Genomic DNA, 115,343 nt, shown 5'->3' with positions numbered 1-115,343 from the left:
TCACGCTGCCTTACCCACTCGACCGCTCTGAAAGACCTCACGATTCCCGCTGTACGGGAATCGATCACGCGGAGTCCGGAGCACTGTCTCCGGACGTCTCGTCCCGCCCACAGGCGGGTTACGCGACGTTTCTCACCCTGCCATCCCCTTTTGTTGTTGGGAGGCCGACGCGATTGTAAACCATAGGAGAGCGCTGCATCCGGAACATCATGTCGATTCGCGCTGGCCCGGCGACACAGACAGACAGCGCGCGGCAGCAAAGCGTTGTCCGGCGCCTGTCACCGACGGCGCGCGCGTAGCGCGAGCACCACCAGCACGCCCGCGACAGCCGCGAGCGCGCCGCACAGGAACACGGCGCGATAACCGAACGGGTTCGCAACGGCGCCGGCGAGCGGGCCGGTCAGCAGGATCGCCACGTCCTGGAACGCCGCATAGGTGCCCAGACTCGTGCCGCGGCTCGCCGCCGGGGCGCGCTTGACGACCTCGATGCCGAGCGACGGAAAGATCAGCGACGCCCCGGCTCCGGCAAGCGCGGTGCCGAGCAGCGCCAGCCACGCCACCGGCGCTTGCCAGACGAGCAGCAGACCGATCGCTTCGACGCCGAGCGAAGCTTGCGCCACCCGCAGGTTGCCCAAACGCTCGGGCCAGCGGCCGCCGATCAGACGCAGCAGCACGAAGGCCAGCCCGAACGCGGACAGTGCAAGCGCGGCGCCTTGCCAACGCGACGCATCGAAGTACAGCACCACGAACGCGCCGACCACGGCGAACCCCACGCCTTGCAGCGCGAGCGCGAGCCCTGGCAGGAAGACGATGCGCAGCACCTGCGAGTACGGCAGCGCGCCGCCCGCCTGATGCGCCGGCGCGACAGCGGGAATGCGCGCCACGACCGCCCGGCCGACGAGCGGCAGCAGCGCGATGAGCACGGCCACGCCGGTGAGCGACGTGCTGCCGTATAGCGCCAGACCGAGCGGCGCGCCGACGGCGAAGCCGCCGAAGACGGCAGCGCCGGTCCATGACATGACGCGTCCCGATTGCGGAGCGCCCAGGCAGGCGATGGCCCACGTCAACGTGCCGGTGATGCACAGGCTCTCGCCTACGCCGAGCAGCAGCCGCGAGATCGTGAGCGCCGCGAGGCGAGGTGCGGGCGCGAGCGCAACGAGGCTCGTCGCGAGCATCGCGATGCCGGACAGGCCGACGAACAGCAGCCCTCGCATGAGCGCGACGCGTGCGCCGCGCTGGTCGGCGGTGCGCCCCGCGAACTTGCGTGTGAGCACGGTCGCGAGCGACTGGATGCCCACGGCAAAGCCGACGATGACGTTGTGATAACCGAGCGTGTCGTGCACGAACAGCGGCACGACCGAGAGCGACATGCCGATGGTCAGGCATGCGAGAAAGACGTTGGCGGAAAAACGCACCAGCAACGCGGTGGCGTTGGCGGGCGCGGCAGGCGTGACAGGGGCCGCGGGTTGCGCGGGTGCAGCAGTAGACGACATGAGAGAAGACTCCCTTTTGGGCCGGCAAACGCGCAGGCGTCGGCGCGACGCGCCAGGCACCAAGCGGTCCTCGGCGGACCGATGAGGCCCGAAGGCGCATTGCGAACGACACGCGCGACGCAGACCGGCGATCGGACAACCGCGACGAAAGCGTGGACGGAAAAGGCAAGTCGGATGGACGAGGCGCGCGTGGCGCGCAGGGCACCGGGTCAAGCGCTGATTGGGCAGCCCGGCGGTTCACCAGCGAACGCACGCTCCTCGATCGACGTGCCGGACCACCGGCCGCTGTCGCGGAGAATGCGTTGGTTGACGTGAACGCTTACGTGGCATTGACGGAATTCGCCGCCGCATGCCAGAAATCAGTTCGCATTCTAGCCACGGCTTTTGCGTTACGCAAGGTGCGTTAGAGCATCGTGCGCCCCGTGGCCCGCGCTGTGCGCGCACCCGACGAGCCGTGTCAGCCATCGGCACGCAAGAGTCCCCAGCACAGGCGGTACAACTCGTCCTCGAACTCCGGCGTGCCGAGCAGCGGCGAGTCTTCGAGTGCCGCCGAGCGCAGCGTGCCCATGACGGCGCGCGTGAGCACGAAGACGGTGGCTGCGCTCGGGGCTCGCATCTCCGGCGCGTCGCGTCGCGCCATTGCCACGGCAATGTGCTCGGACGCCTCGCGCATGGCCTGCATGATGTTCTCGTGATGGTCGAGCTGCCAGGCCATCTTGATGAGCGAGCGCTTCACGCGCCCGCCTGCGCCAAACGCCTCGATCAGCACGCGCAGCCGTTCGCGAATGACTCGCTCGGGATCGGCGCCCTCCTGCGCCGCCCGCGCGATGCGCTCGTTGAGTTCGTCCATCACGCGACGTCGCTCGCGCGCGATCATCGCGAGCAGAATGGCCTCTTTCGTGGGGAAGTACTGATACAGCGTGCCGATCGAGAATCCCGCCTTCCTGGCGATGCGGTTGGTCGTCAGCGCCGTCTCGCCTTCTTCGTCGAGAATCTGAGCGGTGGCCTCGAAAATGGTCTCGACGGTGTGCTGCGCGCGGGCCTGCATCGGGCGCTTTCGCATGGTGGACGAGGCGTTCGGGGCGACGGTCGGCTTGGCGGTGGACATGGCGAAAAACTGAGCGGGAAGCGAGTTGCGGCAAAGCGCCTGAAAAATGAATAATGCTCACATTCGCAACCAAATTCAAGCGGCGCGGAATTTCCGCCCCTGGCCGAAGAGGTAAATCGCCATGAGCAACGACACGTCTGCCCTGACGGTGCGCAAGCTGAGCGTCGATCTCGCCAGTGGCTTCGATCGCCACTGGCACAGCGGGGACGCGTACCGATCGATGTATTACAACGCGCTGTCGATGAGCTTTCCCGTCGGCGAGCAGTCCTTTATCGATTCCGTGCGCGACGCGATGGATGCGCTGCCCGACGATGCGCGCTACGACGGGTTGCGCGCCGACATTGCGCAGTTCATCGGGCAGGAAGCCACGCATCGGCATCTGCACGGTCAGTACAACGCGCAGCTCGCCCGGCAGGGACTCGTCAACCATTGGGAGAACTGGGCCACGGCGCGCATCCGCTGGGCGAAGCGCCGCAAGCTCTCGCCGATGTACATGCTCGCGGTGACAGCCGCCTATGAGCATTGCACGGCGGTGTTTGGCGACGGCGCGCTTCGCTACGAGCGCTGGCTGGCGAAGGCCGAGCCGAAGATGCGCCTGATGTGGCGCTGGCACGCCGCCGAGGAAACCGAGCACAAGGCCGTGGCGTTCGATCTCTATCGCGCGCTCGGCGGCAGCGAGCGGCAGCGCGTGCTCACGTATCTTTACGTGCTTTTCATGTTCGCCGTGGAAAGCCATGCGCAGACCATCAACAACCTCTGGCACGACGGTACGCTGTTCAAGCCCCGCACGTGGTGGGGCTTCGCCACGATGTTCTTCGGACGCGACGGCGTGGTCTGGCGCTGCACTGTGCCGATGCTGAAATACCTCCGGCCGTCGTTCCATCCGAACCGCCACGGCGATCCGAAGCTTGCCGAGCATTGGCTCGCGGCGCATCGCGCCGACTGGCGCGCCATTCGGTGATCGCCGCGTCCTCGCACCAGGCCCGCATCGGCGAAGCCGCGGGAAAGCCACGGTGTTAACCCCAGAAGTGTGACACCCGCAACGGAATACCGAGTATCAGCCTTCGGTGATATGCCGCACGTCACGCGTTGATAATAATAATCACGCCTCAATGCAGCACCGATAACCGCGCAAAGCGAAGTCAGTGTGTCAATGACTCAGGCGTGCCCCTTGCACTCTTCGGTGAAAAGAGAAGTCCAGAGGCACGCACAATCAAAACGAGACGGAGACACATTCATGAGCAAGGCAGCAGGTTGGCTGCGAGGCGCGCTCGCCCTCGCGGTTTGCGGCGCGGCGGGCGTCGCGCACGCACAATCGAACCACGCACCATCGAACGTATCGCTCTACGGCCAGGTGGACGCCTGGGTCGGCGCCGCCAAAGCGCCGGGCGGCGAACGCGCATGGACCCAGGGCGGTGGCGGCATGTCCACGTCGTACTGGGGGATGAAGGGCTCGGAGGACCTGGGCGGCGGCCTCAAGGCCGTTTTCACGCTGGAAGACTTCTTCCTGCCGCAAAGCGGTCGCTACGGCCGCTTCACCGGCGACAGCTTCTTCTCGCGCAACGCATACGTCGGCCTGCAATCGAATACGCTGGGCACGGTTACGATGGGTCGCCTGACCACGTCGTATTTCGTCTCGACGATTCTCTTCAACCCGTTCGTCGACTCCTATACGTTCAGCCCGATGGTCTACCACACGTTCCTGGGCCTGGCCGGCCAGGGCATCGTGGGCGACTCGGGCTGGAGCAACGCGGTGATGTACGCCACACCCGACTACAAGGGTCTGGGCGCGAGCATTTCATACGCGTTCGGCAACAAGGCCGGCGAGACCGGCCAGAACAAATGGAGCGCCGCGGCGATGTACTTCCACGGCCCGCTCGCCGCCACGCTCGCCTATCAGCAGGTGAAGTTCGACTCGGTGCCCGACGACCAGGCCGGCATCACCGGCTTTCGCAACCAGCAGGCGCTGCAGGCGGGCCTGACCTACGACTTCCAGGTAGTGAAGCTCTACGGTCAGTACCAGTACATCAGGAACAACATCACCGGCGGCGACCTGTCGTCCAACGGCGGCCAGCTCGGCGTCTCGGTGCCGCTGGGCGGTGGGAGCGTCATGGCGTCGTATGCCTACACGAAGAACTCGGGGCAGAACAACGCGAGCCGCAACACGTGGGCCATCGGCTACGACTACAACCTGTCCAAACGCACGGACCTGTACGCCGCCTACCTCAACGACAAGGTGTCCGGGCTGGAAGCGGGCAATACTTTCGGGGTGGGCATGCGCACCAAGTTCTGACAAACTCGGATGCACGGGCGCGCCCGCAGTACAATGCGCGCGCCCCCGCTGCACACGGACAACGGCATAACAAAGTCACAAGGAGCGCACGTTGCTGACCAAATTCTTCAAACTCGAGGAGCATGGCTCCAATGTACGGACGGAAATGGTGGCCGGTCTCACGACCTTCCTCACCATGTCGTACATCATCTTCGTCAACCCCAACATTCTGGGCACGACCGGCATGGACAAGAGCGCCGTGTTCGTGGCGACGTGTCTTGCCGCCGCGATCGGCTCGGTGGTCATGGCGTTCGTGGCCAACTACCCGATCGGCATGGCCCCGGGCATGGGGCTCAACGCCTTCTTCGCCTTCACGGTCGTGGGCGCCATGGGCTACACCTGGCAACAGGCGCTCGGCGCGGTCTTCATCTCGGGGTGTCTGTTCATCATCCTGACCGTCACGGGCATACGCTCCTGGCTGATCGCGGGGGTTCCCAAATCGCTGCGATGCGCCATCGCCGCCGGTATCGGTCTGTTCCTCGCGATCATCGCGCTGGGCAACGCCGGCGTGGTCGTGGCCAACCCGGCGACAAAGGTCGGCCTGGGGGACCTGCACTCGCCGCAGGCGCTGCTGGCGATCTTCGGCTTCTTCCTGATTGCCGTGCTCGACGCACTGCGCGTTCGCGGCGCCATCCTGATCGGCATCCTGGTCGTGACGGTCCTGTCGATGGTGTTCGGCCTGAACCAGTTCCAGGGCGTGTTCGCCATGCCGCCGAGCCTCTCGCCAACGTTCCTCCAGCTCGACATTCCGGGCGCCCTGCACGCCGGCTTCGTGCATGTGATCCTGGCTTTCGTGCTGGTGGAAGTGTTCGATGCGACCGGTACGCTCATGGGCGTGGCCAAGCGCGCCGGCCTGCTCGAAGGCACGCACTACAAGGGCCTGGGCCGCGCGCTCTTCGCCGACTCGATCGCCATTTTCATCGGCTCGCTGCTCGGCACGAGCAGCACCACGGCATACGTGGAAAGCGCCTCGGGCGTGCAGGCGGGCGGCCGCACCGGCCTCACGGCCCTCACAATCGCCGTGCTGTTCGTCCTCGCGCTGTTCATCGCGCCGCTCGCCGGTTCGGTGCCCGCCTACGCAGCCGCCCCGGCACTGCTGTACGTGGCCGGCCTGATGCTGCGCGAACTGCTCGACGTGGAGTGGGACGACATCACGGAAGCCACGCCGGCCGCGCTCACGGCGCTGGCCATGCCGTTCACATACTCGATCGCGACAGGTCTGGCCTTCGGCTTCATCTCCTACGCCGTGCTCAAGCTGTTCACCGGGCGTGCGAAGGAAGTTCACCCGGCCGCGTGGGTCATCGCGGTGCTGTTCGTGCTCAAGTACATCTTCTTCCCGGGCTGAACACCGTCTCGTCGCGCCGGCCGTAGCACTGCCGCGGCCCGCGCCATCGCGAAGCCGGAAAGACAGCGGCCCGCCGGGGATTCCCGGCGGGCCGCTTCTCGTTTTCCGTTGCCTGTTTTCTGTTTTTCCGTTTCGTTTCTTCCTACGCCCTCGCGGCTGCGATCAGCGCCGCCAGCGTCGCACGCTGCCGGCCCTGCGCGTCGAAGTTCTCCGGCGAGAGCCACTGCTCGAATCCGCGGCTGACAGCCGGCCACTCCCCGTCCGTGATCGAGAACCACGCCGTGTCGCGGCTGCGGCCCCGATACACGATCGCCTGGCGAAAGACGCCTTCGAAAGTGAAACCGTATCGCGCTGCCGCCCGGCGCGAGGGCGCATTGAGCGCATCGCACTTCCACTCGTACCGGCGATAACCCAGTTCGTCGAACGCGCGTCGCATCAGCAGGTATTGCGCTTCGGTGCCCGCCCGCGTGCGCTTGAGCAATGGCGAATACGCCACGTGCCCGACCTCGATCACGCCGTTCGCCGTGTCGACGCGCATCAACGCCAGCGTGCCCACGGCCTTGTCCGTCTCGCCATCCACCACCACGTGGTGCAACGGGTCGGCCGAGGCCGCCATCCGGGTGGCGTAAGCGTAGTAGCTGTCGAAAGTCGGGAACGGACCGCCGGACATGTAGGTCCAGTCGCGACCGTCGGGCGCCGTCGCGTATGCTTCGTACAACTCCCTCGCATGGCGCTCGACGTCCATCGGCGCGAGGCGGCAATACCGGCCCTGAATCGACGTGCGCGGCGGCAGCATGCGCGGCGTCCAGTTCGGCAATGCAGGGCCAATCGGCTGGTCGTACTCGTTAAATGCAGGAACGTCTGTCATGCCTCGTCTCCGGTGATCGCGCAATGGACTGCGTGTCGTCCATGGCAATTAAAGTACCGCATTGGTGGTACGATAAAAAGCACCACAATTGTGGAATCTGATGGTGCCAGGCCGTTTCATTCCTGCCCATGATCATCTGCCTATCCGCCAATCCGACTACCCGACCATCCGAGCGTCCACCATGGCCACCGCCGCGAAGCACTCTGGCTCCCACGTCTCGCCGCAAAACGTTGCGGCGCTCTTCGACACGCCCTTGACGACCGGGCCCGGGCGGGGCGTATCGCTCCAGAAGCAACTGCTCGCCCGTCTCAAGCACGCGATTCTCGAAGGTCGCCTGCCCGCCGGCGCGCGGCTGCCGGCGTCGCGCACGCTGGCCGAAGACCTCGCCGTCTCGCGCAACACGGTCTCCATCGTCTACGACCAGCTCGCCGCCGAAGGCTTCATCGTCGCGCACCGTCTCGGCACCCGCGTCGCGCAACTCAGTCTCGACCCCGCCATCTCCGCCGAGGCGGCCGAAGCGGTCCGGCAGCGCGCGAGCGCCGCCGCACAACCCATGGCCGGCGCGACCGGCACACCGGCGCCGCCGGCGTCCCGGCGCATTCAGCGCCTGCCCGCCACGCGGCACGCTGCGCGCGCCGACGAATCGCCGCTGCCGTTCACGCCTGGCGTACCGGCTCTCACGCGCTTTCCCGCCAGCGCCTGGCGCCGCACACTCGAGCGCGTGATGCGCGAAGCCCAGCCGCGCCACTATCACTACGGCGACCCGCTTGGCGAACCCGCCCTGCGCGACGCCATCGCCGCTCACCTGCGCATCTCGCGCGGCGTGCGCTGCGATGCCGCACAGGTCGTCATCACGGAAGGCGCGCACGAGGCGCTGATTCTATGTGTTCGCCTGCTCACGGACCCGGGCGACACGGTGTGGATGGAAGACCCCGGCTATCGCGGCGCCAAGGCCGCCTTCCATGCCAGCGACGTTCGCGTGCAGGCGCTGCGCGTCGACAACGAGGGCGTCGTGATTCCGGAGGGACTGTGGGCGCGCGCCACGCCGCGCCTCGTCTACGTCACGCCGTCGCACCAATATCCGCTGGGCAGCGTGCTCTCGGCGTCCCGCCGTCTCGAACTGATCGCGCAGGCGCGGCAACACGGCACATGGATTCTGGAGGACGACTACGATAGCGAATTCCGCCATCAGGGCGAGCCGATCGCCGCCATGCAGGGCATGGTGCCGGACGCCCCGGTGGTCTACGTCGGCACCTTCAGCAAGACGATGTTCCCCGCCCTTCGTCTCGGCTTCCTGATTCTGCCGACCGCGCTCGCGACGCAGGCGCGCGATGCGCTCGACGAACTCCTGCGCGGCGGCCACCGTTTCGAGCAACTCGCGCTGGCGGACTTTATCCGCAGCGGGCAGTTCGCTCGTCACCTGGGTCGCATGCGCCGTCTCTATCGCGAGCGCCAGGCCGCCCTGCGCGACGCGCTCGCCGCCCACTTCGATCCGGCTTACGCGGTCATCGGCGAGCGCTGCGGCCTGCATCTGACGGTTCGACTCGACCCCGCCTTTCCAGACAAGGCGATCGTGGCCGCCGCACAGCGCGAGGGCATGGGGCCACGCGCGCTGTCGAGTTTTGCCATCGATCCGCAGCCGACGGACAACGGTCTGGTGATCGGCTACGGCGACACGGACGCCTCGCGTATCCCCGGCCTGATCAAGCGCCTCGCCGCGATCGTCGCCGCACAAAAAAGCCCCGCTTGAAGCGGGGCTTATCGAAGGCCATCGGGCGCCGTGGGGTGCTACGGCGTGCTATCGGGTGCGATGGACCCGGGCGTCGCGCAGGGCACCACGCAGGACATTACGCACGTCATTGCGCAGGTCAGCACGCACCATCACGCAGCGCGCACGGTCTTCTCTCGCGCCCCGCGAGCCTCGTCGCCTTCACCGGCTTCGTCGGCTTGCCCGGTCGGCTCGGCCCCGCGCGCCATCCACAGCGTGAGCAACACCGCGGCGACGGCCGCCACGGCAGCGCACAGATAGACCTCGGCGTAGCCATACGCACCCACGATCAGCCCGGCCACGGGCCCCGTCACGCCCAGCGCGACGTCGAGGAAAACGGAGTACGCGCCCAGCGCCGCGCCGCGGTTCTGCGCTGGCACGAGATTGACCGCTGCCACGCCCAGCGACGGAAACACCAGCGAGAAGCCCGCGCCCGAGAGAGCCGCACCGAGCAGCGCCGTGAAGCCGGTCGGTGCAACGCCCAGCACGATGAGTCCGAAAGCCTCGAGGGCGAACGACGCCATGGCCACGCGATAGCCGCCGAAGCGCGCGATGCTGCCGCCCAGCAGCAGGCGCACTCCCATGAAGCACAACCCGAACGCGCTCAGCGCCAGTGCCGCGTTGTCCCAATGGTGGCTCGCGTAGTAGAGCGTAATGAACGTGGAGATCGCGCCGAAGCCGATCGAGCCGAGCGCCAGGCCCGTGCCGAACGGCCATACCCGGCCGAGCACCGCGCGAAATGCCAGCCGCTCGCCATGAATGACCGGCGTCGCCCGCTTCATGCGCGCCAGCACGAGACCGAGCACGCCTGCCAGCGCGATCGTGCCGCCCAGCGCTTCGATACCATATGCGCTGTCGATCGCCACGCCCAGCGGCGCGCCGAGGGCCAGCGCGCCGTAGGTGGCCACCCCGTTCCACGAGATCACGCGTGCGGTATGACCGGAACCCACTTGTCCGATGCCCCACATGATGGCGCCCGTCGACACCCAGCTCTCACCGAAGCCGAGCACCAGGCGGCCGAGGATCAGCGCCGCGAGCGCCAGCCAGGGCACGCCGGAAAACACGCCGCCCAACGCCACGAGCAATCCCGACGCGCCGCAAGCCACGAGCCCGCACAGCACCGTGCGCTTCGGCCCCCAGGCGTCGGCCGTGCGTCCGGCGTAGGGACGCGAGAGCAGCGTGGCCAGATACTGCATGCTGATCGCCAGGCCTGCGATCACCGAGCTGTATGCGAGATCGACATGCACGAACGAGGGCAGTACCGCAAGCGGCAGGCCGATCGTGAGGTAGCAGAGGAACGTGAAGAAGACGGTGGAGACGATCTGCAACGTCGTGGCGAACTGACCGTTCGCAGGGCGGGTTTCGTTGGGCATTTGCAGAGGGATGAGGAATCGACGAAACCCCAGGACGCGCCGCGCCGCGCGACGGGCAAGCGTTCGCACGATTCGACTCAATCCTAGGGTTTTCCCGGATGATACGCCGTTTCGCGTCTTTTGTGTAAACGCTTAAGAAATGACGGCCGCCCGCGCCTACGCGGCGACATCGCGCCCCTGCTCGTCCCTGCTCGTCCCTGCTCGTCCCTGCTCGTCCCTGCTCGTCCCTGCTCGTCCCTGCTCGCCCGCGGCGACCGGTTGACGGGGGCGCCGGCTCACCGCCCGAGTTCCGCGAGCGCCTTGAGGCTCACCGAGAGCATCGCGAGATCGGCGTTGCCCGCCGACATCTGGTCCGAGAGCACGCGGTGGTAGCGAGCGAGCGCATCGGCGTGCACGAGTTGCCAGCGCGCGACGCGTCGTGCCGCCGGGCTCATGTCGGCGGCCTGCGCCCCGGGGGGCGCGCCGTCGCCGCCCTCCTCGCGCAACGCCAGCACGCTCGCGGTGAGGCGTCTTCGCAGCGCCGACAACTCCTCGAGCAAGGTCGCGCGCGCGAGCCGCTGCCAGTGCGAGAGCATCGGCAAGCCGAGCACGCCGGCATGCAGCCAGGCGTAGCCGAGCGGTCCGTCGAGCGCGAAGTACACCTGCGCGGCCAGTGCCGGCTCGCAACCGCTCGTACTGGCCACTTCGGCAATGTCGAGCAGCGCCACACGCGCACCAATGTCCGCGGCCGTCCGGGCCAGCGAGGCCGGCACGCCCGCGTCGATCAGGCGCTGGCGACGCGCGTTCGCTTCGTCCGCCGCCTCGCCGCTCACCAGCGTATCGAGCGCCGGCAGGAGCGGATCGAGCACGCCGCGCAGGCGCTCCACGGTTTGCGGCACGTCTGTCAGGCGCCTGCGCAGGAACCACAACGTTGCCTGCTCGTGCCACTGCGACATGGCCGCGAAAAGCGCCGCCTGCGTCTCGTGCGAGATCTTCGCGTCGAGCGCGTCGATCTCGAGCCACAGGGCGTCCAGGCCATACGCGCCGCGCGCGGCCAGACTGGCGCGCACGACGTCCGCGGGCTCGGCGCCCGTCTCCTCGCTCAGCCGGTGCACGAACGTCACGCCCGCCCGATTCACGAGCGCATTCGCGTGCATGGTCGCGAGGATCTCGCGCCTGAGCGGGTGGCGCAGCATTGCCGCGCCGCAACGGCTTGCCAGCGGCGTGGGGAAGTACGACGGCAAGTCCTCCGCCACGAACGCCGCATCGGGCAAATCGCTCTCGAGCAGCACGTCGTACAGCCACATCTTGCTATAGGCCATGAGCACCGCGCGCTCGGGCGACGTGAGCCCGGCGCCTGCCGTGCGGCGTGCATCGAGCGCCTCGTCGTCCGGAAGGAACTCGATCGCGCGCGAGAGCCGCTGCGCCCGCTCCAGATACCGCATGAAGCGCGCCTCGCCGTCGAGCGACGCCGCCGCGTGCAAACGCCCAAGCGACAGCGCCTGCGTTTGCAGATAGTTGTCGCGCAACACGAGCGCGCCGACCTCCTCCGTCATCTCGGCGAGCAGCGCGTTGCGCTGCTTGAGCGTCATCTCGCCATCGGTCACCACCAGGCCCAGCAGAATCTTGATGTTGACCTCGTGATCCGAGCAGTCGACGCCGGCCGAGTTGTCGATGGCGTCGGTATTGATGCGGCCGCCGCGTTGCGCGTACTCGATGCGCCCGAGCTGCGTGAGCCCGAGATTGCCGCCCTCGGCCACCACCTTGCAGCGCAAGTCCGAACCGTTCACGCGCAGGCCGTCGTTGGCGCGATCGCCCACCTGCGCGTGCGTTTCGGTGCTCGCCTTCACATAAGTGCCGATACCGCCGTTGTAGAGCAGATCGACGGGCGCCGTGAGCAATGCGCGCAACAGGTCGTTGGGCGCCATCTCGGTCGCCTCGACACCGAGCCATTCACGCACTTGCGGCGAGAGCGCGATGATCTTCGCGGCGCGGGCAAACACGCCGCCGCCCGCTGAAATGCGCTGCGGATCGTAATCTGCCCAGCTGCTGCGCGGCAGTCGGAACAGGCGCTCGCGCTCGGCAAACGAACTGGCGGCGTCGGGCGACGGATCGAGGAAGATGTGCCGGTGATCGAACGCCGCCATGAGCCGGATGTGCTTCGAGAGCAGCATGCCGTTGCCGAAGACGTCGCCCGACATGTCGCCAATGCCGACCACGGTGAAGTCCTGCGTCTGCGTGTCCACGCCCATCTCGCTGAAGTGCCGCTTGACCGACTCCCAGGCGCCGCGCGCCGTGATGCCCATCTTCTTGTGGTCGTAGCCGACCGAGCCGCCGGAGGCGAACGCGTCGCCCAGCCAGAAGCCGTATTCGGCCGAGATGGCGTTCGCGTAGTCGGAGAAGGTGGCCGTGCCCTTGTCGGCGGCCACGACGAGGTACGGATCGTCGCCGTCGACGCGCACGGTGTTCGGCGGCGCCACGAGCTGGCCGTCGACGTAGTTGTCGGTGAGGTCGAGCAGCCCTCGCAGGAAGGTCTGGTAGCACGCCACGCCTTCGGCGAGATAGGCGTCGCGATCGGCCTGCGACGGTGGCTGCTTCACCACGAAACCGCCCTTCGAGCCTACCGGCACGATCACGGTGTTCTTCACCATCTGCGCCTTCACCAGACCGAGCACTTCGGTGCGGAAGTCCTCGCGCCGGTCCGACCAGCGCAGCCCGCCGCGCGCCACGCGGCCGCCGCGCAGATGCACGCCCTCGACGCGCGGCGAATACACCCAGATCTCGAACATCGGCTTCGGTTCGGGCAGGCCCGGCACTTTGGACGGATCGAACTTGAACGACAAATAAGGCTTTTGCGTGAGGCCGCCCTTGTCCGGCTGGAAGTAGTTGGTGCGCAGCGTCGCCTCGAGCACGCCGAGGAACTGGCGCAGGATGCGGTCCTCGTCGAGGTTCGGCACGTCTTCCAGCGCCGCGTGGATCTGCCCGCGCAGACGCTCGGCGTGCGACGCCCGGGCCTCCTCGCCCAGGGCAGGATCGAAGCGCGCGAGGAACAGCCGCACCAGCATGCCGGCAATCGACGGGTTGCCTGTGAGCGCACTTTCGATGTACGCGTTGCTGAAGGTCGAGCCGACCTGGCGGATGTACTTCGCGTAGGCGCGCAGAATACGTACTTCGCGCCACGTCAATCCGGCCTGCAACACCAGGCGGTTGAGGTCGTCGTTCTCGACGTCGCCCGCCCAGATGCGGGCGAACGCCTCCTCGAAGCGCGAGCGGGCGTGCTCCAGATCGACGTCGGCCCCGTCGAGACTGGACATGCCGAAGTCGTGCATCCAGACGACGCCGGCGCCCGCGGGCTCGATGCGATAAGGCCGCTCGTCGTTCACGCGCACGCCGAGGTGCTCGAGCATCGGCAGGCTGCGCGAGAGCGCGATCGGCTCGCCCGCCTGATAGATCTTGAAGCGCAGGGTGCCCGGCGCGGCTTCCAGCGGCCGATAGAGTTGCATGGCCAGCGTCGGGGACGGGGACGACGGGGGCGAAGAGGGCGAAGAGGGCGCCGTTGATCCGACAGGCGCGGCCGACGCACCATCGAGCAGCGGCTCGATCAGTTCGACGTCACGCACCGCGACGCGGGCGGCATAGTCCTCGCGATAACCCGCCGGGAAGGCCTGCGCGTAGCGTCGCAGCGCGCGCGTGCCGCGCTCCTCCCCGAACTGCTCGCGCAAGGCGTCGGACAAGTCGTCCTGCCAGCGACGGGCCGTCTCGACGATGCGCGCCTCGAGCTCGCCGACATCCACGTCAGGCACCTGGCCGGGCTCGGTGCGCACGGTGATGTGAATGCGCGCGAGCATCGACTCGGAGAGCTGCGGCGTGAACTCCACGCTCGTGCCGCGATAGGCCGCCTGCAACAGGTTCTGCACGCGCACGCGCAGGTCGGTGTTGAATTTCTCGCGCGGCACGAACACCAGGCAGGAGACATAGCGGTCGAAGCGGTCGCGCCGCACGAAGAGCCGCGTGCGCTGGCGCTCCTGCAAGCGCAGAATGCCCAGCGCAATGTCGGCGAGCTGATCGACGTCGATCTGAAACAGCTCGTCGCGCGGGTACTGCTCCAGGATCGTGACGAGCGTCTTGGCCAGATGCCCGTTCGGCAGGAAGCCGGTGCGCCCGATCACTTCGGCGACCTTGCGGCGCACGAGCGGAATCTCTTCGGCCGGCACCATGTACACGGTGGACGTGTAAAGGCCGAGGAAGCGGCGCTCGCCGCACACGCGGCCCTGCGCGTCGAAGCGTTTCACGCCCACGTAATCGAGATAGCCGGGGCGGTGGACGGTCGCGCGCGAGTTGGCCTTCGTCAGGAAGATCGGCGCGCTCGCCCGCACGATGCCGATGGCGCCCGGCGAGAGTCTCGTGACGTCGGGCGTCGAGGTGTCGCGGCGCGATTCACGCAGCACGCCGAGGCCGGTGCCCGTCACGCCCTGCAGGTAATGCTCGCCGTCGCGCTCGACCAGTTCGTAGTCGCGATAGCCGAGGAACGTGAAGTGCCGCGCCAGCATCCAGTCGAGGAACGCCTGTGCCTCGTCGATTTCCGTTCGCTCCTGCTCGCTCACGCCCGGGTGTGCGGCGTGCTCGGCAAGCGACTCGATTGCCGCGTGGGCCGCCGCCTGCATGGCCCGCCAGTCGTCGACCGCGGCGCGCACGTCACCCAGCACCCGCCGCAGTCCGTCGGCGAGCGCCTGGATGCGCTCGGGTTCGGAGAAACGGTCGACCTCGATATGGATGTAGGACTCGAAGCGGCTGCCATCGGCCCCCGCCCCGCCCGCGCCGGCGTGCCCATCGTCGCCGGCGCTCGCCAACGCTGCCGACTGCCCCGGCACCTGCGGCGCCTGCGGCACCTCGGACATCTCGGAAATCTCGGCCCCCCCAGGCTCGCCGGATTCGGCCGCGGCCAGCAGCGCGCTTACCTTCGCGCCCACCTCCTTCGCGCCCACCTCCTTCGCGCCCACCTCCTTCGCGCCCACCTTCGCCTCCACCTTCGCCTCTACGTCCGCGCCGGCGCTCGCGCGCCGCAGCCCGGCGCCCGGCACCACGGCAATGCGTTTTCCTGAGGGATCGCGCCGAATGCGATAGACGGGGTGAAACGCCGAGTGCAGCGCCAGGCCCTGCCGGTTGATTTCCATCGTGACCGAATCGACGAGAAACGGCATGTCGTCGTTGACGATCTCGATCACGGTATGACTGCAGTGCCAGCCGTGCTGATCGAGCGTGGGATTGTAGATGCGGATGCGCGGCTCGCCGCCGACGAACTTCTGCCCGAGCTGCCAGTGCGCCATCGCGGCGCCATACAGATCGGCGACGCTTCGCGAGACGACGTCGTCCGCGTCGGCCAGTCCGTAGTAATGCAGGACGAAGGGCTCGAACAGCACGGCCACCTCGGGAGCGCGCTCGGCAGCCATCGCTACGACTTGCGCCATGTGCTGGCGGACTTTCTCTTCCGGATTCGCGGGCATGGGCGACCTCTGCGGGAATGGACGAGACATCGACGGGCAAAGCCATGCTACGCCCGGCGGGCCTGCGCTGGCAACGGCGGTTTGCCCCCGTCCCCGTGCGCGAGGACGCAGGCGCGCACGCCCGGCGTTCCCGGGGTCCATGGTCCCGGCGCCCGACCGGCACGACGGCCCCCGCCGGGCCGGCCGGTATAATTGCGCATGACCTCAAAAGCCACCGATTCGCGCAACGACAGCGCCCCCTTCTCGAGCCTGCCGCTCTCGCCTGCCATGCAGGAGAACCTCGCACGGCTCGGTTACGTCTCGATGACGCCGATCCAGCAGGCGTCGCTGCCCGATATCCTTGCCGGGCACGACATCATCGCGCAGGCCAAGACCGGCAGCGGCAAGACCGCCGCATTCTCGCTCGGCGTGCTGCAACGCGTGGACGCCCGCGACTTCGCCGTGCAGGCCGCCGTGCTCTGCCCTACGCGCGAGCTCGCCGAGCAGGTCGCACAGGAAGTGCGACGCATTGCCCGCGCCGAAGACAACATCAAGGTGCTGACGCTGTGCGGCGGCTCGCCGCTGCGGCCGCAGGCCGAGAGTCTGGCGCATGGCGCCCATGTCGTTGTCGGCACGCCGGGCCGCATCATGGACCACCTCGAGCGCGGCACGCTCTCGCTTGCCGGCCTCAAGACGCTCGTACTCGACGAGGCCGACCGCATGCTCGACATGGGGTTCTTCGACGACATCGCCACGGTCGCACGCCAGACGCCCGCCTCACGCCAGACGCTGCTCTTCTCCGCCACGTATCCCGAAGGCATCGGCAAGCTCGCACAACGCCTGCTGCGCACACCGCGCGAGATCCGTCTGGAGGAAAAACACGGCGCCGGCAAGATCCGCCAGCGGTTCTACGAAGTGCGCGAGGAGGAGCGCCTGCATGCCGTCGGCCAGATTCTCGATCACTTCCGGCCGGTGAGCACCATCGCGTTTTGCAACACGCGCGCGCAATGCCGCGACCTCACCGACGTGCTGCGCGCCGAAGGCTTTCACGCGCTGATGCTGCACGGCGAGCTCGAGCAGCGCGAGCGCGACCAGGTGCTCATCCAGTTCGCCAACCGCAGCTGCTCGGTGCTGGTGGCCACGGACGTGGCCGCGCGCGGGCTCGACATCGCCCAGCTCGAAGCGGTGATCAACGTCGACGTGACGCCCGATCCCGAGGTCTACGTGCATCGCATCGGCCGCACGGGCCGCGCCGACGAGGACGGCTGGGCGTTCAGCCTGGCTTCCATGGACGAGATGGGCCGCGTGGGCAACATCGAAGCTGCGCTCGGCCAAGAAGTGCCGTGGCACAAGCTTTCGGAACTCACGCCGTCAGGCGACGGCCATCTGCTGCCGCCGATGGTGACGATTCAGATGCTCGGCGGCAAGAAGGACAAGATCCGGCCGGGCGACGTGCTCGGTGCGCTGACCGGGGAAGCGGGATTTGCGGCCGCCCAGGTCGGCAAGATCAACGTGCTCGACAACTTCACGTATATTGCGGTGGATCGCGACATCGCCCCCGTGGCGCTGCGCAAGCTGGCCGACGGCCGCGTCAAGGGCCGCAAGGTCAAGGTAAGATTCCTGCAGGACTGACGCCGGCTCGATTCAGCAGTTTCAGCGATTCACCGATTCAGCAGTTTCGTCCGTACCGTTCCCGAAGGCGCCCCGCGCGCCGCGCGAGAAGGAGGCTGCAATGAGGTCACCGCGTACCCTGTGGTTTTCCCCCGCCACGCAGCGCGTGAGCGCCTCGTTGCCAGCCATCCCGACTTTCCGCGCCGCCGTGCTCGCGGCGCTCGCTTGCGCCGCGCTGCTGAGCGCCTGCGCGAGCAAGGGCGTGCCGCCCAATCCCCCGCTCACCGAAGACACCCTCGACGAATACGCGCTCGTGATCGTCGGTCTCGACACGCCGCTGCAGAGCACGTGGGGGCCGTGGACCTTCTCCGACGAATCGCAGACGGTCAACGGCATTCTCGCCAACAAGGTGATCCGCACGCTCAACACCAATCCGCCGACGCGCGGCTTCATTGCGATGCGGGTCTCGCCCCTCATGCGCAACGAGCGTTTCGGGCCGATCGAATTCACCCCGGCCGACAACAGCTATCGCTTCAACTACTGCAAGGGGCGGAAAGTGCCGACGGTGCAGGTGCGTCGCGGCGACGTGATCTACGCGGGAACGCTCGGCCTGGACAGCCACGACGGTCAGATCTGGCTGCGCACCGCCTTCGACATGGCCGGCGCGCGGCGCTTCGTGCAGGCGAACTATCCGTCGCTCGCCGACAAGTTGCAGCCGCAGCCATTTGCCTACTACGAAGTCCGAAGCCAACCCGTCTGCCGGTGAGCGCGCGCCTGCCACGCTCGCCTCGCTCACTGCCCCCGTGGCGCTCGCCCGACGGCGGCTTATGACGCGTCCGGCTCGTCGCCGGGGGCGAGCACGATCTCGCGGCCTTCGCACAGGGCGTTCGCGCGCACGCTGAGCTCGCTCGCCACGTCGGCCAGGTGGCGTTGCAACGTGTCGGCCAGCACCGATTCCGGCGCGTGCGCCGGGCGCAGCATTTCCACCGGAAATTCGATGGCCGGCGACACCCGATACAGTTGCTGCGAGGGCACATGGGCGCTCGCTGCCGTGAACTGGTCGAGCAGTGCATAGCCGAGCCCGTGCTCGACGAGCGCCGCCGCGAGCGAATAGGTCTGCACCATCACTTCGGCGTCCTGCAGCAATTCGGTCTGCTCCAGGCGCTCGTTGATAAGCGCCCCGAGCGGGGTGTCGTCATGCAGCTTGATGAGATCGCGACCGGCGAGCGCGTCGGCGCCCGCCCGGCCCTTGCGCGCGAGTCTCGGCCACGACGACGGCACGGCCAGCACGATATGCCCCTGCGCCACCGGACGGCTCACGATACCGGCGGCCATCGGCGGCGCGGAGACGATGCCCACGTCCACGGACGACGTGAGGATCGCGGTGATCATCTCGGTGGTGTGGTGGGTAATGAGTTCGAACACCACATCGGGATGCGCGCGGCGCATGCGCTCGATCGCCGCGGGCAGCAGGCTGTGCGCGAGGCTGGGCGTTGCGGCAATGCGCAGATGGCCCACGCCGTGCTGGCGCAGATTGCGCGAGGTGGTGCGCAGGCGCTCCAGATCGCTGAAGATGCGCTCGACGTCAGGGTACAGGCGGCGCGCTTCGGCCGTCGGCACGAGACGCCCCTTCACCCGATCGAACAGCTTGAAGCCCAGTTGCTGCTCGGCATGCTGCAACACGCGCGAGACGACGGGTTGCGATACGTTGAGCAATTGCGCCGCGCCGCTGGCCGAACCGGTCAGCACCACCGCGCGAAACGTCTCGATATGCCGCAATTTCATGCCTGCGCCCGTCTCCCCTGAATGCGCGCCGGGTGCGCCGTGCCGGCGACCCTATAGCCAAAAGACATATGCTGCCTCAAATCCGCATAGGTTGCCGAATTTTCTCGCTCTACACTGCGTAGCAAAGGTCGTGTGAAAGCACCGCAGGGCCCACGCGAGGCCCCCATCCTCCCGCTGCGAATATTTTTCCCGCCTTGCTTTTCATTGCGTTTTTGGTTGTCATTCATCGTCATGCATATTGGAGTCATCGGGGCGGGCATCGTCGGCCTCGCCAGCGCGTATCAGTTGCTGCGCGCCGGTCACGAGGTCACGGTCATCGACGCCGGACGCGGTCCGGGTCTCGGTACGAGCTTCGCCAACGGCGGCCAGCTGAGCTACGGCTACGTGTCGCCGCTCGCCGCGCCCGGCGTGCTCTCGCAGTTGCCGTCGTTGCTGTTCTCCCGCACCGGTCCGCTGCGCATCAAGCCGTCGTTCGATCCGGATTTCTGGCGCTGGTCCATCGAGTTCGTCAGGCACTGCAATGCGCGGGCGAACGCCAGTTCCACCCTGCGTCTGCTCTCGCTGGGCCTGCATAGCCGCGAAGTGATGCTCGAGTTTCTGGCGCAGGAGTCAGTCTCGTTCGACTACCGCCTGAGCGGCAAGCTCGTGGTGTATCGCGACGCCGCCAAACTTGCCGCGGCCGAACGCTCGCTCGAGCTGGCCAACGGCCTGGGCTACACGCAAAGGCGTGTGGACGCCGCGACCTGCGCCACGCTCGAGCCGGCATTGGGCAAGATCGCCGGCGAACTCGCGGGCGGCATCCACACGCCGGGCGAAGGCACCGGCGACTGCCAGTCGCTGTGCAGCGAACTCGCGCGGCTCATTGGCGCACACGCGCGCGGCAAGCTGCTGTTCGATCGCGAAGCGAGCGGCTTCGACGTGCGCGGCGGGGCCGTGCGCGCCATTCGCACACGCGCCGGCGACGTCGAGATCGACGCCTGCGTCGTGGCGAACGGCCTGGCCGCCATGCCGCTGCTGCGCACCGTGGGCGAGTCCGTTTCGCTGTATCCGCTCAAGGGCTACAGCCTCACGTATCGGCACGCGCCCGTCGATGCGCGCCCGGGGGTGTCCGTGACCGATGCCGACAACAAGGTGGTATACGCCAGCCTCGGCGAGCATCTGCGCGTGGCCGGCATTGCCGACCTGGTCGGGTACGACTATCGCATTGCCGCGCATCGCATCGACGCGCTGCGCACGCTCTCGACCGGCCTCTTCCCCGCACTGGGGGGCGCGCAGGCCCCGCTGGAGTGGACCGGCATGCGCCCGGCCACACCCCATGGGCGGCCGATTCTCGGGCGTGCCGCATCGCTGGGCAATCTGTGGCTGAACGTGGGCCACGGCGGTTTGGGATTCACGTTGTCGATGGGCGCCGCGCGCGTCGTCGCCGACGCGATCGACGGCAGGCGTCCCGCCGTCGATCTGGCAGGGTTTGCCCGTCTAGCGGCGTAAGCGCGCGTGTGGCGAACATGACGGGCTGCCCGGTCAGGAGACGTATCAGCCGACGACGTATCAGGAGACGTTTTTTGGGGTTGTAGTACGCACGCGAGGCGTTTTGCATTATGCCCACGGGGACCGCTGGGTGCGCGTGCCGGGTTGTATCAGTGGTTTGGGTTTTGACATTCCAACGGTGCGGACCACCGTGCCATTCACTTCCGATAGGACAGAGACCATGAAGAAGCTGTTTGCTCCCCTGCTGCTCGCCAGCGCCGCCGCCAGCCTGTTCGCGCATACTGCCAGCGCGCAGGAGCTCACCGGCACGCTCAAGAAGATCAAGGACACGGGCGTGATCGCGCTGGGCGTGCGCGAGTCGTCGATTCCGTTTTCCTACACGGACAACACCGGCAAGACGATCGGCTACTCGCAGGAAATCGCGCTCAAGATCGTGGACGCGGTCAAGAAGGAGCTCAACGCGCCGAGCCTGAAGGTCACGGAAACGCCGATCACCTCGCAAAACCGTATCGCGCTGATGCAGAACGGCACCATCGACCTCGAGTGCGGCTCGACCACGCACACGTTCGAGCGCGCCAAGCAAGTCGGCTTCTCGCACAACATCTTCCTGTACTCGATCAAGATGATCGCCAAGACGGGCTCGGGCATCACCGACCTGAACAGCCTCAAGGGCAAGACCATCGCCACGACGGCCGGCACCACCGCCGACCGCATTCTCTCCGGCAAGAAGGGCGAAGTCGGCTTCAACCTGATCCAGACGAAGGAACACTCGGACGGCTTCCTGACGGTCAAGCAAGGCCGCGCCGTGGCCTTCGTGATGGACGAGCCGCTGCTCTACGGCCAGCGCGCCGCGCTCTCGCCCGAGGAGGCCAAGGGCTACGAGATCGTTGGCCCGAACCTCCAGTTCGAGAACTACGCGTGCATGCTGCGCAAGGACGATCCGGCCTTCACGAAGGTCGTGAATACGGTCATCGCCGACATGGAGAAGTCCGGCGAAATGGAGAAGCTGTACAACAAGTGGTTCACGCAGCCGGTGCCGCCGAAGAATCAGAACATGAACTACCCGATGACGCCGGAAATGCGCGCCATGTTCAAGGATCCGATCACGAAGGCCTACGACTGATCCTCGCGGACAGCCGTCGTGCGGGGGCTGCGGCCCCCGTGCGGCCCGATCCCGCTTCTTGACGTTCCCGCCGATTGCCATCACCATGAATTCGCACGCCACGCTCGGCATCCTCGGCGGCATGGGGCCTGCCGCAGGCATCGACCTGTGCCGCAAGATCGTCGAGCAACATCCCGCCGAGCGCGACCAGGATCACATTCCGTTCATCCTGTACTCGGTCCCGCAGATTCCCGATCGCACCGAAGCGCTGTTGCGTGACGGCGCCTCGCCGCTCGAGGGCATGCTCGACGGCGTTCACGCCCTGGAGCAATCGGGCGCCGGCTGCATCGCCATTGCCTGCAACACCGCGCACGCCTGGCTCGAAGCGCTGCGCACCCGCACCCGCCTGCCGGTGCTCGACGTGGTCGAGGCCGTGGCCGGCGAACTGTCCCGATGCGTCGCCCCGGGCTCGCCCATCGGCCTGATGGCCACCGAAGGCACGCACCACGCCAACGTCTATCGTCCCCGACTCGAAGCGCTGGGTTACCGCTTCGTCCGCCCGGCGCAACCGCTCGCGCATCAGGCGCTCGTCAACGAAGGCATTCGTCTGACCAAGGCCGGCGACGTCCGCCAGGGCGGCGAAGCGCTCGCCATGGCCATGGAGCCGCTGCTGGCCGCCGGCGCGCAACGCGTCATTCTCGGCTGCACCGAAATCCCCGTGGCGCTGGCCGCCGTGCAGACGCCGCTCGCCCGCTTCGGGCTCGACGCTTCGGCTGCGCTCGCGCGCGCGTGCATCGCCTGGTCGCTCGCCCACGAAGCCGACGCCGAGCCCCCTTCGCACACATCGCGCACCTCCCCCACCTCCTCCACCTCCCGCCCCTGAGCGCCCCCCGGTCGCGGTCGTCGAGCGCTTTCCTGCTCGGTCCTCGACCGCTTTCCTCCCCTGCGCGCGTCTCGCCACACGTCTTCTCCGACGAAGGCGATGTTGCGCCGCAATGACAAAATCCACGATTGTGCCGCCCGCAAGGGCGTCCGGCTTGGGTAGACTGGCGCTCGCGGGCAAAAGCGCGCCGGCCGGGCATTGGCGATGCCGGATCGGGTATCGGTGGGCGGGCGGCGGCCGAAGGCGGATGGAGGGCGGATGGAGGGCTGATGGAAGGCGAGCGGGTGGCGGACCGAAGGCCGATGGAATGCAATGGAAAGCAATGGAAAGCAATGGAAAGCGAACAGGGTGCGGCCAGATGCGAACCATGGCGCAGGAAAAAATCCCGCCGGCCCTGTCAGAAAAAAACTCACAAGGGAAAACCTGTGGAAAGCGGCGTGAAACGGGGATTGCGGCCACCAAATTCGCTGGCGTCTTTGGCTATAATGGCCCACAATCCATCGGACACCTGCCGGACTGCCGTCCGGCCATGAGCGCGTTTGCCTGAACGGGGAAGCACATGAGCGGCTGCGCGCTCAACGTGATGCAAGCACAGACAACAACAATGAGTTCAGATCGACTCCCAGCCGGTGTACCTCTGGTCGAGCCTTCGACCCTGGCGCCGGCAATCGCCGAGGCCATTGCCCCGGCGCCGGCCCCGGCACTGTCCCGGGCGCTGGTCGAGCTGACCGGCGGACTCTCGGCACATGTCGCTGCCGACGGCCGCTTCCTTTTCATTGCCGAAGCTTCCCTGCGCCTGCTCGAGTATTCGCGCGAGTACATCGACCACGCCACGCTGTTCGAGCTCACCGGCATCGAAGACGTGCCCCTGCTGCAGGACGCCTTTGCCGCCGCCCAGACCCTCGGCCCCCAGCAATGCACGGTGCGTCTGCTGCGCGGTCTGACCGACCGGGTGTGGATGCGGCTGCGCATCGCGCAATACACGCCCCGCATTGCCGGCGCCGGCGCCACCTTCCTCGTGCACGGCGAAGACATCACCGCCTTCAAGGAAAACGAGGCGCGCCTGTCCGATCTGGCCGTGCGCGACGCGGTGACCGGGCTGGGCAACCGCCAATACATTCAGCAGTGCATCACCGAGGCGATCCAGCACGCGCGCGAAGGCGGTCCGAACTTCGCCGTCGCACTGCTCGATCTGGACGGCTTCAAGAAAGTCAACGATTCGCTTGGCCACGACGTGGGCGACCAGTTGCTGCGCGACGCCGGTCAGCGCCTGGTCGCCCAGATCCGCGAGACTGACATGGCCGCGCGCATGGGCGGCGACGAATTCGTGCTGGTGTTGCCTGGCTGCGACAACGAGCAGGCGCTCACCGGGATCATGAAGCGACTGTTGTCCGCCGTGCAGCAACCCTTCCAGGTCGGCGACCAGTTGCTGCACCTCACGACAAGCATCGGCGTGTCGTTCTTCCCGCAACACGGCGATTCGGCCGGTCTGCTAATCAAGCACGCCGATGCCGCCATGTATTGCGCGAAGGATCGCGGACGCAATGGCCTGTTCGTCTATACGGACGACCTGGGCAATCTGCACCGCAAGGCGTTTTCGCTGGAATCGGCCATGTTCGAGGCGATTCACAACGGCGAATTCAGCCTGCATTACCAACCGATCTGCGACCCTATCTCGCTGAACGTGAAGGGTGTCGAGGCGCTCATGCGCTGGCATCCGGCACTCGGTCCGGTGTCGCCGGCCGAATTCATTCCGCTGGCCGAAGCCAATGGCCTGATCAACCTGCTGGGCGGCTGGGCGCTGCGCGCCGCCTGCATGCAGCTCGCGCGGTGGGATCGCACCCGGCTCGACGGGCTGTACATGTCGGTCAACGTCTCGGCACAGCAGTTTCACCATCCGTCGTTCCCGAGCCTTGTCTGGCAGGCGATCGCCGACTCGGGCGTCGAAGGTCACCGGCTGGTCCTCGAAATCACCGAGAGCGTGCTCATGCGCGACCCGGAGCAGGCCAACCTGGTGCTGCGCGAGCTGCAGACGCTCGGCGTGCGCTTCGCCGTCGACGACTTCGGCGCCGGCTATTCGAGCCTGGGCTACCTCAAGCGCTTCCCGCTGTCCGCGCTCAAGATCGACCGCAGCTTCGTGAAAGACATGCCGACGTCACCGAACGACCGTACGATCGTCACGGCCGTCCTGGGCCTGGCGCGCGAGCTGGGTCTGTCGGCGGTGGCCGAAGGGGTCGAGACGGAAGAACAACGGCAGATGCTGATCGATCGCGGCTGCCATTCCATCCAGGGCTGGCTGGTGTCGAAAGCCCTGCCTGCGGGAGAACTCGAGGCGGCCTTTGCGAGCGGGCGTCTCAATGTGGATGCCGGCCACTGACCGGACATCCCCGCTACCCATGAGCCTTACCAAAGAAAAGACGCTCGAATTACTGTGGCAGCGCATGGCCGAGCGCGGCGACTTCCCGTCGCTGCAACGCTCGGTGACGGGCATCGTGTCCGCCATGCAAAGCGAGAACACGAGCACGGCCGACCTGGCGTCGTCCGTGCTCTCGGACTTCGCGCTCACGCAGAAGGTGATTCGCCTGGCCAACTCCGCCATGTACGCGCCGTTCGGCTGCAACGTGACGACGGTCTCGCGCGCCATCATGATTCTGGGTGTCGACACCATCGGTCATCTGGCCCTCAGCCTGAAGCTGCTCGAGGGTTTCGGCGAAGTGGCGGCGCGCCGCGACGACATGGCGCGTGAGCTCGCCCGCGCCACGCTCGCCGGCGCGTTCGCGCGCGACATTACGGCCAAGAACGGCATTCGCGACGGCGAGGAAGCGGTCGTCTGCACGCTGCTGCACCATGTGGCGCGCCTGCTCGTCACGTATTGCTTCCCGAACGAGTGGACGCAAATCCAGACGCTCGCGGCGCAGCACGGCATCAGCGACAGCGACGCCTGCGAGCGCGTGCTCGGCATCTCGTTTCCCGAACTGTCCGAAGCGGCGGCGCGCAAGTGGGGGCTGCCCGAGTCGATCGCCACGAGCATGCGACCGATCGATCTCGACGGCGACGCCCCGCTCTCGCACACCGACTGGCTGTGCGCGGTGGCGAACATGTCCAACGAGATGGTGACCGAACTCACGCGCGGGGCCGACCCGGCGCGTCTGGCCGAGCTCGCCGAGCGCTACGCCGAGCGCCTCGCACTCGACATCGGCGAGGTGGTCTCGATCGGCGAGGAGATGGTGCGCGACACGAGCCATCAGGAATTCATCGCGATCAGCACCGGTGCGTCCAACACACGCCAGCCGCCGGCGGGCAAGCCGCTCGACTCGGCGCGGCGCCTGGCCGATGGGCTCTCGGAAGTGCGTGCGGCCACGGGCGAGACGGACGCCGTCGGCCTGCTCAACCTCACGCTCGAAGCGATTCTCCAGTCGCTCGGCTTCGTCAACTGCGCGGCGTTCGTTCGCGCGCCCGCCTCGAAGGTCTTCGAGATGCGCTTCGGCATCGGGCGCGACGTGCAGTCGCTGCTCGGCCTGAGCTTCCCCGAAGCGTTCGAACCGGACGTCTTTCACCTCGCGCTCACCAACGGCCGCGCCATCCTCATCGACAATGCCCGCGAGCCGCGTATCGTGCCGCGCATTCCGCTGTGGCACCGTCAACACTTCGCCCACGTGAAGTCGTTCTTCCTGCTGCCGGTCCGCCAGCGCAACCAGACCGTGGCGCTGCTCTACGGCGACTGGGGCGGAGCGCTCTGCGCGGGCGGCATCGGCGCGAAGGAAATGGAGTTCCTCCACCACATGGGGGAAGAAATCTCGAGCAAGCTCGACAGCGTGGCGCAGCACAACGCCGGCACGGGCGCGCACACCGACTCGCTGGCACGCAAACCGTCAGGCGCCGCCGGCGCTCGCTGAGCCGGCGCGCAGTCCCCGCCCCGCACCTCCTGCGCCGGTGCGCGCTCCCAATGCCGGAATTGGCTTGGCTTGGCTTGGCTTGGCTTGGCTTGGCTTGGCTTGGCTTGGCTTGGCTTGGCTTGGCTTGGCTTGGCTTGGCACCAGTGTCTCGGAGATTCATATGCCAGACGCAATCTTTAGTATTGCGAAAACGATATGATCCTCCGGCGCGAGATGTCCTCACGCGGCGCGCACAGGACGATTCGGGCGTTGCAGCGCGCACGCCCGGCCGGACGCGCTGCACGCCGGCGGCCCGCCGGGCCCATACGGCACAAGGCTTTGGCGCCCGTCGCTCCCGCCCGCCCGTGCAGGCGTACCATGGCGCCATGGCGCAGTTTTCTTCCCTCCCCTCGTGCCGGCCGCCGCGCGCCGCGCCTGCGTTCTGCGCACCGCGGTTTTTGACGCGGCTCGCCGCGTCCCGGTAAAAAATTTACGCTCGGTTTCGCCATGTAGATCAACTCACACCGTTGGATCAGGAGAAGACATGACGCAATCTGCTGCTGTACCGGTGCATCCGGTCGACGAGCGCCTGCCGCTTCCCAAGCTCTTCACGCTGGGCCTGCAACACGTGCTGGTGATGTACGCGGGGGCGGTGGCGGTGCCACTGATCATCGGCGGCGCGCTCAAGATGTCGGTCGATCAGGTGGCGTTCCTGATCAACGCGGATCTCTTTGCCTGCGGTATCGCCACCCTTATCCAGACGCTCGGCGTGTGGATCTTCGGTCTGCGTCTGCCGATCATGATGGGCGTGACGTTTACGGCCGTCACACCGATGATCGCCATCGGTACCAACCCCGAGCTCGGGTTGCTCGACATCTACGGCGCGACGATCGCCTCGGGCATCATCGGCATTCTGATCGCGCCCTTCATCGGCAAGCTGCTGCGGCTCTTCCCCCCGGTCGTCACGGGCACGGTCATCACGGTGATCGGCATCTCGCTCATGGGCGTGGGCATCAACTGGGCGGCGGGCGGATTCGGCAATCCCGACTACGGCAACCCGCTCTATCTGGGCGTGTCGTTTGCGGTGCTGCTCTGCATTCTCTTCATCACCAAGTACGTGCGCGGCTTCTTCGCGAACATCGCCGTGCTGCTCGGCATTCTGTTCGGCACGATCGTGGCGATCGTGCTGGGCAAGGTCTCGTTCGCCGGCGTGGCCGGGGCGCCGTGGTTCGGGCTCGTCATGCCGTTTCACTTCGGCATGCCGCGTTTCGACGCGGTTGCCATCGCGACCATGACGCTCGTGATGCTCGTGACGTTCATCGAGTCGACCGGCATGTTCCTCGCCGTGGGCGACATCGTCGGCCGTCCCGTCGATCAGAAGACGCTCGTGCGCGGCCTGCGCGTCGATGGGCTCGGCACGCTGATCGGTGGCGTGTTCAACACGTTCCCGTACACCTCGTTCTCGCAGAACGTCGGGCTGGTCGGCGTGACGGGGGTGAAGAGCCGCTGGGTGTGCGCAATGGGCGGCGTGATCCTGATCGTGCTCGGACTGTTTCCGAAGGTGGCGCACGTGGTGGCGTCGGTGCCGCAGTTCGTGCTGGGCGGCGCGGGTATCGTGATGTTCGGAATGGTGACGGCCACGGGCGTGAAGATTCTCTCGACGGTGGACCTGTCGAAGAACCGCTACAACCTCTACATCATCGCGATCAGTATCGGTGTGGGCATGATTCCGGTGGCGTCCGACAAGTTCTTCATGAAACTGCCGCACGCATTGGCGCCATTTTTCCACAGCGGCATTCTGCTCGCGTCGATCAGCGCCGTGCTGCTCAATGCGCACTTCAACGGCCTGCGCAGCGAGAAGGAGGCGACCGAGCTCGCTCAGGCGGCAGGCAAGCAGGCCGACGCGGCGCATTGAGCTCGCCGGCGGCGCGTCGGACTATCGCCCCCGGGCGATTTGCGACGGGCGGCTCAATGAAAGTTCCGGCTCGAGACGGTGAGCTCGCCCAACATCGGCGAGAGATCGACCAGGCGGTGCGCAACCAGGTGGGTCACGCGTTCCTCGCGCTGCCACACGCCTTCCACGCCCAGCAGCGAGGACGCCAGCAATTCCTTGCGCTGCGACTCGACCAGATCGGGCCAGACGATCACGTTGATCACGCCCGTCTCGTCTTCGAGCGAGACGAATATCGTGCCGTTCGCCGTGCCCGGCCGCTGCCGCCCCGTCACAATGCCCGCCGTGCGCACCCGATGGCCGTTCACGCCCTCGGTCTGCAGCTCGCGCGCCGTCTTCACGCGCATTCGCTTCAACTTGTCGCGCAACAGCAGCAGCGGGTGGCGCCGCAGCGTCAGCCCCGTGCTCGCGTAATCGGCCACGATGTCCTGTCCCTCGGGCATGGGCGGCAGCGCCACCGGCTCCTGCGCGCTGCCCGGCGCCGCATCGCGCAGAGCCGTGGCGCCGAGCAACGGCGTTGGCGGCTGCCAGGCGGCCACCGTCCAGCGCGCCTGACGGCGGCTGCCCAGCAGCGACGATAACGCGTCGGCCGCCGCCAGCGCGTCCAGGTCGCGCCGCGACAGCGCCGCGCGCGCGCTCAGATCGTCGATATCGGTAAACGGCCGCTGCCGCCGCGCGCTTTCGATCGCCCTGGCGCCTGGCGCCGACAGCCCCTTCACCAACGACAGCCCCAACCGCACCGCCGGACGGCGTGCGCCGCCATGACGCCCGACGCGCGCCTCGGGGCGCGACTCGACGTCGCTCACGCATACGTCGATGGCGCGCACCTCCACGCGATGCCGCCGCGCATCCTGCACCAGTTGCGACGCCGAATAGAACCCCATCGGCAAACTGTTGAGCAGCCCGCACAGGAACATCTCCGGCGCATGGCACTTGAGCCACGCGCTCGCGTAGGCCAGCAGCGCAAAACTCGCCGCGTGGCTCTCCGGAAAACCGTACTCGCCGAAACCTTCGATCTGGCGGCAAATGGCCTGCGCGAAGTCACGCGGATAACCATTCTTCAACATGCCATCGATGATGCGCGTCTGAAATTTTTCGAGGCCGCCCTTGCGCTTCCACGCGGCCATGGAGCGGCGCAACTGGTCGGCGTCTCCTGCCGAGAAGCCGGCCGCGATCATGGCGATCTGCATGACCTGCTCCTGGAAAATCGGCACGCCCAACGTTCGCTCGAGCGCCGGTTTGATCGCATCGCACGGATATTGGATGTCCTCGGGCCTCTGCTTGCGACGCTGCAAGAACGGATGCACCATGCCGCCCTGGATCGGCCCCGGCCGCACGATCGCCACCTGCACGACAAGGTCGTAATACTGCTTCGGCTTCAGCCTCGGCAGCATGCTCATCTGCGCGCGCGACTCGATCTGGAACACACCGACGGTGTCGGCGCGGCGAATCATGCCGTAGGTGGCCGGGTCTTCGCGCGGGATATCGGCAATCGTCATTGGCGCGCCCCGCCACTCGCCCAGCAGATCGAGCGTGCGGCGCAACGCGCTGAGCATGCCGAGCGCGAGCACGTCGACCTTGAGCAGCTTGAGCGTCTCGATATCGTCCTTGTCCCACTGGATGACGTAGCGATTCTTCATCGCCGCCGGTGCAATCGGCACGAGTCGCGAGAGCTTGTCGCGCGAAATGACGAAGCCCCCCACATGCTGCGACAGGTGGCGGGGAAAGCCGATCAGCCGCGTCACGAGCTCTGCCCACAGCCGCGTGGTCGGCGCGTCGGGCGACAGCCCCTGGGCCGCCATGCGCGCGAGCAGATTCTCGCGGCCGTCCCACCATTGCTGGCTCTGCGCGACCTGCTCGACGATCGACAGATCGATGCCCAGCGCCCGCCCCGTATCGCGCACCGCACTGCGCATGCGATAGCAGATCACCGTTGCCGCCAGCGCCGCGCGCTCCACGCCATACTTGCCGTAGATGTACTGGATCACCTGCTCGCGCCGCTGGTGCTCGAAGTCCACGTCGATATCGGGCGGCTCGTTGCGCTCCTTCGAGAGGAACCGTCCGAACAGCAACTCCACCTCGTCCGGATTGACCTCGGTGATCCCGAGGCAGTAGCACACGGCCGAATTGGCCGCCGAACCCCGCCCCTGGCACAGAATGCCTTCACGACGGGCGTAGCTCACGATGTCGTAGACCGTCAGGAAATATGGCTCGTATTCGAGCTCCTCGATGAGCGCCAGTTCGTCGTCGATGAGCTTTTGCACCTTCGGCGGCACGCCCCTCGGATAGCGGCGCTTCGCGCCCGCCGCCACTTCCTGCCGCAGATACGTCACCGGCGTGTGGCCGGCCGGCACCAGTTCCTCCGGATATTCGTAGCGCAGGGTGCGCAATTCGAAATGGCAGCGCGACGCGATGGCGACCGTCTCGGCCAGCGTATCAGGCGGATAAAGCCAGGCGAGCCGCACACGCGTGCGCAGATGCTGCTCGGCGTTCGCGGCGAGCGCCAGTCCGCACGCCTGCACCGGCTTGCCCAGTCCAATGGCGGTGAGGGTGTCCTGCAACGGCTTGCGCGAGCGCGCGTGCATGAGCACATGTCCCGTGGCTACGAGCGGCACGCCGCATTCGGCCGAGATCGCGCGCAGCCGCGCCAGGTGCGCTTCGTCGTCGGCGCGATGCCGACGCTCGAGTGCGAGCCACACGCGCCCCTCGCCGAAGGTCTGCGCCGCCCAGCGGGTTTGCGCCCGCGTGCGCTCCGGACTCGCGTCGGCATCGGGTACGACGATGATCAGACAGCCCGGCAGGCCGCGCAGATGCGCCTGCGCCGCGGCCGGTTCGCTGAAGTCCCGCGCATGCAGCCGGTAGCCGCGGTTCGGCCCGCGCATGCGGCCGAGCGTGATCATCTCCGAGAGATTGCCGTAGCCTTCACGGTGCTGCGCGAGCGCCACCAGATGCACGGTGCCGAGCGCGTCGAGATCCGGCGAGCAGGCTTCGGTATCGGGCGTCGCGGCCTGAGTCGCGCCGTCCGGCGCATGCACCGGCGTGAGACGAAATTCGCTGCCGACGATCAAGGACATCGATTTGTGCTGCACCGCTTCGGCCAGGGCGCGCACGACGCCCGCGACCGAGCATTCATCGGTGATCGCCAGCGCGGCGTAACCCAGGGCCGCGGCTCTTGCGACCAGTTCCTCCGGATGCGACGCCCCCCGTTGAAAGGAAAAATTCGACAGGCAATGCAGCTCGGCATACGCGGGCAGACTGCCGTCGTCGGTCGCACGCGGGTTGGCAGGCGCCGCCTGGACGGCGTCGCCGTCCTCGCTGGCGGCAAGTCCTTCGGTCGGGCCTTGCCAGGGCAGAAAATCGTCGAGATTCATGACTCAAGCGAGTGTGTCGGCTTAACCGAACAGGCCGTGCAGATACCACGCCGCATCGGCCCCCTGCACGGGACGCTCGCGAAACACCCACAGCAACGCGCCCGTGGTATCGGCGGCGATGAAGTAGTCGCGCGTGACGGTGCCCGGCTCCCACCATCCGGCCTCGATGCGTTCCGGGCCGCTCACCAGTTGCAGCGGCCCCTGCCGCCACGGCCGCTCGTGCAGCACGCTCAAGCGCTGCGGTGCGTCGAGCAGCCACGCCGGGCGCGGCGGCAATCCGGCGCGGCGCTCGCCCGCGCCCTGCCCGCCGCACGCGGTACTGCCGAGCGCACCATACGGCACGCTGGCAAAGGCCCGCTCCGGCCGATGATCCTCACGCACCTGAAGCCGCAGCACCTGCTCGTCGCCAAGACGGGCGGCCACACGTTCCATCAACTGCACGAAGTCCTGCCGGGCGCGTCCCGGCTCGGGCAGCAGCGAGCCGCTGCGCAGCTCGTGGGCACTCGTATGCGCGACGTCGAGCCGCAGCGTGAGCACCGGCGCGACCAGTGGCGAGCGAGCCAGCCGCTCCTTGCATAACGACAACAGATGCGCGGGGGCCGCGCTCGCTTCGGCCAGACGGATCTCCAAGCGCGTAGGCGCGAGCGTGTGCCGGCCAACGGGCTCATGTTCGAGCACGAGCGTCAGCGCGCGGGCCGCAAGCTGCCCGGCGCCGAGCCAGCCGGTGAGCTGGGCGAGCAGACGGCGCAGGCCGAAGAGCAGCACCTCGATATCGTGAGTGAGCGAAGGCAACGGCAACACCGCCTCGAAGTGCGGCGGCGCGCGATACCAGTCCGGCGCTTCGGGGGCTTCGCCATAGGCGCGGGCAAGCGCGGCCGGCAGCGCCGGCCCGCAACGACGTCTCACGCCCGCGGCGGGCAGCCCGCGCAATTCGCCCAGCGTCGCGCATCCGATCTGCGCGAGCCAGTCCAGCCACGGCTGCGCCTCGGGCAGCAGCACGACCGGCAGCGAATCGAGTTGCTTCGGCAGATCCGCCGGTAAGGGCGGCAACGTGGGTGCGAACGCCCGCGGCGCGGTGCATGCCGCTGATACTCCCGATGCCGTGGATACCGCAATCCCGGCCAGCGCCCGGTGATCGGAAGCGCGCGCCTGCATCGCCGCCTGCAACTGACAGGGGGCGGGGCCATGGGAATCGACATGCCGGGGCACGGCGCTGGCGGCGCGCGCCAGCAACGCCGCCGCACTGGCCGTGGCGGCAACGCCCAGCGAGGCCCGATGCCCGAGCGCTTCGGCACTCTCGAGCACCTGCGCGCACAACGACGCAAGCCCGCCGAACAGGCGCAGACTCGGCGCCGCATCGAGCAGCACGCAGTGCGGCGAGGCGATGGCGACATCGGGGCCGAAGCGCAGCAGCGCCAGCGCCAAGGCTTCGAGGGCCTGCATCTCGGCGGCTTCGTCGCGGTCGTGAAATCGGGCCTGCGGCAGCAACGCCAGCACGCCGCCGCGACGCATGCCGGATTGCACGCCGGCGGCCTGCGCCGCCTCGCTCGCCTGCCACACACGCGACTGCGCCAGCACGACCGTCGTGTCCACGGGCATGCCCGGGGCGTCAGTCTGCAGGCGCGCCGATGCGATCTCGAGCGCCAGATACGGCAGGTGCAGGGCGATCCAGCAAGCCATGCGCAACTCCAGAAACAGCAGCAGAAACAGAAAACGAAGGGCTCGAAACGGCCCGGCGGGCTTCCCCTGAGGAGTCGGAAGTGACGGGGGGAACGGAAGTGGCAGGCGCCGGTGCGTCGCGGCGCGCCACGCCCGCCGCGGGTTGCGACGCCCGCGTATAGGGTGCGGGCAGCGTCAGCCAGAGCGGCTCGAGCCGGGGCGGCCCGCGCCGTTTATGAAACTGCACCCCCAGACGGCTGCCCTGGCCGACGCTCAGCCCCAGCCGCAATGGCGCGGCGGACGCCGTGGCCGCCGCCGCGCGCGGGCGCATCACCCAGGCCAGCGTCTGGCCACCGCCGGCAGCGACCTGCAAGCGCCGGATCTGCTCGGGCGTGGCCGCCGGCAGCCATGCCAGCACGGCGCCGCAGCACGCACTCTTGAGTGCCTGCTCGGCACACCAGAGCATGTCCCGATCCTCGGCGCGCGCACTGCCGCCCCCCCGTTCCCTTCGCTCCCCGCGCGCCTTCGGCGCCCCCGACATCTTTCGCGCCGGCCGCACCACCACGCTGAGCCAGCGCAGGTCGATGCCCCACCCCGCCAACGCGGGTGCATACGGCAGCATCGGCGGCGCAATCACCATCACCGGCTGGCCCGCCTGGGTGAGATCGCGCAGCACCGGCGCCAGCAGCCGCCATTCCCCAATGCCCGGTCGGTCGCTTAGCAATTCCGTCACCGCACCATGCGGCCACCCGGCGCCGGGCAACTCGGCGTCGAGCGCGGCAAAGCCGGAACGATGGCCAGCGCGGCGGCAATGCGCCAGTTCACTGGCGCGCCACAGCCCGGCAGGCAGAGACGAAAGTGACAGGGTCATGGTGCACCCAAATACTGTATGAATGTACAGTATAGCAGTTCATGCGCACTTTACGTGACTTCCGCCGCGACGCCATGCTTGCGGCTTGCCGCAAGGCCGGCTACCGTGAGTGTCATTCCTCGTCTGCCCAGCCAGTCCCCTCTTCATGCCGCTGCCGACTACCGCCACCGCCCCGTTCTGTCCCGCCGAAGTCAAAGGCAGCATCGTCATTGACGCCCGCGAATCACGCTGGACGAAACTCAAGCGCTTTGCCGGTCCGGGACTGCTCGTGGCCATCGGCTACATGGATCCGGGCAACTGGGCCACGGACATTCAGGCGGGGTCGCAATTCGGTTACGCGCTACTCTGGGTGGTGGCGCTATCGAGCCTCGCGGCCATCTTTCTCCAGATGCTCGCCGCCCGGCTCGGCCTCGTGGCCGGACGCGACCTCGCCCAAGCGAGCTACGATCGCTACGGACGCACGGGGCGCGTCGTGCAATGGATCACCGCCGAGATATCGATCATCGCCTGCGACATTGCCGAGGTGCTCGGCTGTGCTCTCGCCTTCAAGCTGCTGCTCGGTGTGCCGCTCGCCTGGGGCATCGTGCTCACCGCGCTCGACACGATGATCGTGCTGGGCCTGCAGGGCAAAGGCTTTCGGCAGATCGAAGCCATCGTGTTCGGGCTCATCGGCACGATGGCCTTTTGCTTCGTCGCGCAAGTCGCGATGGTGCCGCCCGACTGGCACGCCGTGGCCGCCGGTCTCGTGCCCGGCGCGCCGAGCCACGACCGGCGCGACGCCATCGTACTGGCGCTGGGCATCGTGGGCGCGACGATCATGCCGCACAACCTGTATCTGCACTCGTCAGTCGTACAGACGCGCCGCGTGAGCGGCGGCAAGCGCGGTCAGGTCCACGACACCCTCGCACTGGTACGCATCGACACATGGGTCTCGCTCATGCTGGCGATGTGTGTGAATGCGGCAATTCTGATTCTTGCCGGCTCTGCCTTTCACGCGAGCGGCCAGACTCACGTCGCCGATATCGAGCAGGCCTACCAGCTCATCACGCCGATCGCCGGCAGCGCCGCCGCGTTCCTGTTCGGCATTGCGCTGCTCGCTTCCGGGCAAAGTTCGACGCTCACCGGCACCATCGCGGGGCAGGTCATCATGGACGGCTTCCTGCATCTGAAGATTCCTTGCTACCAGCGACGGCTGATCACGCGCGGACTGGCGCTCGTGCCTGCACTGATCGGCGTGCTGTGGCTCGGCGAGGGCTCCGTGGGCAAGCTGCTCGTGTGGAGTCAGGTGCTGCTCAGTCTGCAACTGCCGTTCGCGATGTGGCCGCTCATCCGTTCGGTGAGCGATTCGCGCGTGATGGGCGGCAATGCCATCAGATGGCCGACGCAGGTCGCGGCCTGGACGCTCTTCGCGGTCATCACCGCCACCAATCTGCTGCTGATCTTCGGCCTCGACTGATGAAAAGGAACGGCGCCCCCCAAGGGCGAGAACGGCGGGCGAGAACGGCATGGCCTATGACTTTCCGGAGCATACGCATGCCCCTGCCGCATGCTAAGATCAGCACCCCTTACCAGGTCTTACAAGTCAAAAAGCGCAGTATTCCGTAAGGGGATCAGACACCCTCAGCAGGACGGCGCCGCCGGGCGTCGCCGCCTGCCGGGTCACAACATCTACAGGGGTATCACCGTGCAGAAGAAGTCCAGCATCGCACTGCTCAGCGCCGCCATGCTCGCTGTCGGCGTGCTCGGCGGTTGCGCCACAGAGAGCTCGCGTTCCGTGCAGGTCGCCAAGGTCGAAAGCGCCAGCCGTCCATACGTCGGCACACGCACACCGATCGCCGTCGGCAAGTTCGACAACCGTTCCGCGTACATGCGCGGCGTCTTTTCCGATAACGTCGATCGTCTCGGCAGCCAGGCCAAGACGATCCTGATCACGCATCTGCAACAGACCCAGCGCTTTAACGTGCTCGACCGCGACAACATGGCCGAGATCCGTCAGGAAGCCGACATCAAGAAAACCCAGCAAACGCTCAAGGGCGCCGACTACGTGATCACCGGCGACGTCGTGGAGTTCGGTCGCAAGGAAGTGGGCGACAAGCAGTTGTTCGGCATCCTCGGCCGCGGCCGCGAGCAGATCGCTTACGCCAAGGTCAACCTGAACGTGGTCAACATCGCCACGTCGGAAGTCGTCTATTCGAGCGGTGGCGCGGGCGAATTCGCCCTGTCCAACCGCGAAGTGATCGGCTTTGGCGGCACGGCCGGTTACGACTCGACGCTCAACGGCAAGGTGCTCGATCTCGCCATGCGCGAGGCCGTGAACAACCTGGTCGCCGGCATCGAGAGCGGTGCCTGGACGCCCGGCAAGTAAGCCTCGCCTTTCCCAATATTGCGCATGTCGCAGCGCGTCGGGCACGACGCGCCGGTCCCGCACGTCGAGTGCGGGACCGGCGCTCGCGTGTCGGGCGCCGTGCTGCGCGACATGCCCATCAGGATCGTTATCGCCATGAACCGCAAGTTCTCTATCGGCCGTGCTGCCGCCGCGCTCCTCGCCGGCGGTGTACTGCTCACCGGCTGCGCCACGCCCAACAAGCCGCTTTACGCGTGGGAAAGCTATCAGCCGCAGGTCTACGAATACTTCAAGGGTGAATCGAAGGAAGCCCAGATCATTGTGCTCGAGCGCGATCTGGAGAAGATGAAAGCCGGCAACAACGCCGCGCCCCCGGGCTATCACGCCCACCTTGGCCTGCTCTACGCCTCGGTCGGCAAGCCGGACAAGATGGTCGAGGAATTCCAGACCGAGAAGCAACTGTTCCCTGAATCGGCCGGCTACATCGACTTTCTGCTCAAGAACAAGACCCCGGAGGCCAAGCAATGATCGTCCGTCTGTGCAAATGGATCAGCGTCGCGGCGCTGGCCGTCGTCATGACCGGCTGTGCCGTGCATCAGGCCAAGCCGTATGACTACACCGCGTTCAAGGAGAGCAAGCCGAAGTCCATTCTGGTGCTGCCCCCGCTCAATGAATCGCCGGACATCGACGCGACTTACAGCGTGTTCTCGCAAGTCACCGCGCCGCTGGGTGAGGCCGGCTATTACGTACTGCCGGTGGCGCTCGTCGACGAGTCGTTCCGCCAGAACGGCCTGACCGTTGCCGGCGACATCCATCAGGTGAGCCCGGCCAAGCTGCGCGAGATCTTCGGCGCCGACGCGGCGCTCTACATCAAGATCGAGCAGTACGGCACGAAGTACATGGTGGTCGACAGTGCGACGGTGGTCACCGTGACAGCCGAGCTCATCGACCTGCGCAACGGCGCCAAGCTGTGGAGCGGCGCCGCCAGTGCGTCGAACAACGAGGGGGGCAATAACAACAGCGGTGGCGGCCTGATCGGCATGCTCGTTACGGCTGCGGTCAAGCAGATCATCAACAGCGTGTCGAACGCCGGTTACACGGTGGCCGGCACGGCCAGCGCACGATTGCTGTCCGCCGGCCGACCCAACGGCATCCTCTACGGCCCGCGTTCACCGAAGTACGGGACGGACTAACCGCCGCCCTGGGCAACGCGCCGGAGCGCGCCGCGTCCGCGCGTTGCGCCGCCAGGAGTCCATTCGTCGGGAGGCGCTTCCGTCTCCCTGTCTCCGCTCCCCTCTCCCTTTCTTCTCTTTCTTCCCATCCATCCCCGGCACGACCTGAGACGCACGCGGTGTCGCGCTCGCTGCCGGCTTCCATGCGCGCCAGCACACCGCCAGCGCGCCGCGTAAACGACAAAGCGTGCCCCGTAAGCGAGGCGTGCCCCGTAAGCGACAAAGCGTGTCGCGTAAACGACAAAGCCCGCCAAGATGGCGGGCCATTGCGCGAACCGATCCCGGGTACGACGGAGGATCGGCATCCGGACTGACGGCGGGGCGCCGTCGCACATCATCACAACGATGACGGGAATCGCCCGATAAGACGATCGACTTGCCTGATTGCGCCAGCGACGACCGTTCGTCCGGAAGGGACTTGCTTAGTAACCGGCGGTTTCGAGCGCGCGGATACGTTGTTCCAGCTCGATGATGTCCTTCGACTCAGCCAGGAACGCTTCACGACGACGACGCTCAGCAGTTTCAAACCAAGTGTTCACGACTTCAAAAAGGGCGGCAAACATGACGTTTCTCCAGTTCATTAGTGTGCTGCATCGCAGCAGTGCTTCGCATTATATAGGGTTTTCCCGTAAAGGGTTAGCCCTGAGATGCAAAAACCCCACAAAATCTGCTAGAGCGTCACTTCGAATGCAGACGATTCCAAAATAGATCCATAAAAATCAAATAGATATACTATTTTCGATGTGCGACGACAGGGTTTCGCGCCCCATCGCCCGCAAGCCGATCAAAAATCGCACGGACAAAAAAAGCGCCGCTGCTGCGACGCATCATCGTGAATCACCCGATCTGCGGGTGTCGGCCTCACGCGTCTTCGGGCGCACACGAGCGCGCACTGCCGTCGCGCGCCTGCTGAAGCGAATCCCGCACCTCGCCTGCCGCATCCAGCCCGGAAAGCTCCGACGTCCCGCCCAGCCACCCGGAGCCGCGATCAGCCCGGTGGCGCGTGCCGGACCTGGGTGTCGCCATCAGCGACCGGTCCGGCCGCAGCGCTATTGCCGGAAGCCGTTTGCTGCGGTGTCGCGCCGGATGCCGCGGCGCCGACGGCCCGTTCGGGCGCCGGCGCCACCGACTCACCCGCGTGACACGGCAGTTCGGCAGCCGCGATCCCTTCGAGAATCGGGCATTCGGGTCGATCATCGCCGTGGCAGTGCATGGCGAGATGGGAGAGCGTATCGCGCATCGCGACGAGCTCGCCGATGCGTTGGTTCAACTCCTCGACGTGCGACTGCGCCAGCGCCTTGACCTGCGCGCTGGAACGGTCCCGATCCTGCCAGAGCGCCAGCAACTGACGGATCTGGTCGATACCAAAACCCAAGCGCCTCGCCTGACGAATGAATCGAAGCAGATGGAGATCCTGCTCGCCATAACGCCGGTAACCTGCCTCGGAGCGGGGGCTCGGGGGCATCAGGCCGATACTTTCGTAGTACCGGATCATCTTGGCCGTCACGCCGCTGGCCTGCGCCGCTTGTCCGATGTTCATGGCTGCCTCACTGGGGGGAACGAGGGTTGAACGACGGGGAATACGAACCGTTCATCTTGGCGCGGTCGCCGTCCGACAGCACGAGTCGGGCGCTGATCGGCGCATGATCGGAAATCCGTGACCAGGGGCGCCCGTGTAAAACTTGCGCCCCTTCAATATGAAAGCCTCGCGCGTAGATGCGGTCAAGTCGTAAAAGCGGCAATCCGCTCGGAAAACTGCGCGCGGGACGCCCCGCGCTGTTCTGAAACACCTCGGTCAGCGCCAGCCTTTCCGCAAGCAGCCGATCCGCCTGGTTGCTCCAGTCGTTGAAGTCGCCGGCAATGATCAGCGGCGCGTCGTCCGGAATGGCCTGCGCAACCCGCTCGGTGAGCATTTCGAACTGGCGACGCCGGCCAGGACCCGCCAATGACAAATGAACGCACAGGCAATGCAATGGCTGGCTCAGGCCGGGCACGGCAATCTCGCAATGCAGCATGCCGCGCCTCTCGAAACTGTATGTCGTGATGTCGTGGTTATCCGACCTGACGATCGGATACCGGCTCAGGATGGCATTGCCGTGATGCCCGTGATCGTAGACGACATTACGCCCATACGCATGATCGCTCCACATGGCGCCGGCCAGGAACTCGTGCTGCGGCTGGATCGGCCAGTTGGTGTGCCGCACTGCGTGCCGCTGATGCATGCCCTGCACTTCCTGCAGGAAAACCAGATCCGGCGCCAGCCCTTCCAACCCCGCGCGCAACTCGTGGACGCGCAAGCGATTGAATGCAGAGAAGCCCTTGTGAATGTTGTAACTCGCGATGTGCAGACTATTCATGTTCGGCAGCATTAACTCCGTGCCGGAAGGCAGACGATATCCGCTAGATGGGGCCGCTTTCCGCGATTTTCAAGTCAGAATAATGCGGGCGACGCATCGGACGGCATTGTCCCGCGCGTCGCCTCCACACTTCGATTATGCGCCGTTCGCCTTGTGCCCGGGCAAACGGGTTGCCGGTGCCGCTCCGACACCGGCGAGCGCGCCCGCCGCAGTCGAGGCGGCGCCGCCATCCTGCGCCGGACGCCAGCGACGCAGCAACAGCGCGTTACTCACCACGCTCACACTGCTGAGCGCCATCGCAGCCCCGGCGATCACCGGGCTTAGCAGCCCGAATGCCGCCAGCGGGATACCGACCACGTTGTACGCAAACGCCCAGAACAGGTTCTGGCGGATCTTCGACCACGTGCGGCGCGACACGTCGATGGCGTCGGCCACGCGCAGCGGGTCGCCGCGCATGAGTGTGATGCCCGCCGTCTGCATGGCAACGTCGGTCCCCGAGCCCATGGCAATGCCGACATCCGCCGCGACCAGTGCGGGCGCATCGTTGATGCCGTCGCCGACCATCGCCACGACCGCCCCGCCGCGCTTGAGCTGCGCAATCACCTCGGCCTTGTGTTCGGGCAGCACGTCGGCGTGAACCTCGTCGAGTCCCAATGCGTTGGCCACGGCGCGCGCACTGCCCGCGTTATCGCCCGTTACCATCACGCAGCGCACGCCCAGCGCGTGCAGCCGATCGATAGCCGGCCGCGCGCTCGCCTTGAGCGTATCGCCGAAGGCCAGCAGTCCCAGCAGCCGCGGCTCGCCCCGACCACTCTCTTCGCCCCCCTTCACCGTCTCGACGAGCCACGACACAGTGCGTCCCTCGCCCGCCAGTCGAGCGGCTTCCGACGCCAACGCTCCCTGCGACACGCCCAATTCCTCGAGCAAACGCGCATTTCCCAATTGCAGTAAATGCTTGCCGCCCTTCGCCTCCCCGGCGCCATCGTTCGCGACCTCGTTTGCGACCTCGTTTGCGACCTCGTTTGCGACCTCGTTCGCAATCTCGATACGCGCGCGCATGCCACGTCCGGGCAACGCGACGATGTCCGACGCAGCCGGAATTGTCGCGGCCAGCCCCGCTTCGTCGGCGGCCACCGTCACTGCCGTGGCGAGCGGGTGCGAACTGCCCGATTGCACGGCGGCCGCCCAGCGCAGCAGCGTGTCGGCGCTCACGCCCGCTGCAGGCAAATGCGCCACGAGACGCGGCTTGCCTTCGGTGAGCGTACCGGTCTTGTCGAACGCGACGACGTTCACGCGATGTGCCAACTCCAGCGCTTCGGCGTCTTTGATGAGAATGCCCTGCCGCGCCGCCGCGCCGGTGCCGACCATGATCGCGGCCGGCGTGGCGAGCCCCAGCGCGCACGGGCATGCGATGACCAGCACGGCAACCGCGTTGAGCAAAGACGCCTCGAGCCCCAGTCCGAGCGCCCAGCCCGCGACAACCGTAGCGATCGCAATGAGCACCACGACCGGCACGAACACTGCGGCCACGCGATCAACGGCGCGCTGAATCGGCGCCTTGCCGGCCTGCGCGTCCTCGACCATGCGAATGATGCGGGCGAGCGCGGTATCGGCGCCGACAGCCGTCGTCTCCACGCGCAACGTGCCCGCGCCATTGATCGAGCCGCCCACCACCGTATCGCCTTCGCCCTTGTCAATAGGCAGCGGCTCGCCGGTCAGCAGAGACTCGTCGAGCTGACTGGCGCCGCGACGGATCACGCCGTCGACGGGAACACGCTCGCCCGCACGGACGACCACCCAATCGCCGACCTTCACCTGCCCCAGCGGCACCATGGCTTCGCTGGTCGCGTCGTTCGGATCGCGCAGCACGCGCGCGGCCTCCGGGCGCAGCGCCGCCAGCGCGCGAATCGCTTCGACGGTACGGCGCTTCGCGCGGGCCTCGAGCCACTTGCCGAGCAACACCAGCGTAATCACGACGGCCGCCGCTTCGAAATACAGATGCGGCATGCTGCCCGCGGGCGCGCGCCACCATTCGTACAGGCTCAGGCCGTAGGCGGCCGACGTACCGAGCGCCACGAGCAGATCCATATTGCCGCTGCCGGCACGCACTGCCTTGTAGCCGGCGCGATAGAACCGCGCGCCGAGCCAGAACTGCACCGGCGTGGCGAGCAGCCACTGCACCCAGGGCGGCGGCATCACGTGCACCCCGAACGGTTCGAGCAGCATGGGCAGCAACAGCGGCAGCGACAGCAACGCCGCGACGGCCACCGGCCACCACGTCGGCCCATCGCCGGCCGGCGTCGCCTGCGCCGGGTCGGCCACGGGCGACGCTTCATAGCCGGCTTTCTCGACCGCCGCGCCGAGCGCAGCCACGTCGACCACGCCGCGCACGCCGCGCACCGCTGCGCGCTCCGTCGCCAGATTGACGTTGGCCTCGATCACGCCGGGTACGTTGCGCAACGCTTTTTCGACGCGCCCGGCGCACGAGGCGCAAGTCATGCCGCCGATGGCCAGCTCGAACGACTGTTGCGCGACCTGATAGCCCGCGTCGTTCACGGCCGCTTCCACCGCGCCCAGCAGTGCCGCGGGCGCCACGTCGGCAGCCGCTTCCACGGCCGCCGTCTCCGTTGCAAGGTTCACATTGGCGCTCGCCACGCCGGGCGCGCGCCGCAATGCCTTTTCCACGCGCGTCACGCACGACGCGCAGGTCATGCCTTCGATACCGACCGACCAGCTCTGAGTCATTTAAAGGCCTCCACGAGGACTGTCATCATGCGTTACAGCTTAGACCTTGCCATGACGGGAAGGTCAAGCCCTCCGCGACAAGACGCCGCAATCGAGGACACGGACGACGATGTCGACATTGCCGTCAATGTGCTTCCATGCGCCTCAACACGCTTGCATGCGCTTCAATACGCCTCAATACGCTTCACGATACGCCTGCTCGTCCGGTATCGGTTTGGGCGGCGTCCGAGCGACAGCGCGAATCGACTGAAAAAAGTCCTTGAGCTTACCGCCATGGGAAGCTCTATCATCGAATCGTCGGGGCAACACGGATTCCAGCCGGTCCCAACCGGACCTAACCGGACCTAACCGGACCCAACCGGACGCCGTCCCCTCCCGCCATCCACCGGGCAACCGGACACTTTCTCGAGGAGATCAACATGCAAGTGCAAGTCGAAGGTATGAGCTGCGGCCATTGCGTCAAGACCGTCACCCGCGCGATCACCGAGCGCGACGCGAACGCCAAGGTCAACGTCGATCTCGGCGCAGGCCGCGTCGACGTCGAAAGCCGCCTCTCGCCTGCCGAAGTCACCGCGGCCATCACCGACGCCGGCTACACGGTCAAAGGCACCAACGCCTGAGGTCCGCCCGCCGCGCCGGCATCGGCGGGCGTTCCCCGAAAAAGCGTCGCCATGCCCCGCGCGGTATTGCGACGTTTTCGTCGTCGGCGCATCAATCCCGTACACCGCGCGCAGTCTCTGCTGCAGACTGGCCGCCGCTTGTGCTACGCTCTACGTCGCCGAATACGCAAGGCCGCCGCACGATGCGATACCCGACACCGTGTGGCCATGCGTGCGGCAATACACGTCTTCAGGGCGGGGTGAAAGTCCCCACCGGCGGTATGCGACGCGGCACAGTTCACGCTGTGTGCGTCACGAGCCCGCGAGCGCCTGTCACCGTCCCGTTGCGGACACCGGCAGGGTCAGCAGATCTGGTGAAATGCCAGAGCCGACGGTCACAGTCCGGATGAGAGAAGATGCGTCGATACCCGCGAGCCATGGGACGCCGTTCCGTGGTCACGTCCGTTCGCATGCCCTGAAACGTTTTTCGCCCGTTTGACTTACGCGAGGAGCGTTTCATGTCCGTCAATTCAGCCAACCAAGCCGCTCCGGCATCCGCCGATCCCCTGCGCGCCTATCCGGCGTTCACCCACCTGCCGCCGGTCGAGGTGCGTCTGGCCGCGTCGCTCGAAGCCATGCGCGAAGGCCGTCCGGTCATTCTCATGGACGACCTCGACCGCGAGAACGAAGCCGATCTGATCGTCGCGGCCGAGAAAATCACGCCGGCCACGATGGCCATGCTCATCCGCGAATGCAGCGGCATCGTCTGCCTGTGCCTGCCCGACGAGACGCTGCGCCGTCTCGAGCTGCCGCCGATGGTCGAACAGAACCAGAGCCGCCATGGCACCGCGTTCACGGTGACGATCGAGGCGCGCCAGGGCGTGAGCACCGGCGTCTGCGCGGCCGATCGCGTCACGACGATCCGCGCGGCCATTGCCGACGACGCCAAGCCGTCCGATCTCTCCCGCCCCGGCCACGTCTTCCCGCTGCGCGCGCAGCCCGGCGGCGTGCTCACCCGGCGCGGCCACACCGAAGGCTCGGTCGATCTGGCGATTCTCGCCGGCCTCAAGCCGGCCGCCGTGCTGTGCGAGCTGATGAATCCCGACGGAACCATGACGCGCGGCGCCGACATCGAGCGCTTCGCCGAGTTGCACGGCCTGCCAATTCTCACCATCGACGAGTTGGCGACGTACCGCCGTCAGCAGGCGCAAGGTCGCGCTCAGGCCGCCTGAACCGCCAGCGGCGACAGGCCCACAGCGCCGTGGTCTCGGCGCCGGGCGAGGCCGAGGGCGCCTGGCAGTGCCGGACGGTGAGGTGCCGGGCTGCCATGCACGCCCCCTAAGCCATCGCCCATCGCCCATCGCCCATGGCCCATGGCCGGCCCGCGCGTCCGACGCTTCCCTCTAACGCCGCTCACCCCGTCGCGCGCCGTAACTTCTATAATTGTCGGACATTCCTAGCATCATAAAAGTTACGAGGAAGACGCCATGACGCAAAGTGCCCCTCAAAGCCGACCGGACGCCGCCGCCGTCCTTGCCCGATGGGAAGCCGACGAAGCCGCCGTGCGGGCACGGCTGGCCCGCGGCGGACCCGCCCGCTTCGGCGTGGCCGCCCCCTCGGACGTCGCGGGCTTGTCCGGCAACGAGATTTTCCAGGCGATGTTCGACGGCAAGCTGCCGATGCCGCCGATCAGCGAGACGCTCGGCTTCATCGCCATCGAGATCGCCGACGGACGCGCCGTCTTCCAGGGCCGCCCCGCCCTGCCCTACTACAACCCCCTCGGCACCATTCACGGCGGCTGGTTCGCCACGCTGCTCGATTCCGCGCTCGCGTGCGCGATCCACTCGACGCTGCCCGCCGGACGCAGCTACACCACGCTCGAGCTCAAGACGAACATGGTGCGCGCGCTCACCCGCGACGTGCCCTGCGTGCGTGCCGAAGGCAAGGTGATCCAGACGGGACGCCAGATCGGCATCTCGGAAGGCCGCATCGTCGGACCGGACGGCACGCTCTACGCGCACGCCACGACCACATGCCTGATCTTCGATTTCCCGCCGCGCAAGGCGTGAGATCGTCCAGCGCCCCGACAATCGTCCTCGCCACAAAAAAGCCCGCGGGTATCGCTACCGCGGGCTTTTTCATGGCTTCCCGATTCCGCTCCATTCCGCTCCTTCCCCCCTCTTTCCACCCGCCCCTTCCGGCCCCTTCCAGTCCCTTTCCTCCGGCGCCTCGCAAGGTCTTCGCGTCGCCCGCCATCGCAGCGCCGGCGCCTCCGGTCTCGACTCAGTGCGGCGATCCCCCGCCATGGTCGCCGTCGGGCTGATGCTCGAGCGTCTCCTTCAGCGCGATCTGGAGCTTCGCGTGCATGCGCACGAACCAGCTGCGCATGGCGATCGCAAGTATCACCGTGCCGGCCACGATCAGCGCGACCATCTCGGTGGACGGAAGAATGCTTGCCGAGAGCGCCGCCACGAGCAGAATCACGCCGACCATCGCCGCGATCGGCAGAATCTCCGCCACCACGCGCCGCACCTGGAACGTGTAGCGGCCGGTGAGGCTCGGCGGCACCGAGAGTTCCACGAGCAGCAGCGAGAGCGACTTGACCTTGCGGTACACGGCAATCAGGAACGGCAGCGAGACCACCAGCGCACCGCCCCAGACGAGGGCGCTCTGCAGGCTCGGATCGCTCACCCACGGCGACATCAGGTCCGCGAGCCGGCCGTAGAAGAACGCGCCGCCGAGGAAGATCGTCACCACGAGCGCGAGGTTGATCGCCACGCTCACGACGATCCGCCGAATGATGGTCACCAGCGCTGCGCTGTCGCCCGTCAGTTGAATGCTCTGCAGCCATTGCGTGTACTGGCCCAGGACATATGACAGACGCCCGGGCATGGCGCGCCCGAGCCAGCGCGTGAATGGATCGGCGCTCTTGATCAGATAAGGCGTGAGCAGCGTGGTGATGACCGACACCGCCACGGCGATCGGATACAGGAAGTCGCTTGTCACCTTGAGCGAGAGTCCCAGCGAGGCGATGATGAACGAGAACTCGCCGATCTGCGACAGCCCCATACCCACACGCATCGACGTGCTGCCGTCCTGCCCCGACAGGTACGCGCCCAGACCGCACGAGACGATCTTGCCGATCACCACGGCCACCGTGATCACCAGGATCGGCCAGACATAGGTGGCGAGCACGTGCGGGTCGAGCAACAGGCCGATGGTGACGAAGAACACGGCGCTGAACATGTCGCGCAGCGGCGCCACGAGCCGTTCGATGGTGTGCAGCTCCCTCGCCTCGGCCATGATCGCGCCGATCAGGAACGCGCCGAGCGCCACGCTGTAGCCCATCTGAATCACGAGCAGACAGAAGCCGAAGCACAGGCCGAGCACGACGACCAGCAGCATTTCATCGCTCTTGAACTTCGCCACGTAGGCGAGAATGCGCGGCACGAGCAGAATGCCCACGACGAGCGACACCACCATGAACAGCAGCAGCTTGCCCAGCGTGAAGGTGGCTTCGCCCGCGTCGACCGAACCGCTGATGGCAATGCCCGAGAGCAGCGCGATCATGCCGATGGCGAGCACGTCCTCCACGATCAGCACGCCAAAGATGAGCTGCGCGAAACGCTCGCGCTTCATGCCCAGTTCGTCGAGCGCTTTCACGATGATCGTGGTCGACGAGACGGCGAGCATGGCGCCGAGGAAGATCGAATCCATCGACTTCCAGCCGAAGAAGCGTCCGATCTCGTAGCCGATCCACAGCATCAGCACGATTTCGGTGATCGCCGCGACGAATGCCGTCACGCCCACGCGCGCGAGCTTGCGCAGACTGAATTCCAGCCCCAGCGAGAACATCAGGAACACGACACCGAGCTCCGCCAGGATGCCGATCGTCTTCTCGTCGTGTATCAGCGCGAACGGCGGCGTGTAGGGGCCGATGATCACGCCCGCCACGATGTAGCCGAGCACCACCGGCTGCCGGAACCGGTTGAAGATGACGGTCACGATGCCCGCCAGCAGCATGATGACGGCCAGGTCCTGAATGAAGTCGATGGCGTGATGCATCCGATACGTTCTCCCCGCGGCGCGCTGCGCCGATATGACTGTTTTTGACGCCACGCCGATGTCGCGCCGCAGGCCCTGGCGGGCTGCAGCGAAAACACAAGGCGCGATGCTCGATGAAGGTGGGAAGCCGGCCGTGTGCTGCCGGCTTGATAGACGTTGCGCCGGGTCGCTCCCATATCGGCGGCCGGGTCTGCCCCGGCCCGTCCGAGCGGGCTGGCCGCTTCGCGGCCTCGCGGCGTGCCTGCTGCGAGTGCGGAGCCGCCGACCTGCGCCGGATCAATATACGCGATGGGCGAACACGCGCGCAACCCAAGATTGACGGGGCTTTTCATAAAAAATTCCCGCTATCTGCGTTGGCGTCGAAATTTTTTCCCTTGCATTTCAGTCGACGATTATGTGAAATATCACACAAATATCAATCGAATTTCACAATGACGGCAAGCTCGCTGGCTGCCGTCGCCTCCGGAGCGTCGGCGCATGACTTCCCGCCTTGTCTTTTCGGTGCCCGGTGAGGGCGCCACGACTTCCCTCACTTCCATGACGTCCGCCTCCCGCGTCGCGCCCGAAGACCCTCTTGCCCCTCTTGCCCAGATCAATGTGCCGGTCGACACCTTGATCATCGCCGGCTGGGCCGGGCGCGATCGCGACGCCGTGGAGCACCACATCGCCGAGCTGGCCGCGCTCGGCGTGCGCCGTCCGTCGAGCACGCCGTGCTTCTATCGGCTCGCGCCGGCGCTGCTCTCGCAGGACGACGCCATCGACGTCGTCGGCGAAACGAGCACCGGGGAGGCCGAATGCGTGCTCGTGCGCTGCGGCGACGAATGGTTCGTGAGCGTCGGCTCCGATCACACCGACCGCGAAGTCGAGGCGTATGGCGTGACCGTCTCGAAGCAGGTGTGCGCAAAGCCGGTGGCCCGCCAGGCGTGGCGCTTCGGCGAGGTTGCCGGCCACTGGGACCGGCTGGTGCTGCGCTCATGGGTGAGCGCCAACGGCGAACGCCGCCTGTACCAGGAAGGCACCGTAGCCGGGTTGCTCTCGCCGCACGAGCTAATGACCCGGCTTGGCCCGCACGGCCTGCCCTCGGGCGCGGTCATGTTCTGTGGCACACTCGCTGCCATTGGCGGCGTGGCCGGCGGCGACGTGTTCGAGATCGAATTGCACGACCCGGTCCTCGGCCGCACGATCCGGCATCGTTACGCCACCCGCGCGCTGGCGATCGCCGACTGATTCCGCCCGACCCGATGCCCAACGATACATCCCTCGAATCGCCTGCCCTGTCTGCTGCCGCCCCCGCCGCGCCCGCCGCTCCCGATGCCCGCGCGCCTTGCGCCCCGCCGGCCGACGGCCGCAGTCTGGCCGAACGGGCATACGAGGCGATCAAGCACGACATCATCACGCTGCGCCTGCGTCCGGGCGAGACGCTCAACGAAGCGCAGCTCATGCACTCGACGGGGCTCGGACGCACACCGGTCCATCAGGCGATGCACCGGCTCGCGCTCGAGGGATTGCTGGTCATCCTGCCGCGCAAGGGCGCGATGGTCGCGCCCGTCTCCCTGAACGACGCCCTCGAGATCATCGACGTGCGCATGATCAACGAGACGTATTGCGTCGAGCTGGCCGCGCGCGCGGCGACGCCCGAGGACCTCGCGGCCATCGCCGCCGTGCTGGCACGCTCGCGCCACGCCATCGCGGCGCGCGACGTGGCCGCCATGATGGGCATCGATCGCGACTTCCATCTCGCCATCTCGCGCGCCTCGCGCAACCAGACGCTCGCCGAACTGCTGCGCGGCCTGCACGAGCGCTCGCTGCGCTTCTGGTTTCTGGCGCTGTCCACGCCGAGCCATCTGGAAGACGTCTACGAAGAGCACCTCGAACTGTACGAAGCGCTCGCCGCGCACGACGCCGGGCGCGCACGCCGGGCGATTACCCGACACATCGAAGAATTCCGCACCCATATCCTGAAAGCGATCTGACCATGAGCCCCGACGCCATCGATCTGCAACGCCCCCTGTCCGAACTCGCCGCCGCGCTCGACGCCGCACGTACCACGAGCCGCGCGCTCACCGAGCAGGCGCTCGCGCGCATTGCCGACCCGGCCGGCCAGGGAGCGGTCGTCTTCACGCACGTCGACGCGCAAGCCGCGCGCGAGGCTGCCGACGGCCTCGACGCACTGCGCCGCGCCGGCGTGCGGCTCTCGCCGCTCATGGGCATTCCGGTGTCGGTGAAGGATCTGTTCGACGTTGCGGGGCAAGTCACGCGCGCCGGCTCGAAAGTGCTGAGCAACGCCCCGGCCGCCACGCGCGATGCCCTCGCAGTGGCGCGTCTGCGTCAAGCCGGTGCGGTCGTCGTCGGGCGAACGAACATGACGGAATTCGCGTTCTCGGGGCTCGGCCTGAACCCGCACTACGGCACGCCTCGCTCGCCGTGGCAGCGCGAGGTCGGCCATATCGCGGGGGGCTCGTCCTCGGGGGCGGCCGCATCGGTGGCCGACGGCATGGCCGCTGTGGCCCTGGGCACCGACACGGGCGGCTCGATCCGCATTCCGTCGGCTTTCTGCGGGCTGACCGGCTTCAAGCCGACCGCAGCGCGCACGCCGCGCGAGGGCGCGCTGCCGCTTTCGACGTCGCTCGATTCGGTCGGCCCCATCGGCCGCTCCGTCGATTGCTGCGCCCGCATCGACGCCATTCTTTCGGGCAATGCGGTCGATGAAGCGCCGCTTGCGCCGCGCAACGCGCGCGGCATGCGCTTCGGTGTTCTGACCAACTACGTGCTCGACGGCGCGCAACCGGCGGCCATCGCCATTTACGAACGTGCGCTCGCCGCGCTCACGAAGGCCGGCGCCACGCTGGTCGAATTCACGTTCAGGCCGTTCGACGACTTGCCCGCGATCAACCGTTTCGGCTTCTCGCCCATCGAGGCTTATGCGTGGCATCGCGAGCGGCTCGCGCAATGCGCCCATGAATACGATCCGCGCGTGCTCGTGCGCATCCGCAAGGGCGAGCCGGCGAGCGCGGCGGACTACCTCGATCTGATCAAAGCGCGGGCCGCGCTCATCGCCGCGGCCACGCCGGTATGGCAGCGCTTCGACGCCGTGCTGTGCCCGACCGTGCCGCTCACGCCACCGGCCATCGCGCCGCTCGAGGCGAGCGACGAGACGTTTACCGCGACGAACGCGCTGGTGCTGCGCAATCCCACGGCAATCAACATGATCGACGGCTGTGCGTTCTCGCTGCCGTGCCAGGCGGCGGGTGAAGCACCGATCGGTCTGATGCTGAGCGGCGCGGCCGGCGACGACGCCCGCCTGTTCCCGGTCGCGCGTGCGGTCGAGCACACGCTGCGCGCCGCCGGACTCGGGAGCTGAGCGCGGCTCGCGTCGCGCGTCCCCGCAAACGTATGTTTTTCGGGCGAAAAGTTCCGCAATTTTTCATCTCACGCACGAATCGGGCTGGGGTTACAATCCCAGCCCAAGTGCCTGCCACCCGGCGTCATGCGGGGATTCGCGGGATCTGTGATGGCTCACCGCCCGAAGTGACATGAACGCTCAACTCGACCCGGCCCTGCGCCGCGAACGCAAGCTGTATTTCCTGATGACCGTCGTCAGCCTCGCTTTGCTGGGCGGTGCGCTGTATTTTCAGTACGTGCGCCACGAGGACCCGTGTCCGCTGTGCATTCTGGCGCGCTACGCGCTGGTGCTGGTCGCCGTCTTTGGTCTGCTGGGCGCCGTGGCGCGCAGTTGGACGGGCATTCAGGTCGCGCGCCTGCTCGCGGCGCTCGCGGCGATCGGCGGCATGGCGGCGTCGGCGTACCTGATCTATATGCAGGCCAATCCGCTGGTCAGTTGCGGCTACGACGTGGTCGAAGCGTTCGTCGACGCACTGCCCACCTCGCGCTGGCTGCCGCAGGTCTTTCAGGTGCAGGGCATGTGTCAGACGCAATACCCGCCGATCTTCGGCCTGACGCTGCCGATGTGGTCGCTCGCCGCGTTTGTGGTGATCTTCCTGTCGTTGGCGCTGCATCGCCCGCGCCGCGCCATTTCGCTGCGCTAGACAGCGTCAGCCGATTCCCGCGGCCCCATCTCCTGCGGCCCTATCTTCCGCGCCCCATCTACCGCGCCCCATCTACCGCACCCCATCTCCCGCGGCCCTATCTCCCGCGGCCTCCCGTTGGCGGCCGCTTCTCCCCCGGTTTCCGACAGGCCGGCCCGACCGGTGCGGCGGCTCATCGAACGCGTGGAGCGACTCGTCGCACATCGTCGCATTGATTCTCGATCCGCTCACGTGCGCACCAGCGCGGGCGAGTCCGCGCCGCCGCAATGGGAGGCGTCGAGCTCGGTCGCCACTTCGGCGATGCGCCGGCGCAGCCACGTAACTTCAGGTGCGGCGTGCGTGCGCTCGTGCCAGAGCTGATAAAAGCGCATCGGCGGAAACGCGAACGGCGACGGCAGCACGCGAATCGGTAGATAGCGCGCATAGTGCTGCGCAAACTGGCGCCCCGTCGTGAAGACCAGATCCGTGCGCATGAGGACATACGGCACCAGCCCGAAGTACGGCATCGTCATCTGGATATTGCGGCGCAGGCCCTGCTCCGCGAGACACCCGTCGATAAAGCTCTGCCGCTCGGCCACGTATGGCGTGGGCGCCAGATGCGACAGCTCCAGATAGTGCTTGAGCGAGATGCCCTTGTTCGCGAGCGGATGCTGCGCGCCCAGCATGCAGACCACTTCGTCGTCGAACAGACGCGACATGTGCAGTTGCGGCGGCGGCTCGAGCCAGTTGCCGATGACCACGTCCAGCGAGCCGTTTTCGAGCGCGCCGGCGTAATCGAAGCCCGAATTGATCGGCTGCACGTGCAGCCGCGCGGACGGCGCGTCGCGGCGCAGCACTTCGGCGATGTTGGGCAGGAAGACGGCGTCGAGGTAATCGGGCGCCCCGAGGCGGAACGCGCGCGTGGTCGTCTGCGGGGCGAATTCCGTGGTGGGATGGGTGATGCGGTCGATGGCGGCAAGCGCGTCGGTGGCGTAGCCGAGCAGTTCGCGGCCGCGCTCGGTGGCGACCATGCCGCTCTTGCCGCGCACCAGAATGGCGTCGCCGGTGATCTCGCGCAGGCGGCGCAGCGAATTGCTGATGGCCGGCTGCGACTGGCCCAGCTTGAGCGCCGCACGCGAGACGCTCTGTTCTGTGAGCAGCGTATGCAGCACCCGCAGCAGGTAGGCGTCGATCTGTTCGCGGGGTCTTTGCATGGGTGGGGAGCGCTCTGGCGGCTGGGGTTGAGCCATAGTTTATGACAATGGCACGTCATCGGGGCGATCGAATAGGCATCATCATGGCCGAGAAATATTTCCCCTCGCCGCCGGTGCTATCTTCGGCGCATCCCCCAGGCCGGTGCCGTGCCCACGCGGCGCCCCGCGAGTCGGCGAACGCCGACGGGCGTTTTCGGACACTTCCGGCATTCCGGACGCCACGGACACCCAGGGCAGCATTCCAACGACGTATTCATCACTGCACTACACTGAGAACCATGGAGACACAAGCCATCCGCTTCTACTACCGCGGCAAGGTGCATGAGGTCACGGGCGAGGCCACGACCCGCACCGTGCTTCAGTACACGCGCGAGGACCTGCACTGCACCGGCACCAAGGAAGGGTGCGCCGAAGGCGACTGCGGCGCCTGCACGGTCGTGATCGGCGAGCTGACCGGCAATGGCAACGTGGATCTGCGCGCGGTCAATGCGTGCATCCAGTTCCTGCCCACGCTCGACGGCAAGGCATTGTTTACCGTGGAAGACCTGCGCGCGCCCGGCGGCGAACTGCACCCGGTGCAGCAGGCGCTGGTGGACTGCCACGCGTCCCAGTGCGGCTTCTGCACGCCGGGGTTCGTGATGTCCCTGTGGGCGATGTACGTGAACCGTCCCGCGGACGCGGGCTGCCCGAGCCGGCGCGAGATCGACGACGTGCTCTCCGGCAACCTGTGCCGCTGCACGGGCTACCGTCCGATCATCGACGCCGCGCAGAAGATGTTCGACCTGCCGCGCCAGGACTTCGACCGCGCCGCGCTGGCCAGACAACTTCAGGCGCTGCAACGCGGCGACACCCTCGCCTACGAGCACGACGGCCACGTCTTTCACGCGCCGCGCACACTGGCGGCGCTCGGCCGGCTGCGCGCATCCCACCCGCAGGCGCGCATTCTCGCGGGCAGCACGGACGTGGGCCTGTGGGTCACCAAGCAATTCCGCGAGCTCAGGCATCTGATCTACATCGGCCAGGTCGCGGAACTGCGCGAGATTTCGGAAGGCCCGGACGGGGTCTACATCGGCGCGGGGGCCCTGCTCAACGACGCCTTCGACGCGCTCGTCAAACACTATCCGGAGCTGGCCGAACTGCGTCAGCGCTTCGCGTCGTTCCCGATCCGCAACGCGGGCACGTTGGGCGGCAACGTGGCCAACGGCTCGCCCATCGGCGACTCGATGCCCGCGCTCATCGCGCTCGGCACGCGCATCGTGCTGCATCGCGAAGGCGTGGTGCGTGAAATGCCGCTCGAGGACTTTTATCTGGCCTATCAGAAAAACGCGCTCGAAGCCGGCGAATTCGTGCAGGGCATTCGCGTGCCCTTCCCCACGCGCGCCCAGCGCTTCCGGACTTACAAGCTGGCCAAGCGCTTCGATCAGGACATCTCGGCCGTGTGCGCCGCGTTCGCCGTCGAGCTCGACGGCCAGACCGTGCGCTCGGCGCGCGTGGCCTTCGGCGGCATGGCGGCCACGCCCAAGCGCGGCGGCGCCATCGAGGCCGCGCTGACCGGCCGGCCCTGGACGGAGGCGACGGTGCGCTCGGCAATGGCCGCCGTGCCTGCGGACTACCAGCCGCTCTCCGACATGCGGGCGACGAGCGCCTATCGTCTCGCCGGCGCGCAGAATCTGCTGTATCGTTTTTTCCTGGAAACGCGTACCGAGGCGCCGCTTGCGGCGCACGAGGTGAACGCGTTCGCCAACGTCTGACCGGAGTCGCCCATGAATACCCAGGTTGAAGGCTTCATGACGCAGGCCGGTACCGCCGCGACGGCCAGCGCCCAGGTGGGCCGCTCGCGTCCGCACGAGTCGGCGGTGCTGCACGTGGCCGGTGAAGCCACGTACACGGACGACATCCCCGAACTGCAGGGCACTCTGCACTGCGCGCTCGGCGCGTCGCCCCGGGCGCACGCCCGCGTGCTCTCGCTCGATCTCGAGGCCGTGCGCCGCGCGCCGGGCGTGCTCGCCGTGCTGACCGCCGCGGACATTCCGGGCGTCAACGACTGCGGGCCGTCGGTCCACGACGATCCCATCCTCGCCGACGGCGTGGTGCAATACATCGGCCAGCCGATGTTCGCCGTGGTCGCCGAATCGCACGACGCCGCACGCCGTGCCGCGCGCCTGGCCAAGGGCGAGTACGAAGACCTGCCGGCGATCCTCACGCCGCAGGCCGCCAAGGCCGCGGGCGCGGGCGTGCTGCCGCCGCTGCATCTGCGCCGCGGCGATCCCGACGCCGCCCTGCAGGCCTCGCCGCATCGTCTGAGCGGCACGTTCGAGTGCAACGGGCAGGAGCAGTTCTATCTCGAAGGCCAGATCTCCTATGCGATTCCCAAGGAGAACGACGGCGTGCATGTGTATTGTTCGACGCAGCATCCGACCGAGATGCAGGCCCTCGTCTCGCACGCGCTGGGCTGGCACAGCCATCAGGTGCAGGTCGAATGCCGGCGCATGGGCGGCGGCTTCGGCGGCAAGGAATCGCAGTCGGGCCTGTTTGCGTGTGTTGCCGCGCTGTGCGCCACGCGACTCAAGCGTCCGGTGAAGCTGCGTCTCGATCGCGACGACGACTTCATGATGACCGGCAAGCGCCACGGCTTTTACTTCGAATACGACGTGGGCTTCGACGACGAAGGCCGCATCACGGGCGCGAAAGTCGACATGACCCTGCGCGCCGGCTTCTCGGCCGACCTGTCGGGCCCGGTTGCCACGCGCGCGATCTGCCACTTCGACAACGCCTACTTCGTGCCCGACGCCGATCTGCGCGCGCTGTGCGGCAAGACGAACACGCAGTCGAACACGGCGTTTCGCGGCTTCGGCGGCCCGCAAGGCGCGCTCATCATGGAAGTGCTGCAGGACGCCATCGCCCGCCGGCTCGGCAAGGATCCGCTCGACGTGCGCCGCGTGAACTTCTACGGCAAGACCGAGCGCAACGTCACGCCTTACGGGCAGGTCGTCAAGGACAACGTGATCCACGAACTCGTGGCCCAGCTCGAGCAGACGAGCGACTATCGCGCCCGCCGCGAAGCCGTGCGCGCGTTCAACCGCACGAGCCCCGTGCTGCGCAAGGGTCTCGCGCTCACGCCGCTCAAGTTTGGCATCTCGTTCAACGTGCAGGCGTTCAACCAGGCCGGCGCGCTGGTGCACGTCTATCGCGACGGCTCGATGCTCGTCAACCACGGCGGCACCGAAATGGGCCAGGGTCTGAACACCAAGGTCGCGCAGGTGGTCGCGCACGAGCTCGGCGTGGATCTCTCGCACGTGCGCGTGACGGCGACCGACACGAGCAAGGTGGCGAACACGTCGGCCACGGCCGCGTCGACCGGCGCCGACCTGAACGGCAAGGCCGCGCAGAATGCCGCCTGGCAGATCCGCCAGCGACTGGCCGCATTCGCCGCGCAGAAGTACGGCGGCTCGGCACAGGACGTGCGTTTCGCCAATGACGTCGTCAGCGTGAACGGCCACGACATTCCCTTCCCCGAACTGGTCGAGGCCGCTTACTGGGCGCGCGTGCAACTGTGGTCCGACGGCTTCTACGCCACGCCGGGCCTGTCGTGGGACGCCGCCACGATGACCGGCAACCCGTTCTTCTACTTCGCTTATGGGGCGGCCGTCTCCGAGGTCATTCTGGACACGCTCACGGGCGAGTGGCGTCTGCTGCGCGCCGACGTGCTGCACGACGCGGGCAAGTCGATCAACCCGGCGCTCGACATCGGGCAGGTCGAAGGCGCGTTCATCCAGGGCATGGGCTGGCTGACGACCGAAGAACTGTGGTGGAACCAGGAAGGCAAGCTCATGACGCACGCCCCTTCCACGTACAAGATCCCCGCCATCAGCGACTGCCCGACGGACTTTCGCGTGGCGCTGTTCGAGAATGCCAACGTGTCGGACTCGATCCATCGCTCCAAGGCCGTGGGCGAGCCGCCGCTGCTGCTGCCGTTCTCGGTGTACAACGCGCTGCGCGATGCGGTGGCGAGCGTGAACGACTATCGCGACGAGCCGGTGCTCAATGCCCCGGCCACGTCCGAAGCGCTGCTCATGGCGATCACCGAGCTGCGCGCGCGGAGCGCCGCCTGATGCACGGCTGGGTCGAAGCCGCCCACAAGCTGCTCGCGCGCGGCGAAGCCGCGGTGCTGGTCACGATCGCCCGCGTCGAAGGCTCGGCGCCGCGCGAAGCGGGCACGCATCTGCTCGTGACACGCGAGCACGTGTGGGAAACCATCGGCGGCGGCCACCTCGAATGGCGCGCGATGGACGTTGCGCGTCAACTGCTGCGTCAGTACGGGCAGCAGGGCGCGCGCCACGTGGAGCGCTTCGCGCTCGGCCCGAGCCTGGGACAGTGCTGCGGCGGCGCCGTGACGCTGGCCTTCGAAGTGCTCACGCTCGCCGATCTCGCCTGGGTGAGCGCGTTGCACAAGCGTCTTGCCGCGGGACAGGCGAGCCTGCGCAGCGTGGCGTTCGGCGCGCCCGGCGCCGATGCGGCCGCGAGCGCGCAGCAAGGCGGTCCCGTGGTGCTGAGCGAAATCGACGCGTGCGAGCCGCTCTCGCACCCGCACACGCTCACGCGCGATGCGGACGACGCCGCCTGCGCCTTCTGGCAGGCGAGCGACGGCTGGCTGTGGCTGAGCGAGCGCCTCGCGCCCAGCGACTTCCACATCGTGCTGTTCGGCGCGGGGCACGTCGGTCAGGCCATCGTCCAGGTGCTCTCCACGCTGCCCTGCCGGGTGACGTGGGCCGACGAGCGCACCGAGACGTTCCCCGAGACAGTGCCGTCCAATACCGTGATCGAGTCGACCGACACGCCCGAAGCCGTCGTTGCCGAAGCGCCGCCAGGCGCCTACTTCCTCGTGATGACGCACAACCATGCGCTCGATCAGCGGCTGTGCGAGGAAATCTTCAAGCGCGACGATTTCGCCTACTTCGGCCTGATCGGCTCCATGACCAAACGCCGCCAGTTCGAGCACCGTCTACGCGAGCGCGGCGTGCCGCCGGAGCGCTTCGAGCAAATGATCTGCCCGATCGGCGTGGCCGGCATCACGGGCAAGGCGCCCGCCACGATCGCCATTGCGGTGGCCGCGCAGTTGCTGCGCGTTCGCGAGCAGCAGATGCGGCAGAGCGCGCCGGCCGCCGCTGCCGCGATCGGCGCACCCGCGCATGACCCGCGCATAACCCGCGCATAACCCGCGCATAACCCGCACATGACCCGCGCATGATCCACGCATGGTCCACGGATCGACACCTGATCGACGCAGGCCGGCAACGGTAAAATCGCCCCCATCCCCCCAGACAACAAGACACCCCCATGCCACTTACGCCAGAACTCGCCAAGACCCTCTGCGCCATGCCCAAGGCGGAGCTGCATCTGCATATCGAGGGCACGCTGGAACCCGAGCTGATCTTCCGGCTCGCCGAGCGCAACGGCGTCAAGCTGCCGTACCCGAGCGTGGAAGCGCTGCGCGACGCCTACGCGTTCACCGATCTGCAATCGTTCCTCGACATCTACTACGCGGGCGCGAGCGTACTGCTCACGGAAGAGGACTTCTACGACATGACGCGCGCCTACATGGCGCGCGCGGCCGCGGACAACATCCGCCATACGGAGATTTTCTTCGATCCGCAGACGCACACGTCGCGCGGCGTGTCGATGGAAACCGTCATGTGCGGCATCGAGCGGGCGCTCGCCGACGCCGAAACCAGGGACGGCATCACGAGCCGCCTGATCCTGTGCTTCCTGCGTCACCTCAGCGAAGACGACGCGCTGCTCACGCTCGAGACCGCGTTGCCCTACTTCAACAGCCACGGGCATCGGCTGGTCGGCGTGGGGCTCGATTCGTCCGAGCAGGGGCATCCGCCGACCAAATTCGCGCGCGTGTTCGAGCGCTGCCGCGCGCTGGGCCTGCGCATCGTCGCGCATGCGGGCGAGGAAGGCCCGCCGGCCTATATTCACGAGGCGCTCGACGTGCTGCGCGTGGAGCGCGTGGATCACGGCGTGCGCGCCATCGAGGACGAGGCGCTGCTCGAGCGCCTCGCCCGCGAGAAGATCGCGCTCACGGTGTGTCCGCTGTCGAACGTGCGGCTCAAGGTGTTCGACCACATGGGACAGCACACGCTGCACCAGTTGCTCAGGCGCGGCTTGGCGGTGACGATCAACTCCGACGACCCGGCCTATTTCGGCGGCTATCTGAACGATAACTTCCTCGCGACCTTCGACGCGCTCGACATGACGCTCGACGACGCGTACACGATGGCCCGGAACAGCTTCGAAGCGTCGTTCATCGACGAGGCCGAGAAGCGGCGCCTGCTCGGCGAACTCGAACGCTTTCGCGCGGCGCAACCGGCCTGACGCAGCGCTTCGCAACGATGAAGACCACACGCCCGGCGCCAGTCGGGCGTTTTTTTGTCGCCACGCAGCGAGGCTGCCGCACGGTGCGCCCTGCCCGACGGCACCGGCTGCCGGCGCGTTCGCCACATTAGTTCGCAATGATGTCGAACATTCCCCACGGGGAATATTTTCATCCGGACCCGATGCTATTTTTCGAGCGTGCACGGCTGCGCGTGACGCGGTGCCCCCACACCGCGGCGCTCGGGCATACATGACATATAGAACATCGGAGACAACACCTCATGGACTCATCGCTCAGCCCCCCGGCGGGCAGTGCCGCGCCCGAAGCGGCTCACGACAGCACGCGCGTGGCGGGCGCGCAGCCGGCCTCGGCGCCCTCGCTGCTCGATCGGTATTTCGGCATCACGGCGCTCGGCTCGACCGTGCGCACCGAAGTGATCGCCGGTATCACGACGTTCCTCGCGGCGATGTACATCATCGTCGTGAACCCGGCCATTCTGTCCAAAACGGGCATGGCCTTCCCCGCCGCGCTCACGGCCACCGTGCTCATCAGCTTCTTCGGTAGCTGCGCGATGGGCCTGTACGCGCGCAATCCGGTGCTGGTGGCGCCCGGCATGGGCCTGAACGCGCTGTTCGCGTTCACCATGGTGCATGGCGTGGGCATGCCGTGGCAGACGGCGCTCGGCTGCGTGTTCTGGTCGGGCATTCTGTTCGCGGTGCTCGCCGCGCTCAACGTGCGCCGCTTCGTCGTCGAAGCGATTCCGGCGAACCTGCGTTATGCGATCTCGTGCGGCATCGGCCTGTTCATCACCGTGATCGGGCTGGTCAACGCCAGGCTCGTCGTGAGCGATCCGGTGACCGTGGTGAGCCTCGCGCATCTGTCGCCGCCGACGGTCACCTTCCTCGTCGGTCTCGCGCTCACGACCGTGCTCGTCGCGCGCCGCGTGAACGGCGCGCTGATGATCGGCATTGTCGCCACCACGCTGATGGCCATTCCGATCGGTCGCCTGTGGGGCGACGGCAGCGCGTACTTCCCGAAGGAGATTGCCACGGCCACGCTGGTCAACTTTCAGGGCTTCTTCGCCGCGCCGGACTTCTCCGGCATTGGCCAGCTCGACCTGCTGGGCGCGCTGAAGGTCGGGTATCTGCCGTTCATCTTCGTGATGCTCTTCACCGCGTTCTTTGATACGCTCTCGACCTTCATGAGCATTGCCGAAGCCGGTAACATGAAGGATCGCGACGGCAATCCGCGCAACATGCGCCAGGCAATGATCGTCGACTCGTTCTCGGTGCTGATTTCGGGCCCGCTCGGCACGAGCCCTGCGAACGCCTACATCGAGTCTGCCGCCGGCATTGCGCAGGGCGGGCGCACGGGCCTCACCGCACTGGTTTGCGCGCTGCTGTTCCTGCCGTTCCTGTTCCTGTCGCCGATGCTCTCGCTGGTGCCCGCCATCGCCACCGCGCCGGCGCTGATTCTGGTCGGCGTATTCATGATGGAATCCGTCGCGCGCATCGAGTGGCACCGCATGGACGAGGCCATCCCGAGCTTCATTGCCCTGGTGATGATTCCGATTTCGTACTCGATCACCGACGGCATCGCCTATAGTTTCCTGGCGTTCGTCGTGCTCAAGCTCTTCACGGGACGCGCCAAGGAAATCAAGCCGGCGATGTGGGTCGTCGCGGCGCTGGCCGTGCTCCTGCTCACGCAAATGTAACGATAGAAGGACCCCGCAAATGTCCACCACGAACCCAGCCCGGCAAGACATGCATGCAATACGCGCGCAACTGGTCTACTTCACGCACGACCCCGCGCGCGCGTCGCTCGACGGCACGCCCGGGACCGTGCACCACACCGATGGCGTCGTCGCCTTCGGCAACGGCCGCATCGTCGCCGTGGGCGACTACGCCCGGGTCGCGCCAACGCTGCCGGCCGGCACGCCGATCGAGGATCTGCGCGACAAGGTCGTCACGCCCGGCTTCATCGACACGCACATCCATTATCCGCAAACGGACATGATCGCCTCGCCGGCGCCCGGGCTGCTGCCCTGGCTCGAGAAGTACACGTTCCCGACCGAGCGGCGCTTCGAGAATCCGGAATACGCGGCAGACGTCGCCCGCTTCTTCCTCGACGAGCTGCTGCGCGGGGGCACCACGAGCGCGATGGTGTACTGCACCGTGCATCCCGGCTCGGCCAACGCCTTCTTCGAGGAGAGCGACGCACGCAACCTGCGCATGATCGCGGGCAAGGTCATGATGGATCGCAATTGCCCCGAGTTTCTGCGCGACACCGCGCAGAGCGGCGCGCGCGACAGCGAGGCGCTCATCCAGCGCTGGCACAACAAGGGACGCCAGCTCTACGCGCTCACGCCGCGCTTCGCACCGACGTCGACCGAGGCGCAGCTGGGCGTGTGCGGCGAGCTGGCGCAGCGTTACCAGGACGTGTTCATCCAGAGCCACGTGGCCGAGAACACCGACGAGGTGGAATGGGTTCGCTCGCTGTTCCCAGGGCATCGCAGCTATCTCGACGTCTACGATCACTACAAGCTGCTGCGCAGGCGCGCGGTGTACGGCCATTGCATCTGGCTCGACGAGCACGACCGCCGCCGCATGTTCGAGACGGGTACGGTCGCGGCGCATTGCCCGACGTCGAACCAGTTCCTCGGCAGCGGCCTGTTCGACTTCGCGGCCGCCGAGGCCACGCGCATGCCGGTCACGCTCGCCACCGACGTGGGCGGCGGCTCGACGTTCTCGATGCTGCAGACAATGAACGAAGCGCACAAGGTGGCGCGCCTGTCGGGCTATCACCTCTCGGCCGAACGGATGTTCTATCTGGCCACCGAGGGCGCCGCGCACGCGCTGGACCTGCACGGCGTGATCGGCACGCTGGCCGTGGGCGCCGAAGCGGATTTCGTGGTGCTCGACCCGAAGGCGACGCCGCTGCTCGCGCGGCGCACGGCGCGAGCCGAATCGCTCGAAGAACTGCTGTTCGCGTTCGCCATGCTCGGCGACGACCGCGCCATTGCCGCTACCTACGCGGCCGGCAAACCGGTGCATCGCCGCACGGCACACTGAATGGACCACGACGTGCGAAACGGCCCCCGTCCGTTCGCCGTCGATGCTTACGCGAGGGAACTCGAATCGCCGCCTTGGCACGATGCGCGTTCCTTCGCGGTCGCCGACCGCGCGCAAGGGGCATGCGGCCGGGGATCTCCTTGGGCAGCCGCCGGCTGCCCTTTTTTCGTGCCGGGCGAAGCCCTCGAGAAGCGGCGTGAGCCCCCGCCGCCCGCACAGCGCCTTTGTCACCTTCTCGCGTGCGCTGGCAGCGCATCTCGCGTCAACGCCCGGCCGCATTTCTGCTCCGGGCGCCGTGAGTCGATGCTATAATCCGCTCCGATTCATTGGGGAGTAGCCGCCCTGCCGCAGACATCCGTCATGGGCAGGGGCGCACGTCAACAGACTTGGCCGGTTCCGGCTATGGCGTGCGCAGCCCTCGGGCCTGGCGAGACCGATGACGATGCTTCCGCCAACCGGGCCGGGATGCATGGTCATTGGCTCGCGTGTTCACGGCCCGGCGGAGATATAACAAGGTGTCCCCATTCCTCGTCTCGACCGGTGTGGTCGCGCTTGCCGAAATCGGCGATAAAACCCAGTTGCTGTCCCTCGTGCTCGCCGCGCGCTTCAAGAAGCCCGTGCCGATCATTCTCGGTATTTTCGTCGCCACGCTGATCAACCACGGCTTTGCGGGCGCCGTCGGCGAGTGGCTGTCGAGCGCCATCAGCCCCGCCATCATGAAATGGGCCGTCGTCGCGTCGTTCCTCGGCATGGCGATCTGGATTCTCGTTCCCGACAAGCTCGACGAGGAAGAAGCCGACACGCGGCGCAAGTTCGGCGTGTTCGTCACGACTATCCTCACGTTCTTCATTGCCGAAATGGGCGACAAGACGCAGATCGCGACGGTCATGCTCGCCGCACGCTATCAGGACTTCGTCGGCGTGGTCGCGGGCACCACGCTGGGCATGATGCTCGCCAACGTGCCCGCCGTGCTGGTCGGCCACAAGTTCGCCGGCCGTCTGCCGACCCGGGCCGTGCACGCGGTGGCCGCCGTGATCTTCGCCGTGCTCGGTATCGTCACGCTGCTGCAGTGAGCCGCAACGCCGACGGCAGGCACGCGCCGCCCGTGGCCGCCCCGCCCCCGGCGCACGAGCGGCGAGCCGCGCGAGCTGCCGTCCGAACGACTGTCCGAACTACTGTCCGACCTTCTGCTCGACGTTGACCGTGCGCCCGCTCGGAAACGGCAGTTGCTTGAGTGCGGCGTCGATCAGGAACGGCATGGCTGACGCGAGCGACGTACCGGCGTCGCTCGTGTTCGCCTGCACGCGATACACCTCCTTGCCGCTTGCGCGGTCGGTGAAGCGCAGTTGCAGCCCGGCCACCGCGTATGGGTAGTCGCGCTGGACATACGCCGGCGGCGCGCCGTATGGATAACCGTACCAGCCCCAGGGGCGGCCCCATGGGCCCCACGGGCCTGGCGCGAACATCGGATCGTAGACCGGCTCGGCCACGCGCATGACCTGCTGGGTGATACCGTAGGTCATGCCGATGAGGTAGTGCGCGCTCGCGGGACTCTGCTCGCGAAAGCCGTCGCCGGACAGCCGAGCCTTCAGCCATTGCTCGTAGGTCGCGTGCTCCTGGTTGTTCTGCTGCTCGGCAGTGCGCGTGAGCGCGTAGGTACGCGGGCCGTCGAAGCCTGGCGAATCGCCGAACGCGGTCACCTGACTCGTGACCGTGCTGGCACATCCGGCCAACAAGACGCTTGCGACTGCCAACGTCGCCATTGCCCATCGTTTCCACATGATCGACTGCTCCAGAGAAGGCGGCGGACGCCGAATGCGCGCCGCTCGCGCCAATTTAAGCATAGGACGGCATCTCGCGCCCCGCGTTGCCCATTTGACGTTGCCGCCGGGCCAAAATTCAGCAAATTTCCCGCGAAGCGACTCCCGAGCCGACACTCCGTTACAATTTATGAATCCTTGGCCGTCAGCAAAACACCGCCCATGCTCAGAACCGACCTCGCAGGCGTGATTCAGCGCTCCGACTATACGCCCCCGGCGTACTTGATCGACACCGTCCAACTCGACTTCGACCTCGCACCCGACGTCACCACCGTGACGAGCCGTCTGCGCGTGCGCCGCAATCCGGCCGGCGCCGGCGGCGACCTCGAGCTCGCCGGCCAGGGGCTGCAACTGGTGAGCCTGGCGCTAGACGGCAAGCCGTGGGCCGGCTACCGCGCCAGCGAGGACACGCTGAGCGTCGAGTCGCCGCCCGAGGCGTTCGAGCTCTCGCTCGTCACGCGCTGTCGTCCGCAGGAGAACACCTCGCTCATGGGGCTGTACGTCTCGGGCGGCAATTTCTTCACACAATGCGAGGCCGAGGGCTTTCGCAAGATCACCTACTTCCTCGATCGTCCGGACGTGATGGCGACCTACACCGTCACGCTGCGCGCCGATCGCGAAGCCTATCCGGTGCTGCTGGCCAACGGCAACCTGATCGACAAGGGCGACCTGCCCGACGGGCGCCACTTCGCGGTCTGGGACGACCCGTTCAAGAAGCCGAGCTATCTGTTCGCGCTGGTGGCCGGCCGGCTGGTCTGCCGCGAGGAACGCATCGTCGCGGGCGACGGCCGCGAGAAGCTGCTGCAGGTCTGGGTGCAGCCGCAGGACCTCGAGAAGACCGAGCACGCCATGCACTCGCTCATCAACTCGATCCGCTGGGACGAGGAGCGCTTCGGCCGCGTGCTGGACCTCGATCGCTTCATGATCGTCGCCGTGAGCGACTTCAACATGGGCGCGATGGAGAACAAGGGCCTGAACATCTTCAATACGAAGTACGTGCTGGCCGACGCGGCCACCGCGACCGACGACGACTTCGCCAACATCGAAGCCGTGGTGGGCCACGAGTACTTCCATAACTGGACCGGCAACCGCGTGACGTGCCGCGACTGGTTCCAGTTGAGCCTGAAGGAAGGTCTGACCGTGTTCCGCGATCAGGAATTCTCCGCCGACATGATGGGCTCCGAGTCGGGCCGCGCCGTCAAGCGCATCGACGACGTGCGCGTGCTGCGTCAGGCGCAGTTCCCCGAGGACGCCGGTCCCATGGCGCATCCGGTGCGCCCGGAAAGCTACGTCGAGATCAACAACTTCTACACGGTCACCGTCTACGAGAAGGGCGCCGAAGTCGTGCGCATGTACCAGACGCTGCTCGGCCGCGACGGTTTCCGGCGCGGCATGGACCTGTACTTCGAGCGCCATGACGGTCAGGCCGTGACGTGCGACGACTTCCGCGCCGCCATGGCCGACGCCAACCAGCGCGATCTCACGCAATTCGGGCGCTGGTACAGCCAGGCGGGCACGCCGCGCGTGAGCGTCGAGGCCGCCTACGACGAGGCCGCCCGCACCTACACCCTCACGCTCACGCAGCGCTGCCCGAAGGTCGGCGTGGAGCTGCAGGACGAAACGCTCGTCAAGCAGCCGTTCCACATTCCGTTCGCCGTCGGCCTGCTCGATCGCGACGGGCGGGACATGGCGCTGCGCCTAGCCGGCGACACGGGCGACACCCCGGCGGCCACCACCCGCGTGCTCGATTTCACGCAGGAGCGCCAGAGCTTCACGTTCGTGGACGTGCCGCACAACCCCATGCCGTCGCTGCTGCGCGGCTTCTCGGCGCCGGTCATCGTCGAGCACGAGTACAGCATCGACGAGCTCGCGTTCCTGATGGCGCACGACAGCGATCCGTTCAACCGCTGGGAAGCGGGCCAACGCCTGGCCACGCGCCAGTTGCTCGCGCTCGTCGAGTCGATTCAGCTGGGGCAACTGCCGAGCGTGGACAACTATGTGCTCGAAGCCTTCCGCCAGGTGCTGCGCGACGAGTCGCTCGACCCGGCGTTCCGCGCCCAGGCGCTCACGCTGCCCGCCGAGTCGTACCTTGGCGAGCAGATGACGGAGATCGATCCGGCGGCAATCCACGCGGCGCGCCAGTATCTGCGCCAGCGTCTGGCGGCGTCGCTCCACACCGAGTGGCTCGCGGCGTATCACAACCATCGCGTGCCGGGGCCGTATCGCCCCGATCCCGCGTCGGCCGGCGAGCGCGCGCTGAAGAACCTCGCGCTGTCGTACCTGATGGAACTCTCGGACGCCGGCGTCGCGCAGACCGCGCGCACCCAGTACGATTCGGCCGACAACATGACCGATCGGTTCGCCGCGCTCACGGCGCTCGTGCAGCGTGGCGGTGCGGCGCGCGAGGGCGACGCCGCTCACGGCCCGAACCATGCCGCCGAAGCGCTCGAGGATTTCTACCAGCGCTTCGAGCACGAGCCCCTCGCCATCGACAAGTGGTTCGCGCTGCAGGCCATGCAGCGCGGCGACGGCAGCCATTGCGTGATCGACGCGGTGCGTGCGCTCATGCGCCATCCGGCATTCACGCTCAAGAATCCGAACCGCGCCCGCTCGCTGATCTTCAGCTTCTGCAGCGGCAACCCGGCGCAGTTCCATGCGACCGATGGTTCGGGCTATCGCTTCTGGGCCGAGCAGGTGCTTGCGCTCGACGCGCTCAATCCGCAAGTCGCAGCGCGCCTGGCGCGCGTGCTCGACCGCTGGCGCAAGTACACGCCGGCACTGCGCGAGCACATGCACGCAGCGCTGGAAGACGTCTCGCGCCACGCTTCGCTGTCGAAGGACGTGCGCGAAATCGTCGAGAAGGCGCTCGCGTAAGGCTCAGGCGGCCCGGGCCTGCGCAGCGGCGAGACGCGAGCGCACCGCACGGGCTGCCGCCACCATGTTGGCGAGTGCGCCGTCGACCTGCGCCCAATCGCGCGTTTTGAGGCCGCAGTCCGGATTGATCCACAGGCGCTGCGCCGGAATGCGCGCGAGCGCCGCCTCGATGAGCTGCTCCATCTGCGCCTGCGTCGGCACCCGCGGCGAGTGAATGTCATAGACGCCCGGGCCGATCTCGTTCGGATACTCGAACGCTTCGAAGGCGCCCAGCAGCTCCATGTCGGAACGCGCCGTCTCGATCGAGATCACGTCGGCGTCGAGCGCCGCGATCGAGGGCAGAATGTCGTGAAACTCCGAATAGCACATATGCGTGTGGATCTGCGTGTCGTCGGCCACGCCGGAAGCGCACACGCGAAATGCGCGCACCGCCCACTCCAGATACGCCGCACGATCGCACTCGCGTAGCGGCAACCCTTCGCGCAGCGCCGGCTCGTCGATCTGGATCACGCGCACGCCGGCGGCTTCGAGCGCCGCCACTTCCTCGCGCAGGGCGAGCGCGATCTGCAGCGCGGTAAGCTCGCGCGGCTGATCGTCGCGCACGAACGACCATTGCAGCATCGTGACCGGCCCGCTCAGCATGCCCTTGACCGGCTTGTCGGTCAGTTGCTGCGCGTAAGCGCTCCACGTCACCGTCATCGGTTCGGGCAGATACACGTCGCCATAGATCACCGGCGGCTTCACGCAGCGCGAACCGTAGCTCTGCACCCAGCCATGCTCGGTGATTGCAAAGCCCCACAGCAGATCGCCGAAGTACTCGACCATGTCGTTGCGCTCGGCTTCGCCGTGCACGAGCACGTCAAGTCCATAGGCTTCCTGCTTTTCGATGGCCAGACGAATCTGCGCGCGCATGGTCTCCAGATAGTCCAGATGAGACATCGCGCAGCGCTTGAACTCGGCTCGGGCCGCCCGAATCTCCGGCGTCTGCGGAAACGAACCGATGGTCGTCGTAGGCAGCAACGGCAGCTTGAGCCAGGCGCGCTGCGCATGCGCGCGCACCGCATAGGGCGAGGCGCGGTGCGTGTCGGCCTCGGTGAGCGCCGCCAGGCGCTTTTGCACCACTTCATTGTGGATGCGTGGCGACGTGCGGCGTGCGGCCTGGGCGGCGGCATCGGCCGCGAACGCGGCGCACACCTCGGCGCCCGCGAATTCGGCGGCGTCGAGCGAGCGACGCAGCAGCGCGACTTCGTCCAGCTTCTGTCTGGCGAACGCGAGCCATGTGCGCACTTCCCTGTCGAGGCGCACTTCGTTGGCCAGATCGACCGGGCAGTGCATGAGCGAGCAGCTCGACGCCACCCACAGGCGCTCGCCCAGCGTTTCGGCGAGCGGCGCGAGCCGGGCGCGGGCGCGGGCCAGATCGCAGCGCCAGACGTTGCGGCCATCGACCACACCGGCCGACAGCACCTTGTCGTGGGGCCATTGCGCCGCGAATGTTTCGAGCTGCGCCGGCGCGCGCACGCCATCAACGTGTACGCCCGCCACCGGCAGCGCGGCAAGCATGGCCACATGTTCGCTCACGTCGCCAAAATACGTGGCGAGCAGGAGCGCCGGCGCGACCGGCGCCAGACGGGCATACACCGGGGCGAAGGCGCCGCGCCACGGCGCGGGCAGGTCGAGCGCGAGAATCGGCTCATCGATCTGCACCCACGCCACGCCCTGCGCCTTCAGGCGCGCGAGCACGCGTTCGTACTGCGCGAGCAGCTCGGGCAGCAGCGAGAAGCGATCGGCCAGCCCGCCCTTCTCCTTGCCGAGGAACAGCAGCGAGAGCGGGCCGAGCAGCACCGGCTTGACGTTGCGCGCTTCGTTCAGCGCTTCCTCGACTTCCTCGAACAGCCATTGCGTGCCTGCACCGAAGCGCGTCCGCGGCGAGTATTCGGGGACCAGGTAGTGGTAGTTCGTGTCGAACCACTTCGTCATTTCCATTGCGCCGTGCCGCGCGTCGCCGCGGGCGGCGGCGAAGTAGTCGGCGAGCGTCAGCGCCGCGGGGGCCGCACCGAAGCGCTCGGGCAGAGCGCCGACCAGCGCCAGCGTCGAGAGCACCTGATCGTACCAATGGAAGTCGCCCACGGTGATCCAGTCGAGCCCCGCCTCGCGCTGGGCGCGCCGGTTGGCCGCCCGGATATCGCGGCCCGCCGCCTGCAGCGTCGCGAGGTCCGTGTCGCCGCGCCAGAACGCCTCGACGGCAAATTTGAGTTCGCGCCGCGCACCGATGCGCGGCAATCCGAGTACGTGGGCCTGGGCCATGAGCGTTGTCCTTCCTGCGAGCCAGCGATGTTGCAAGGTGAATGTCATCGGGCGGTGTGCGCCAGGCTGGCAGTATCCTGGCACCCCATGTATTATTCAAACGAAAGTTTTTATCGTTTGTCATTAATTAAATTCATGCAAAGAACGCCCATCGAACTGCGTCACCTGCAGACGCTGCTCGCGCTGCGCGACACCGGCAGCGTGTCGCGCGCGGCGCTCTGGCTGCATCTCACGCAGTCGGCGCTCTCACATCAGATCAAGGCGCTGGAGGACTTCTACGGACTGCCGCTGTTCGTGCGCAAATCGTCGCCGCTGGTCTTCACGCCGGCGGGCAAGCGGCTGTTGGCGCTCGCCGAAGAGGTGGTTCCGGCCGTCGAGGAAGCGGGGCGCGACCTTACGCGGCTCGCGCAGGGCACGCAAGGCACGCTGCGCATCGCGGTGGAATGCCATACGTGCTTCGACTGGCTGATGCCGGCCATGGACGCGTTCCGGGTGCGCTGGCCGGAAGTCGAACTCGATATCGTGTCGGGCTTTCACGCCGATCCGATCGGTTTGCTGCATCAGGATCGCGCCGATCTCGCGATCATCTCCGAGCGCGAGGAAGGCGAAGCGGTCGATTTTCATCCGCTGTTCCGCTTCCAGATGGTAGCGCTCATGGCAAACGATCACCCGCTTGCGGCCAGGCCGCATCTGGACGCCGAGGATTTCCGCGACGAGACGCTCATCACGTATCCCGTGCCGGACGACATGCTCGACATCGTGCGGCAGGTGTTGCGCCCGGCGGGCATCGAACCCACGCGCCGCACCACGGAGCTCACGGTCGCGATCCTGCAGCTCGTCGCGAGCCGGCGCGGCCTGGCGGCCCTGCCGCTGTGGGCAGTGACGAGCTATCTGGAAAGGCGTTACGTGAGCGCGCGTCCGATCACGCCGCAAGGACTGACCGCGCAACTGTGGGCGGCCACGCTGCCGGCGATCACGACGCGGCCGTACATCGGCGAATTCGTCTCGCTCATGCGCGAGACCAGCCTGCTTTCGCTGCCGGAGATCGAACTGCTGTAAAGGGAAGCGGGATGCGGGGCGCGCCCCGCGTCGGATGCGAGGACTCGGGGACGCGGGGACGCAGTACAGACCCCCTCCCGCTGGCTCGCGTCGACATATCGGCGCGCGACATATCGACGCATTCGGGCGGCGATTCGGGCGGCGATTCGGGCGGCGGCGGCCCGGACCGGTCCGCGCCGCGAGAAATACGCAGCGCTTACCGGGAGATTTTCTCCAGGGCGATGTCGCGCGTGCGCGGGCCCATCAAGCCGATGGAAAGCATGACGACCAGCATGGCGCACGAGATAAACACGAACACGCCCGTCACGCCGAAGTTGCGCAGCACCGACGCGATCAGGAATGCCGTGAAGATTGCCGAGAAGCGGCTCCACGAATACACGAAACCGACGGCCCGCGCGCGGATGCCGGTCGGGAACAGTTCGGTCTGATACGCGTGGTAGCTGTACGACATGATGTTGTTCGCGAGCGTGAGCCCGATGCCCATGGCGATCAGCAGGAACGACGACGTCGCCTGCGAGAACACCAGCCCGCACACGATGCCGATGCCCGCCGTCCAGACGATCGCATGCTTGCGCTCGACACGGTCGGCCATCCACAGACCGATGAGCGGGCCGACCGGTGCGGCCAGCGCGATCACGCTCGAATACGCGAGACTCGTCGTCACCGTGATGCCCTGCTTGATGAGCAGCGTCGGCACCCAGTTGGCAAAGCCGTAGAAGCCGACCGTCTGGAAGACGTTGAACAGGATCATCATGATGGCGCGCTTGCGATACGGCGGCACCCACATGTCGCGAAACGCGCTCCTGGGCACGACCGGTTCGGGCGCGCCCGGCGCCGGCAGGGGCCGGCCGTATTCGCGTTCGACCTTCGCCTCCAGGTCGGCGAGCACCTGCTCGGCCTCGGCGAGACGCCCCTTCTGCGCGAGCCAGCGCGGGCTCTCCGGCAGTGCGCGACGAATCCACCACACGAACACGGCGCCGTGCGCGCCGATGAGCACGACCCAGCGCCATCCCTCCAGACCGAGGAACTCGCGCGGCACGAGCCAGTAGGCGAGAAGCGCGACCACCGGCACGGCGGTAAAACCCACCGCCTGCTCGCAGGCGAACGCGCGGCCGCGAATCTGCTTGGGCACGAGCTCGGCAATGTACGTGCCGATCGTCACCAGTTCCACGCCGATGCCGAGGCCCACCACGAAGCGCCAGAAGTTCACGCCCGTGGCGCTCTCCTGAAACGCCATGATGACGTTCGCGGCGGTGTACCAAAGCAGCGAGCCCGTGAACACGGCGCGGCGACCGAAGCGGTCGGCCAGAAAGCCGCAGGCGATGGTGCCGATGAAGAGCCCCGAGAATAGCGCCGCGATGAAGCTTGCCACGCCTGTCGTGCCAAACAGACCGGGCGTGGTCGGCGTCAGAATGCCGCTCTTGACGAGCCCCGGCGCCACGTAGCCGGTGTAGAGCAGATCGTAGAGCTCGAAAAAGAAACCGAGGCTGAGCAGCACCACGAGCTTCCATACGGTGCGCGTCGGCGGCAGTCGATCGAGGCGGGCGGAAATGTCGCCGGCGGTGAGGCGAGTTGCCGCGGCGGGGGCTTGCGCGGCGCGAGGCATGGAAGGCATCGAAACTTCGGGGGATGGCATGGAAATCGTCTCCGGGCCCGTCCGGTCATGGCCGAACGGCTCATTGTTCCGACGCATGGCGGGCCACGCCGGCAAGCGGTGCCGCCGGTGGGCCGGGCGTCGGTGCTACACCATGAATCGACAGGCGCGAGGCCGGCATTGTGCCACGAATGACGTCGCGTCTGTCACCTTTGCCACGTACTGCGAAAATTTGCGATGTTCATGAATAACGGCACGGTCGGCTCGCCGGCCTTCGGCGTCACGACGCCTGTCCGGCAGCCGCCCCCGCGCCCGCCTTGAGCTGATCGAAGCTCACGATGCGCCCGGCCAGCGCGCTCGCGGCCACCGTGTACGGACTGGCGAGCCACACGCTGCCCGGCCCCGAGCGTCCCGGGAAATTCCGGTTGATGGCGCTGATCGTGACCTGATCGGCCGACGTCGACTGCCCCGGTCCGCAATTCGCGCATGCGCCGCAGCCTGGCATGACGAGCGTCGCGCCGGCGGCCTCGAACGTGCGGAGATAGCCCCTGGCTTCGCAGTACGCGCGCACGTCCATCGTGCCGAACTGCAGGAAGAGCGAGCGTCCCGGGGCAACGCGCAGACCATGCGCCACGCCCCAGGCCAGCACGTCGTGATAGGCGTCGAAATCGTCGCGCTTGCCCGCCGTGCACGAGCCGCCATAGGCGATGTCGATCGGCACCGGCGCGCTCAGCTCGGCAAGCGCCACGCCATTGCCCGGGTCGCCCGGGCGCGCGAGCATGGACGTGAGCGCGCCGGCGTCGATGCGAATCACGTCCCGATAGACGGCGCCGGGGTCACTCGTCATCCACGGTTCGATGTCGAAGTCGATGCCGCGACGCGCCTTGAGGAAGGCCACGGTCTTCTCGTCGGGTGCGACGATGCCGGTGAAGCCGCCCAGCTCGGCGACCATGTTGGTGAGCGTGGCGCGCTCGTCCACGGACATCGCCCGCACTGCGCTGCCCGCGTATTCGAAGACGAGCCCGATCGCATCGCCGCGGCGAATGGCGTCGAGCCGCAGCAGATGCAGCACGACGTCCTTGGCCGTCACGCCCGCCGGCAGCTCGCCGTCGATCTCGACGCGAAGCGTCTGCGGCACCTTGCAGCGCACGTAGCCCGTCACCCAACTGTTCGCAATGTCGGTCGCGCCGGCGCCGAACGCCAGGCAGCCGAGCGCGCCCGCGTGCGGCGTGTGCGAGTCGGTGCCGATGACGATCTGGCCCGGCAGCGCGTAACGCTCGGCCATCAGCGCGTGGCAGATACCATCCGCGCCGCGCATGCCATTTGCGTCGTTCGCGTCGTTCGCGTCGTCCGCATCGTTCGCGCCGAGCTCGCCATGCGAGAGCACCGGGTAGCGCGCGACAAAGTCGCGATGGCCGCGGGCGAGGTTCGCCACGCCCGGCAGCAACCCCTTCGAGACGTGCGGATGACTCTGCGCGGCCAGCACGAGGTGATCCTGAAACGCGATGATGCGCGACGGGTCGTGCAGCGCCGCCGGCTCGCCGAATGCGCGATGCATCAGATGCGCGCACATGCCCGTGAAGTAGTCGTGCGAGAAACGCCAGTCCGCGCGCACGAACACGCCGTCGCCATGCGCGGCGCCCGGCGTCGCGGGATGCAGCCGACGCGCCATGATCTTCTCGACGAGCGTGCGCGGCGGGCCGTCGCCCGCCGGGGGCGCGGCCGGCCGTGGCGCGGGCCATTCGGCAAACTTGCTGTACGCGAGCAGGCCGCCGCTGCGGATGATCTGCTGCGTGAGGGTATCGCGCCCCTTGAGGAATTCGGTGATCGGGATGGCTTCGCCGGCCTGGATGCGCTCGAGCACGCCGAAGTCGGTCGTCGTCAGAATGCCGATGTTGTCGCAGTTCTGCTGGTAGATGCGCTCGAAGCTCTCGGCCACGATCAGCCGGATGCCGGCCGACAGCTCCGCGAGCGGACTCGATTCGCGCGACGACCCCTTGCCGTAGCGCTTGCCCGCCACCGTGATCTGGAACCCGCCGCGGCGCACGTCGTGCTCGCCGATCGGCGTCTCGTTTCCCGCTTTGAAACCGACGTAGGGATAGCGCCCGAGCCGCTCGTCATACGTGAGCATGACCGTGACCGGCGTGATCTCGTCGGTCGAGACATTGTCGCGCAAGGCGCCCGCCTGGGCGCGCGTGATCGACTCGCCGGCGAGCTGCCGGCGCACGATGCCCGGGTCCTCCGACAGAAACAGCGTGCGGCCGTCGAAACGAATGGTGTCTTCCATGCCAGTGACTCTCCTTGCGGGAAAGGATAGCCGTGGCGTTGCGGCGCCATCATGCCGTATGGGCAAGGTCGCCATGACGGATTGCGAAGCCGGACTGCGCGGTCGGAGGGCGCGAGGGGGCGCGACCGGAAAGGTGCACCGCCGGCGCGCCGGCTCGCGCTCAGGCCTTCTGGGCGAGGAAGTTCAGCAGCGTGGCGGCCGCGGCGTTGAGCGGGTCCTGCCCGGGGTACACGAGCCACAGTTGACGGTGCGCCCACTCATCGGTGAGCGGGCGCACGACCACGTCGAGCTTGCCGACATACAGCTGGCCGACCTGCTCCGGGGCAATGGCAATGCCCAGGCCCGCATGCGCCATGCGGCACAGCGCGTCGAGGCTCGACACGCGGATCTTGATGCGCAGCGACGCCCCCACCGTGCTCGCCTGCTGATGCAGCAGTTGCGTGAGCGCGCTGTTGCCCTGCAGGCCGACGAGGGTCTCGCCGACGCAGGCGGAAAATGCAATTTCCCCCGTGCGTGCGGCAAGCGGGTGCGCGGCCGGCAGAATCACCGCGAGCCGGTCGCGCCGGTAAGGCACCATCGTGAACGCCTCGATCCCGGGCACGGCATTGCAGATGCCGATGTCCACCGCGCGCTCGCCCACGCGCGCGAGCACCTCGTTGCTGTGCTGCTCGTCGAGCTCGACGTCGACCGCCGAGAACACGCGGCCGAACGCGGCGAGATCTTCCGGCAGAAACTGCACGATGGCCGACAGGTTCGCCGCGATGCGCACACTGCCGCGCGCGCCTTCGTGAAACTGGGAAAGCTCCGCGCCCAGCGACTCGATCGTGCCCAGTATGCGTTCGGCATAACGGCGCACCGTCTCGCCCACCGGGGTGACGGTAATGCCGCGCTGATGGCGCTGGATGAGCGGCAGCCCGACGATGGCCTCGATGTCGGCAATGCGCCGGCTGATCGCCGACGGTGCGATGAATTCGCGCTCGGCGGCGCGCGCCATGCTCCGCTCCTGGCAGACGGCCACGAAAAGACGCAAAGAAGTGAGATCGAGCTTGCGGAGAAGGTTTTCCATACCTGTACGGCAATACACCGGAAATGCCGGAAACGCCCGGCTGGCGCGGCCCGGCGAGGGGCACGTCTTTTGCTGGACAAACGACGAATCGACGCCTATTATACGCATCGCGTACACAGCCCTGCCGACCCGACCATGAGTGCACAGCAGACTTTCCTGCGCGACGCGATGCGCCGCCTGAACATGACCCGCGACAGCTTCGCCGAGCGCATCGGCGTTCGCCGGCGCGCCCTCGACACCTGGCTGCTGCCCGAGGACTCCAGCGAATATCGCACGATGCCGAGCATCGTGGAGAAATTCGTCGGCGAAATTCTCGGCCGCGAGGCACCGTCCGCAGAATCTACGCAAAGCGCACACAAACCGCTGCGTGAGCGCATCGGCCTCGACGGCAAGCCGCATCTGATCTCCGTGGACCAGTTCACGCGCGACTCGCTCGAGGAGCTGTTCCACGTCGCCGACATCATGCAGCCGATCGCACGCCGCCAGAAGATCTCGCGCGTGCTCGAAGGCGCGGTGCTCGGCAACCTGTTCTTCGAAGCGAGCACCCGTACCCGCGTGAGCTTCGGCGCGGCCTTCTGCCGCCTCGGCGGCTCGGTGTGCGACACGACCGGCTTCACGTTCTCGTCCATGGCCAAGGGCGAATCCATCTATGACACGAGCCGCGTGATGAGCGGCTACGTCGATGCGCTCGTCGTGCGCCACCCCGAGAAGGGGTCGGTCGCCGAATTCGCGCGCGCGACCAACATCCCCGTCATCAATGGCGGCGACGGCCCGGGCGAGCACCCGAGCCAGGCCATTCTCGATCTGTACACCATCGGCCGCGAGTTCTCGCGCCTGGGCAAGCTTGTCGACGGCGCGCACGTGGCGATGGTGGGCGATCTGCGCTACGGCCGCACGGTGCACTCGCTCATCAAGCTGCTCGCGCTGTATCGCGGCCTGAAGTTCACGCTGATCTCGCCGCCGTCGCTGGAAATGCCGACGTACATCCTCGACCAGATCTCCCAGCACGGTCACGTGGTCGTGCAGAGCCACTCGCTCGCCGATCTGACCGGCGCGGACGTCGTCTACGCCACGCGCATCCAGAAGGAGCGCTTCGCCGACGAGGCCATCGAGGGCTATACGCCGGAGTTCCAGATTAACGAAGCGCTGATCAACCAGTATTGCGATGCGCGCACGATCATCATGCACCCGCTGCCGCGCGACAGCCGGCCGGGCGCAAATGATCTGTCGACCGACCTCAATCACGATCCGCGGCTGGCCATCTTCCGCCAGACCGACAACGGGATTCCCGTGCGCATGGCGATCTTCGCGATCCTGCTCGGCGTGGACAAGCAAGTCCAGCACAGCATGCGCGACGCCGCATGGCGTGCGCCGTCACACATCGGCCCGGACGACGCCCTGTTCGACGGCCTCGACTGATCGGCGGCTCGCGCGCGTCCGAGCCACGCGCGCCTCTTCCGTCTCATTCCGGCTCATTCCGTCTCATGCTGCGCGCCCCCCCGCACTTTTCGCGGGGGCCGGCGCGTCTTTGCGAGTAAAATTGCGTCCGTATCGAAATACGAACGCTTTTTTGCTTTTTGCGGAGGCCCCTATGCGGCGCAAGACTCTTACCCAATATCTCATCGAACAGCAGCGGGAGTTCAACAACATTCCTGCCGAGCTGCGCCTGCTGATCGAAGTTGTCGCACGCGCGTGCAAGTCGATCAGCCACGCCGTGTCCAAGGGGGCGCTCGGGGGCGTGCTGGGCAGCGCGGGCAGCGAGAACGTGCAGGGTGAAGTGCAGAAGAAGCTCGACGTGATCTCCAACGAGATCATGCTCGAGGCGAACGAATGGGGCGGTCACCTCGCGGCGATGGCCTCCGAGGAAATGGAAGGCGTTTTCCACATTCCCAACCGCTATCCGCAGGGCGAATATCTCCTGATGTTCGACCCGCTCGACGGCTCGTCGAACATCGACGTCAACGTCTCGATCGGCACGATCTTCTCGGTGCTGCGCTGCCCGGACGGCGTGACCGATCCGACCGAGCAGGACTTCCTGCAGCCGGGCACGCAACAGGTTGCCGCCGGCTACGCCGTGTACGGCCCGCAAACGGTGCTGGTGCTCACGACCGGCCACGGCGTGAACTGCTTCACGCTCGATCGCGAGATGGGTTCGTGGGTGCTCACGCAGGAGAACATGCGCATTCCGGAAGACACCAAGGAGTTCGCCATCAACATGTCGAACGAGCGCCATTGGTATCCGCCGGTGCAGCGTTATATCTCGGAGTTGCTGCAGGGCAAGGAAGGCGTGCGCGGCAAGGACTTCAACATGCGCTGGATCGCCTCGATGGTGGCCGACGTGCATCGCATTCTTACGCGCGGCGGTGTGTTCATGTACCCGGCCGACAAGCGCGATCCGGACAAGCCCGGCAAGCTGCGCATCATGTATGAAGCGAACCCGATGAGCTTCCTGGTGGAGCAGGCGGGTGGCGCGGCGACCAACGGCGTGCAGCGCATCCTGGAGATCCAGCCGCAGAAGCTGCACGAGCGCGTCGCGGTGTTCCTGGGCTCGAAGAACGAAGTCGAGCGCGTGACCGGCTATCACCACGAAGCGGGCGCGAAGTAACTCGGCGCAATGCTCGATGCGTCGTCGTCGCGAGAATGGCCTACGACGCCAAATTTCTTCGCGGCGACGAAGCGCAGGAATTCCGTAATTTCAAGGATTTACGCGTGACTCACGCAGAGACAGCAAAAAATCTTTGAAAAAAGTAGTGACAAACCCAGAAAGTCTGCTATTATCTCACTTCTTCGCAGCGCCGGAGTAGCTCAGTCGGTAGAGCAGCTCATTCGTAATGAGAAGGTCGGGGGTTCGATTCCTCTCTCCGGCACCAGCGACTTGGTTCGCTGGATCTCGCGAAGTCCTGAAAACCCGCATAAGCGCTCGCTTTGCGGGTTTTTTGTTGGCTACGCGGTTTTGTTGGCTACATGGCCATCGCACGTTGTGCCCGGGCTCCCAACCGGGAGACGGAACTCCCGGCTAGCGTCCCTTCTCGTGGACGCCGTTGTCGTTGGCCCCATCCTCGTCTTCGGCCGGCTGCGCCATCCAGTCGTGATAGCCGGCAGCTCCCATCCTGCGCATGAGCGCCTCGTTGCGCTCATAGATTGTCTCGGCTTCGGGAAAGGCGTCCACGGCGCGGTCGATGCTCGCCTCGCGCAGCACGTGCAAGATCGGGTACGGCGAACGGTTCGTGTAGTTCTCCACATCCTCTGGCGCCGTGCCCTCGAACTGATAGTCCGGATGGAAGCTCGCGATCTGCAGTACGCCCTGAAGGCCCATTTGTCTGAGCAGGCGATCCGCGAAGAACAGCGCGTCGTTGTATTCGTGAAAGTCGAGCAGTGCCGACGGGAGAATCAGGAGCGTCGTATCGACGACTTCCGGGTCCGCCTCCACGAGCGCCTGCAGCTCGCGCTCCAGATCCATCATCGCCCCTTCCATGTCGGTCGCCGCGCTCACTACGTAGCGAATCTGATCCTTCACGTGCACTGCCTTCGCGAACGGGCAGAGATTGAGCCCGATCACGGCGCGCGTGAGCCAATGGCGAGTCGCGGCGATCACGGCATCGTTATCCGCTATAGCGGGGATAGCGGGGATAGCGGCGAGCCCGGCGGCGGGAGGCGTCTTGTGCGTCATGCGTGAGCATCGGAATGAATCGTCAATCCGGCATTGTAAATCGGTGAGGCACGCCATCGACATGTCCCGTCGGAGAACCTGGCCGGGCGAATCCGAAAACGGAAGTGCGGCGGCTGCCCGACCATGCCCCTTTTCGACTCCTGTGCGAACCTCGACGCCCATGCCCGATACACCTCGGATCCCATTCTCGCCGCCGAGCGGATCGGTATGCGCCCGACCAAGGGGACGCCCTGGCTCGCGCGCTTGTGGACCGCACCCGCCCGCCGGGGCGGCCCGCAAGAGCCAGGACACTCGATTGCCCTGATTGTCCGCTGCCCCTCCTCTGCGCGCATTGCCCCGCGCCTTCACAAACCTGCCGGCTCTGCGCTTCACGGATCGCCCAATGCCCTACTCCGCCTCCCTGCCTTCCACACACCCGATTTCCTCTGAAGCATCCCGCCCGCTCGAAGACGCGCGCACGCCAACCGATGCCCCGCCGAACCCGTCGAACATTCTTTCGGAAATGTCCCTCGACTACCTGCTCCGTGCCCGGCGCGCCAACCTGTTCTCGTCGCATGTGCTGCGGCGCACGCTGGCGAACACGGACACGGTTGCGGCACGCGAGCTGCGCGACGCGTGCCGGGTTGCGAACACCGGCGACGTGGAAAGGATGCTGCGCCACTTCACCGCGCTGCTGTGTACGCCGGAGCCCCGCCGCACCATCGATCAGCTGGCAGACGCCGGTATCTTCATCGCACCCTCGCGTCGGTACGGCCTCTCGCCCGAGAACGCGCGTGCGCTACTCAGCGACGAAGGGCTGCTGCTGTGGCTGCGCTTCGCGGCGGCGCCGAGCGCCTATCGCGACGTGTTCGTCGACCCGATTCTCGCGACCGACGGAGCATTGGCCGGCACCGGCGGCCTCGGCAGTCATCGCGACAGTCGCCACGGTACGCGCCCCGGCGGCAGTTCCTGCAGCGTCCACCACGCTCACCACGCCGGCGACGACACCGAGAGTCTCGACGCGAACCGCGAGCGATTCGCGACCGCGCTGCGCGTACTCGTGGCCTGCGGCCGCGACACGACGAACGACGTACCCGCCTCGGACCAGCCAGGCGACGCGCATCTCCCGCTATCGCACCTGTGCAGCCGGGTGGCGCCTGAATGGTTGCCGAAGCTGCTGGCGTTTGGCAGCGACGTCAACCAGACGAGCCACCATGGTGTCTCACTGCTCACGACGGCCCTGGCGGCGCAGGCTCTGCGCATCAAACGGCGCGACCTCGATCTGCTCGTGCCGCACGACAGCCTCTACGCGCTCGCCCTCGCGCTCAGGAACCACGGTGCGAGCCTCACTCATCGCAGCAACAGCGGCTCGCCGCCGGCCGTGCTGCTTGCGCTCAACGGCATGTGCGGCGCGGCCGAAGTGCTGCTCTCGCTCGGCGTGAGCAGCAATGCGCCCGACCGCAACGGCAATACGCTCATGCATTACTTCGCCGCCACGGCACGCACCTCGCGGCGCGCGTACTGCGCATTCGTCATGTTCACGGTGGCCCTTCGCTATGGCGGCAATCCGCATTTGCCGAACGCTGAGGATCGCACGGCGTTCTCGCTGCTGCGGCAAAGCCTGCGCGTCTATGCCGACGCGGTGCAAAAGTTGCTGATCAACGCGAGAGAAATCGCCCGGCTCACGATCGCGCGCGAGCAAGACGTTCGCCACACGAACGTGTCGCACGTCACCGCCGCGATGGCCGACGAAGCGCGGCGACTCTACTCGCTGGGATGGGACCCGCTACTGCCGCACGCCTCGCTTTTCGCGGCGGCCATTTCGCTGCGTGCGAACGGCGTGGACCTCACGCAGCGCCATCCGGACGGCATGCCGCCCGTGCTATGGCTCACGCACCACGGCTTTTGCGGTGCGGCCGAGGTGCTGCTGGCGCTCACGCGCAACAGCAACACGCCGTTTCAGAACGGCAACACGCTGCTGCATCTGCTGGCGGCCGCACCGCGTCACGGCAGGGCGTCGGCGCCCGCCGACTACATGCTCCACACGGCGCTGCGCTACGGCGGCAATCCGACACAGGTCAACGCCGCCGGCTTCTCCGCGCTCGCCGGCCTGCCCTCGGACATGGTGCGCTTTCTGCGCGCCGGCCTGGCCCTTTATCGGGGCGCGGCGCAGCAGGCCGCCCGTACCGTGTCCGAACTCTCCTGCGCCGGCGCGCCCGTCGATGCCGATTCGTTGCGACATTCCGCCGCAGACTTATAACATGCATTTTATTTGCATCTTATAATGACACCGCTGACGCTGCCGCCCCGGGTGATGATTCCATCGTGAGCGCCAGGGTGGCGGCAGACGCTCAGCGCATCGCAGATCGTCCGGGTTACGGAGACCGGGCCGCGATGCGTGTGCAGTCACCCACAATCGCGCCATAAAAGATGCATTTTATTTGTATCTTATATCACAGGAGTCTTGCCATGCTTTCCGCCGCTTCCCGCCCCTACATCGATGCGAGCGTGCCCGTGCTGCGCGAACATGGTCTCGCGATCACGCGTCACTTCTACGCGAGCATGTTCGAGGCGCAGCCGGAGTTGCGTCACCTTTTCAATATGGGCAATCAGGCCAACGGCGCCCAGCAGCAATCGCTTGCGTCGGCCGTGTTCGCCTACGCCGCGAACATCGACAACGCCGCCGCGCTCGGGCCGGTGCTCGAGCGCATCGTGCACAAGCACGTCTCGGTCGGCATCACGCCCGCGCACTATCCGATCGTCGGCCGCCACCTGCTCGGCGCCATCAAGGACGTGTTGGGCGAGGCCGCCACGCCGGAACTCATCGCCGCCTGGGACGAAGCCTACTGGCGGCTCGCCGGCGAGCTGATCGCAGCCGAAGCGCGTCTGTCCGAGCGCACCCGGGCGCCGCTGGGCACGCTGCGCGAGCTGGTCGTGGCCGACGTCGACCGCGAGACCGATCACATCGTGTCGTACTACCTGCGCACCCCCGAGGGCGGCTCGCCGGGCGACTTCGCGCCGGGCCAATACGTGAGCGTCTCGGTCACGCTGCCCGATGGCCTGCAGCAGCGCCGCCAGTACAGCCTTTCGGACGCGCCGGGCGCCCCGCACTGGCGCATCACCGTCAAGCGTGAAGACGCCGGCGAGACCAAGCCCGCCGGTCAGGTCTCGAACTGGCTGCACGCCCATCTGAAGGCCGGCGAGCGCATTATGGTGAGCCCGCCCTACGGCGAATTCACCACGACGCTCGACGCTGCTCATCCGCTTGTGCTGCTCAGCGCCGGCGTGGGGGTCACGCCGATGATGTCGATGGTGGCCACGCTGGCCGCCAAGGGCTCGCGCCGTGAAATCGTGTTCGCCCACGCCGCGCGCGACGGGGCGCACCTCGCATTGCGCCGCCATCTGGCGTTCGCCGCGAAGGCGCTGCCGAACCTGCGCACGGTGACCTTCCTCGAGACGCCGCTGCCGACCGATCGCGAAGGCGTCGACTACACGTTCGCCGGCCTGATGGACATCTCGCGCCTCGCGCTGCCGGCCAACGCCGACTACCTGCTGTGCGGCCCCGTGCCGTTCATGCAGACGCAATGGCGCGCGCTGCGCGACGCCGGCGTGCCCGCCGAGCGCCTGCATCGCGAAGTCTTCGGCCCGGACGCGCTCGACCACCTGCTGTAAGGCACGCTCACCGCCAGCGCGCTGACGCATCAACGGCAAAGGCCCCAAATGAGAACGGGGCCTTTGTTCTTGCGTGACGCGGGTCCGGTGGTGCGCGTCAGTCGATCAGGGCGCCCGAAGGGTCGTAGAACGGATGCGCGCCGCCGGCATCGTCGACGAACGCCAGATGCGAGACCAACCCCGTCTGCGGCGTGAACCGATGCAACTGGAACGCGGGCGGATCGAGCACCCAGGCCGAGGGTCCGCCCTCGCGCAGATCGAGCGCCACCTGGTGCGCGGGCGAAGGACATACGCTCGCGATGGTTCCGGCAAAACGCGTATGGATCGGCCGATGCACGTGGCCGCAAATCAGCCGCTCGACGTTGCCGTAACGGCGCACGAGCGCGGCCAGCTTCGCGGCGTCGCCCGCATCGAGCGCCTGAACGTCCATGTGTTCGATGCCGCACGCGAACGGCGGGTGGTGCATGGCGATCACCGTGGGCGTTGCCGTATCGCTCGCGAGCGTTGCGTCGAGCCACTGCAGGCGTTCGTCGCACAACTTGCCGCCGCCCTTGGGCGGGTCCTGCGTATCGAGCGCCACGAGCCGCAGCGGCCCGAACATCGCCGTGTACTGCACGAACTCGCCGGGCCGGCCGAGGTACGTGTGCTCGGGAAACACTTCGCGCAGCGCGTCGCGCCCGTCGTGATTGCCGATGACCAGGTAGTACGGGATTTGCAGCGGGGCGAGCAGGCAACGCAGATGCTCGTACTCCTCGCGCGCGCCGAAGTCGACGAGGTCGCCGGTGAGCACCACGAAGTCGGGGCGCGGCAAGAGCGTGTTCAGGCGCGCCACGCAGCGCTCGAGATAGGCGGCGGTATCCACGCGCCGATAGGCCAGCTTGCCGGGCCGTTTGATGTGAAGGTCGCTGATTTGCGCGAACAGCATGAGCGGTTATCCGTGAAGCGAAAAAACGTGAGCGGCGGGCAGCGACAGGCCCACCCGGTCGCCGACGCGGCACTCGCGACGGCTGGGAATCTCGACGAGCACCGTGCCGGCCGCGGACACGCCGCTCAGCGTGAGCCGCGTGCGCTCGCCGAGGAACTGCACGGCCTCGACGCGCCCCGAGAGCGAAGCCTCGTCGGCGGACACGACAACGGCGTCCTCGGGGCGGAAATACAGCTCCTCCACGCCGGGACGCATGTCGGGGCAGGAAAGCCGTCCGCCCTCCAGATGAAAATGCCCCTCGCGCCACACGCCCGCCAGACGATTGAGCGTGCCGACGAAGTTCGCCACGTGGCGCGTGGCCGGCTGGTAATAGATGTCGCGCGGCGCGCCGATCTGCTCGATGCGCCCGGCGCTCATCACCACGATGCGATCGCCCAGCGCCATCGCCTCGTCCTGGTCGTGCGTGACGTATACCGTGGTCACGCCAAGGCCGCGCAGCAGGCGGTCCATGTCGGCGCGCACCGTCTCGCGCAGCTTGGCGTCGAGCGCGGTGAGCGGCTCGTCGAGCAGCAGCACGCGCGGCTCGGGCGCCAGCGCACGCGCGAGCGCCACACGCTGCTTCTGGCCGCCCGAGAGCTGCGCGATGGCGCGATCGGCGTAGGGCGTGAGATGCACGAGGTCGAGCAGTTCGTCGACCCGCTTGCCGATCTGCGCGGAGGGCAGTCCGCGCAGCTTCAGGCCATACGCCACATTGCCGCGCACGGTGAAGTTGGGAAACAGCGCGTAGTTCTGGAACACCATGCCCACGCGGCGTTTTTCGATGGGCAGCCGCGTCACGTCCTCGTCGCCGAAGCGCACGCGCCCGCCGGCGTCGGGCCGCTCCAGGCCGGCGATCATGCGCAGCGTGGTTGTCTTGCCGCACCCCGACGGGCCGAGCAGCACCAGCGTCTCGCCCGCGCCGATCGTCAGATCGAGCGGCTGCAGCACGGTGTTGCCATGAAACGTCTTGGCACAGCGTTCGAGATGAATCGGGATGGAAGTCAGTTTCATCGTCACTCCTTGCATTCGGTGGCGGGCGGGCCCGCTCAGGCGCGCCCGCGCGCGTTGCGGACCTTGGCGCGCCGGGCCGTCATCTGCATGACGATGAGCAGCGGCACGATCAGCACGAAGAACACCGCCGTATAGGCGCTGCCGATCTCCAGGCGCAGCGACGCGTAGGCGTCGGCCAGTCCCACCGGCAACGTTTTCGTATCCGGCGTGTGCAGCATCCACGTGAGGTTGAACTCGCCGAGCGAGAGCGTCACCACGATGAGCGCAGCCGCCACGATCTCGCTGCGGATGTTGGGCAGCACCACGGTCGTGAAGCGGCGCAGAAAGCTCGCGCCGAGGCTGGCCGCGCCCTCCTCCATCAGCTTGATGCGCGAGTCGGCGCAGGCGGCGGCCACGGCGCGCACCATGAACGGCAGCGTGAAGATCACGTGTCCCGCGATGATGAAAGCGAGGCTCTCGCGAAACCCGCGCATGCCGCCATACACGCTGATCAACGCAAGCGCGCTGGCGAGCCCGGGCAACGCAATGGGCAGCGTGAGCAATTCCTCGATCCAGCGCGCGAGACGGCTTTGCCAGCGCGCCAGCACATAACCGGCCGGCACGCCGAGCAGCGTGACGAGCACGAGCGTGGCCGCACCGACATACAGCGAATTCAGAATGGCCTCGTGATAGTCCTGCCAGACCTGGATCACCCACCTGAGCGTAAGTCCGGCGGACGGGCCCCGGAAATAATTCACCGACAGGCCCGCGAGAATCGACATGGCCACGGGCACGAGCAGGAACGCGCACATGAGCAGCGTGAGCAGCAGCTGCAGCGCAAAGAGCGTTTTCTTGAGCATGCCGATCAGCCTCCTGCCGCCACCGTCTGACCGGTGAAGTTGCGGGCGAGCATGAGCACCGCCCACGTGACGATGCCCAGAATGACCGAGAGCGCCGCCGCCGTGGCGACGTTCGCGTTGAGCGTGAATTCGGTGTAGATCGTCATGGGCAGCACGTCGATGTCCGTGGCCAGCGTGAAGGCCGTGCCGAACGCGCCGACCGAAGTGGCGAAGCACATCGCGCCCGAGGCGATCAGCGCCGGGGCGAGCGCCGGCAGCGTGACGTCGCGCGCAATGGCGAACGGTCCCGCGCCGAGCGACGCGGCCGCTTCCGTGAGGGAATGGTCGAGCGATTCCGCCGCGGCCATCACGGCGAGGATCACGCGCGGAATCGAGAAATACAGGTAACCGAGAAAGAGGCCCGCGAGCGAATACGCGAACACCAGCTTCTCGCCGAACAGCCTTGCCGTCAGATCGCCGATGAGACCCTGGCGCCCCGCGAGCATGATGACCATGAAGCCGACCACCACGCCCGGAAACGCCAGGGGCAGCGTGAGCATCGACACGAGCGCCGATTTGCCGGGGAAGTCATGGCGGGTGAGGAAGAGGCCCGCCACGAGCGACAACGCCAGGGTGGCAAGCGTGACCAGTGCGGAGAGCACCACGGTCTGCCACAGGCTGTCGAGATAGCGCGCGTTGGTGAGGATCGCGCGGTAGGTCTCGAGCGCGTGACCGTCGCCGCTGACCTGCACCAATGCGGCCATCGGCAACAGCCAGAACGCCAGAAAGACCGCCAGTGCGGGTAGCAGAAGTGCCACGCGCCAGCCGCGCGGCAAAGTCAGGTCACGCATCGCTTGCTTTGCTCCTCTTCCTCGTTGGCCTTTCGCCGTGAGCGCGCGCTCGTTAGCGGACGTTCTTCAGATACTGCTGGCCGAACGCGTCCTGCTGCGCCGCGAGCTTCTGCAAATCCACGGGCTTCACGCGCGCGTAGTCGGTCGCCGGCAGGAACTTCGCCGCCACGTCGGCCGGCATCGTGCTCGCCCGCACCGGACGCAGGAACGCCTGCGCCCAATGCGCCTGGCCCTTGTCGGAGAGCGTGTAGTCGATCACTTTCTTGCCGTTCTCGGCGTGCGGCGCGTTCTTCACGAGCGCGATCACGTATGGCAGCGACACCGAACCTTCCATCGGAATCACGAACTGCACGTTGGCGCGGTCCTTGTAGATGGCACGATAGGCGTTGAAATCGAAGTCGATCAGGATGGGGATCTCGCCCGAGAGCACACGGGCGTATGCGGTCTGCTTCGGCACGATCGGCGCGTTGGCCTTGAGCTTCTGGAAGAAGCCGATCGCCGGCGCGAAGTTGTCCATCGTGCCGCCGAGCGCCTGGTTCGCGGCGATCGCGGCCGCATAGCCGGCGAAGGCGCTGCTCGGGTCGAGATAGCCCACCATGCCGCGATATTCCGGCTTGAGCAGATCGGCCCACGAGCGCGGCACCGGCTTGCCTTCGAGCGCGTCGCGATTGACGAAGAAACCGACCGTGCCCGAGTGAATCGTCGTCCACATGCCGTTCGGATCCTTCATGCTGGCCGGCACCTGGTCCCAGTTCGCGGGCTTATACGGCGCGAGCAGCCCCTTCTTCGCCGCTTCGATGGCCGACGTGATGCCCAGATAGACGATGTCGGCAACCGGCGCCTTCTGTTCGGCGATCAACTGGGCGACGGCCTGGCCCGAGTTCTTGTTGTCGAGCGGCACGCGAATGCCGGTATCCTGCGCGATGGCCCTGACCTGACCGGCCCAGTCGGCCCATTCCGGCGGACAGTTGTAGCAGATGGCGCTCTGCTGGGCGTGCGCGACGCCGGCGCCGAGCACCGAAAAGAGCGCCAGCGTGCGGGCGGCGCGAGTGATCCAAAGCTTCATTTCTGTTGGCTCCTGTGTGTCTGAGCGTGAGCGGCGTGTATGCGTGTGTTGCCATGCCGCCATTCATCTGAAAAATGCGGGCACGGGGCCCGGATGCCTGACTGCCTTGGCCGACCCTGAACTCTCTGACGGAGCCAGTCGTGGGCCAGCTTCCTTGCTGCTTTCTGGTACTTCCTGCTGCCTGTCTGTTACCCGATGCGTTAGCCGCGTACCGCAGCACGGCGCGGCGGCGCGGCCACCGTGCCGCCGCGGCGGATCTCATGCGGCAGGATCAGCGCCTGGCCGAGCGCCGCGTCCCGCATGCCTGCCGCGCTTGCCGCACCGACCGCACCCACCGCGCCCGCGCGGCCGTCGATCTGCGCGAGCAGCCGCTGCGCCGCGTGCCGGCCAATGTCCACGCTCGGCTGCACCACGGTGGCAAGCGTGGGCGAGAGCAACTCCCCCACGGCGAGTCCGTCGAAGCCGAGCACCGAGATGTCGTCGGGCACGCGCAGGCCGGCTTCGCGCAACGCGCGCATCACGCCAAGCGCGAGCAGGTCGTTCGAGCAGAACAGGGCCGTGGGGCGCGCGCCGTCGCGCTCTCGCTGCGCCAGCCATTCGCGCACCCGCTCGCCGCGCGCGCCGCTGTTGAAATCGATCTCGAACGCCGGCAGCGGCGTGAGGCCGGCGGCGCGCATGGCGTCGCCGTAGCCGAGATAGCGGCGCTTGGCGCGATCGGACGCATGTAACGCGCCCGTCACCATGACGATGTCGCGGTGTCCCGCCTCGATCAGCATGGCCACGCCCTGCGCCGCCGCGGCGCGGTTGTCGACCGACACGCACGGGCGCAGCGGCGCGTCGTTGTACACGAGCTGGCACGCCACGCCTTCCGCGCTCAAATCGTCGACGAGCGCGCTGTGCTCGGCATCCGCCAGCGTGAGCAGCAGGCCGTCGACGCGCTGCTGCAGCAGGGTCTCGATGGCGTTTCGCTCACGTTCGGGGTCGTATTGGGTGGTGACGAGCAGCAGGCGATGCCCGGTGCCGTCGATCGCAGCCTCGATGCCCTCGAGGCAGTCCGCGAAGACCGGGTTGCCGAGCGTGGGCAGCATCACGCCGATGAGTCCGGTGCGCTCGCCGCGCAGTTGGCGCCCCAACGCGTTGGGACGGAATTTCAGCTCGGCTGCGGCCGCCTGCACACGGGCGAGCGTCTCGGGACGCACGAGCTGCGGCGAATTGAGTGCGCGCGAGACCGTCGCGATCGAACACCCCGCGCGCTGTGCCACGTCCCGGATATCAGCCACACTCGTCTCCTCGATAGATACCGCCTGAACGCCGTGGATTTCGGAGTTGGCGGCTTTTGCGCAAATGTAAACGTTTACGAAAACGTTTTCACTCCGGGATTCTATGGAGACATTGTGATGAATTGATGACAGCGCGCGTCTGTCCCGCCCCTCATGCTGCACGCGCCCCCGGCAGGAGCCTGCCATCGCCCCGATGTCCCACGGGATTCGGCGAGGGTCGAGCGACGAGCGCCGAGCGCCGAGCGCCGAGTGTCGAGGGCCGAGCGTCGAACGTCGATACGCCGATACACCGATGCGCCGCCTATACTGAAATTCCCCCCTCGCGACAGGGCGTGACGGCACCCTTCTCTCCACGACCGGGACTGGCCATGAACGACTATCACTTCCTCACCCTGTGGCGGCTCACCGCGCCGCTCGACGAAGTCTGGGACACGATTCGCGACATCGATCACTGGGCCCGCTGGTGGCCATGCGTGCGCGAGGTGCGCACGCTCGAGGCGGGCGACACCGACGGCGTCGGCGCCGTGCGCGAACTCACCTGGCACGGCGCGTTGCCCTACTCGCTCACGTTCCTGAGCCGCGTGACCCACGTCGAGCCCATGCGCGAAGTGCGTACCGAGGCCAGCGGCGAGGTCGAAGGCGCAGGCGTGTGGCGCTTCGAGAAGGAAGGGGCGATCACGGTGGTGCGCTACGTGTGGGACGCTCACACTCGGCGCGTGTGGATGGACAAGCTCGCGCCGCTCGCGCAGCCGCTCTTTCGGTGGAACCACAATTACGTGATGCGACGCGGCGGCGAGGGCCTCGCCGCCGTGCTCAACGCGCATCTGGTCGAGTGCCTCGACACCGAATTGCCGCCCGCCACGATCGGCGAAGAACGCACGCCGCGCGACCTGCGTCAGGCGCGTGCTCGCATGAGCCACACGTCGCGGCACTGAGCCGCGGGCGACGCGACAGGCCGGGCGGATCGCGTCCGGCGGCATGTCGCCGCCCTGGTATTCCATCAAGGAATAGACGATCCGATAGATTTCATTATTTTTTATAGACCCGGATGCCTAGACTGGGGGCATCCGGCGATTCGCGCTGCACAGCGCTCGCCTTCCTGCAACGACACTCAAGCTCCAGGAGACCTCGTGAGCCTTGCGACTCCGCCGCTGCTGCGGCACTACGTGGATGGCGCGTTCGTCGCCACCGATCGCCAGTTCGACAACGTGAGCCCGGTCGACGGCCGGCTCGTCGCCAAGGTATGCGAGGCGGACGCGGCCACCGTCGGGCGTGCGGTCGCGGCGGCGCGCCGCGCGCTGCACGAAGGCCCGTGGGGCAGGACCACGCCGGCCGAACGCGCCGCCGTGCTGCACCGCATTGCCGACGGCATCCAGGCGCGCTTCGACGAGTTCGTCGCTGCCGAAGTCGCCGACACCGGCCGCCCGGTCGAACAGGCGCGCACGCTCGACGTCGCCCGCGGCATCGCCAACTTCCGCATGTTCGCCGACCTCGTCAAGACCGCCGGCAGCGAGGTCTACGAGATGCGCGCGGCCGACGGCGCCGACGTGATGAATTACGTCGCGCGCAAGCCGCTCGGCGTGATCGGCATCATCTCGCCGTGGAACCTGCCGCTGCTGCTCTTCACGTGGAAGGTCGCGCCGGCGCTCGCCATGGGCAACTGCGTGGTGGCCAAGCCGTCGGAGGAAACGCCCTCCTCGGCCACGCTGCTCGCCGAAGTCATGCACGAAGCGGGCGTACCGCCCGGCGTCTTCAACCTCGTGCACGGCTTCGGGCCGGACTCGGCCGGCGAATTCCTCACGAAGCACCCCGACGTGGCCGCCATTACCTTTACCGGCGAGTCGCGCACGGGCAGCGCCATCATGAAGGCCGTGGCCGACGGCGTAAAGGAAATCTCGTTCGAGCTCGGCGGCAAGAACGCCGCCGTGGTGTTCGCCGACGCCGATTTCGACGCGGCCGTCGACGGCGTGGTGCGCTCCTCGTTCACCAATGCCGGACAGGTCTGCCTGTGCTCGGAGCGCGTCTACGTCGAGCGCCCCATCTTCGAGCGCTTCGTGGCCGCGCTGGCCGAGCGCGCCGCCGCGCTGCGCATCGACGCGCCCGAGGCGCCCGGCGTGCAGATGGGGCCGCTCGTCTCGCGCAAGCACCGCGAGAAGGTGCTCTCGTACTATCGCCTGGCCGTCGAGGAAGGCGCCACGGTGGTGACCGGCGGCGGCGTACCCGTCTTCGGCGACGGGCGCGATGAAGGCGCATTCGTGCAGCCCACGGTCTGGACCGGCCTGCCCGACACGGCCCGCTGCGTGCGCGAGGAGATCTTCGGCCCGGTGTGCCACGTCGCGCCATTCGACAGCGAGGACGAAGTGATCCGCCGCGTCAACGACAGCGACTACGGCCTCGCGGGCTGCGTCTGGACGACCGATCTGTCGCGCGCGCACCGCGTGGCGCGCCAGTTCCAGACCGGGCTCGTGTGGGTCAACACCTGGTTCCTGCGCGACCTGCGCACGCCGTTCGGCGGCGTGAAGCTCTCGGGTCTGGGCCGCGAAGGCGGACGCCACTCGCTCGACTTCTATTCCGAAATCACCAACATCTGCATCAAACTGTGAGGCGACGGTGCGGGGGTTCCGATGGGGGTCGGGCCACCGCACCCGCGCGCCGTCCACGACAAGGCACAACGGAGGCAAGGCAACATGAGCGCAACGCAAGACACGCAAGCCCGGGTGATCGCCGGCAAGGCCAGGCCGCGCGGCAGGTTCCCGCACATCAAGCGTGCCGGCGACTTCCTGTTCGTCTCGGGCACGAGTTCGCGCCGCCCGGACAACACTTTCGCGGGCGCCGAAGTCGATGCGCTGGGCGTGACGAAGCTCGACATCCGCGCGCAGACGCGCGCCGTCATCGAGAACATCCGGGACATACTCGCGAGCGAAGGCGCCTCGCTCGCCGACGTGGTCGAAGTCGGCGCCTTTCTCGTGAACATGAACGACTTCGGCGGCTACAACGAGGTGTACGGCGAGTACTTCGACGAGAGCGGGCCTACCCGCACCACCGTGGCGGTGCATCAACTGCCGCACCCGCTGCTGCTCATCGAGATCAAGTGCGTGGCCTATGCGCCGCGCGCCCGCTGAGCGCGAACGCCCCCCCAACCTGACGCGGCATGACACGGGAGACAGCATGTTGACGTATGGCAAGCCTTTCAATTTCCAGCGCTGGATCGACGATCACGCGCATTTGCTCAAGCCGCCCGTCGGCAACCAGCAGGTCTGGCACGACAGCGACTTCATCGTGACGGTCGTGGGCGGCCCGAACCATCGCACCGACTATCACGACGATCCCCTCGAAGAGTTCTTTTATCAGTTCAAGGGCAACGCCTGGATCAACCTGTGGATCGACGGCAAGGCCGAGCGCGTCGATCTCAGGGAGGGCGACATCTTCCTGCTGCCGCCGCACGTGCGCCATTCGCCGCAGCGGCCCGAAGCCGGCAGCCTCTGTCTGGTGATCGAGCGCCAGCGGCCGGCGGGCCTGGTCGACGGTTTCGAATGGTACTGCCTGAACTGCGGCACGCAGGTGCATCGCGTGCAGGTGCAGCTCAAGAGCATCGTGACCGACCTGCCGCCGCTCTTCGAAGCGTTCTATGGCAGCGAGTCGCTGCGCCGTTGCCCGGCCTGCGGCGAGATCCATCCGGGGCGCGCCGCGCAACCGAAGGCGGTCGCCTCGGCGTAAGCCGCCGCGCGGGCCCGCCGGCCCGTCACGCCCCTTTCCGTCCAACACACGTCACGTCATGAAGAAAATCGACATGCACGCCCACTTCTTCCCGCGCATCTCGCGGGAGGAAGCGGCCCGGCTCGACCCCGCCACCGCGCCCTGGCTGCGCATCGACGAGGGCGGCGAGACCGGCAACATCATGCTCGACGGCCGCGCCTTTCGCCCGGTCTACCGCGCGCTGTGGGATCCCGCGCTGCGCGTCGAGGAGCTCGACCGTCACGGCATCGACCTGCAGATCGTGTGCGCCACGCCCATCATGTTCGGCTACCGCTACGACGGCCGCACCGTCATGGACTGGGTGCAGCGCATGAACGACCTCGCGCTCGAGCACTGCGCCTACGCACCCGCGCGCCTGAAGGCCATGGCGCAAGTGCCGCTGCAGGACCTCGAACTGGCCTGCGCGGAGGCCTCGCGCGCCAAGGCCTGCGGCCATGTCGGGGTGCAGATCGGCAACCATCTCGGCCCGCGGGACCTGGACGACGAGCATCTCGTGAGCTTTTTGCGGCACTGCGGCAACGAGCGCATTCCCGTGCTCGTCCATCCGTGGGACATGATGACCGACGGCCGCATGAAAAAGTGGATGATGCCGTGGCTCGTGGCCATGCCCGCCGAGACGCAGCTCTCGATCCTCTCGCTCATCCTGTCGGGCGCCTTCGAACGTCTGCCGCGCTCGCTCAGGCTCTGCTTCGCCCACGGCGGCGGCGCCTTCCCATATCTGCTCGGCCGGGCCGAGAACGCGTGGCATTGCCGCGACATCGTGCGCGCCGACAGCCCCCACCCGCCGTCCCATTATCTCGACCGCTTCTACGTGGACAGCGCCGTGTTCGACCCGCGCGCCCTGCGCCTGCTGGTCGACACCATGGGTGTGCAGCGCATCATGCTCGGCTCCGACTACCCATTCCCGCTGGGCGAGCAGGACATCGGCCGTCTGGTGGCCGAACAGCCGGGGCTCGACGCGGCCGACCGGCAGCGCATTCTGGCCGACAACGCCCGGGAGTTCTTCGCCCTGTAACTGGTGCTTTCCCGAGGTGTTTTTGAAATTGCTTGCCTACGTAATAGGCGTCGTTTAGGCTGGTCACTGAAATAGTTGATGCTTAAACAATTTAGCCCTATCCAACGCGCCAGGCCTGTGACGACCGACGTGAAGAAGCGGTCGAGCATCCCGGCGCCAGTCCTTCCTCTGCTGACAGTGCTTGCCAGAACCGGAACTTAGTTTGGAGACCATGATGACGGGAACGAAGACCACGCAACGCAAAGCCATCGCCGCGCTCGGCGCCCTTGCTGCCGCCGCGGCGCTGTTCGCCTCGGGCGGCGCGCACGCTGACGTGAAGATCGGCTTTATCGGTACGCTCTCCGGGCCCGGCGGCGCGCTGGGCCAGGACCAGTACGACGCGTTCATGCTCGCCATCGAGCAAAAGGGCGGCAAACTCGGCGGCGTGCCGGTGCAGGTGATCAAGGAAGACGACCAGCTCAAGCCCGACGTCGGCGTGCAGGCCGCGCAGAAGCTCGTGGAGCGCGACAAGGTCTCGATCATCACCGGTGTGACGTTTTCCAACGTGATGATGGCCATTCACAAGAACGTGACCAACGCGGGCGTGATCATGGTCGGCTCGAACGCCGGCCCGACCCCGATCGCCGGAGCCCAGTGCTCGCCGAACTTCTTCTCGACGTCGTGGGACAACGATGAACTGCACGAGGCCGGCGGCCAGCTCTCGACCGACCTGGGCTACAAGAAGATGTACGTGATGGCCCCGAACTATCAGGCCGGCCGCGACGCCGTGAACGGCTTCAAGCGCGACTACAAGGGCCAGATCGTCGACGAGGTCTACACGCAGGTCAACCAGCCCGACTACTCGGCCGAGATCGCCCAGTTGCAGGCGGCCAGGCCCGACGCCGTGTATGTGTTCTATCCGGGCGGCATGGGCGTGAACTTCGTCAAGCAGTATCGCCAGGCCGGCCTGCTCGGCAAGATTCCGCTGATCTCGGTGTCGACCATCGACGGCTCGACGCTGCCCGCGCTCAAGGAACTGGCCGTGGGCGCCATCACCAGCGCGCCCTACTCGCCCGATCTCGACAACGCGCAGAACAAGCAGTTCGTGGCCGCCTTCCAGAAGAAATACAACCGCGTGCCGTCGATGTACGCCGCGCAGTCCTACGACGCGGCCAACCTGATCGACTCGGCGCTCACCAAGACCCGCGGCAACGCGGCCGATCGCGAAGCGCTGCGCGCGGCCCTCAAGGCCGCCGACTTCCAGTCGGTGCGCGGGCCGTTCAAGTTTGCCAGCAACCAGTTCCCGATTGCGCAGTTCTACCGCGTGGACGTGGTGAAGGACGCCACGGGCGCCGCGTTCGCGGCCAAGGGCAAGATCGACATCAAGACGCGTGCCGATCTGGCCGCGCAGTGCAAGATGAAGTCGTAAGGCCGCGCGCCCCGACACGCCTGAGCCCGCGAGCGGCGGCGCGGTGTCGCGCGACGCTGCGCCGCACGACGAATCTGCCGCAACCGGCGCGCGCATGACGCGCGGCATCGCGCGCGCCGGACGCCGTTGCTGATGTGCCCCTGGCGCCGTGCGCCCGCCGGCACCGGCGTTGCACGACCCGAGCCACACCTGAGCACCATCGAGGGTTTATGAAGCGCTATCGCAATTTCGACGAGGCCGAGCTGGACGTTCAATACAACGCTCGCGCCACCACGCCCAACGTTCTCGACATCCTCGCGCAGTACGCCGCCCAGAGCGCGCACGCACGCGAGACCACGCCCTGCGTTCTGGACGTGGCCTACGGGGATCACCCCGACGAGACGCTCGACATCTTTCCCGCGCCGCAGCCGGGCGCCCCGGTTTTCTTCTTCGTCCACGGCGGCTACTGGCGCGCCCTCAACAAGAGCGACTCGAGCAACATGGCGCCCGCCTTCACGCGTGCCGGCGCCACGGTCGTGACCATCAACTACACGCTCGCGCCCGCCGCGTCGCTCGACACCATCGTCGACCAGACGCGCCGCGCGCTGGCGTGGGTCTACCGCCACATTGGCGAGCACCATGGCGATGCGCGCCGCATCCATGTGTGCGGCAGCTCCGCCGGCGGCCATCTGGCGGGCATGCTGCTCGCCGGCGGCTGGCACGCGGACTACGGTGTACCGGAGGACGTGATCGCCGGCGCCGCACCGCTCTCGGGCCTGTTCGATCTCACGCCGATTCCGTACACGCATATCAACGAGTGGATGAAACTCTCGTTCGAGGACGCTCGCCGCAACAGCCCGTACTTCCATCTGCCCGGCCGGGGCTGCCCGATCGTGGTGTCCTACGGCGAGACCGAGACGGCGGAGTTCAAGCGACAGAGCGACGATTACCTCGCCGCGTGGCGTGAGCGCGGCTTTCCCGGCGAATACGTGCCCATGCCCGGCACCAACCATTTCGACATCGTACTGACGCTCAACGACCCGACCAGCCCGCTCACACAGGCGATCTTCCGTCAGATGGGCCTCGCCGCCCGGGAGGCAACATGAGTCTCACGCTGTTTCTCATGCAGTGCCTGAACGGGCTGCAACTCGGGGTGCTGCTGTTCCTGATGGCCGCCGGCCTCACGCTGGTGTTCGGCATCATGAACTTCGTGAACCTCGCGCACGGCTCGCTGTACATGATGGGCGCGTTCATCGCCGCGACCGTGTACAACCACACCGGGTCGTTCGCGCTCGCGGCCGTGGCCATCGTGCCCGCCATGCTGCTCATCGGCCTGATCGTGGAGTTCGTCGCGCTCAAGACGCTCTACGATCGCGACCACCTCGATCAGGTGCTCGCCACCTTCGGCCTGATCCTGTTCTTCAACGAGCTGGCGCGCATGATCTGGGGGCCGTCGCCGTACTACATGGAAGTGCCCGAGTGGCTCGCCGGTACGGTCGATCTGTTCGGCCTGCCGTACCCGGCGTATCGCTTCCTGATCATCGTGGTGGGCCTGGCCGTGGCGCTCGGCTGCTATGTGCTCATCCACCGCACGCGCATCGGCATGCTGATCCGCGCGGGGGCAACGCATCGCCAGATGGTCGGCGCGCTCGGCGTGAACATCGTGCTGCTCAACTCGCTGCTGTTCGGGCTCGGCGCGATCCTCGCGGGCATTGCCGGTCTGATGGCCGGTCCGATCCTGTCGGTGCAGCCCGGCATGGGCGAGCCGATTCTGATCCTGACGATGGTCGTGATCGTGATCGGCGGCATCGGCTCGGTGCGCGGCGCGTTCCTCGCGGCGCTGATCGTCGGCGTGGTCGACACCGTCGGGCGCACGGTGCTGCCCACGCTGCTGCGCAGTCTGCTCGAGCGCAGCACGGCCGACACCGCCGGCCCCGCGCTCGCCTCGATGCTCATCTATCTTGTGATGGCGGCAGTGCTTGCCGTGCGTCCGCAAGGTCTCTTCCCGGTCAAACACGGTTGACGATGGAAATGAAACTCAATCTTCGCACCGCCGTGCCATTGCTGCTGCTGGCCCTGCTGGCACTGGTGCCCCTGTACGCGACGTTTGCGCAGCAACCGTTCTTTCTCACGCTGTTCGGACGCATCGTGGTGTTCGCCATTGCCGCCGTCTCGCTCGACCTGATTCTCGGCTACGGCGGCATGGTGAGCTTCGGCCACGCGCTGTACCTCGGCCTCGGCGCCTACGTGGTCGGCATCCTGAGCTATCACGGCGTGGACAACGGCTTCCTGCACCTGGGCGTGACGCTGCTGCTGTGCGCGCTGGTGGGCGCCGTCACCGGCCTGCTCTCGCTGCGCACCACGGGTATCGCGTTCATCATGATCACGCTCGCGTTCGCGCAGATGTTCTACTTCCTTGCGGTGAGCCTCAAGCAATACGGCGGAGACGACGGCCTGCCCGTGTCGGCCGCCAGCCGCTTCGGCGGCGTCTCGCTCGACGATCCCGCGCTCCTGTACTACGTGGCCTTCGCCGTGCTGTGTCTGTGCCTGTGGGCCGGCCGACGGCTCGTCGATGCACGCTTCGGCATGGTCATTCGCGGGGCGCGCCAGAACGATCGCCGCATGCGCGCGCTCGGTTACCCCACGCTGCGCTACAAGCTCGTGGCCTACGTGATCAGCGCGATGATCTGCGGCGTGGCCGGCATGCTGTACGCCAACCTCACGCACTTCGTCTCGCCGGCCTACATGGCGTGGACCGCGTCGGGCGAACTCATCGTGATGGTGGTGCTCGGCGGACTCGGCTCGTTCTTCGGGCCCCTGCTCGGCAGCGCCGCCATGCTCCTGATCGAGGAATGGCTCAAGGGCATGACCGAGCACTGGATGATCGTGTTCGGCCCGCTCATCGTGGTAGCGGTCCTCATCTCGCGGCGCGGCCTGTACGGGCTGCTCGGCGATCTTCAGGTGCGGCTCGCCCGACGCGCCGGCACCGACACCGTGGAGGGCAAGGCATGAGCCTTCTCAAAGTCGACCGACTGGTCAAACGCTACGGCGGCCTGACCGCGACCGATCACTTCTGCCTGGACGTCGCGCCCGGCGAGCTGCACGCGATCATCGGCCCGAACGGCGCCGGCAAGAGCACACTCATCGGCCAGCTCGCGGGCGAGTTGCGCTCGGACGAAGGCACCATCCTCTTCGACGGACGCGACATCACGGCCATGCCGATCGAGCAGCGCGCCCACGCGGGACTCGCACGCTCGTACCAGATCACTTCGGTATTTCGCGAGTTCACGGCGCTGGAGAACGTGCTCGTGGCCGTGCAGGCGATGCAGGGCCACAGCTTCGGCTTCTGGCGTCCGGCCATTCGCGACGCGGCGCTGGTCGAACCGGCCCGCGAGATTCTGGCGCGCACCGGGTTGGCCGCGCGCATGCACGTGCCGGCGAGCGCGCTCGCCCATGGCGAGCACCGCCAGCTCGAGCTGGCCATGGCGCTGGCCGGGCGTCCGAAGCTGCTGTTGCTCGACGAGCCGATGGCCGGGATGTCGCAGGCCGAGTCCGAGCAGATGACGCATCTGCTCGCCGATCTCAAGGGCGACTACGCCATCGTGCTCGTGGAGCACGACATGGACGCCGTGTTCGCATTGGCCGACCGCATCACGGTGCTCGTCTACGGGCGCGCCATCGCGTGCGGCAACGCTGAGGCCATCCGTCGTGACGCGGGCGTGCGTGAAGCTTACCTCGGGGACGAAACCCGCAACGAAATGCTGGGAGCGACGGCATGAGCGTCTTGTTGTCTTTGCGCGGCGTGGAGTCGTACTACGGCGCCAGCCAGGCGCTGTTCGGCATGCAACTGGAGATCGAGCGCGGGGCGTTCGTCACGTTGCTCGGCCGCAACGGCATGGGCAAGTCGACCACCGTGAAGTCGATGACCGGGCTCATGCGATCCGCGCGCGGCGAGATCGTGTTCGACGGCCAGCCGATTCACGCGAGCCCGTCGCACCGCATTGCGCGGGCCGGAATCGGACTCGTGCCGGAAGGACGCCAGATTTTTCCGACGCTGACCGTGCGCGAGAATCTGGTGGCCACCGCGAGCAACCGGCACGGCGCGCATTCACCGTGGACGCTCGAGCGCATTTACGCGCTGTTTCCGCGCCTGCGCGAGCGCGAAAAGAACCTCGGCAGCAACCTCTCGGGCGGCGAGCAGCAGATGCTCGCCATCGGGCGCGCGTTGATGACGAATCCGAAATTGCTCATTCTCGACGAAGCAACGGAAGGTCTCGCGCCGCTCATTCGCGGTGAAATCTGGCAGTGCCTCAAGCAACTCAAAGGCAGCGGCCTGTCGATCCTGTGCATCGACAAGAATCTCGCGCCCATGCTCGAGCTTGGCGACCGTCACTACATCGTCGACAAGGGCCGCGTGGCTTGGCAAGGCGACTCGAATGCATTGCGCGAAGCATTGCCGCAATTGCAGACGTACCTGGGTGTTTGAGGTGCGCCGTCAGCGGCACGTCCCGCACGCGGGATGTGCACTGCACGGCACGCGTTTCGCATGATCTGCGTAGTACTCGATAGGTGTCAGACGCGAAAATCGCGAGTGATTTGTGAAAGCACCCAGCCGGTCAATGTGATGCAATCGGCTCCGCTTGATTGATATTTGCAAGCGCCTTTCCTTCACTCTCATCAGGACACCGGTCAGGACTATGGCTTACTCAAACACGCCTTCCAATCCCTTCCGCTGGCTGCTTTCGCAGGACACCGGTGCGCCGCCGCCCACCGAGCCGGCACACGTCGAGAACGGTCTTCCTGCGGATCTTCCGCTCAATATCAAGGAGCTGCCGCGCACGCCGTTGCCAAAGCTCGAGGTCTTTCCGGACGAGTTGCTGGCGCTGCGCAAGCATTTAGGGATGTCACGCAATGTCTTCGCGCACTATCTGCGCACCAATCCGCGCACGTTGGAAAACTGGGAACAGGGCCGCGCGCGCCCCAACGCACAAGCGGCCTGCCTGATCCGGCTCGTGCAGCAGAACCCCGCGCTCGTCTCATCGCTGGCCCGCCTGTAAGCACGGAGCCGCCGCTCCATAAGCCACGTCGGGTGGCCTTGCCGCGGCGCCGGGGCAACTCCCGGGGCCGCGGCACTTGGGTGGTACGTCGACTCGCACACGGCTCGACGTGCCACCCTTTTTTGCGCATGGCGACGGCCGACAGGCGCTAGCGCGGCTTGACCGGATCGAGACCGCACGCCTCGCGCAGGCAAGCGACGAAGCGCTCGCACGCGGGACTCGGCTGCTTGTCGGAGCGCAGGGAATAGCCCACGTCGCCAAAGCTGCCCGGCATGGTGTCGGCCAGCACGCGCAGCAATCCCGATTCGACGAACGGTGTGGCCGCGGCGCGCGGCATGAGCGCCACGCGCGCCGTCTCCAGCATGAGGCCGATGTTCGTGAGCACCGACAGGGATTCCACGACGTCTTCGGGCAGCGGCAGTCCGGCGTCGTGAAAGAGACGCTCGGCGGCAAGCCGCGAGGGAGATTCGGGCACGGGCAGAATCCACGCGCCCTCGCGCAGTTGCGCGAGCGGCACGCGCTCACCGGCGCCTTCCCAATGGCGCGTTGCGCCAACCACGCAGAGCGATTCGTTGAAGAGCACTTCGTGCGTGAGCGCAAACGCGTTGGCCACCGGCAATGCCCGCTCCGGCAGACGACCCACGACAATGTCGAGATCACCGCTCGCGAGCGCCGGGAACAGCTGCGCCGTCGTCGCTTCCCGCACCGTGACGAGCACGCCGGGGGCGCGCGACTTGAGCATGGCGATCGTGCGCGGCAGCAAATCGGCCGACGCCGAGATGAGCGTGCCGACGATCACGTGTCCGCTGGTGCCCGCGCTGAACGCGTTCACCTCATCGGTGAGATAGCGCAATTCGGCCATCAGCGACTTCACGCGATGGCCGAGCAGCTCGCCCAGTTCCGTGGGCTGCATGCCGCGGTTGCTGCGCACGAAGAGCGGGCCCTCGAAACAGGCTTCGAGTTCGTGCACGATCTTGCTCACGGCGGGCTGGGTCAGACCGGTCTCATTGGCCGCGCGCACGAGCGAGCCCGTCTCGAGCACGCGGTCGAAGACCTGAAGCTGGTGGAACTTGAGCTTTCGTCCGAGATGGAGGGCGGTCCAGGGGAGTGATCGCATCGAGGTCCTGTTCAGACCGCCGCCGGAGAGCCCGACGGGGTCGTCGCGCTTGGCTGCGGCGGCACGGCGTGTCCACCGGGCTCGGCCGCGAGGAACGCCGCGACGTACTCTTCGAGCATGGCCACATCGGGCAGCGAGGCCGGGTTGACGTGATGATTGACAAGGCAGCCGTCAAAGGTCAATACCAGCATGTCGACGAGGCGCGCGCGCCGCACGCCGTCGCGGGCCAGGCTCGGTGCGCTGGCAGCGAGCATGCCTGACAGACGCTCCCGAAACCACTGCAGCAGCGAGGGATCGTAGGGGTCCCCGGCGCTCACCGTCGCCAGCGCCTGGACGAGGTTGTGCGAGAAGCCGTTGTCGAGCCGCGGTATGTCGACGAGCAGACCGCGCAGCAGCGCGCGCATGCGGGCCGGCGAGCCATGTGCGGCCATGACGTCCGCTTCGAGCGCCCCGATGCGCGCCTTGAACCATCGTTCATAGACGCAAAAGAAGACCTGCAGCTTGGCTGTGAAGTAACTGTAGATATTCGCGTGCGAAATACCGGCGCGCTTGGCAATCTGCACCATCGTGGTGTCGACATATCCCTTCTCGAGAAACAGGGCGTGCGACGCTTCGAGGATGGCCTGACGGATGTCTTCTTTCTTGACTTGTGGCATAGGTAAGCCTGCGCGGATAGGCCGGGCACCTCAATCATATTGTCTTGAAGTCCGCTGAAGCCGTTACCGGACGTCAGCGCGCACAGTATGCCAGCGCAAACGCAGCTTGCGGCGAAAACTACGCGCAAACACTCCCCCGGACTTTCCCGGTATTTCAACGCATACAACGTGAATTGCGATGACAGACATCGCGTAATGCGCCGGGTTGCCGCGTATTACGCGCACGTAGACCGGCGTCCGCTGAGCGGTTTTCCCGAGTCAATATTTCAAGATTGAACAATTTCGGTGTCATCTTTTCCGCCGCCATGCGCCACATCGGGGCCGCGGTGAGCGTGCTCGTAGGACTTGGCCGACATGACACGCCGGCGGCAGTCGCTACGCCCCGCCGACGCGAGTGCAGACGCGGCACACCGGACGCAATCTCGCAGCTCGGCGCCCGCGTCGGCGCATTCCTACATGCTTAGGAGTCCTTCTAGTATTGCCGGCGATCTCCCGCACCTTGTCATCCCCGTTGTGGGCGCGCCGCGACGAATCCACTGCATTCCCATCCTTCCCATTCCTCCCATTCCCGCACCACCGCCTCATTACAAACGCTTACAACATCGATCGATCCAATTCACGCAACTTGCGTCCAACGAACGTCAATCCATGATGACGACGGGCGGGATCTACACCGCTCTCGCAAGGAGGTCAGGATGCGAAGCATGTCGAAGAACAACACAATGCGAGGCGGGCCGGCGAAGCGCCCCGCGATGACGACGAAGGCTGCGAAGGCGGTGTCGCCCGCAAGCCTCGCCGCGGTGCTCGCTGCGCTCGCGGCGCTGGCCGGCTGCGCCACGCAGGCACCGCCCCAGCCGCGCCTGCCGTATCGCGGCGAGCAGACGAACCCGGCCTATCAGCCGAACTGCGGACCGCCGCCGTATCCCGCCGGCTCGCCGTGCAGCCCATACGCGTCGCCCCCGGCAGTCCCCACGACCGATGCCTACGGGCGCCCCTATCCGCCAACGGATGGCTACGGACGCCCGTACCCGTCAGATGCGCAGGGCAGGCCGTATCCGCCGCCTCCGCCGCCGCCCGCCTATCAGGAAACCTACCCCGCCAATGGGGCGGGCGCGCCGACGCCGGGCTCGGAAACGGCGCACTGACGGCAGTTGGACAGAGGTGCCGAGGCATCGGCAATACGGGGCGTTCGGCGTCGGGCCTCGGACAGCGCCGCACTACCGTGTGCGGTCTCGTGTGGTCCCGTGCAGTCTTGTAGAGCCGTGTACTGGCCTGTACAGGCTGCGCGGCCCCGCGCGAACCTGCGCCTCTCGCCGACCGATCATGCCAAGCTCGCGCGCCTCGTCGGGCCGGTCCTTCAAGCCGGTCGGCAACGATTTCAACGAACGGCAGACGGCACGCCGTGGCATTGCCTGCGAAGAACCAGGGCGCCAAGCCCTTTTGAAGGAGCCTCACGTCATGAAAACCACACAACGATGGATCTCGCGAATCTCGCGCAGTGCTGCGCCCGTGCTCGTCGGCGCCGCGCTGATCGGCACGCTGGCCGGCTGCGGCGGCATGACCCCGCGCGAATCGCGCAATACCGCAGTCGGCGCGGGTGTCGGCGCGCTCGGCGGCGCCCTGATTTCCGGGGGCGACCTCGGGACCACCGTGGGTGGCGCCGTGGTCGGCGGTGTGATCGGTAACGTGATCACCGACGACCGCCATCGCCGCTGATCACCGTCAATCGCCATTCATCGCCATTAATCGCCATTGACCGCCGTGAATCGCCGCTGCCGGCCTCCGCCCGCCGCGGCCCGCACCGGGCGTGACATCCAGGCACGCCCGCCATGCTCTTGCGGCATACGGCGCCTACCCGAATACGCGCGGCGCCGCATGCCGCCTCAAAGCCTTGAAAATCAGGAGAAGCGCGACATGACCTCCCCAGACACACTTCGCCAACAGTCGCTCCGAACACTTCGGTCCCGCCGCCTCGGGCGGACCGCGCTCGCCGCCGTCACGCTCTGCGCGAGCGCGGTCGCCTTGTCGATTGCCGCCCTGCCCGGCTACGCGCAGACCGGCACGCCGGTCAATGGCGTGGTCCCCACCACGCCCACGCCAAGCGCGCCTGCGCCAGCGCAGGGCGAGGACTACGGCGACGCCGCCGATCAGAACGCCGCCCTCGGGATGTACCTGCAACGCTCGTTCGACGCCATCGACGCGAATCACGACGGCAAGATCGACCGCAACGAGTGGGCCGCCTATCAGCGCAGCCAACTGCAGGCGCGCCGCGCGGCGTTCGAGCGCTATTTCAAGGCGGCCGACAAGGATGGCGACGGCTATCTGAGCCGGGACGAAGCCGCTGCCTCGGAGCCGTTCCTCTATCAGCATTTCGACGAGATCGACGCCAATCGCGACAGCAAGCTCTCGCCGGCCGAAATCCGCGCGTTCTTCCGCCGCTACTACCACGAACGCGCCCGCGCCGATGCCGCCACCACGAAACCCTGACCGTCCCCGCGAGCGCAAACGAAAACGCCACGGCAGTTCAGATGCCGTGGCGTTTTTCGTGACTGCGTCATCCGGGAGTGCGCGCGATCACGCTCGCTCGCGGGTGGGTATTACACGTGGAAGAACTCCGCGATGATCGCCGCGCCGAGGAACGTACCGGCGTTCGCCAGGAACGACACCACCACGATGCGCCAGCCCAGACGACGGAAGGCCGGCACGTCCTTGGCAACGGACAGCCCGGCGTAGGTCAGCATCGGCGTGACCAGCGCGAGGAAGTTGATCTTGCCCGTGAACTGCTCGACGACCGGCGCGAACGGGAAAGCCGGCGAGGTCAGGAACATGGCAATGAGCGACACCCAGCACACGGCCGGCACCTTGCGGCGCGTGAGGTAGTACAGCGCTTCGCCGACGATTACGGCCGCGATGATGATGAGCATGCCGGGCACGCCGTCGAGGAACGGCGTCTTGAAGGCCATGCTGTTGCCCACGAGCGCCAGCGCCCCCGAGAAGACCCACGCGAACAGACGCGCGCCGAAGTTCATCTCGACGGTGTGCGCCTTGCTGGCCTGCTTGAGTTCCGTGGCGGCCTGCGCGTCGGCCACCGCGGCGGCTTCGGCGTTGGCGCGTCCGCGGCGGGTCATGCGCCCGAGCACCGGCTCCATTACGCGGTAGCCCCACACGGCGAGCGGCAGCGAGATGAACAGCGTGAAGTACGTGCCGATGGTCGTCGTGATCAGGTTCGACGCCGCGGCGAACGTGGCGACTTCCTTGGCGACTTCCGGGGTCTGCTGCGCGGCGATGGCGCCGGCGGCGGCGGCCATCATCGAACCGGAGCCCACGCCCGCCCCCATGGCGAGCGAGTGCGGGTGGAACAGGTTCAGGCTGGCGACGAAGCCGGCGAACAGCGAAATGAACACGGCGCCGAAGATCGTGCCGGTCAGATATTCGGCGAGCACGCCACGGCCTTCGGGCGAATCGAAACCGTACTTCTCGCCGATGATGGCCAGGCTCGGCTCGCGGCCCACCGAGAAGGTCGCGCCGATGGCTTCACGCTTGATGCCGAGCATGAGCGCGACCGGCAGGCCGAGGACAATCGTGCCCACGAAGTGGCCGAACTCCTGGAACACCAGCGCCCAGCCGGCGGCCACGAGCTTTGGCAGCGAGCCGCCCACGAGCAGGCCGAGCTTGGCCACGAAAAGCAGCAGCGCCGGCTGCAGAATCGCCGCCGCCTTGTGCTGCATCGGCAGGTCGATCTGCGCGAAGCGCGGCAAGCGCGCCTGCGACAGCCCCAGCGCCGCACCGAGCAGAAGCGCCCAGACCATCGGCAACAGCACGATCTTGCCGTGACCGGCGGTAATGCTGATCGCACCGATCAGCTCCGCGATCACGAGAATCACGATCGCCCAAACATACAGGCGCACGCCATCGCTGAAGGCGCCTCCCTGCGGCTTTGCCGCGTTTTGTTCCATGACTGCCATCTGGGTCTCCACTGCACTTGCTATTGAACCGGTCCGGTGCCGTCCGGTCGCCCGGCGGTTTCGCGAACATTTCGGTGGTTAAGGAAATTCGGCGCGCCGCCCGTCCGGTCGCGAAACCGGCCGACTTCCCTGCCCGGCGGCAGACCGCCCGCCGGCTCGACACGCCTCGGTGACAGCAACAGCGTCCCGCGCCGAACCGTCCGAAGGGCGGCATTATACGCGGTCAAAATTGCCGTTCCGGCCCGCGATCCCGCAGGCTGAAACGGCCATGCGCCAGGCGAAGTCTCACGACCGGCGCCGGGCGCATGTCCTTGCACTGGCGATTCACGACGCATGCCTGCGCGCATGATGGCGGCGCACGCCTGCTTCGCGGCCCCGGCTTCCCACGGCGTGGGAAGCCCTTTGATCAGACGTAGCCGAACGGCGTGGCCGGATTGGCCGCCGTCTCGACCCACACGCTCTTGGTCTGCGTGTATTCGTAGAGCGCCTCCACGCCGCTGGAGCGGCCGTAACCGCTGTGGTTGTAGCCGCCGAACGGCGAGGCCACGTTGATCGTCTTGTAGCCGTTGATCCAGAACGTGCCGGCGTTGACCTGAGCGGCCACGCGGTGCGCGCGCGCGACGTCCTGCGTCCACACGGCGCCGGCCAGACCGAACTCGCTGTCGTTGGCGATCGCCAGCGCCTCGTCTTCCGTGTCGAACGGAATGGCCACCACGACCGGCCCGAAGATTTCCGTGCGCGCCACGCCCATCGCGTTGTTCGCGTCGGCCAGCACGGTCGGACGCACGAAAAAGCCCCCATCGCTGCGCTGCTGCGTGCCGGCGGCCAGACGCGCGCCGCCCTCCACGCCCGCGTCGATCATGTTCATTACGTGCTGATACTGCGTGCGGTTGCAGATCGGGCCCACTTCGGTGGCGTCGTCGAGCGGGTCACCCACGCGAATCTTCTCGGCGCCGCGCGAGAGCATCTCGACCATCTGGTCGTACACGCCGCGCTGCACGAGCAGGCGCGAGCCCGCCACGCAGCTCTGGCCGGCGCTCGAGAAGATCGCGGCCTGCGCGCCCAGGCATGCACGCCTGAGGTCGGCGTCGTCGAAGACGATGTTGGCCGACTTGCCGCCCAGCTCCAGCACGCTCGGCAGCAGGCGCTGCGCGGCGGCCGCGGCGATCTTGCTGCCGGTGGCGGGTGAGCCCACGAACACCACCTTCTTGATGACCGGATGCGAGATCGCGGCCTGGCCCGTCGTGTGGCCGAAGCCCGCGAGCACGTTGATGAGGCCGCGCGGCACACCGGCCTGCTCGGCCAGCGCGGCGACCGCGAGCGAGCTCGCCGGGGTGAGCTCGCTCGGCTTGAGCAGAACCCCGTTGCCCATGGCGATGGCCGGCGCCAGTTGCCAGCCGCAGGTGAAGACCGGCGCGTTCCACGGCGTGATCTGCAGCACCACGCCCATCGCTTCGCGGCGCGTGTAGTTCAGGTGCGTGCTCGGCACGGGAATCACGTCGCCGAAGAACTTGTCGGTCCAGCCGGCGTAGTACTCGAACATCTCCGCGACCTTGCCAACTTCGCCGCGGCAGTCCCGGATCGGCTTGCCCGCGCCGATCGATTCGAGTTGGGCGAGCGCTTCGGCGTGCTCGCGGATCTTGCCGCCCACGGCCTGCATGACGCGACCGCGCGCCGCATGGGTGAGCGCCCACCAGACCTTCTGCGCGGCCTGCGCGGCGTCGGCCGCCTGCGCGACCACGGCCGCACCGGCATCGCGGTAGGCGAGCACCGTCTGTCCGGTTGCCGGGTTGACGATATCGATGGTGGCTTCGCCCTGGCCTTCGACCAGCTCACCGTTCACATACGAACCGATGGTGGTGGCGTTGGGGAAGAACTTTGCGAATGCGCCGAGCAATGCGGCGGCTTGTTGGTCTGCCATGAAAACACTCCGTGCGACGCGCCGCGACGGCGCATCGTGTCGTCAAACAAAAATTGAAATCTCGCGTGCGTGTCCGTGCTGCCGAGGGCTCAGGCGCGGCCCGGCTCGATGAACTGCACGATGCGGTTGAAATCCTCGTCGTCGCCGAGCGTGGCCGCGCTCGCCGCCCACAGACGGCCGACCTCCGCCGACAGCGGTCCCGTGCCGAGCGTTCCGGTCTGCTCGGCGAGCGCCATGGCCAGGCGCACGTCCTTGCGCATGAGTTTCATCGTGAAGCCCGAGTCGAACGCGTCGTTGAGAATCCACGTCGGGTAGTTCGTCTGCGTCACGCCGCTGCGGCCCGAGCCGGCGTTCAGACCCTCGAGCACCTGCTCGGGCGCCACACCGGCGGCCTTCGCCAGACGCATCGCCTCGCCAGCCACGAGCAGGTGGGCCGCGCACATCAGGTTGTTGATCAGCTTGGTCACGTGGCCCGCGCCGACCTCGCCGATATGCACACGCTTGGCCGACATTGCGGCGAGTACCGGCTCGATGCGGGCGATATCCTCGGCCGAGCCGCCCAGCACCATGGTAAGCGCACCGTTGAGCGCGCCTTTCGGGCCGCCGGAGACCGGGGCGTCGACCAGGGCGATGCCCTTCTCGCGCAGCGTGACGGCGAGCTCGCGGGTGCTCTGCGGGTCGGCTGTCGAGGTGTCGACGACGATCAGGCCTTCACGGCCGTTCGCGGCAATGCCCTGCGCGCCGTTGACCACGGCTTCGACGACTTGCGACGTCGGCAGCGACAGCACGAGGGCGTCCGCTTCGCGGGCGAGTTCGGCCACCGAGCCGCGCAGGCCGATGCCCGCTTCGGCCAGCGCCGCGCCGGCCGCCGGGGACGGATCGAAACCGAGCACCGTGAAGCCGCCGCGCTGCAACGACAGCGCCATACCGCGTCCCATATTGCCCAGTCCGACCACTCCGATGATTTTCATGTTGACTCCAGTTTGACTGCGAGGATGGCGCCGCCGCCACGGGCGGCGCCGCGTTGCTACGCCTGCCGGCCGGGCCGGCAGACGGTTGGAAACTTCGGGATCTCAGTGCGGGTGATTCACGAACTCCAGCACCACGTTGCCCGCGAATTCCGGCTCCACGACCAGTCCATGCTCGTTGTAGCCGTAGGGCACGCCGCTCTCGCGCCACAGCCGCTCCACATGCGCCAGATCGGGGGCGAGGATCGTGATCGCCACGGCGTGCGTGCGTACGCCCTGCGCCATCGGCAAGCCCACGGCGGCGTAACGCGCCTCGGCACGGGGCTGCGAGAGCGCGAGCAGCTGGCCGCAGCCGGTGTCGGCCAGCGCACCGCCGTCGTAGACGTCGACGTGGCGCGCGCCGTACATGCGCTGCCAGCGCGCGGCGAGCTCGCGCAGCGCCGCGGCATCGGGGGTGACATAGGTCACGCCGACGACGGCCGTCGCGCCGTTCGGGTGCGCCTGCCACTCGGGCACCCAGATCAACTCGGGCCGATGCTGGTGACAGATGAAATTGGAGGCGTCGCCAAGCGACGCGTCGATGAACAGGCCCAGCGACACCACGGCTTCGTCGGGCGTGCCGTCCGGCTTGCGCATGGCACGGCGAAAGTCGAGGATGCCTTGTGACGTCAGCCCTGCCTGCACAAGTCTCGCGTGATCGGCGCGCGCATCCTTGCTGTGCAGCGCGACGAGCGACACGCCCTCTTCGCGGGCGAGGAAGCTGCCGAGATAGCGTCCGAAGCAGAAGTCGCCGACGGCGTGCGTGCCGAACCGGGTGGCGTCGTCCACGCCGATGAGTTCGATGAAGTTCTCGGCAAACATCATCAGCGACGTGACCGTGCCCCACGGGTGGTACGACACCGGCGACGGCGCGAAGCCCATGCGAGCGTAATGCGAAAGCCGCCGGGGATGATCATGCACCGTGACCAACGGATGATCGATGCCGAAACGCGTATTGCGCGAAGGAATCATCGTCTGTCTCCCAACGGGAAGCGGTGCCTGTCAAACGCCGTCTGCGGATCGCCGAAGTCGGCGCCGGGCCGGCGGCCTGCTCCGGCGTGGCCGGTACGGTCTGAAACGTTGCGCCATGCCGACGTCCGTCGCGGCATGGCGCAAAAAACTGGCGCGGAATCGGGCCGCCGTCACCGGGCCTCGCCTGGGTTCGTTGCCCCGCAAAGGGGCCGATCCGCATGCATCGCAGTGTGAATTGAAAAAAAACGACGCTCAATGACAACGCTTGATGATTTTTGTTCTAATTATTAGTCTTTAAGCCGTGGCACCGTCCCCTATGGCACTGTCTGCTATGACACCGTCCTCATGACACCTTCCATCACCGAAAGCCGCCTGCCGTATCTGTTCGAAGCCGTCCAGTGCGGCACCGTGCGCGCCGCAGCCGACCGGCTCGACATTGCGCCCTCGGCGGTCAGCCGCCAGATCGCGCTGCTCGAGGCCGAGCTGGCGCTGCCGCTGATCGAGCGCCACAAGCGCGGCGTGCATCTCACGCAGGCCGGGCGGTTGCTCATGGAGTACTACCGCGAGCAGCGCGCGCATCAGGAAGACCTGCTCGCCAAGTTGCAGGAAGTGCGCGGGCTGCGGCGCGGGCACATCCGGCTCGCCGTGGGCGAGGGCTTCGTGAGCGATCTCATGGGCGCGCCGCTCCAGTACTTCTGCAAGCGCTATCCCGACATCACGCTCACGCTCGATCTCGCGGGCACCAACGAAGTCATGCGGCTCGTGGCCGAGGACGACGCGGACATCGGGCTCGTCTACAACCCGCCGGCCGAGCCGAAGATCGTCTCTCGCGCGCAGATGCGCCAGCCCGTGCACGCGATCCTCGCACCCGGCACCGCGCTCGCGGACCGGTTGGGCGGGCTCGCCGCGCAGGGATCGTTGACGCTCGACGCGCTTTACGACGTGCCGCTCGCGCTCATGCACGGCGCGTATGGCACGCGTCAACTAATGGCGCTTGCCGAGCAGTCCGAGAAACATCGGCTCACGGCGTCGGTCACCACCAATTCGATTTCGGTGCTCAAGCACTACGTGCGTACCGGCCTCGGTGCAACGTTTCTGCCCACCTTTGCGGTGTCGCAGGAAATCGAGGCCGGGCTCCTGCTCGCACTGCCCATCGACCATCCGATCCTCAACGGCGCCGAGGCCCATCTCGTGACGCGCGCGGGACGGCGTCTGTCCGGCGCGGCCAACCGGCTGCTCACGCATCTGGCGAGCAAGATGGAAGCGTTCGGGGCGCCGGATTCGAGCGCCTGAGGACCGCCGGCGGCCAAGCGCGACGCAGGCGTTGGGCGCTCGCCCTGCCGCCGGTTTGGCCCATTTCGGTTGTTGGCGCGCAACAATCGGGGTAACAGTCGGGCTACTAAGCCTTTCCCCGATGTTGCACGCGGTCGAATTCCGCTATAAATGAAGCCATCCGGGCACATGCGCCCATCGCGCCGGCCGGCTCGCCGGCTCGATGCGAGGCTTGCCTGTGCCGCCGACCCCGGTCGCATGGCCGCGCACGCTCGCCTCTGCGAGGCACGTGAGCGCCGCCGACCCAACGCCAGTGGACTGCCATGATGACGATCTCTGACAACCAGAGCGTGACGGCATCACTTGCAACCGGCTGCATCCGCCGATGCGGCACCCGTTGCCCTGGCCTCCCCGCTTGCCGATTTCTCGTCTCTCGTAACGAAAATTCAGGCTTTTCCGACGGCGTCTCTCATTGCCCGCATTCGGGCGAGATGCGACGACGACGGGCATAACCACGCGAAACAAACGGCGGGGCAAAACGCAACCTGGGGAGCAGACCATGAAAATGAAGCTCATTGCAGCGAGCCTGCTTTGCGGCATCGGCACGTTCGCGCACGCGCAGTCGAGTGTCCAGCTGTATGGCCGCCTGGACGGCGGCTTTCAGTACATGAGCAATATTCAGGACGGTAACGGCGGGACCGTCTCGCGCTGGAGCGCGCAAGGCGGCGACTACGGGACGAGCCTGTTCGGTCTGCGCGGTTACGAGGACCTCGGCCAGGGTTTGCACGCGGTATTCAATCTGGAGAGCGGCTTCCAGTTGATGAACGGGCTGAACAACAACGGGTCGGGATCACTCTTCGATCGCCGCGCGTTGGTCGGGCTGAACTCGCGCTCGTGGGGGCAACTCACGCTCGGGCGCAATCTGTTCATCAGCAACGGGGTATGGGACTTCGACCCGTTCCAGCAACAGGCCTTCTCGTCGGCGTCGCTCGTGCGTGGGCGCAACTGGCCGCAGGCGAGCAACACCGTCAACTATCAGAGCCCGAACTTCTACGGCTTTGACATCGCCGGCCAGTACGCCTTTTCCAACATCGCGGGGCAGCCGACGAGCGGGCGCGGGCTTGGCGCACAGCTCACCTATACGCACGATCGCTTCCAGTTGCGTGCGCTGTACGACGAAATTCGCGACGCCAACGGTCGCTTCACCGACGTGTTCGCCTCCTCGCGCGAGTATTTCGCCGGGGCGAACGTGTTCCTGAACCGCTTTACGATTTCGCTGGGCTACACGCACATGTCGGCGCCCGACGCGCCCGCGCCGGACTTCGCCACGCGCGCCGATCATTACTGGGCCGGCGTGAAGTGGCAGGCCACGCAGGTGTGGGCGGCCAACGCGGCGGTGTATCACGTCAACGTGCCGGGCGGCTTCGGCAACGCCACGATGTTCGAGCTGGGCACGACGTACAACCTCTCGAAACGCACGTTCTTCTACGGCACCGTGGCATACGTGAAGAACAGCGCCAACCAGAGCTTCTCGGTCGCCGCGATTCCGAGCAACTCGCTCGACAATCCGCCGGCCGGACGCGGCCAGACCGGCGCCTACATCGGCATCTCGCATTCTTTCTGAGGTTGCGGGTACCGAGGTCGGTTGGCGCGGCACGCCGCACACCGAACGCCGCGCAAAGAAAAAACCCGCCGCGCCCTTGAAGGCGCGACGGGTCCGCTACAGGCGCGCTCGAGGGCTTGTGCTGCCCCTCTCACGCGACACCGGAACGCTTAGAAGCGATACTTCGCCGAGATACCGCCAGCGACGGCGCGCTCGCCCTTGCGGACGCTCACGTTGCCGCCCAGACGGATGTCGAGCGCCTTCTGCACTTCCACATTCACACCCAGGTCCGCGGTGAAAATGTCCGCGCCCAGCTTGGCGCCCTTCACGTTGAACGAGCGCGGCGCGCCGTAGATCGTGTTGGTCAGGCTGCCCTGCTTGTCGCCGAACTCGTGTTCATAGGCCAGGCGCAGCGACGGGGCCACCTTCGTGCCGCCCGCGTTCGCCACCTCGCGCCACAGGCGCACGCCCAGCACGCCACGCGTCGACGTCTGCGACTGCGCACCGACCTTCAGACCGTCGTTGCCGCCGCCGGCGCGGTTCGTCTCGTCAAAACCGCTCAGGCGAGTCGACGCCACGCGCACGCCCACCGACGGATCGATGTTCGTGCCCGACACTTCGAAGCGCTTGCCCACTTCACCGAACACGCCGAAGGTCTGACCGTTCGTCTTGCCGGACACGCGCGACGACACGTCGCCCGCGGCCACCGTGCGATCGGTCTTCACGCTGTGATTCGTATAGGACACGCCACCGTTGACGAACCAGCTCGCGTCGTTCAGATGCGAACCGTACAGACCCACGCTCACGCTGTTGATCTTCGACTCGCCCGGCTGACCCTTTGCCTTCGAGTTCTGGTTGCCCATACCGACAGACGCGCCGACGATCGTGTTGCTGCCGATGCGCTTGTCGACGCCGATCGCGCCATCCAGGCCGCGCACGTCGAATGCAGGCCCGTTGCCGCGTTGCGACGTGTTGCCACCGGCGAATGCCGCCCAGCCGGCCACGCCGCTGTCGTCGGCGCTCGCGCCGTTGGCGGTCTTGTCGTCGAACATCGCGCCGCCGGCGATCATGCGCGTTTGCATGCCGCGCTGGAACGCCGTTGCGGCGCTCTGTGCGGCCTGCGCATTGTTCACCAGCGCCTCGCCGGACAGCAGGCTTGCCGAACGGCGTTGCTCTGCGGAACCGGCTTCCTGTTCCAGCATCTCGGCGAGCACGTCGCCGCCGACCTTGCCCGTGGCGACCTGGCCATAGGTCACGCCATCGACCGAGGCCAGTGCCGCGCGCTCGTTGGCTGTATACGCGGCGTTTCCGGCGACGAAGCCAACGCGGCTGTCTTCGGTGATCGTCACCTCGCCATTGCCGGCGTTTTCGGCTGCCACGCTGCCGAACCTGACCTGGTTGAAGGCGTTGACGGTGGCGCCGTCGTCCTTCGTCACGATCTGGATGTTCTGGCCCACGATGTCCTTGAGCTTGACCGTCGAATCACGATTGATCTGAAGATCGGTGTTGCTGAAGTCGCCCTCTTTGCCGACGTGGACCAGACCCGTGCGGACCTTGCCATCCGACTTGGTGGCCACGGTCTTGATCGACGCGCCAGTGCTCGACTTGTACTTCTGGACACTCAGTTGGTTCAGACCCAGGTCGATGCTGCCGGCGTTCTCGATCGTGGCCACGCCCGTGACGCTGGGCGCCGCAATCGCCAGCGTCGCCGATTGCGCGATGACGACATCGCCGGAGCCGAGCGCGTTCGCGTGCGCGGCGGTCAACTTGCCGCTTTGCACGGTCACCGACGTGAGGTCGCTTTGATCGCCCGCGAGGGTCAGATTGCCCGTACCCACCTTGGTGAGGGTCGGGGCGGCAGCGGCGCTCGGCGCCCGGGATGCCGGGGCGACGTCCGTATCGCTTGGCTCACCGCCTACGTTGACGTGTTCCTTGCCGTCCGTCTTGCCGTCCGTCTTGCCGTCCGTGTTGCCGTCCGTGTTGCCGTCCGAACCTTCCGAATCGCCCGCCACATGGGTTGCATCCGGGGCAGTGGTGTCGGTGGCGACGGCCGGGGCGGCCGCCAGAATCCTGCCGCCAAAGACATCGTCCTGATTCAGCGAGCCGACCGTGAGCGCCGTGTTGCCTGCGATCACCTGGCCGTTGCCGGACAACGAACCGATGCCGAGCTGGGCGCCGTTCTCGCCCGCGGCGAGACCGGAGACGTCCAGCGAACCGGCAGTGAGCTCGATAGCGGCGTTCTGCACAGTGGTGGCGCCGCGCATCGTAACGTTGCCCCGGTTCGTGAGCTTCAGGCCGGAGAGCGTCGAATCCGCGATGTCGAGGGCGGCCCCGTCTGCGTTGGCAATGCTGGCGCCAGCCGCGTCCAACGAAGCGAACTTGGCCTTGCCCGCGTTATCGAGCGCCAGGCCGGCCAGCTTCGATTCGGAGACCTCGAGGTCCGCGCCCGCGGCGTTCGAAATAGCGGCCTTGCCTTCGGTCAGCGCTGCCAGTTGCGCTTTCGCTTCATTGACGACCTGCAAATTGGCCACCTTGGCGCCCGAGACCTTGAGATCGCCGCCGGCCGTGTTGGTCAACACCGCCTTTGCGGCGGACGGTCCGGTCACTTCCGCCTTTGCGCCATTGATCACCGCGAGATTCTCGACGGTCGAATCACCGACGGTGAGCGTGCCGGTTCCATGATTGAGCAACACCGCGGTGCCCCCGGAGAGTCCCTTGAGCGTCGCCTTCGCATCGTTGTTCACGAACAGCGCCTCCACGGCGGTGTCCTCCATTGTCAGGTCGCCCGCGGCGCCGGTGTTCAGGACACGCACCGCCTGCCCGGAAACCCCCGACTTATTGATCCGGCCCTTGCGCACTTGAAATTTTCTGCACCACCCTCAACTCGGATTCATGCAAGCAACCGACATGAGATCGCTGAGCCG

At 67.0% G+C, this 115,343-nt stretch carries 87 protein-coding genes, 1 tRNA gene, 1 pseudogene and 2 riboswitches; of the genes and pseudogenes, 55 read left to right on the top strand and 34 right to left on the bottom strand.

Annotation, left to right across the window (positions count from 1 at the left end):
* Positions 1-278: 278 nt before the first annotated feature.
* Together CDN36_RS13890 and CDN36_RS13885 are read right to left on the bottom strand one after the other, a co-directional pair.
* The gene (locus CDN36_RS13890; RefSeq protein WP_287497009.1) at positions 279-1,493 is read right to left on the bottom strand and encodes an arabinose transporter; all 1,215 of its coding nucleotides are present in this window, start codon (positions 1,491-1,493) and stop codon (positions 279-281) included.
* A 457-nt stretch (positions 1,494-1,950) separates the two neighbouring features.
* The gene (locus tag CDN36_RS13885; RefSeq protein WP_241014163.1) at positions 1,951-2,601 is read right to left on the bottom strand and encodes a TetR/AcrR family transcriptional regulator; all 651 of its coding nucleotides are present in this window, start codon (positions 2,599-2,601) and stop codon (positions 1,951-1,953) included.
* A gap of 121 nt (positions 2,602-2,722) precedes the next feature.
* Here CDN36_RS13885 and CDN36_RS13880 point away from each other — a divergent pair, with 121 nt between their 5' ends.
* From CDN36_RS13880 to CDN36_RS13870, 3 genes are all read left to right on the top strand, one after another.
* Positions 2,723-3,562, top strand: a complete 840-nt coding sequence (locus CDN36_RS13880) for a metal-dependent hydrolase (RefSeq protein ID WP_287497008.1) — start codon at positions 2,723-2,725, stop codon at positions 3,560-3,562.
* Between the two features lie 276 nt (positions 3,563-3,838).
* Positions 3,839-4,894, top strand: a complete 1,056-nt coding sequence (locus tag CDN36_RS13875) for a porin (RefSeq protein WP_150555177.1) — start codon at positions 3,839-3,841, stop codon at positions 4,892-4,894.
* A 91-nt stretch (positions 4,895-4,985) separates the two neighbouring features.
* The gene (locus CDN36_RS13870; protein WP_150555178.1) at positions 4,986-6,278 is read left to right on the top strand and encodes an NCS2 family permease; all 1,293 of its coding nucleotides are present in this window, start codon (positions 4,986-4,988) and stop codon (positions 6,276-6,278) included.
* Between the two features lie 142 nt (positions 6,279-6,420).
* Here CDN36_RS13870 and CDN36_RS13865 read toward each other — a convergent pair whose 3' ends face one another.
* Entirely contained in the window at positions 6,421-7,146 is a 726-nt protein-coding gene (locus tag CDN36_RS13865; RefSeq protein ID WP_287497007.1) for a GNAT family N-acetyltransferase, read from the bottom strand.
* 181 nt (positions 7,147-7,327) lie between these two features.
* Between CDN36_RS13865 and pdxR the strand changes: the two genes are divergently transcribed.
* Positions 7,328-8,896, top strand: a complete 1,569-nt coding sequence (gene pdxR, locus CDN36_RS13860) for a MocR-like pyridoxine biosynthesis transcription factor PdxR (RefSeq protein ID WP_287497006.1) — start codon at positions 7,328-7,330, stop codon at positions 8,894-8,896.
* Positions 8,897-9,027: 131 nt separating this feature from the next.
* Here pdxR and CDN36_RS13855 read toward each other — a convergent pair whose 3' ends face one another.
* Both CDN36_RS13855 and CDN36_RS13850 read right to left on the bottom strand, forming a co-directional pair.
* Positions 9,028-10,287 (bottom strand): MFS transporter, encoded by a 1,260-nt coding sequence (locus CDN36_RS13855; protein WP_150555181.1) that lies wholly within the window; start codon positions 10,285-10,287, stop codon positions 9,028-9,030.
* Positions 10,288-10,562: 275 nt separating this feature from the next.
* Positions 10,563-15,770: an NAD-glutamate dehydrogenase gene (locus tag CDN36_RS13850; RefSeq protein WP_502920363.1), complete on the bottom strand. Its 5,208-nt coding sequence runs from the start codon at positions 15,768-15,770 to the stop codon at positions 10,563-10,565.
* Positions 15,771-15,968: 198 nt separating this feature from the next.
* Here CDN36_RS13850 and dbpA point away from each other — a divergent pair, with 198 nt between their 5' ends.
* Positions 15,969-17,381: an ATP-dependent RNA helicase DbpA gene (dbpA, locus tag CDN36_RS13845; protein WP_287497004.1), complete on the top strand. Its 1,413-nt coding sequence runs from the start codon at positions 15,969-15,971 to the stop codon at positions 17,379-17,381.
* Between the two features lie 100 nt (positions 17,382-17,481).
* Positions 17,482-18,126, top strand: a complete 645-nt coding sequence (locus CDN36_RS13840) for a hypothetical protein (RefSeq protein ID WP_287497003.1) — start codon at positions 17,482-17,484, stop codon at positions 18,124-18,126.
* A 59-nt stretch (positions 18,127-18,185) separates the two neighbouring features.
* On the opposite strand, the gene CDN36_RS13835 is transcribed toward CDN36_RS13840, so the two are convergent.
* Complete coding sequence (locus tag CDN36_RS13835; RefSeq protein WP_287497002.1) at positions 18,186-19,145, bottom strand: LysR family transcriptional regulator; 960 nt, start codon at positions 19,143-19,145, stop codon at positions 18,186-18,188.
* Positions 19,146-19,376: 231 nt separating this feature from the next.
* Here CDN36_RS13835 and CDN36_RS13830 point away from each other — a divergent pair, with 231 nt between their 5' ends.
* From CDN36_RS13830 to CDN36_RS13800, 7 genes are all read left to right on the top strand, one after another.
* Positions 19,377-20,633, top strand: a complete 1,257-nt coding sequence (locus CDN36_RS13830; protein ID WP_287497001.1) for a D-amino acid dehydrogenase — start codon at positions 19,377-19,379, stop codon at positions 20,631-20,633.
* 220 nt (positions 20,634-20,853) lie between these two features.
* Positions 20,854-21,756: a transporter substrate-binding domain-containing protein gene (locus CDN36_RS13825; protein WP_150555187.1), complete on the top strand. Its 903-nt coding sequence runs from the start codon at positions 20,854-20,856 to the stop codon at positions 21,754-21,756.
* A gap of 85 nt (positions 21,757-21,841) precedes the next feature.
* Positions 21,842-22,618: a cysteate racemase gene (gene cuyB, locus CDN36_RS13820; protein WP_287497000.1), complete on the top strand. Its 777-nt coding sequence runs from the start codon at positions 21,842-21,844 to the stop codon at positions 22,616-22,618.
* A 307-nt stretch (positions 22,619-22,925) separates the two neighbouring features.
* Positions 22,926-23,165: a hypothetical protein gene (locus CDN36_RS13815; RefSeq protein WP_287496999.1), complete on the top strand. Its 240-nt coding sequence runs from the start codon at positions 22,926-22,928 to the stop codon at positions 23,163-23,165.
* Between the two features lie 57 nt (positions 23,166-23,222).
* A complete protein-coding gene (locus tag CDN36_RS13810) occupies positions 23,223-24,995 on the top strand; it encodes a putative bifunctional diguanylate cyclase/phosphodiesterase (protein ID WP_174966332.1) in 1,773 nt (590 codons plus the stop codon).
* A gap of 19 nt (positions 24,996-25,014) precedes the next feature.
* A complete protein-coding gene (locus CDN36_RS13805) occupies positions 25,015-26,514 on the top strand; it encodes an HDOD domain-containing protein (RefSeq protein WP_287496998.1) in 1,500 nt (499 codons plus the stop codon).
* 523 nt (positions 26,515-27,037) lie between these two features.
* Complete coding sequence (locus tag CDN36_RS13800) at positions 27,038-28,408, top strand: nucleobase:cation symporter-2 family protein (RefSeq protein WP_287496997.1); 1,371 nt, start codon at positions 27,038-27,040, stop codon at positions 28,406-28,408.
* A 53-nt stretch (positions 28,409-28,461) separates the two neighbouring features.
* Here CDN36_RS13800 and CDN36_RS13795 read toward each other — a convergent pair whose 3' ends face one another.
* The 3 genes from CDN36_RS13795 to imuA are packed head-to-tail and all read right to left on the bottom strand — an operon-like array spanning position 28,462 to position 34,345.
* Positions 28,462-31,815, bottom strand: a complete 3,354-nt coding sequence (locus CDN36_RS13795; protein WP_287496996.1) for an error-prone DNA polymerase — start codon at positions 31,813-31,815, stop codon at positions 28,462-28,464.
* Positions 31,816-31,836: 21 nt separating this feature from the next.
* The gene (locus CDN36_RS13790) at positions 31,837-33,495 is read right to left on the bottom strand and encodes a Y-family DNA polymerase (RefSeq protein WP_287496995.1); all 1,659 of its coding nucleotides are present in this window, start codon (positions 33,493-33,495) and stop codon (positions 31,837-31,839) included.
* Positions 33,425-34,345 (bottom strand): translesion DNA synthesis-associated protein ImuA, encoded by a 921-nt coding sequence (imuA, locus tag CDN36_RS13785; protein ID WP_150555195.1) that lies wholly within the window; start codon positions 34,343-34,345, stop codon positions 33,425-33,427. Before imuA ends, CDN36_RS13790 begins: the two co-directional genes overlap by 71 nt.
* Positions 34,346-34,490: 145 nt before the next feature.
* Here imuA and CDN36_RS13780 point away from each other — a divergent pair, with 145 nt between their 5' ends.
* The 4 genes from CDN36_RS13780 to CDN36_RS13765 all read left to right on the top strand — a co-directional run bounded on the left by CDN36_RS13780 (position 34,491) and on the right by CDN36_RS13765 (position 37,882).
* The gene (locus CDN36_RS13780; protein ID WP_150555196.1) at positions 34,491-35,801 is read left to right on the top strand and encodes an Nramp family divalent metal transporter; all 1,311 of its coding nucleotides are present in this window, start codon (positions 34,491-34,493) and stop codon (positions 35,799-35,801) included.
* A gap of 267 nt (positions 35,802-36,068) precedes the next feature.
* The gene (locus CDN36_RS13775) at positions 36,069-36,710 is read left to right on the top strand and encodes a CsgG/HfaB family protein (RefSeq protein ID WP_241014180.1); all 642 of its coding nucleotides are present in this window, start codon (positions 36,069-36,071) and stop codon (positions 36,708-36,710) included.
* 135 nt (positions 36,711-36,845) lie between these two features.
* A complete protein-coding gene (locus CDN36_RS13770) occupies positions 36,846-37,217 on the top strand; it encodes a DUF4810 domain-containing protein (protein ID WP_150555342.1) in 372 nt (123 codons plus the stop codon).
* A complete protein-coding gene (locus CDN36_RS13765) occupies positions 37,214-37,882 on the top strand; it encodes a DUF799 domain-containing protein (protein ID WP_174966334.1) in 669 nt (222 codons plus the stop codon). Before CDN36_RS13770 ends, CDN36_RS13765 begins: the two co-directional genes overlap by 4 nt.
* Positions 37,883-38,343: 461 nt before the next feature.
* On the opposite strand, the gene CDN36_RS13760 is transcribed toward CDN36_RS13765, so the two are convergent.
* The 4 genes and pseudogenes from CDN36_RS13760 to CDN36_RS13745 all read right to left on the bottom strand — a co-directional run bounded on the left by CDN36_RS13760 (position 38,344) and on the right by CDN36_RS13745 (position 43,023).
* Complete coding sequence (locus tag CDN36_RS13760; RefSeq protein ID WP_072617503.1) at positions 38,344-38,484, bottom strand: DUF3563 family protein; 141 nt, start codon at positions 38,482-38,484, stop codon at positions 38,344-38,346.
* A 587-nt stretch (positions 38,485-39,071) separates the two neighbouring features.
* Positions 39,072-39,461, bottom strand: a pseudogene (cueR, locus tag CDN36_RS13755) (Cu(I)-responsive transcriptional regulator); the annotation flags it as partial.
* A gap of 7 nt (positions 39,462-39,468) precedes the next feature.
* Positions 39,469-40,278 carry an endonuclease/exonuclease/phosphatase family protein gene (locus tag CDN36_RS13750; RefSeq protein ID WP_150555199.1) on the bottom strand — a complete coding sequence of 270 codons (810 nt, stop codon included), beginning with the start codon at positions 40,276-40,278 and terminating at the stop codon, positions 39,469-39,471.
* A 135-nt stretch (positions 40,279-40,413) separates the two neighbouring features.
* Positions 40,414-43,023: a heavy metal translocating P-type ATPase gene (locus tag CDN36_RS13745; RefSeq protein WP_287496994.1), complete on the bottom strand. Its 2,610-nt coding sequence runs from the start codon at positions 43,021-43,023 to the stop codon at positions 40,414-40,416.
* Between the two features lie 419 nt (positions 43,024-43,442).
* On the opposite strand from CDN36_RS13745, the gene CDN36_RS13740 reads away from it, so the two are divergent.
* The 3 genes from CDN36_RS13740 to CDN36_RS13730 all read left to right on the top strand — a co-directional run bounded on the left by CDN36_RS13740 (position 43,443) and on the right by CDN36_RS13730 (position 45,691).
* Positions 43,443-43,643 (top strand): heavy-metal-associated domain-containing protein, encoded by a 201-nt coding sequence (locus CDN36_RS13740; protein WP_150555201.1) that lies wholly within the window; start codon positions 43,443-43,445, stop codon positions 43,641-43,643.
* A gap of 221 nt (positions 43,644-43,864) precedes the next feature.
* Positions 43,865-44,044: riboswitch (FMN riboswitch) on the top strand.
* Positions 44,045-44,140: 96 nt separating this feature from the next.
* Entirely contained in the window at positions 44,141-44,854 is a 714-nt protein-coding gene (gene ribB / locus CDN36_RS13735) for a 3,4-dihydroxy-2-butanone-4-phosphate synthase (protein ID WP_150555202.1), read from the top strand.
* 255 nt (positions 44,855-45,109) lie between these two features.
* The gene (locus tag CDN36_RS13730; protein WP_150555203.1) at positions 45,110-45,691 is read left to right on the top strand and encodes a PaaI family thioesterase; all 582 of its coding nucleotides are present in this window, start codon (positions 45,110-45,112) and stop codon (positions 45,689-45,691) included.
* A 214-nt stretch (positions 45,692-45,905) separates the two neighbouring features.
* On the opposite strand, the gene CDN36_RS13725 is transcribed toward CDN36_RS13730, so the two are convergent.
* Positions 45,906-47,687 carry a cation:proton antiporter gene (locus CDN36_RS13725; protein ID WP_150555204.1) on the bottom strand — a complete coding sequence of 594 codons (1,782 nt, stop codon included), beginning with the start codon at positions 47,685-47,687 and terminating at the stop codon, positions 45,906-45,908.
* Positions 47,688-48,224: 537 nt separating this feature from the next.
* Here CDN36_RS13725 and CDN36_RS13720 point away from each other — a divergent pair.
* From CDN36_RS13720 to CDN36_RS13705, 4 genes are all read left to right on the top strand, one after another.
* Positions 48,225-48,914, top strand: coding sequence for a DUF2848 domain-containing protein (locus CDN36_RS13720; RefSeq protein ID WP_287496993.1), 690 nt, complete (start codon positions 48,225-48,227; stop codon positions 48,912-48,914).
* Positions 48,915-48,928: 14 nt separating this feature from the next.
* Positions 48,929-49,660 carry a GntR family transcriptional regulator gene (locus CDN36_RS13715; RefSeq protein WP_241014179.1) on the top strand — a complete coding sequence of 244 codons (732 nt, stop codon included), beginning with the start codon at positions 48,929-48,931 and terminating at the stop codon, positions 49,658-49,660.
* A gap of 2 nt (positions 49,661-49,662) precedes the next feature.
* Entirely contained in the window at positions 49,663-51,048 is a 1,386-nt protein-coding gene (locus tag CDN36_RS13710) for an amidase (protein WP_287496992.1), read from the top strand.
* Positions 51,049-51,220: 172 nt separating this feature from the next.
* Positions 51,221-51,733: a disulfide bond formation protein B gene (locus CDN36_RS13705; protein WP_287496991.1), complete on the top strand. Its 513-nt coding sequence runs from the start codon at positions 51,221-51,223 to the stop codon at positions 51,731-51,733.
* A 227-nt stretch (positions 51,734-51,960) separates the two neighbouring features.
* On the opposite strand, the gene CDN36_RS13700 is transcribed toward CDN36_RS13705, so the two are convergent.
* A complete protein-coding gene (locus CDN36_RS13700) occupies positions 51,961-52,926 on the bottom strand; it encodes a LysR substrate-binding domain-containing protein (protein WP_287496990.1) in 966 nt (321 codons plus the stop codon).
* A 278-nt stretch (positions 52,927-53,204) separates the two neighbouring features.
* On the opposite strand from CDN36_RS13700, the gene xdhA reads away from it, so the two are divergent.
* From xdhA to CDN36_RS13665, 7 genes are all read left to right on the top strand, one after another.
* Positions 53,205-54,677, top strand: a complete 1,473-nt coding sequence (gene xdhA, locus CDN36_RS13695; protein ID WP_150555209.1) for a xanthine dehydrogenase small subunit — start codon at positions 53,205-53,207, stop codon at positions 54,675-54,677.
* Positions 54,678-54,689: 12 nt separating this feature from the next.
* Complete coding sequence (gene xdhB / locus CDN36_RS13690; RefSeq protein WP_287496989.1) at positions 54,690-57,038, top strand: xanthine dehydrogenase molybdopterin binding subunit; 2,349 nt, start codon at positions 54,690-54,692, stop codon at positions 57,036-57,038.
* Positions 57,038-58,141: a xanthine dehydrogenase accessory protein XdhC gene (gene xdhC / locus CDN36_RS13685; protein ID WP_287496988.1), complete on the top strand. Its 1,104-nt coding sequence runs from the start codon at positions 57,038-57,040 to the stop codon at positions 58,139-58,141. The genes xdhB and xdhC overlap by 1 nt, the downstream gene beginning before the upstream one ends.
* A 122-nt stretch (positions 58,142-58,263) precedes the next feature.
* Entirely contained in the window at positions 58,264-59,304 is a 1,041-nt protein-coding gene (locus CDN36_RS13680; protein WP_150555212.1) for an adenosine deaminase, read from the top strand.
* Positions 59,305-59,585: 281 nt separating this feature from the next.
* A complete protein-coding gene (locus CDN36_RS13675; protein ID WP_287496987.1) occupies positions 59,586-61,019 on the top strand; it encodes an NCS2 family permease in 1,434 nt (477 codons plus the stop codon).
* Between the two features lie 19 nt (positions 61,020-61,038).
* On the top strand, positions 61,039-62,376 hold the full coding sequence (gene guaD / locus CDN36_RS13670; protein ID WP_150555213.1) for a guanine deaminase: 1,338 nt from the start codon (positions 61,039-61,041) through the stop codon (positions 62,374-62,376).
* A gap of 316 nt (positions 62,377-62,692) precedes the next feature.
* Positions 62,693-62,877: riboswitch (yybP-ykoY riboswitch) on the top strand.
* Between the two features lie 14 nt (positions 62,878-62,891).
* Entirely contained in the window at positions 62,892-63,449 is a 558-nt protein-coding gene (locus CDN36_RS13665) for a TMEM165/GDT1 family protein (protein ID WP_287496986.1), read from the top strand.
* Between the two features lie 99 nt (positions 63,450-63,548).
* On the opposite strand, the gene CDN36_RS13660 is transcribed toward CDN36_RS13665, so the two are convergent.
* Positions 63,549-64,139 carry a DUF4136 domain-containing protein gene (locus CDN36_RS13660; protein WP_174966335.1) on the bottom strand — a complete coding sequence of 197 codons (591 nt, stop codon included), beginning with the start codon at positions 64,137-64,139 and terminating at the stop codon, positions 63,549-63,551.
* A 219-nt stretch (positions 64,140-64,358) separates the two neighbouring features.
* Between CDN36_RS13660 and pepN the strand changes: the two genes are divergently transcribed.
* Positions 64,359-67,070: an aminopeptidase N gene (gene pepN, locus CDN36_RS13655; protein ID WP_150555216.1), complete on the top strand. Its 2,712-nt coding sequence runs from the start codon at positions 64,359-64,361 to the stop codon at positions 67,068-67,070.
* Between the two features lie 3 nt (positions 67,071-67,073).
* Here the strand turns inward: pepN and metE are convergent, their stop codons facing one another.
* On the bottom strand, positions 67,074-69,374 hold the full coding sequence (gene metE / locus CDN36_RS13650; RefSeq protein WP_287496985.1) for a 5-methyltetrahydropteroyltriglutamate--homocysteine S-methyltransferase: 2,301 nt from the start codon (positions 69,372-69,374) through the stop codon (positions 67,074-67,076).
* 135 nt (positions 69,375-69,509) lie between these two features.
* Here metE and CDN36_RS13645 point away from each other — a divergent pair, with 135 nt between their 5' ends.
* Positions 69,510-70,433 (top strand): LysR family transcriptional regulator, encoded by a 924-nt coding sequence (locus tag CDN36_RS13645; RefSeq protein WP_150555218.1) that lies wholly within the window; start codon positions 69,510-69,512, stop codon positions 70,431-70,433.
* Between the two features lie 196 nt (positions 70,434-70,629).
* Here the strand turns inward: CDN36_RS13645 and CDN36_RS13640 are convergent, their stop codons facing one another.
* The 3 genes from CDN36_RS13640 to CDN36_RS13630 form a co-directional block, all read right to left on the bottom strand.
* Complete coding sequence (locus CDN36_RS13640) at positions 70,630-72,048, bottom strand: MFS transporter (RefSeq protein WP_287496984.1); 1,419 nt, start codon at positions 72,046-72,048, stop codon at positions 70,630-70,632.
* Positions 72,049-72,307: 259 nt separating this feature from the next.
* Positions 72,308-74,314 carry an aconitase family protein gene (locus CDN36_RS13635; RefSeq protein WP_287496983.1) on the bottom strand — a complete coding sequence of 669 codons (2,007 nt, stop codon included), beginning with the start codon at positions 74,312-74,314 and terminating at the stop codon, positions 72,308-72,310.
* A gap of 160 nt (positions 74,315-74,474) precedes the next feature.
* The gene (locus CDN36_RS13630; protein WP_150555221.1) at positions 74,475-75,380 is read right to left on the bottom strand and encodes a LysR family transcriptional regulator; all 906 of its coding nucleotides are present in this window, start codon (positions 75,378-75,380) and stop codon (positions 74,475-74,477) included.
* 135 nt (positions 75,381-75,515) lie between these two features.
* Between CDN36_RS13630 and CDN36_RS13625 the strand changes: the two genes are divergently transcribed.
* The 3 genes from CDN36_RS13625 (at position 75,516) to CDN36_RS13615 (ending at position 78,250) form a co-directional block, all read left to right on the top strand.
* Positions 75,516-76,799, top strand: a complete 1,284-nt coding sequence (locus tag CDN36_RS13625; protein ID WP_150555222.1) for an aspartate carbamoyltransferase — start codon at positions 75,516-75,518, stop codon at positions 76,797-76,799.
* Between the two features lie 172 nt (positions 76,800-76,971).
* On the top strand, positions 76,972-77,985 hold the full coding sequence (locus CDN36_RS13620; RefSeq protein WP_150555223.1) for a class 1 fructose-bisphosphatase: 1,014 nt from the start codon (positions 76,972-76,974) through the stop codon (positions 77,983-77,985).
* Between the two features lie 189 nt (positions 77,986-78,174).
* A tRNA-Thr gene (locus CDN36_RS13615) sits at positions 78,175-78,250 on the top strand.
* 146 nt (positions 78,251-78,396) lie between these two features.
* Here CDN36_RS13615 and CDN36_RS13610 read toward each other — a convergent pair.
* On the bottom strand, positions 78,397-79,002 hold the full coding sequence (locus tag CDN36_RS13610) for a DUF1415 domain-containing protein (RefSeq protein ID WP_287497022.1): 606 nt from the start codon (positions 79,000-79,002) through the stop codon (positions 78,397-78,399).
* Between the two features lie 550 nt (positions 79,003-79,552).
* Between CDN36_RS13610 and CDN36_RS13605 the strand changes: the two genes are divergently transcribed.
* Together CDN36_RS13605 and CDN36_RS13600 are read left to right on the top strand one after the other, a co-directional pair.
* A complete protein-coding gene (locus CDN36_RS13605; protein ID WP_287496982.1) occupies positions 79,553-81,289 on the top strand; it encodes an ankyrin repeat domain-containing protein in 1,737 nt (578 codons plus the stop codon).
* Positions 81,290-81,498: 209 nt separating this feature from the next.
* Entirely contained in the window at positions 81,499-82,701 is a 1,203-nt protein-coding gene (locus tag CDN36_RS13600) for a globin domain-containing protein (RefSeq protein WP_150555229.1), read from the top strand.
* Between the two features lie 97 nt (positions 82,702-82,798).
* Here the strand turns inward: CDN36_RS13600 and CDN36_RS13595 are convergent, their stop codons facing one another.
* From CDN36_RS13595 to CDN36_RS13570, 6 genes are all read right to left on the bottom strand, one after another.
* Positions 82,799-83,626 (bottom strand): phosphodiesterase, encoded by an 828-nt coding sequence (locus CDN36_RS13595; protein ID WP_287496981.1) that lies wholly within the window; start codon positions 83,624-83,626, stop codon positions 82,799-82,801.
* A gap of 6 nt (positions 83,627-83,632) precedes the next feature.
* Positions 83,633-84,676: an ABC transporter ATP-binding protein gene (locus tag CDN36_RS13590; RefSeq protein ID WP_150555231.1), complete on the bottom strand. Its 1,044-nt coding sequence runs from the start codon at positions 84,674-84,676 to the stop codon at positions 83,633-83,635.
* A 35-nt stretch (positions 84,677-84,711) separates the two neighbouring features.
* Positions 84,712-85,515 (bottom strand): ABC transporter permease, encoded by an 804-nt coding sequence (locus CDN36_RS13585; protein WP_150555232.1) that lies wholly within the window; start codon positions 85,513-85,515, stop codon positions 84,712-84,714.
* 5 nt (positions 85,516-85,520) lie between these two features.
* On the bottom strand, positions 85,521-86,345 hold the full coding sequence (locus tag CDN36_RS13580) for an ABC transporter permease (RefSeq protein WP_150555233.1): 825 nt from the start codon (positions 86,343-86,345) through the stop codon (positions 85,521-85,523).
* Positions 86,346-86,397: 52 nt separating this feature from the next.
* Positions 86,398-87,411 (bottom strand): extracellular solute-binding protein, encoded by a 1,014-nt coding sequence (locus CDN36_RS13575; protein ID WP_150555234.1) that lies wholly within the window; start codon positions 87,409-87,411, stop codon positions 86,398-86,400.
* A 200-nt stretch (positions 87,412-87,611) separates the two neighbouring features.
* Positions 87,612-88,691, bottom strand: a complete 1,080-nt coding sequence (locus CDN36_RS13570; RefSeq protein WP_150555235.1) for a LacI family DNA-binding transcriptional regulator — start codon at positions 88,689-88,691, stop codon at positions 87,612-87,614.
* A gap of 368 nt (positions 88,692-89,059) precedes the next feature.
* On the opposite strand from CDN36_RS13570, the gene CDN36_RS13565 reads away from it, so the two are divergent.
* From CDN36_RS13565 to CDN36_RS13510, 12 genes are all read left to right on the top strand, one after another.
* The gene (locus CDN36_RS13565) at positions 89,060-89,626 is read left to right on the top strand and encodes an SRPBCC family protein (protein WP_150555236.1); all 567 of its coding nucleotides are present in this window, start codon (positions 89,060-89,062) and stop codon (positions 89,624-89,626) included.
* Between the two features lie 195 nt (positions 89,627-89,821).
* Positions 89,822-91,294, top strand: a complete 1,473-nt coding sequence (locus CDN36_RS13560; protein WP_287496980.1) for a 2-hydroxymuconic semialdehyde dehydrogenase — start codon at positions 89,822-89,824, stop codon at positions 91,292-91,294.
* A gap of 84 nt (positions 91,295-91,378) precedes the next feature.
* Positions 91,379-91,813 carry a RidA family protein gene (locus CDN36_RS13555; RefSeq protein WP_287496979.1) on the top strand — a complete coding sequence of 145 codons (435 nt, stop codon included), beginning with the start codon at positions 91,379-91,381 and terminating at the stop codon, positions 91,811-91,813.
* A 46-nt stretch (positions 91,814-91,859) separates the two neighbouring features.
* Positions 91,860-92,408, top strand: coding sequence for a 3-hydroxyanthranilate 3,4-dioxygenase (locus tag CDN36_RS13550; RefSeq protein WP_150555239.1), 549 nt, complete (start codon positions 91,860-91,862; stop codon positions 92,406-92,408).
* 58 nt (positions 92,409-92,466) lie between these two features.
* A complete protein-coding gene (locus CDN36_RS13545) occupies positions 92,467-93,462 on the top strand; it encodes an amidohydrolase family protein (RefSeq protein ID WP_150555240.1) in 996 nt (331 codons plus the stop codon).
* 214 nt (positions 93,463-93,676) lie between these two features.
* Positions 93,677-94,870, top strand: coding sequence for an ABC transporter substrate-binding protein (locus CDN36_RS13540; RefSeq protein WP_150555346.1), 1,194 nt, complete (start codon positions 93,677-93,679; stop codon positions 94,868-94,870).
* A 209-nt stretch (positions 94,871-95,079) separates the two neighbouring features.
* Complete coding sequence (locus tag CDN36_RS13535; protein WP_287496978.1) at positions 95,080-95,955, top strand: alpha/beta hydrolase; 876 nt, start codon at positions 95,080-95,082, stop codon at positions 95,953-95,955.
* Positions 95,952-96,872 (top strand): branched-chain amino acid ABC transporter permease, encoded by a 921-nt coding sequence (locus CDN36_RS13530; protein WP_150555242.1) that lies wholly within the window; start codon positions 95,952-95,954, stop codon positions 96,870-96,872. Before CDN36_RS13535 ends, CDN36_RS13530 begins: the two co-directional genes overlap by 4 nt.
* 8 nt (positions 96,873-96,880) lie before the next feature.
* The gene (locus CDN36_RS13525) at positions 96,881-97,861 is read left to right on the top strand and encodes a branched-chain amino acid ABC transporter permease (protein WP_150555243.1); all 981 of its coding nucleotides are present in this window, start codon (positions 96,881-96,883) and stop codon (positions 97,859-97,861) included.
* On the top strand, positions 97,858-98,628 hold the full coding sequence (locus CDN36_RS13520; protein WP_150555244.1) for an ABC transporter ATP-binding protein: 771 nt from the start codon (positions 97,858-97,860) through the stop codon (positions 98,626-98,628). The genes CDN36_RS13525 and CDN36_RS13520 overlap by 4 nt, the downstream gene beginning before the upstream one ends.
* A complete protein-coding gene (locus tag CDN36_RS13515) occupies positions 98,625-99,335 on the top strand; it encodes an ABC transporter ATP-binding protein (RefSeq protein ID WP_287496977.1) in 711 nt (236 codons plus the stop codon). The genes CDN36_RS13520 and CDN36_RS13515 overlap by 4 nt, the downstream gene beginning before the upstream one ends.
* Before the next feature lie 211 nt (positions 99,336-99,546).
* Positions 99,547-99,906, top strand: a complete 360-nt coding sequence (locus CDN36_RS13510; RefSeq protein ID WP_150555246.1) for a helix-turn-helix domain-containing protein — start codon at positions 99,547-99,549, stop codon at positions 99,904-99,906.
* A 148-nt stretch (positions 99,907-100,054) separates the two neighbouring features.
* Here the strand turns inward: CDN36_RS13510 and CDN36_RS13505 are convergent, their stop codons facing one another.
* Complete coding sequence (locus tag CDN36_RS13505) at positions 100,055-101,023, bottom strand: LysR substrate-binding domain-containing protein (RefSeq protein ID WP_150555247.1); 969 nt, start codon at positions 101,021-101,023, stop codon at positions 100,055-100,057.
* Positions 101,024-101,034: 11 nt separating this feature from the next.
* Positions 101,035-101,679 carry a TetR/AcrR family transcriptional regulator gene (locus CDN36_RS13500; RefSeq protein ID WP_150555248.1) on the bottom strand — a complete coding sequence of 215 codons (645 nt, stop codon included), beginning with the start codon at positions 101,677-101,679 and terminating at the stop codon, positions 101,035-101,037.
* Between the two features lie 704 nt (positions 101,680-102,383).
* Between CDN36_RS13500 and CDN36_RS13495 the strand changes: the two genes are divergently transcribed.
* From CDN36_RS13495 to CDN36_RS13485, 3 genes are all read left to right on the top strand, one after another.
* Positions 102,384-102,824 carry a hypothetical protein gene (locus tag CDN36_RS13495; protein ID WP_150555249.1) on the top strand — a complete coding sequence of 147 codons (441 nt, stop codon included), beginning with the start codon at positions 102,384-102,386 and terminating at the stop codon, positions 102,822-102,824.
* Between the two features lie 313 nt (positions 102,825-103,137).
* On the top strand, positions 103,138-103,395 hold the full coding sequence (locus CDN36_RS13490; protein ID WP_150555250.1) for a YMGG-like glycine zipper-containing protein: 258 nt from the start codon (positions 103,138-103,140) through the stop codon (positions 103,393-103,395).
* A gap of 198 nt (positions 103,396-103,593) precedes the next feature.
* On the top strand, positions 103,594-104,166 hold the full coding sequence (locus tag CDN36_RS13485; RefSeq protein ID WP_287496976.1) for an EF-hand domain-containing protein: 573 nt from the start codon (positions 103,594-103,596) through the stop codon (positions 104,164-104,166).
* 110 nt (positions 104,167-104,276) lie between these two features.
* On the opposite strand, the gene CDN36_RS13480 is transcribed toward CDN36_RS13485, so the two are convergent.
* From CDN36_RS13480 to CDN36_RS13465, 4 genes are all read right to left on the bottom strand, one after another.
* The gene (locus CDN36_RS13480) at positions 104,277-105,644 is read right to left on the bottom strand and encodes a DUF3100 domain-containing protein (RefSeq protein WP_150555252.1); all 1,368 of its coding nucleotides are present in this window, start codon (positions 105,642-105,644) and stop codon (positions 104,277-104,279) included.
* Between the two features lie 406 nt (positions 105,645-106,050).
* Positions 106,051-107,565, bottom strand: a complete 1,515-nt coding sequence (locus CDN36_RS13475) for an aldehyde dehydrogenase family protein (protein ID WP_287496975.1) — start codon at positions 107,563-107,565, stop codon at positions 106,051-106,053.
* 89 nt (positions 107,566-107,654) lie between these two features.
* On the bottom strand, positions 107,655-108,617 hold the full coding sequence (locus CDN36_RS13470; RefSeq protein WP_277396711.1) for an NAD(P)-dependent oxidoreductase: 963 nt from the start codon (positions 108,615-108,617) through the stop codon (positions 107,655-107,657).
* Positions 108,618-108,638: 21 nt separating this feature from the next.
* A complete protein-coding gene (locus CDN36_RS13465; protein WP_287496974.1) occupies positions 108,639-109,544 on the bottom strand; it encodes a VOC family protein in 906 nt (301 codons plus the stop codon).
* A 345-nt stretch (positions 109,545-109,889) separates the two neighbouring features.
* Here CDN36_RS13465 and CDN36_RS13460 point away from each other — a divergent pair, with 345 nt between their 5' ends.
* A complete protein-coding gene (locus tag CDN36_RS13460) occupies positions 109,890-110,837 on the top strand; it encodes a LysR substrate-binding domain-containing protein (RefSeq protein ID WP_150555256.1) in 948 nt (315 codons plus the stop codon).
* 538 nt (positions 110,838-111,375) lie between these two features.
* The gene (locus CDN36_RS13455; protein WP_150555257.1) at positions 111,376-112,440 is read left to right on the top strand and encodes a porin; all 1,065 of its coding nucleotides are present in this window, start codon (positions 111,376-111,378) and stop codon (positions 112,438-112,440) included.
* A gap of 149 nt (positions 112,441-112,589) precedes the next feature.
* Here the strand turns inward: CDN36_RS13455 and CDN36_RS13450 are convergent, their stop codons facing one another.
* A complete protein-coding gene (locus CDN36_RS13450) occupies positions 112,590-115,193 on the bottom strand; it encodes an autotransporter family protein (RefSeq protein ID WP_287496973.1) in 2,604 nt (867 codons plus the stop codon).
* Positions 115,194-115,343: the final 150 nt, after the last annotated feature.

Source organism: Pandoraea sp. CB10b_02 (assembly GCF_002216225.1).
In the GTDB taxonomy this organism is placed as follows: Bacteria; Pseudomonadota; Gammaproteobacteria; order Burkholderiales; family Burkholderiaceae; genus Pandoraea; species Pandoraea nosoerga.
The sequence above is the reverse complement of the archived record's forward strand: the minus strand, read 5'-3'. Positions and strand labels throughout refer to the sequence as shown.

Excerpts from the sequence above, each read along its gene's own strand:
- CDN36_RS13855 (WP_150555181.1), bottom strand. The coding sequence starts at position 10,287 with ATGCCCAACGAAACCCGCCCTGCGAACGGTCAGTTCGCCACGACGTTG.
- CDN36_RS13700 (WP_287496990.1), bottom strand. The coding sequence starts at position 52,926 with ATGCAAAGACCCCGCGAACAGATCGACGCCTACCTGCTGCGGGTGCTG.
- CDN36_RS13475 (WP_287496975.1), bottom strand. The coding sequence starts at position 107,565 with ATGGCAGACCAACAAGCCGCCGCATTGCTCGGCGCATTCGCAAAGTTC.
- ribB (WP_150555202.1), top strand. The coding sequence starts at position 44,141 with ATGTCCGTCAATTCAGCCAACCAAGCCGCTCCGGCATCCGCCGATCCC.
- CDN36_RS13750 (WP_150555199.1), bottom strand. The coding sequence starts at position 40,278 with ATGAATAGTCTGCACATCGCGAGTTACAACATTCACAAGGGCTTCTCT.
- CDN36_RS13485 (WP_287496976.1), top strand. The coding sequence starts at position 103,594 with ATGACCTCCCCAGACACACTTCGCCAACAGTCGCTCCGAACACTTCGG.
- CDN36_RS13880 (WP_287497008.1), top strand. The coding sequence starts at position 2,723 with ATGAGCAACGACACGTCTGCCCTGACGGTGCGCAAGCTGAGCGTCGAT.
- CDN36_RS13630 (WP_150555221.1), bottom strand. The coding sequence starts at position 75,380 with ATGGAAAACCTTCTCCGCAAGCTCGATCTCACTTCTTTGCGTCTTTTC.
- CDN36_RS13795 (WP_287496996.1), bottom strand. The coding sequence starts at position 31,815 with ATGAATCTCGACGATTTTCTGCCCTGGCAAGGCCCGACCGAAGGACTT.
- CDN36_RS13835 (WP_287497002.1), bottom strand. The coding sequence starts at position 19,145 with ATGAAATTGCGGCATATCGAGACGTTTCGCGCGGTGGTGCTGACCGGT.
- CDN36_RS13765 (WP_174966334.1), top strand. The coding sequence starts at position 37,214 with ATGATCGTCCGTCTGTGCAAATGGATCAGCGTCGCGGCGCTGGCCGTC.
- CDN36_RS13450 (WP_287496973.1), bottom strand. The coding sequence starts at position 115,193 with ATGGAGGACACCGCCGTGGAGGCGCTGTTCGTGAACAACGATGCGAAG.
- CDN36_RS13500 (WP_150555248.1), bottom strand. The coding sequence starts at position 101,679 with ATGCCACAAGTCAAGAAAGAAGACATCCGTCAGGCCATCCTCGAAGCG.
- CDN36_RS13680 (WP_150555212.1), top strand. The coding sequence starts at position 58,264 with ATGCCACTTACGCCAGAACTCGCCAAGACCCTCTGCGCCATGCCCAAG.
- CDN36_RS13840 (WP_287497003.1), top strand. The coding sequence starts at position 17,482 with ATGAGGTCACCGCGTACCCTGTGGTTTTCCCCCGCCACGCAGCGCGTG.
- CDN36_RS13885 (WP_241014163.1), bottom strand. The coding sequence starts at position 2,601 with ATGTCCACCGCCAAGCCGACCGTCGCCCCGAACGCCTCGTCCACCATG.
- CDN36_RS13890 (WP_287497009.1), bottom strand. The coding sequence starts at position 1,493 with ATGTCGTCTACTGCTGCACCCGCGCAACCCGCGGCCCCTGTCACGCCT.
- CDN36_RS13805 (WP_287496998.1), top strand. The coding sequence starts at position 25,015 with ATGAGCCTTACCAAAGAAAAGACGCTCGAATTACTGTGGCAGCGCATG.
- CDN36_RS13600 (WP_150555229.1), top strand. The coding sequence starts at position 81,499 with ATGCTTTCCGCCGCTTCCCGCCCCTACATCGATGCGAGCGTGCCCGTG.
- CDN36_RS13715 (WP_241014179.1), top strand. The coding sequence starts at position 48,929 with ATGCCCAACGATACATCCCTCGAATCGCCTGCCCTGTCTGCTGCCGCC.
- CDN36_RS13460 (WP_150555256.1), top strand. The coding sequence starts at position 109,890 with ATGACACCTTCCATCACCGAAAGCCGCCTGCCGTATCTGTTCGAAGCC.
- CDN36_RS13575 (WP_150555234.1), bottom strand. The coding sequence starts at position 87,411 with ATGAAGCTTTGGATCACTCGCGCCGCCCGCACGCTGGCGCTCTTTTCG.
- CDN36_RS13875 (WP_150555177.1), top strand. The coding sequence starts at position 3,839 with ATGAGCAAGGCAGCAGGTTGGCTGCGAGGCGCGCTCGCCCTCGCGGTT.
- CDN36_RS13720 (WP_287496993.1), top strand. The coding sequence starts at position 48,225 with ATGACGTCCGCCTCCCGCGTCGCGCCCGAAGACCCTCTTGCCCCTCTT.
- CDN36_RS13540 (WP_150555346.1), top strand. The coding sequence starts at position 93,677 with ATGACGGGAACGAAGACCACGCAACGCAAAGCCATCGCCGCGCTCGGC.
- pdxR (WP_287497006.1), top strand. The coding sequence starts at position 7,328 with ATGGCCACCGCCGCGAAGCACTCTGGCTCCCACGTCTCGCCGCAAAAC.
- CDN36_RS13825 (WP_150555187.1), top strand. The coding sequence starts at position 20,854 with ATGAAGAAGCTGTTTGCTCCCCTGCTGCTCGCCAGCGCCGCCGCCAGC.
- CDN36_RS13760 (WP_072617503.1), bottom strand. The coding sequence starts at position 38,484 with ATGTTTGCCGCCCTTTTTGAAGTCGTGAACACTTGGTTTGAAACTGCT.
- CDN36_RS13740 (WP_150555201.1), top strand. The coding sequence starts at position 43,443 with ATGCAAGTGCAAGTCGAAGGTATGAGCTGCGGCCATTGCGTCAAGACC.
- CDN36_RS13505 (WP_150555247.1), bottom strand. The coding sequence starts at position 101,023 with ATGCGATCACTCCCCTGGACCGCCCTCCATCTCGGACGAAAGCTCAAG.
- CDN36_RS13595 (WP_287496981.1), bottom strand. The coding sequence starts at position 83,626 with ATGCTGTTCGCGCAAATCAGCGACCTTCACATCAAACGGCCCGGCAAG.
- CDN36_RS13745 (WP_287496994.1), bottom strand. The coding sequence starts at position 43,023 with ATGACTCAGAGCTGGTCGGTCGGTATCGAAGGCATGACCTGCGCGTCG.
- CDN36_RS13535 (WP_287496978.1), top strand. The coding sequence starts at position 95,080 with ATGAAGCGCTATCGCAATTTCGACGAGGCCGAGCTGGACGTTCAATAC.
- CDN36_RS13850 (WP_502920363.1), bottom strand. The coding sequence starts at position 15,770 with ATGCCCGCGAATCCGGAAGAGAAAGTCCGCCAGCACATGGCGCAAGTC.
- CDN36_RS13590 (WP_150555231.1), bottom strand. The coding sequence starts at position 84,676 with ATGAAACTGACTTCCATCCCGATTCATCTCGAACGCTGTGCCAAGACG.
- xdhA (WP_150555209.1), top strand. The coding sequence starts at position 53,205 with ATGGAGACACAAGCCATCCGCTTCTACTACCGCGGCAAGGTGCATGAG.
- CDN36_RS13465 (WP_287496974.1), bottom strand. The coding sequence starts at position 109,544 with ATGATTCCTTCGCGCAATACGCGTTTCGGCATCGATCATCCGTTGGTC.
- CDN36_RS13780 (WP_150555196.1), top strand. The coding sequence starts at position 34,491 with ATGCCGCTGCCGACTACCGCCACCGCCCCGTTCTGTCCCGCCGAAGTC.
- CDN36_RS13815 (WP_287496999.1), top strand. The coding sequence starts at position 22,926 with ATGCAATGGAAAGCAATGGAAAGCAATGGAAAGCGAACAGGGTGCGGC.
- xdhC (WP_287496988.1), top strand. The coding sequence starts at position 57,038 with ATGCACGGCTGGGTCGAAGCCGCCCACAAGCTGCTCGCGCGCGGCGAA.
- guaD (WP_150555213.1), top strand. The coding sequence starts at position 61,039 with ATGTCCACCACGAACCCAGCCCGGCAAGACATGCATGCAATACGCGCG.
- imuA (WP_150555195.1), bottom strand. The coding sequence starts at position 34,345 with ATGACCCTGTCACTTTCGTCTCTGCCTGCCGGGCTGTGGCGCGCCAGT.
- CDN36_RS13625 (WP_150555222.1), top strand. The coding sequence starts at position 75,516 with ATGAGTGCACAGCAGACTTTCCTGCGCGACGCGATGCGCCGCCTGAAC.
- CDN36_RS13830 (WP_287497001.1), top strand. The coding sequence starts at position 19,377 with ATGCATATTGGAGTCATCGGGGCGGGCATCGTCGGCCTCGCCAGCGCG.
- CDN36_RS13675 (WP_287496987.1), top strand. The coding sequence starts at position 59,586 with ATGGACTCATCGCTCAGCCCCCCGGCGGGCAGTGCCGCGCCCGAAGCG.
- CDN36_RS13510 (WP_150555246.1), top strand. The coding sequence starts at position 99,547 with ATGGCTTACTCAAACACGCCTTCCAATCCCTTCCGCTGGCTGCTTTCG.
- CDN36_RS13455 (WP_150555257.1), top strand. The coding sequence starts at position 111,376 with ATGAAAATGAAGCTCATTGCAGCGAGCCTGCTTTGCGGCATCGGCACG.
- CDN36_RS13800 (WP_287496997.1), top strand. The coding sequence starts at position 27,038 with ATGACGCAATCTGCTGCTGTACCGGTGCATCCGGTCGACGAGCGCCTG.
- CDN36_RS13480 (WP_150555252.1), bottom strand. The coding sequence starts at position 105,644 with ATGGCAGTCATGGAACAAAACGCGGCAAAGCCGCAGGGAGGCGCCTTC.
- dbpA (WP_287497004.1), top strand. The coding sequence starts at position 15,969 with ATGACCTCAAAAGCCACCGATTCGCGCAACGACAGCGCCCCCTTCTCG.
- CDN36_RS13730 (WP_150555203.1), top strand. The coding sequence starts at position 45,110 with ATGACGCAAAGTGCCCCTCAAAGCCGACCGGACGCCGCCGCCGTCCTT.
- CDN36_RS13770 (WP_150555342.1), top strand. The coding sequence starts at position 36,846 with ATGAACCGCAAGTTCTCTATCGGCCGTGCTGCCGCCGCGCTCCTCGCC.
- metE (WP_287496985.1), bottom strand. The coding sequence starts at position 69,374 with ATGGCCCAGGCCCACGTACTCGGATTGCCGCGCATCGGTGCGCGGCGC.
- CDN36_RS13725 (WP_150555204.1), bottom strand. The coding sequence starts at position 47,687 with ATGCATCACGCCATCGACTTCATTCAGGACCTGGCCGTCATCATGCTG.
- CDN36_RS13490 (WP_150555250.1), top strand. The coding sequence starts at position 103,138 with ATGAAAACCACACAACGATGGATCTCGCGAATCTCGCGCAGTGCTGCG.
- CDN36_RS13710 (WP_287496992.1), top strand. The coding sequence starts at position 49,663 with ATGAGCCCCGACGCCATCGATCTGCAACGCCCCCTGTCCGAACTCGCC.
- CDN36_RS13555 (WP_287496979.1), top strand. The coding sequence starts at position 91,379 with ATGAGCGCAACGCAAGACACGCAAGCCCGGGTGATCGCCGGCAAGGCC.
- CDN36_RS13515 (WP_287496977.1), top strand. The coding sequence starts at position 98,625 with ATGAGCGTCTTGTTGTCTTTGCGCGGCGTGGAGTCGTACTACGGCGCC.
- CDN36_RS13775 (WP_241014180.1), top strand. The coding sequence starts at position 36,069 with ATGCTCGCTGTCGGCGTGCTCGGCGGTTGCGCCACAGAGAGCTCGCGT.
- CDN36_RS13530 (WP_150555242.1), top strand. The coding sequence starts at position 95,952 with ATGAGTCTCACGCTGTTTCTCATGCAGTGCCTGAACGGGCTGCAACTC.
- CDN36_RS13580 (WP_150555233.1), bottom strand. The coding sequence starts at position 86,345 with ATGCGTGACCTGACTTTGCCGCGCGGCTGGCGCGTGGCACTTCTGCTA.
- xdhB (WP_287496989.1), top strand. The coding sequence starts at position 54,690 with ATGAATACCCAGGTTGAAGGCTTCATGACGCAGGCCGGTACCGCCGCG.
- CDN36_RS13585 (WP_150555232.1), bottom strand. The coding sequence starts at position 85,515 with ATGCTCAAGAAAACGCTCTTTGCGCTGCAGCTGCTGCTCACGCTGCTC.
- CDN36_RS13565 (WP_150555236.1), top strand. The coding sequence starts at position 89,060 with ATGAACGACTATCACTTCCTCACCCTGTGGCGGCTCACCGCGCCGCTC.
- CDN36_RS13525 (WP_150555243.1), top strand. The coding sequence starts at position 96,881 with ATGAAACTCAATCTTCGCACCGCCGTGCCATTGCTGCTGCTGGCCCTG.
- CDN36_RS13550 (WP_150555239.1), top strand. The coding sequence starts at position 91,860 with ATGTTGACGTATGGCAAGCCTTTCAATTTCCAGCGCTGGATCGACGAT.
- CDN36_RS13645 (WP_150555218.1), top strand. The coding sequence starts at position 69,510 with ATGCAAAGAACGCCCATCGAACTGCGTCACCTGCAGACGCTGCTCGCG.
- CDN36_RS13660 (WP_174966335.1), bottom strand. The coding sequence starts at position 64,139 with ATGGCGACGTTGGCAGTCGCAAGCGTCTTGTTGGCCGGATGTGCCAGC.
- pepN (WP_150555216.1), top strand. The coding sequence starts at position 64,359 with ATGCTCAGAACCGACCTCGCAGGCGTGATTCAGCGCTCCGACTATACG.
- CDN36_RS13520 (WP_150555244.1), top strand. The coding sequence starts at position 97,858 with ATGAGCCTTCTCAAAGTCGACCGACTGGTCAAACGCTACGGCGGCCTG.
- CDN36_RS13790 (WP_287496995.1), bottom strand. The coding sequence starts at position 33,495 with ATGGCTTGCTGGATCGCCCTGCACCTGCCGTATCTGGCGCTCGAGATC.
- cuyB (WP_287497000.1), top strand. The coding sequence starts at position 21,842 with ATGAATTCGCACGCCACGCTCGGCATCCTCGGCGGCATGGGGCCTGCC.
- CDN36_RS13635 (WP_287496983.1), bottom strand. The coding sequence starts at position 74,314 with ATGGAAGACACCATTCGTTTCGACGGCCGCACGCTGTTTCTGTCGGAG.
- CDN36_RS13545 (WP_150555240.1), top strand. The coding sequence starts at position 92,467 with ATGAAGAAAATCGACATGCACGCCCACTTCTTCCCGCGCATCTCGCGG.
- CDN36_RS13865 (WP_287497007.1), bottom strand. The coding sequence starts at position 7,146 with ATGACAGACGTTCCTGCATTTAACGAGTACGACCAGCCGATTGGCCCT.
- CDN36_RS13605 (WP_287496982.1), top strand. The coding sequence starts at position 79,553 with ATGTCCCTCGACTACCTGCTCCGTGCCCGGCGCGCCAACCTGTTCTCG.
- CDN36_RS13620 (WP_150555223.1), top strand. The coding sequence starts at position 76,972 with ATGCGGCGCAAGACTCTTACCCAATATCTCATCGAACAGCAGCGGGAG.
- CDN36_RS13495 (WP_150555249.1), top strand. The coding sequence starts at position 102,384 with ATGTCGAAGAACAACACAATGCGAGGCGGGCCGGCGAAGCGCCCCGCG.
- CDN36_RS13705 (WP_287496991.1), top strand. The coding sequence starts at position 51,221 with ATGAACGCTCAACTCGACCCGGCCCTGCGCCGCGAACGCAAGCTGTAT.
- CDN36_RS13640 (WP_287496984.1), bottom strand. The coding sequence starts at position 72,048 with ATGCCTTCCATGCCTCGCGCCGCGCAAGCCCCCGCCGCGGCAACTCGC.
- CDN36_RS13810 (WP_174966332.1), top strand. The coding sequence starts at position 23,223 with ATGAGTTCAGATCGACTCCCAGCCGGTGTACCTCTGGTCGAGCCTTCG.